This is a genomic window from Rathayibacter sp. AC451 (genome assembly GCF_979253095.1).
On the sequence record NZ_CEEDBD010000002.1, the window covers coordinates 1 to 115,343 of the forward strand.

The window sequence follows — 115,343 nt, forward strand, 5'->3', positions numbered from 1 at the left end:
GCGAAGAAGAAGAGGGGTGGGGATCGCCAGGTACGGCGACCCCCACCGAGGCGCGGCGGTAACGCGCACGCCCGGGCGCGACGCAGCAGCGCTGCGCCTGCCCAGGAGAGGGGAGGGGTGGAAGGGAAAGCGGGTCAGCGGGACGCGAGGAGGTCCTGCATGGTCGCGATCTCCTCCGTCTGCGTCTGCACGATCATCTCGGCCATCTCGATCGCGTCCGCGTTCTGGCCCTCATCGACCTCGGTCTGCGCCATCTCCACAGCACCCTCGTGGTGCATCATCATCTGCTCGAGGAACAGCTTCTCCGCCTCGGCACCGGTCGCGCTCTCCAGCGCGGACATGTCCTCGTCGGACATCATCCCGTCCATGCTGTGATCCATGCCCGACATCGAGTCCTCAGCCCCCCACGCGGTGAGCCACTCCTCGAGCTGCGAGATCTCCGGACCCTGCGCTTCCTTGATCTGCGTCGCCAGGTCGGTCACCTCAGTGCTGATGCCGTCCTTCGCGAGGATCATGTCGGACATCTCCACCGCCTGCTCGTGGTGGGGCTTCATCATCTGGGCGAACATCACGTCCTGATCGTTGAAGTCCTCCGACGACGCGGCAGAGGTCGAGGACGGTGCGGCAGAGGCGGACGAGCTGCTGTCGCCCATCCCCTCCATGCCGCTCATCCCGGAGGAGCTGTCCGAGCAGGCGGAAAGAGTGATCGCGGTCGCCAGAGCGAGAGTCGAGGCCAGAAGAGTGCGCTTGGTGTTCATGAGTGTCGTATCCATTCAGTCGGTTGCAGAAATCGCCGGAACCACGCCCTACAGGCGCGGTGAGGAAGTCGCAGCGGACGCTGCGACACCAGGGCGAATCAGGTGCGACTGATCGACAACACCGTCAACGACGGCAGATACACGTGGAACCGCGCGCGCGGCACCAGCAGCAGAAGACGCGGACCCGCATCCAAGACACGCGCGAACATCGCCGGCACCCGGGCCAGGAGGATCAGGGACGCGAGGAAGAACACGATGACGCACGACGCCGCCATCAGCGCGCACCCCATCGCGCAACTGTCATCACAGGGCACCATCGGCACGACCGCGCCCTGATCGGCGCCGGCCGAGAAGGTCATCGCGCCGGTCGAGCCGGCCACCGGGTCGGCGTGCGCATCGGTCTGCGCGTGCGTGTGCCCCGCGGACAGGGAGGCGTCGGAATGGCTGCCCATCATCGAGTGCATCGCGAACACGCCCAGCAGCAGAGCCGCCAGCGTGAGCACCACGACGACCGCGCGCGTCAGCGGGGCGGACCGTCTAAAAACGACGCTGTCGCTCATGATCCACACCTCCGAAACCGCACGTCACTCCTCCGCGAGCGACAGAGAGGACGCTCGGGCATACCCCCCTAGAGTATGCAGAAAGCAGCCGGAGCGGCTGAAAACCCTCTCCGTACCCGTCCGACGAGCACCCGCGGCGGATGAGCTGCATCAGCACCCGGGGGGACGAGGACACCGTGACCGAGCAGACGACCGAGCATGACGACACCGCCGCACCCCACGGCTACATCTCCGACAAGGACCAGTACCTCCGCCGCCTGCGCCGCATCGAAGGGCAAGCCCGCGGCTTGCAGAACATGGTCGAAGACGAGCAGTACTGCATCAAGATCCTCACCCAGATCTCCGCGATGACCAGCGCTCTGGAATCCGTGGCACTGGGTCTGCTGAACGACCACCTCAACCACTGCGTCCTCGAAGCCGCCGCGGCCGGCGGCGACGAAGCGAAAATCAAGCTACAAGAAGCCTCCGACGCCATCGCCCGCCTCGTCCGCTCCTAACACCCCGTGACAGCTGGTCGATCGGGTGCCCTCCATGCACCCCGAGCAGCGGCGCTCCCTCGACGTACTTGGGGGCTGTGAGCCGTTCGAGGTGGTTCGTTCGGGCCGTTCTACCGCCGGTGGTGGCGGAGGTCGCTGACATGATGACCGGGTGCTGATCGCGTACCTGGACGAGTCCTACACACAGGACTTCTACTTCATCGGCGCTGCCGTGACCACGCAGGAGAAGTGGGAGCAGCTCGAGCAGGGCTACGCCGCTCTCCGGAAGCAGATCGCCGCAGACCACGGGGTGCCGGCGGATGTCGAGTTCCATGGGCACGAACTGATGGGTGGCGCCGGCGAGTGGGCTCCTCTGCGGGGTAGGCATCGTGAGGCGGCGGGCATCTACGCGGCCGCGCTGCGCATCGCGCAGGAGGCCGAAGTCCGCTACCTGTTCCGGGGCGTGGACGTGAAGCGCCTGAACGCCCGGTACCGATACCCGGAGCAGCCGCACAAGGTCGTCTTGCAGCACCTGCTCGAGCGGGTGAACGAGTACCGCCGCTACGTCTTCTCTTCCAACACGGAAGAGGTGATCGTCGTCGCTGACGAGATCGCGACGCAGGAAGAGCACCGGCGGCAGTTCGAGAGCTACCAGCTGCTGGGAACGCCGGGCTACCGGCCGAGCAAGCTCGACCTGATTTCCTCCCCGATCCAGTTCGCGTCCTCGAGGAACGCCGCCGGGTTGCAGGCGGTAGACCTCGCGGTCTATCTGCATCGGCGCCGCCAGACGGTGACGGAGACGCACCCGAAGTCCGCGGTGACGATGGCGCGGTTGAGCGGACTGGTCGCCGCGTCGACGTCGCACGACTGGATCTGGACGCCTTAAAACTAAGACCCCACCGAGGCGGGGTCTTAGGCTGGCAACGTTCCGGGAACCGGCCCGTTGTGACGATCACGATACACGCGGATCCCGAACGAGTCACGGCCTCACGGGCGCCGCCGCTCGATGAGGATCGTGTCGCGCCACCGACCGGCCTCCGGCCCGTACGTCATCTGCGTGATGCGCTCCCGGATGCCCACGCGCCGGAATCCCGCGCGTTCGTGGAGGGCGAGACTGGCGGTGTTCTCGGGGAAGATGCTCGACTGGATCATCCACAGGTCCGCGTCGTCCGCTGCGGCGATGAGCGCGGCTAGCAGCGTCGAACCGACGCCGCGGCCGCGTGCAGCGGCCGCGATGTAGACGGAGTGCTCGACCACGCCCCGGTAGACGGGCCGGGGCGAGACCTTCGACAACGCGGCCCAACCGAGGATCCGCTCTCCGTCGACGGCGACCAGGCGCCCGACGTCGAGCTTCCCCGCATCGAACGCCTCCCACGTCGGCGGTTCGGCCTCGAAGGTGGCGTGCCCGGTCGCGATCCCGTCACGGTAGATCGTCTCGACCGCCGCCCAGTCCTCGGGGGTCATCGGCCGGATCGCGGTCATGAGCAGCAGCTCCTCCGGCGGATCCGATGTCGGTGGAGCAGACTCCGGTTTCGGGGAGGACGAGCTGCACGCGCCGGGCCGCGGCGTGATCGCCGGCGAGTTCGTCCGCGATCGAGCGGACCTGCTCGTAACCGGTGACGAGCAGGAAAGTCGGCGCCCTGCCGTACGACTTCATCCCCGCGATGAAGAAGTTCGGCTCGGGGTGGGCGAGTTCCGCGACACCGTGGGGGTCGACGGTGCCGCAGGAGTGCAGGTTCGGATCGATCAGGGTCGCGAGCGCGCGCGGCGCTTCCACGATCTCGTCCAGGGAGACGCGGATCTCGCGCAGCATGTCGAGGTCGGGCCGGAACCCGGTGGCCTGCACCACGACATCGACTTCCACGCTCTCGCGCTCCTTCCGGCGCCGCCCCATCACCGTGACACCGCCGGAGGGGGTCTTCTCGAGGCGGTCGATTTCGAAACGGTCCAAGAGAGTGATCGCGCGGTCGCGGACGAGCTGGTGGACGGTGCCGCCGAGCTTGCCGCGCTCCTCGAGCTCGTCATCGCCGGATCCGAAAACGCGCAGCGGGCTGGTGCCTCGAATCGCCCACGTGATCCTCGTCTGCGGTTCCTCGCGGGCGAGACGGGCGAGCTTGATCAGGGTGTTCGCGGCGGAGTGGCCCGCGCCGACGACGAGGACGCTCTTCCCGGCGAACCGGGCACGGTCGGCGCCGAGCACGTCCGGCAGCGCGTGACTGAGATGCTCAGCGACATCGAGGACACCGATTGGGTCAAGGCCCGCGGAGGCGAGCGCGTTGGGCGTGGAGTAGGTGCCGGAGGTGTCGATGACCGCGCGGGCGGTGACGTCGGTGACGCCCTCCGGGGTGTCCAGGCGCAGTAGGAACGGTGTCGCAGCGCGACCGGTGGAGCGGGTGCGGTCCATGCCCTCACGAGAGACGGCGGTCACGCGGGATCGGTAGTGGATGACGGGGGCGAGCTGCGGGGTTGCGGCGAGGGGTGCGAGGTAGTCGCGGACGAAATCGTGCCCGGTGGGCAGCTTCTTCGCCGCGGGCGCCTCCCAGCCGGCGGCGTCGAGCAGGCGTCCGGCAGCGGCGTCGACCAGGTACTCCCACGGGGAGAACAGGCGGGTGTGTCCCCACTGCTGCACCGCGGCGCCGGCACTCTCACCTGCTTCGTAGACGATGACGTCCAGGCCCCGCTCGAGCAGCTGCGCGGCGGCGGCGAGACCGACGGGGCCTGCGCCGATGACGGCGACGGGGAGGCCGGTGAGGCGGCGCTCGTCGGTGCGGGGCGGGACGGTCAGCAGCAGGGTCATCGGGTGCACTCCTCAACATCGACGGTCATCGATGGACCGAGTCTGCCCCGGTATATCGATGACTGTCAATATGTGGGAGAGTGGAGGCATGGCGACGACCGAGCTGACCCTCACCGCGGCGGCAGCCGCGTGCTGCGCGCCGCTCGCGCGCGAGCCGCTGAGCGCGGAGGGTGCGGAGCTGCTGGCGCGGGCGTTGAAGGCGATGGCGGATCCGGCGAGGCTTCGCCTGGTGTCGATCGTGGCGTCGAGCAGCTCGGGCGAAGTGTGCGTGTGTGATTTCACGGAGCCGGTTGGGCTGAGTCAGCCCACGGTGTCGCACCACTTGAAGATCCTCGTGGATGCCGGGATCCTGGCCCGCGAGAAGCGCGGCACGTGGGCGTACTTCTCCCTCGTTCCCGGGGCGCTCGACTCCCTCGCCGGGATGCTCACCCGCGTCTGATCAGGCGGCCGTCACTCTCGCGGCGAGAGCCTCGACGCGCGCGGCGAGCTCGTCGTAGGCGGCATCGAACGCGGCGTCTGTGCCAGCGGGCACCGGGTCGGGGATCGACCAGTGCAGCGCCTCCGAGCCGAGTTCCTCGTGCGCGGCATCGCAGACGGTGATCACGAGGTCGGTGTCCGCGGCGACGTCCGCGAACTGCTGCGGGATACCTTCGGGTAGCGGGAGGCCGTGACGTTCGGCGGTCGCGATGGCTCCGGCGGCCACCGCGGTGGCCGGGTGGGTGCCGGCGGAGGCGACGGGGATGGGGCTGCGCTGCGCCCAGAGCTGCGCGGCGAGCTGGGAGCGGGCGGAGTTCGCGGTGCACACGAACAGCACCCGCCGCGCCGCGGCGGTAGTCGAGGGCCCGAGTTGATCGAAGGCGCCGGGGATCAGGTGGACGTAGCTGCGGCGCCGGTCCGCCTCTGAACGGCGACGGAGGATCATGCCCTCGCGCTCGAGGACGGCGAGGTGGTGCGCGACGAGGTTCGAGGGCATCCCGAGCCGGTCCTGCAACTCCCGCGGCGCCAGGTCCCCAAGGGTGAGCAGGTCCACGATCCGCAGGCGGGCAGGGTCGCTGAGGGCCGCGTGCCGGGCAGCGCGCGCTTCGAGTTCGGTTCGCTCGGTGTTCATTGACTCAATCTTGACTGAGTGATTGGAAGCGGTCAAGATGGCCGACGACATGGACACCACTTCCCCCTCCTCCGCTCGCTCGTCGGGCCGTGGCCGAGTTCCTCGGCACGGTCCTGCTCGTCGCGATCGTCGTCGGCTCCGGCATTGCCGCCCAGTCGCTCTCTCCGAACGACGTCGGTTTGCAACTGCTGGAGAACTCCCTCGCGACCGCGTTGGGGCTGGCGGTGCTGATCCTCACTCTCGGTCCGGTGTCGGGGGCGCACTTCAACCCGCTCGTCTCCGCCGTCGACGCGTTCCTCGGTCGCCGCGACCGCACCGGCCTGTCGGGGCGGGAGCTGGCGGTGTTCGTCGGCGCTCAGCTGCTCGGCGGCATCGGCGGCGCGGTCCTCGCGAACGCGATGTTCGAGGTTCCGACCGCGATCGCGACGACTGAGCGCGTCACCGCCGGGCACCTGCTCGGAGAAGTTGTCGCCACCGCGGGCCTGGTCCTCGTGATCCTCTCCCTCGCTCGCACGAACCGCGGCCCGCTCGCGGCGGCCGCGGTCGGCGCGTACATCGGTGCGGCGTACTGGTTTACGTCCTCGACCTCGTTCGCGAACCCCGCCGTGACCCTCGGCCGCGTCTTCACCGACACCTTCGCCGGCATCGCCCCCACCTCCGTCCTGCCCTTCGTCGCCGCGCAGCTCGTCGGTGCCGCGATCGGCGTCGGCATCGCCGTGTTCCTCTTCCCGGGCGCCGCCCGGGCGGCCGGGCACCTCGTGGTCCCGGCCACCACCTCCACCTCTTCGCACGTCTGACCCGGAAGGCCCATCTGATGCATCTCGTCGCCATCGGCGGCAGCGACGCGGGGATCTCCGCCGCGCTGCGCGCCCGCGAGCTCGACCCGTCCGTCGACGTGACCGTCGTCGTCGCCGACTCGTACCCGAACTTCTCGATCTGCGGGATCCCGTACTACTTCTCCCGCGAGGTGCAGCCGTGGCAGTCGCTCGCGCACCGCACCCACGCCGACCTCGAAGCCACCGGCATGACTCTGCGCCTGGACACCTTCGCGACCGACATCGACGTCGCCGGACAGCAGCTCACCGTCCGCACTCCCGACGGGACGCTCGACCGGATCGGGTACGACGAACTGATCGTCGGCACCGGCGCCCTCGCCTCCTCCGCCGGCATCGCCGGAGTGGACGAGCTGGGGCCGGAGGACGGCGTGCACGTGCTGCACTCGATGGGCGACACCTTCGCCCTCGAGCGCTACCTCGACAGCCGCGACCCGCAGACCGCGATCATCGTCGGCGCCGGCTACGTCGGCCTCGAGATGGCCGAAGCCCTCACCGTCCGCGGCCTCCAGGTCACTCAGCTGCAGCGCGGCCCGGAGGTGCTCTCCACCCTCGACCCCGAACTCGGCGCCCTCGTCCACGCCGAGCTGACCGAGCGCGGCGTCGAGGTGCTCACCCGGACGACTGTCGCCTCGATCGAGAAGACCGCGACCGGCCTCGCCGTGCACGCCGACCACGACGGCACACCCCTCACCCGCACCGCCGACGTCGTCCTCCTCGTCGTCGGCGTGAAGCCGAACACCGACCTCCTCACCCGCGCCGGAGCCTCCCTCGGCGCCGGCCGCGCCGTCGTCGTCGACGAGGCCATGCGCACCGGCCTCCCGCACGTGTTCGCCGCGGGCGACGGCGTGACCACCCACCACCGCCTGCTCGGAAGCACCTACCTGCCACTGGGCACTACCGCGCACAAGCAGGGACGGGTGGCCGGCGAGAACGCCCTCGGCGGCGACGCCCGGTTCGCCGGCTCCGTCGGCACGCAAGTCGTCAAGGTCTTCGACCTCGTCGCCTCCCGCACCGGTCTCCGCGAGCACGAGGCCCTCGCCGCCGGATTCGCTCCGGCGACGACGACCGCGGTCGCGGACGATCACAAGCGCTACTACCCTGGCGCGCAGCCGATCACCATCCGCATCACCGGCGACACCCGCGACGGTCGCCTCCTCGGCGCGCAACTCGTCGGACGCCTCGGCACCGAGACCGCGAAACGCGTCGACACCTACGCGACCGCCCTGTTCGCCGGACTCACCGTCGAGCAGGTCTCCGACCTCGACCTCTCCTACACACCCCCGCTCGGCTCCCCCTGGGACGCCGTGCAGACCGCCACCCAGACCTGGACCCGCACGAACACCGGAAGCAGCATCCCCGCATGACCGACAAGCCCACCATCCTCTTCCTCTGCCAGCACAACGCCGGCCGCTCCCAACTCGGCGCAGGCCTGCTCGAAGTCCTCGCAGGCGACCGCTACACCGCCACCTCCGCCGGGCTGTCGCCCGCGAACACGGTGAACCCCGCGATCGCATCCACCGTCGCGGAACTCGGCCTCGACATCAGCGACCGCACCCCCCGCGCCGTCACCGTCGAGGACCTCGAGAACGCCGACATCGTCGTCGCTATGAAGCCAGGCCTCGCGCTCCCCGCGACCCCGACCGGCCGATTCCTGGAATGGACGTTCCCCGACCCGACCGACTGGAGCACCGAGAACGTCCGACCGCTCCGCGAGGCCGTCGCCGCTCGAATCCAGGCCGAGCTCCTCGACTAGACGCGACCCACCCCGAAGGATCGGGCGGCGTCCTCGGCAGTGCAGCCGTGAGCACGCGTCCCACGGCGATTGCGAGCTTGCTACCGGGATGATGTCAGTGTCGGGCGGTCCTGCGGTGCAGTGCGATGGCAAGGGTGAGTAGTCCGTCGATGGATTCGACGATGACGGGAGGTACGTCGGGTAGGCGAAAGCCGCAGTCGAACATCGTCGGTGTGGTGGCGAGCACGTCTCCGAGTGGTTGGCCGTCGACCCAAACGGTCAGTACGCGGAGCGGGTCGCGAACTTCGGGGGATCCGACCAGATACTCGTTGTCGCCGAGGAAGCCGGTTTGCGGTTCTTTCCGCAGACTACGAACCCAGGCCGGCAGATCGGTATGCGTCGGAGCGTGACCGTCGTCTTGTCGGATCTGCTGGTAGAGGTCGCGTGCGTCCTCGAGGGTGTCGCAGACGGTATCTCCGTGGAGATTCCCGGTGCGGTGGGCGCGGAAGCCGTCTGGGGCCGGGCTGATGAATCCTAGGATCGCGGCAGGATCATCCGCCGCTACGGCGGCGTCTCTGACGCGCCATCCGTCATCACCGATCGGGTCGAGCACGACCTCTCGGAGGTGATCAACTCCTGTTTCGCGCACCAAGACTGCCCTTCGTCGACGAAAAGTCCAGCCAACGCCGCTTCGCTCGGTCCGTCACGGGGGTTGACCGCCGAAGTCCGGTGACCGCTTCTTCTTTCTGTTCAGCAAGGTCGATCCTGAGCCTACGGACGCGTAGTGGCTGACGGGCCACAGTTGCGGTCGCTCCGTGATCGGGGCAGGCCCGTTCCGGAGTCGAGGTGAGCGATTGGACCGCGTGGTGAGGATGATGGTGGGGTGGACGAGGACAATACCGGCAGTGTTCGTGAGCTGCTCATGCGTGTCGGGGACGGGGATCGGGCAGCGTTCGCGCGGGTGTACGACCTGACGGTGCGGGACGTCCTGTCCATCGCGACTTCGCTGCTTCGTGATCATCCTCGTGCGCAGGAGGTCACTCAGGAGGTCTACCTCGAGTTGTGGCGGTGTGCAGCGCGGATCGCTCCTGATCGTGCGACGGTGCAGGTGATCCGTCAGCTGGCGCGGAGGCGGGCGATCGACCGGGTGCGCGCCGTTCATGCCGCGCGGGAACGCGACGAGATTCAGGCTCTTCGCCATCAGGAGTCACCTCTCGACGAGGTGGCCGAGGCTTATGCGTGGGGCGGTCCGGTAGCTGATGCGATCAAGGGGCTGCCGCTGATCCATCGTGACGTGCTGTTCCTGGCCTCTGTGCACGGTTATACCCACGCCGAGATCGCGCGAGAGCTCGAGATCCCGCTGGGCACCGTGAAGACACATCTGCGCGACAGCCTTCGCGTTCTTCGCACGCAGGCGATTCCTCCGCAGGCTTCAGCCGAGTAGGGCACACCGGTGCCGACTGCGGGGTACGGCCCAGAGATCGCGGACGTCCTGTTGCAGCTCGTCTGCGATGCGGGTGAACGCTGCTGCGGCCTTGTGGTTGCTGAGGCGTCCCGTGTCGACTGCTCGTGCGATATGACCGAGCTCACGTGTGCGGCGGTGACGTGCTTCCGGGGCTGCATGGGCTGCTGCGCGGCGTTTGAGGCACGCATGCGGGCGAGGATCGTGGAGACATCCCGTCGGCGGCTGAACATGATCAGTCCTCCTTCCCTCCCGAGGTGGGGCGCTTCGAAGCGGGGACGACATTTGCATGGGTGTTCACTCCAGCAGAGCTGTCTGATCGAACCAGTGTCGGTTGTCGCGGATAGCCTGCCCGGCAGGCTGCGTTCGGGCCGGTCGTGTCTCTGCTTCTCGTCTGGAGGATGTCTTTGTGGGCAATCTGCTTTACGGGTCCCCGCCCGCGCTGTTCTCGTTCGATGACTACACCCTCCTGCATTTGCAGCTGACGATCGTGACGAAGTTGCGTCGCGGCGAGGCGTTTGCGTTCGCGCTGGGTGGCGATTCGGCCGTCGGCCGAGGGCGCCATGTTCTCTGGATGCACCCCGCGATCGCTCTTCGATTCGAGTTCCAAGGGCCGCCTACCGCGCCGGCGAGTGCCGAATGGGTCCGTGTTCTCCTCGCGGACGCCAACAGCGTCCACGGACTCCACGTCCTCCCGGAACCCTCCACACAGCATGCTCCGCCGGCGTGAGGTAGGAGGGGTCCGAGATGCCCGGTCGCAGAGTGCTTGATGAGGGAGGAAGGGTTGTAACGTCGTCCTCGTTCGTCGCAAGACCGGCGGCGGGCCTCCCGCTCAGCGCCTAGACCTTCGCGTTGAGCGGGATCGCTGGCCGGATCGCCAGCGGCCATGTCCGTCTCGTCCGGTTGCGCACTGCTATCTCCTTCTCATCAAGATCTGCAACCCACTCCCGTCTGTTCCCGAACCGCGGAACGCTGAAGCCATGCAGCAGCTCTCGTATGCCTCGCGATGCTTGGTAACACCCGATGCAGTGAGCGCTGCGCTCCTGGATCTGGTGGCCTCGCTCGAACCACGTCAACGCGCGCAGATCGTCACGATCCCCGTCCTAACGGAGGACGGGCGCCTCGTCGACGCGACAGTGCTCCTCCACGCCGGCAGCGAGCTCGTCTCGGTCGCATCCGAGCCCGCCGAGGGCTTCCCGGACGCTGCCGTCGCGGACGCGGTGCTCTCGATCCGGTCACTCATCCGCAACCGCGTCCACGCGGTGGAGTACCCCGCAGTGGAGGACGAGGCGCCGGCCTCCGCTTACGAGGAGCCGTACGTCTGACCTGAGGCGACGCTGCGGCACGCGAGGGCGACGTGGCTGAACCGCACCAGGAGAGTGCGCGCTTCCTGAGCTGGGTTGATGCGCTCACGGAAATGACGCCAGAAGCCGTCCTCGTCATCCGCGCGATCGGCGACACCAGTGCTCGTCTTCGCATAAGCGCGGACGCCGCTCTCGCCCTGCTCAGCGACACAGCACAGGAACGTGGGATCAGTGTGCCCGACCTCGCGGTCGACGTCCTCAGCCGCCGCCTCGCGCTCAGCCCTGAGTGCGGAATTGCCCCGGCCTGTTCCGACGGGGCAGAGGCGCAAGACCCCTGAGGTTCTAGCAACCGTGGTGTCACCTGACGACGCCGCGGCGAAAGTTTGTATTGGGGTCGAGGGAATGATCCGCAGCGCGGGGAGAAGATCTGTCATGACTCCGACCCGCAGAGCCTTCCATGCTGACCCGACCTGGCAAGCTCGTCCGCTCCGACCTCTCCCAGCGGTGCTTCCAACCGTGACACCGCCAATGAGGTGGCCCGCTCGCGTGGGCGCTCTCGGCGCAGTAGCCGGCTAGGTCGGAAGCGAGGCTGCAGGGCGCAAACGGGAATCTGTATGTGACCGCCTACGCCGAGTAGGCGCCACCGATCAATCAGAGAACGGCGCCACCGAGCAAGCAACCCCACACCGCCGTGCATCGGCGTGGGCGGCAGCGTCCCGTAAGACCCGCCCGGTGAAATGCCCGGTGACGGGACGGCTATCGGGACACTGGAACAGTGGATCAGACGGCGATGCTGCGCACCCGCGCCGAAGTGCTCGACGACCTCGAGCAGCAACTGCGTTCCGAGGCCGATGTTGTGGGGGAGCGGATCGTGCGGACGGAGAACGGCTTCCGGCTGCAGGAGACGGAGACCTGCACGGTCGAAGTGTGGAAGATGCTGTTCAACTGGCGTCTCGTCGTCATGCCGCCGCACCAGCAGGTCGAGACGACTCACGGGTACTGCTACTTCGGCACCGGCCTTGAGAGCTTGGCCCGCGCGGTCGCCGCCGGTCTTCAGTGGGTGGATCCGATGAACACAGCTCCGGTGGGGTTCGACAAGCAGGCGTTCTGACCCGCCTTTCAACCTCGGGCGCCGCGAGCTCGTCGGCCTGAGGGAGTGTGAGCGTCCGGTAGAGGGTCGTGCGGCCGACGCCGAGCTTGGGTGCGATGGCTGCCTTGGGAGGTAGGCGGCGACTTCGGCGGTGCGCGCACTAGCGATGTTCACTTCGTGCAGGTTCTCGTCGATCGAAGATGTGACTCTTCGCGTGACAGTTCCAGCTCCCGCTCTGTAGAAGCAGCGCTCTGATGCTCCTGGGCCGTGCCATGACGGTCGTTACTGTGGGGGAGGCGCCTGCGTCTGCGGTGCAAGCGGATGAAGGGTGTTCGATCGCGTGGCTTCTCGGGTGGATCTTGTCGATGATCTGACTGGCACGCTGATCCTGGCCGGACGTGGTCGAACGGTGTGTTTTTCCGTCGATGATGACACCTACGAGATCGACCTGACCGCGGCGAACATCGGCTGCCTGCACCTCGCTCTCGCCCGTTTCGTCGACGCGGCACGGCCCCTGTCGGCAGTACAAGTTCGACCTCGCGTGACAGCGGTTGCTGCGAGCGCGGGGCGTAAGAGTCCTGAAATGTTGGCGGCGATCCGGCACTGGGCGCGACGCCACGGATACGAGGTTCCGCGGTCCGGTCGAGTGCCCTCCGACGTGCAAGCCGCGTACGACGCGGCACACTGACCCAGCACCGATCTCATAGGTCCAGTCGACCTCTACCTGGTGTGGCCAGCGGGTACCGCGCCTCGCGCGACCTCGCGCTCGCAACTCTGTCAACCATGGGCTGCCGCACCTGCGAGCACACCGGTCGGCTCAGACGCGGCAGCCGTGTCAACAGTACGAGACTGCTCGCGTCGGAGGCTGGGTCTGCCAGCAATCTGCGATCCGGTCGGGGTCCCGCTGTCCATCTGTGTTCGGGCCAGCCCTGCAAGAGCTGGGCTGTGCACAGGTGGTCAGGGGGCGTCCGCGAACGGCCTAGCCCGACCATCACTTGCCTCGTCTTCGATTGACGGTGCGTGCGGTCGACTCGGAGGTGTGCCGTTGGTACTGACGGCGCAGTGGCTCCTGGGTGAGTGGCGACGAAGAAGCCCCCGCGAGCAGATGCTCGAGCGGGGCTACTTCGAGACGAGCGAGGGGGTCGCTGCGTCGCTAGTGACGTTACTCGGTGGGCCAGGTGGTGAGGGCGTCGTAGGGGGTCAGCGTGGGTACGCCGTCGATGTCCTTGATGGTCATTCCGGGCTCAGTGAATCCGGCGGAGTGCGCGACCGCGGCGAGCACGAGTTGGGTCTGCGTGTAGTCGAGTCCGGAAACATCTTCGCGGAGGTCGACGGGTATGCCCTGCCCTAGTGAAGCGGCGATGCGGGCGACGCGCTGCTCGCCGCCGCTGAGCACGCCGATTTCGTAGCCGAGGCGGTCGAAGTCGACTGCGCTCGTCTTCCAGGCGTTATCGGTCCGGACCCATGGAGCGCCCGCGTAGACGAGGCCCGAGCGGATCAGCAGCTCGACCGCTGCGGCGAGCGGGTTCGACCCCTCAGCCCAGTCGCGGACCTGCGCGTAGAGCGCGTCGTTGTGGTCGGTCACGCGACCTGCTCCATCGAATCCGAGTTGACGCCGTCCGTCGATCCGGCAATGTCGGTGTCGCCGGCCGAAAGCCGGCGGGTGCGCGCCACTCGGGCGCGGGTCTGTTCGGGTCGCGGGACGCCTGTTGCGCGGAGTTCCTTCTCCGACCAGCCGCACGCGAGTGCGGCGGACCACGCCTTGGCGTGGCGGGTCTGCGCGTCAGAGAGAGCGGTCCGCGCGGTGTCGGTGTCGTTCGCTGCGCTCACGATGGACCGCACCGCTTCGACCCGCCTCTCGACGGTGGATTCGAGGAGGCGGCGAGCCGCCTCCGCTGCCTCATCAGGGTTCCGAGTCACGTCGTTCATACCCCGAGACTACCGAGAACGGCAGTCAAATGGGTACCGAGGAGGGTGCATGTGTTGACCTCGACCATGATCACACCTGTTTGGTACAGGGCGTATGAAGTCGTAGAGCAAGCTGTCGTCTTAGGTGTCCTAAGTTGCTTGCCGGTCTGGCGCTGCGCTGGCCCGGTGCGCATACTGGACGTATGGTCCCCGCTGGTTGGCGGGTTCGCTGCGCTGGGCCGAAGGACGGGGATGTGATGACGGAGTCGAGCAGATTGTTCGGTCGGAAGCGTCGTCCGAACGTTCCGCCGGAGCAGCGGCGGGAGAAGAAGTACGTCGTGCGGGTGTCCCCGGATGAGGATGCGATGTTGCGTGCTCGGGCCGAGGTTTTGGATGTGACGGTGCCGCGGTTGATGTTCGAGGCGGCGATCGATCCGCAGGTGAGGTCGGATGTGGAGTGGAAGTCGGTCGGTTCGGAGCTGATGCAGCTGCGGACGCTGATGGGGCGGCTTTCGAGCAACATGAATCAGCTCGCTCGCTTCGCGAACACCGAGGGCCGTTTCCCTGAGGAAGCAGTGCAGGTGGCGGCGGAGTACCGGGCGCTGGTGCCGCGGGTGAACGAGACGCTGCGACGACTGGCCGGCCAGTGATCCCGAACGTCACGTACGGCGGGGACATGGGCGGTCTCGTGCGCTACCTCGCGGGGGAGGGGCGAGCGAACGAGCACACCGAGCAGCACTTGATCGCGGGGGACCCGGCGATCATGGCGATGCATGGTGAGAGCGTCCTCGATCGGGCCGAGGCCGCCGCGATCGCGGCGGAGTTGAACGAGTACAAGAACTTCTTCGGCGTCGAGGTGACCCGCCAGGAGAAGGTGTTCGACAAGGACTCCGGTGAGCAGATCGGCAGCAAGCGCGTCGCCGCTGATGTTTGGCACTGCTCCCTCTCGCTGCGTGCGGAGGAGGGGCAGCTCACCGATGAGCAGTGGGGACGGATCGCGACCGATTTCGTGGACCGGATGGGGTTCGCCGGCGAGTCCTCCGGAAAGGCCGACTGCCGGTGGATCGCCGTGCGGCACGGTCTGTCGAAGAACGGCAACGACCACATCCACATCGCTGTCTCCGCGGTGCGCGCCGACGGGACGAAGGCGCACGTCGCGTATGACAAGGCGCTTTCGCAGAGGGTCAGCCGGCAGTTGGAGAAGGAGTACGGGCTCGAACCGTTGCACGCGCCCGAGCGTGAGCTGGGGAGCGCGGTGTGCAGCCAGGCGCGCGCGAGTCCGCGCAGCGCCGCGGCGCTGTCGAGGTCGACGCTCACCGGCTCGAGCGCGCGGTCCGCTCGTCGGCATCTGCATCAGCGGATGAGGCGGAGTTCGTGCGCCGGATGCGTCAGTCCGGGGTGCTCATCCGCCCGCGCTACGCGGCGGGCCGCGACGATGTCGTCGCCGGCTACTCGGTCGCCTTGCGTCCCGAGAAGGGCACGCCGGTGGTGTGGCACGGCGGCGGGAAGCTCGCCCGAGATCTCACTCTCCCGGAGCTGCGGAAAGGTTGGCCGGACTCACCTCAGTCCGCGCAGACAGCGGTCGATGAGTGGCGCGCGACAGCGAAGAACCCGTGGCGCTACGAGCCCGTTGCGCCCGGCCGCGAATCGGCAGAGCTCTCTAGCGATCTCTACTCCTCCTACGCGGAGGACATGGGGCGGCTGCACGACTACCTGAGTCGAGTGGACCCCGCCGATCGCGCGATCTGGGCACACGCGGCCCGCGAAGCATCCGGCGCCTACGCCGCATGGTCGAGGCGCCTCGAGCCGACACCCGGGCCGCTCGCTGAAGCATCGCGGACCCTCGCCCGCTCCGCGCATCTGCGGGCGCACGAGTCGACGCCGCGGCCGGCGGGGATGCCGTCGATGGCCGGTACGACGATGCTGATCCTCGCGACCGCCGGGAAGCGGAACAAGGCCGCCGAGGAAGCCATGCTGCTGCGCCAGATCGTGCGCACCACGCGAGCGATCATGGACGCCCACAAGGCCGCCGGCGACGCCCGCCGCACCCGCGAGCTCGCCGGGACGATCCGGAACCAGCTGAAGACGGTCCACGAGGGCTACAGCGCGCAGATCCAGAAGAACGCCTGGGAGGCTCTGCCCGAGGACACCCGCCGAGCGCGCGAAACGGTGCAGGCGAGCTTCGCGACAGGGACTCCCGTCCCGACGAAGCTCACGAAGGCGGAGCCGAATGTCACCTCGACCGCTGCCCCGCAGCGCGGCACCGAGCCGCGCGAGCGCGACGGACACGACCGCTAGACCGACACTAGTGAAGGGGAGGAATCACTATGGCTGACGACGACGGAGGCGTGGAGGAGTCCATCAACTCGTCCGCACGGATCGCGCTCACCATCGCGATCCAGCTCGGCGAGAAGCTGGCCCGCGCGTACCAGGAGGCGATGCGCGAAGCGCAACAGCGCAGCGCCATAGAGGCGCGTGAGCTCGCCGCCCGTTACGAGGGCGAGCGGGCGTCCGCACGGCAGGCGGTGACCGTCGTCAACGATCCCCAGTGGTGGGATCAGGCGACCGTGCACGACGTCGCCCGCGTCGCGGAGACGGCGGCGGCATGGAAGGACGCGGACCTGCAGATCGCGTCCGCCAGCGCACTGATCGCGTCGGAGGCGAAGGAGCGCTACGGCGTCGACGTCGCCACGCTGCAGGGCATCGCACGCGACACCCCGACCGAGCTGGACCTCGCGAAGCAGTGGGCCTCCACTGCCGCGCTCGATGGATACCACCGACACGACGATGACCGGCTGAAGATGCCCGTCGGCGACATCCGCGAGCCCAACCCTTCGGCGGAACGTGCGCTCATCGCGGACTACCGCGCGGCGGTCGCCGGCGACGTCCCCGCGCTCGAGCTGAGCGTCGCGGAGGAGTGGAAGCGCGCCAACGATCCGGTCGGCTACCAGGACTACCGCGTTGAGACAGCCGTCGCCTTCGATGATCATGGCCGGGCGCAGTCGGCGGACCCGGCGGTGGCTGAAGCCGCCCGCGCGGCTCTCGTGCAGGAGTGGCGCACCGACCATGCCGGCGGCCTCACCGTCGCCGCGGCGGACGCCGAGCGGGCACAATCCCGCCGTGACGTCACCGAGGCCCAGGTAATGATCGCGGAAGCCGACCGCCTCGACCGCGCCAATGACGCTTCAAACCAGATCACGGCGTCCGAGGTCCCCGTCGACTCCGCACGACGTGCCGACGAGCTCGAGCAGCAGGCCGCCCAGTACGACCGTGATGCAGAGGCCGGCGGCACGCCCACGCAGAGCTCCGAGGAGCTGCGCAGCCTCGCTGCGGACGCCAGGGCTCAGGTCGCCCTCTACCGCGACGACAACAGTGCGCTCCGCGACCCGGACGACGCTCCGGCGCCGACTGAGGAGGGGCGCGTAGTCGCGGCTCGATCCGAAGGGGAACTTGCGTACGACAGCGCCGAGCGCCGTGCGCACACGGCAGCGACGATGCAGGCCCAGAACGTGCCGGAGGAGCAGGTGAACGCGCGGATGACGGTCGACGCATCCTTCGCCACTCCCGCCCGCGGCGCGGAGCCCACGAAGCGCACGCGTGTCCCCTCAACCCGCGGCAGCCGCGGCCAGGGGACTCAGATCGAACGATCCAAGCCAGGCCGCTGACACTTCGAAGCGGGCCTCTGACACCACCCGATCTCCGAGGAGCTAGAAAGGCATCTCGCTATCTAGGCCGATGCTGCGCCGGTGGGTGAGGGGTTCGTCTCGCTAGCCGCGGCGGTTCTGCAGGCCCGTCGAGGGCTGCAGTGATCTGCTCGGCCGTCGGTATCGCCGCCCGCTCTGCCAGTGGGAGGGATTCGCGGGTGTAGCTGGAGACGGCCATGGGGGAGCCGGTCTGGCTGAGGGCGTAGCGGACGGAGTGCTTGTCGTGGCCACCCCAGATGAGGATCCCGACCGCGGGTCGATTCAGATCGCGTCGCATCCGGTCGTCGACGACCGCGGCGGAGCAACTGCGCGGGAGTCCAACAGCCTGTTGGACGCCATCCTCATCGCCGCGGCCGGCGCTTCGTCGCGGATCCGGGACAATTGCGGGATGACTGGACGCGACATCGAACTGCCGAACGGCTACGAGCCGTTCTTGCGTTCGCTGACGTCGCGCGTTCAGGACGCGCAGCTGCGCGCTCAGCGCACCGTGAACGCGCAGCTCATCAGCCTGTACTGGGACCTGGGTCGCGCGATCCTCGACCAGCAGGCGAAGGAGCCGTGGGGCACGAGAGTCCTCGACAGGCTCGCGGAAGACCTGCGCCGAGAGTTCCCGGCGATGACCGGTCTGTCTCGCAGCAACCTCTTCTACATGCGCGCCTTCGCCGCCGCCTGGCCCGACCGGGAGAAAGTCCCACAGGCTGTGGGACATTTGCCCTGGGGCCACGTCCGCCTCCTCCTCGACAAGCTCTCCACCCCTGACGTGCGCGCGGCGTACGCCGCCGCCGCAGCAGAGAGCTCGTGGACACGGTCGATGCTGCTCAACCACGTGAAGAACCAGACCCTGGAGCGGGCCGGCCGGGCGCCGTCGAACTACGTCGACCGGCTCGCGCCCGCAGACTCTGCCCTCGCACGGGAGATCGCGAAGGACCCCTACGTCTTCGACTTCCTCAACCTCACTGAAGATGCCGCCGAGCGCGACATGGAGAGCGCCCTCCTCGACCGTATCGCCGAAACTCTCCAGGAGCTCGGCACCGGATTCACCTTCGCGGGCCGCCAGGTTCACTTCGACGTCAGCGGCCGAGACTTCTACCTCGACCTGCTCTTCTTCCACACCGAGCAGCTGCGCTACGTCGTCGTCGAGCTGAAAAAGGGCGACTTCGAGCCCGCGTTCACTGGCCAACTCGGGTTCTACATCGCGCTCGTCGACGAACGGCTCAGACGACCGAGCCACGCCCCGACCATCGGCATCCTCATCTGCGGGGACAAGGACGAGCACATCGTCCGCTACGCCCTCAGTCAGGCAGCATCCCCGATCGCTGTGGCGACCTACACCTATGACGCGCTCCCCGACGCCGAGCGTCTCGCGCTGCCAGACGAGCGGCACATCATCGCCGCGATCGACCTCAGCGGAGCTTCGGGCAAATAGTCCCACAGCTTGTGGGACTATTGAGCAACAGTCAGTTGTGCCTCGGGAACTGACCTCCGTCGAGGACGAGACCCCCGTCGAGCTCCTGCACGACAACGGCTACCCGACGAACGCGCGAGCGGTCCGCGGCATCATGAACACCGCCGACAAGGCCCGCGACGGGATCTACTCGACCGCGCAGGGCATGGCCGTGTGCTTGAAGAGCGCCGCGACCGCCGACTGGGTGAACGCCCGCCCGAACGACACCCGTCCCCAGTTCGTCCCCGAGACGTTCGTCACGTCGACCCAGACGCTGTACTCGCTGTCGAAGGAAGGCGCCGGCACCGCCGGCCCCCTCGTCACCGCCCTGACCGCCGCGACGATCGAGGCCGCGGAGGAGCACGCGGCACGTTCCCGGGGCGGGCGCCTCGCGACGCCGCTCGTTGCCGTTCTCGATGAGGCCGCGAACGTCTGCCGGTGGAAGGACCTCCCCGACCTGTACTCCCACTACGGCTCGCGCGGGATCCCGATCATGGCCGTGTTCCAGTCCTGGTCCCAGGGCGTCGGCGTGTTCGGGAAGGAGGGCATGCTCAAGCTGTGGTCCGCGGCGAACGTGAAGCTGTACGCGGGCGGAGTCGCAGAAGACGAGTTCCTGCGCACCCTCTCCGAGCTGATCGGCACCTACGACAAAGAGACCACCTCCGCCAGCTACAACAAGGGCGTCCGCTCCACCACCTCGGCGCTACGGCGAGAGAAAATCCTCGAAGTCGCCGACCTCACCAGCATGGGCCGCGGACGCGCGATCATGCTCTCCTCCGGCGCCCGCGCCGCCCTCGTCGACACCGTGCCCTGGTACAACGGCCCCAAGGAGCAGGTCGCCGCGATCAACGCCTCCATCGCCGCCCACGACGCCAGCAGCGGACCAGCGAACGCCGCACCCGTCTCGCCTGTCGTGACGGTCATGCCTCCGCGCCAGGCTCAGCCTGCGGCGGACGTCGACGCAGACCAGGACGCGACTCTCCGCGGTGAGCAATGAGCGACGAGGACCTGTTCGATGTCGACACGGATGCGTTCTCGGCTCCGGTTCGACCCGTCAGCCTGCACCCCGTCGAGGTGGAGGACGTGGACGAGGAAGAGGGGCCGGCGACGTACTTCGGATCCGCCGACGAGTGGGTCCGCAAGTTCCTCCGACCCTCCTACCGGCGCCGGGTGACGGCCAAGGGCCAGGCCGCCGGCGACCGGTGGGCGGCTGAGTGGTGGAGCAGTGTCGAGGCGCTGACCCGCATCGAAGCCCTCTGGCGGATGTGGGAGGAGATTCGAACGAGCGCCGGGTCTTTGAGCGCCTACTGGATTAATCATCTGGATCCGCACATGCGAGTCCTACTCTCACCCAACGGCCCCTTCGCGACGTCGACGGACGAGAACCGGCCAGGCGACATGCTCCCTTACGCCGCCCCGCCGACCGGGATGTTCCCGCCGGACGAGCAGGGCTGACAACGGCCGACGACGAGGCACCCGCGGACTGACTTAGACCGATCAATTGGAGCCATGGGCTGTGGGGCCACTGATCGAGTAAGTGATGACTAGAGCACAGCTGCCATCTGCCTAGCGACCATGCCAGTCGCCCACCGCGGGGCCAGTCGGACGAGGCAGTCCAGGAGGCGCGCGTCACTTCCAACGAGAATCCGGAACTTGCCTTTTTCGATCCCGTCGACGATGGCGCGCGCTGCGGCTTCTGGTGTGGTCGCTCGAACCTTCTTTCCCTTTGCATCGATCATCGCGACTCCGGAGTTGCCGGTGAGATTCGTCGAGATGTTGCCGGGGAAGATGGTCGAGACGGTGAGGCCGGTGCCGAGCGCTTCCGCGTACAGCCCCTCGCTGAACTGCTTGACGGCGCCCTTGCTGGCTCCGTAGAAGGTCTGGCTGGCGAAGGGGATGAGCGCTGAGAGGCTCGACATGTTGACCAGTACGGAGTGGTCACGGGCTTTCAAGGTCGGCAGGAATTCCCGGCAGACGTTGACCGTGCCCCAGAAGTTGACGCCCATGACACGCTCGGTCACGTCGATGGAAAGTTCCTCGAACGGGGCGAACGAGTGGATGATGCCAGCGATGTTGATCAAGCCGTCGAGGTGAGTGTGCCGAGCGAGAACCTCGTGGCGCAGCGCCGCGACGGCAGCCGTGTCCGTGACGTTCGCCGTGTGAACGCTCAGACGATCGGCTGTGGTCCGCGCGAGCGTGCGGGTCTCGGTGAGTCCGCTTTCGTTCAGGTCGACCGCTGCGACGTGGCCGCCTCTTCGGAGTATCTCGAGGGCGACCTGCCTGCCCATTCCGTTGCCGCCGCCTGTGATGACGAAGACTTTGTTCTGAATCTGCATGTTCGTCTCCTCAGGCGCCGGAGGCGACGCGGCTCGGCCGTGTGCGTCGGGACGGTTCCACGGCGTATGCCTCGCCGGTGAGGAGCACGTCTGCTGTCGAAGCGATGTCCGCCGAGGACCGCCCTACGAAGAGCTCCACCTGGCCGGGCTCAACGAGCCACCCTTCTCGCTTGTCCCAGAGGGCGAACAGAGTGGTGGGTATCTCGATCGAGAGGAGTCGTGTCTCTCCGCGCTGGAGCGACACACGGTCGAAGGCGAGAAGGATGCGGGCAGGGCGGACAGTTCGCGCGTGGACGTCGTGCCCGTAGACCTGGACGACTTCCTCTCCGTCGCATTGACCCGTGTTGCTGACGGTGAACGTGAAGCGGATGGTTCCGTCGGTGGGGACAGTGGGGGAGTCAAGGGTGAGAGCGCTGTAGTCGAAGGTCGTGTAGCTGAGGCCGTGTCCGAAGGGGTAAAGCGCACGGATGGATCCGTCGACGTATGCCGGCCCTTCGAGGCTGCGTCCGTAGGTGACGGGGGCGGCGCCGCTTGATTCCAGCATTGCGATGGGGAGGCGGCCTGCGGGGTTGGTGTCTCCGAAGAGCATTGCGGCGGTGGCGTTTCCTGCTTCTTCTCCGCCGAACCAGGTGGTGAGGATGGCGGGCACGGATTCGGCCATCCACCCCAGCGTGAACGGTCGACCGTGGCTGAGCACGACGATCGTGGGTGTTCCCGTTGCGACGATTGCTTCCACCAGTTCGCGCTGCACTCCGGGCAGGGTGAGGTCTGAGCTGTCCAGGCCTTCGCCTACGGTTCCGAGGCTGTTGATGCCGGACTGGTCGCCGACGACGACGATCGCGACTTCGGCTGACTGGGCTGCTCGCACGGCGTCGTCGAAGCCGGTGCGGTCGTCGCTGGCGATGCGGCTGCCGGGTGCGTAGAGCACGTCGACGTCGGCGCCGGCGCGAGCGCGGATGCCGTCGAGGAACGTCACGATCGGGACTGACTCGACGAGCAGCTTCGCGTCGTCGGGACCGGCGCCGGCGAGTCCTTCGGTGTCTGCGGCTCGGGATTGAGGGTCGTTGGCGGCGGCGAATTGGACGGTCATGCTGTCGAGCACGTGGTAGCTGTAGTGCCCGAGCTGGCCGAGCGGACGGTCGGCGTTCGGGCCGATGACGGCAATGGAGGAGAGATCAGCCGGAAGCGGCAGTAGGGGCTTTCCGTTGACGGGCCTGTTCTGCAGCAGCACGATCGATTCCGCTGCGACCGTCTTCGCAAGCGCGCGTGCCTCGTCCGAGTCGAGGGTCTGCGGGACTGCGTCGACGTCGACGTAGGGGTTCTCGAAGAGACCGAGCTCGAACTTCGCTGCCAACACGCTGGAGACCGCACGGTCGAGGGTGGCTTCGTGAAGCAGACCCTCCTGGAGGGCCTGCAGGATCTTGTCCGCGGAGTTGCTGTTGGCGAGGTCGACGTCCATGCCGGCGGTGAAGGCCTGGGCGTAGGCGGCGGCGACGTTCTCGGCGGTGCCGTGCTTGGTGTGGAGCTGGGGGACTGCTTCGAGGTCGGAGATGACGAGGCCGGTGAAGCCGTACTCATCACGGAGCAGACCCGTGAGCAGATCAGTCGACCCTGAGACGGGACTGCCGTCGAGGTCGTTATAGGAGGGCATTACGGCGCGTGCCCCGCCCTCGCGGATCGCTGTCTCGAACGGGCGCCCGTAGACCTCTCGGAGCTCTCGCTCTCCGATGTTCGCCGTTTCGGTGTTCCGGCCGCCGTCGCTGGCACCGTATCCGACGAAGTGCTTCAGGGTGGCGATCACGGGGCGGTCGGGGACGGCCCCTTGGATGCCACGGACGAAGGCCGACGCGATCTGGCCGACGAGGTACGGGTCCTCACCGTATGTCTCGCTCACTCGGCCCCAGCGCGGGTCCTGGGCGACGTCCGCCAGCGGGGACAGTGCCTGCCGGGCGCCGAGGGAGACCATCTGGGTACCGATCGTGGCGCCCATGCGCTCGATCAGGTCGGGGTTCCAGGTGGAGGCCTGGGCGATGGCTTCGGGGAACATCGTCGCGTCACGGACCTTGAAGCCGACCAGCGCTTCCTCGGCGAAGAGGACGGGGATTCCCAGTCGCGTCTTCTCGACGTGCACGCGCTGCAGGTCGTTGGCGAGTCGTGCGGTTTCGCGCGGTGGCATCCGCAGCGAGCACAGGCTGGCGGTGACGACTCCCCAGCCGGTGTCCGGCGGGGTGCGCGTGTCGACCATCGCTCCAAAGGGGGATACCAGCTGCGCGGCCTTCTCGGCGGCTGTCATGCGACCGAGGAGGTCGGCGACGCGGTCCGCGATGGGGCGAGAGGCGTCCCGGTAGGGCGCGTTCTGCAGAGAGTGCTCCTCGATCGTGTCAGCCGAGCTGGTCATCGTCGTCCTTTCAGAGGGGAGGCGCACACTTTCGTCGGTGCGAGCTTCTCGCCGGGTTGCTGCCTGCAGCGAGTGTGAATGAGAGAGGTCGGGTAGGAGCGGCTGTCGGCAGCACGGTGCGCCGTCTGCTCACCGCTCCTACCCGATGTCGCTCAGGCGAGTTCGAGCCCGAACCCGATCGGGAAGAGCGGGTCCCGTGTGCTCGAGGGAGCATCCGGGGCGGAGTCGCGGATGCTTTCCATCGAGAGCGGGATCTCGACCGGAAGTCGCCCCGCGGGGCTGATTTGGCCGGTGAGAGCGGTCACCAGTGCTTCGTCGGAGACACCGAAGGTGACCGTGAGCCCGGCCAGAGCCTCCACGATGGGCGCGAGGAGTGCGGGCCGGTCGAGTGCGACGTCGAGGACCAGCGGAACGGTCTTCGCGATGGTGCGCAGGCGATGAACCAGTCCCGGTCGCATCTCCAGCGATCCCTGGTGGAAGTAGCTCTCCAGGAACAGATCATCTCTGGGTTCGAACGGTGCTTCGATGCGGATGATCGCGATATCGGCGTCGTCGACGTGAGCGACGGGAGAGCCCAACTGGGCGAGCACGCTGGGATCGATTCCCTCCGAGTACACCTTCATGCCGGGCGTCAGCGGCAGGGTTGGTGCGTCCTCTGACTGGCCGTTCTTCAGTACGACGACGGATCGCGACTGGGCCTCCAGGCCGGCACGTCGCGAGGCGGCGCCGCCGACGAGAGCGGCGGCCGCTTCCTCGTCGACGAAGGGGTTGTCGAATAGTCCAAGTTGAAATTTCACGAGCAGCACGCGCCGCGCGGATTCGTCGATTCGGGCTTCAGAGATGCTGCCGTCGTGCACGAGCTCGATCAGGAGTTCTGTGCACTGCTCGCCGCCGAACTGGTCGGCGCCGGCCTCGAGAATTTTGACCATCCGCTGGCGAGCGTCGAGGTGCTCGACTCCCCAGGCGCGGGCGGGGAGGACCTGGTCGCCGACGATGTTGTCGTTGACGAGTTCCCAGTCGGTGAGGATCACGCCGTCGAAGCCGAGCTTCTCCCGCAGCAGGCCGGTGAGGATCTGCTTGTTGTAGCCGAAGCCGACCTCTTCGATGGGCTCGCCGTCGATTTCCAGGCCGATGGGCATGCCGTAGTAGGGCATGATCGCCGCGGTGCCGTTGCGGATGGCTACCTCGAATGGGCGAAGGTGAACACCGAACGCGTTGGCGGGATAGACCTGTTCCCGTCCGTAGGGGAAGTGAGCGTCTTCGCCGTCCTTTTGGGGGCCGGCGCCCGGGAAGTGCTTGGTGACGCAGGCGACGCTGGAGGCGTCGAGCGCGGGTCCCTGGAAGCCTTCGAGGTAGGCGGTGGTGTAGTCCACGGCGAGGTCGGGGTCGGCGCCGAAGGATTGGAGTTGGCGTGTCCAGCGCGGCTCGCTCGCGAGATCGACCTGGGGGTGCAGCGCCATGGTGATGCCGACTGCGCGGTATTCGTCGCGGGCGCGTTCCGCGAAGTCTCGGACGGTGTCGCTGTCGTGGAGCGCGGCCATGCCGAGAGCGTCCGGCCATTGCGAGAAGGGGCCGGCGGTGAAGGACGCTCCGACGTTGTCGACGAAAGCGTGGCGGGGGTCGGTGGAGATGGTCACCGGGATACCGTGCGGTGTCTGGGCAGCGAGCCGCTGCAGCGCGTTGTTCCAATGTGCGGCTTCGCGTGCGCTGCTGATGCGGTGCACGTTGAAGTGGTTGATGTAGCGGTCGAGGACGACTTCGGTCGTGGGGGACTTACTGATCGCGCCCGGCTCCTCCAGTAGGTCACCGTCCGGCCCGATTTCAATGACGGTGTGGAAGAGCAGACCGATCTTTTCCTCGAGGCTGAGGCGAACCAGGAGGTCCTCGGTGCGCTCCTGTGCGCTCAGTAGCGGGTTCTCGAAGGGGTCCATCTGGCCGTTTCCGTTGAGGTCTCGGTAGGCCTCTTCGGTGCGTGCGGTGGTGGTGGTCATGGGCAATCCGTTTCGTGCTGTCAGGTCGGCATCGACGCTGAGCGGTGAGGGGCGGCTGAGGCTCTCAGCCCTTGATTGCGCCCTGCATGACGCCGGCGACGAGCTGCTTACCGAGGATGAGGAAGAGGACCAGCAGCGGCACGATCGACACGAGGACGCCGGTCATGATCAGCGGGATGTCCTTGAAGAACCCGGTCTGCAGGAGCTGGAGCGCGACCGGCAGGGTGGGGTTTTGGGGTCCGAGGACGATGGCCGGCCAGAAGTAGTTCGTCCACGCGCCGATGAAGGTGAACAGGCCCAGCATCGAGGCGGCGGGGCGAACTGCGGGAAGGGCGATCGACCAGAAGGTGCGGAAGGTGGACGCGCCGTCGATACGGGCCGCTTCGATGAGTTCGAAGGGGAGGGCAGCCGACAGGTACTGCGTCATCCAGAAGACACCGAATGCGGTGACGATGCCGGGCAGGATGACCGCCCATAGGTTGCCGACGAGTCCGAGTTCGCGCATCACGATGTAGAGCGGGACGACACCGAGCTGGGTCGGGACGGCAAGGGTGGCCACGACGAAGGCGAGCAGGGGGACCTGGCCGCGAAAGCGGAGCTTCGCGAACGCGAAGCCGGCGAGGGTGGAGAAGAAGACGACGGCCACGGCGGTGACAGCGGAGACGAAGAACGAGTTCCAGGCGGCCTTCACCAGGTCGATGTCGGACTCGAAGAGTCTGACGAGGTTGCTGGCGAGTTCTCCGCCGGGGATGACGGAGGGGATGGGGTTCTGTGACACCTCGGCCGAGGTATTCGACGCGAGGAGGACGGTGTAGTACAGCGGCAGGACCGAGATGAGGATGACGGCTCCGAGGAGCGCGTAGGTCACCCATTTCGGCTTGTCCCCCGTGGTGCCTTTGTCGCGTCGACGGGAGGCCGCTTTCGCGGCGCCTGGGCCGGCCGTCTGGTGGATGTAGGGGACGGAGGGGGCGGTCATGGCGTCCTCTCAAGAACTTCGTCGGTCGAGATGTTGAGGCTGGTGTTGACGATCGGGGTGGCGCTGGCGGCCTCGTTCACCCGAGACGTCCGGCGGGTCTTGCGGGTGGGCGCGGTGGTGTCGCCGGAGGCGATGCGGCGGGAGAGCCAATTGCTCACCAGGGCGAAGACGACGATGAGGATGAACAGCAGCCAGGCCACGGCTGCCGCGCGGCCGAGTCGTTGCTGGTTCCAGCCGAGCTCGTAGAGGTAGAGGGTGATGGTCTTCCACTGTCCGGAGTTGCCGCCGAGGCCTTGGGCGTCGTAGAGCCTGGGCTCGTCGAAGATCTGGAGGCCGCCGATGGTGGACGTGATGGTCACGAAGATGATGGTCGGTCGCACGGAGGGGACGGTGACGGAGACGAACTGCCGCAGTCGGCCGGCGCCGTCGATGATTGCCGCTTCGTAGAGTTCGCGGGGGATGGCCTGCATCGCGGCGAGCAGGACGAGGGTGTTGAACCCGATCCAACGGAAGTTGACCATCGTGGCGATCGCGACGTGCGAGGGAAGGCTGTCGCGGTGCCAGCCGATCGCGTCTACACCTACCAGCTCGAGGACAGCGTTCACGAGTCCTGACTGATCGGCGAACAGGCGGGAGAAGATGAGGGTGACGGCGACGGGGGCGACGACGTAGGGCAGCAGGACACCCATGCGCCAGAACGTCTTTGCGCGGATGTTGGCGTTCAGCACGCTCGCGAGCACCAGGGCGATCGCGATCTGCGGGATGGTCGAGAGCAGGAAGATGCTCAGAGTGTTGCCGAGGGAGGTCCAGAAGACCGGCCGGCTGAGGACGAACGTGAAGTTGTCGAGGCCGACGAAGTCGCCCTGCCCGCCGATGAGGTCCCAGTCGTGGAGCGAGACGTAGGCGGTGTAGAGGAGTGGGAAGAGTCCGACGATGCCGAACACGATGAAGAACGGCGCGATGTACGCGTAGGGGGAAGCCTTGAAGTCCCAGCGGCCGAGCCGCTCTTTCCATGGGGAGATCGGCTGTGGTGCGGACCTCGGGCGGTATGTCGCGTTCGCAACAGGGTCGGACATGGAGTTCACTCTCTTTCGCGACGAGGGGCGCGCGCGTCAGCGCGCCCCTCACCTACGGGGGATGTCAGGGCCTATTCGAGGTTGCCCAGCTCATCCAGGAACATGTCCCAGGACTCCTGCGCATTCTGTGTCTTGTCGACGGAGACGCGGTTGATCGCCTTATTGAAAGCGTCGGTGATCGCGAAGTAGTTGTCGCCCTTGAAGGGGATCTCCGTGATCGCCGCGGAACGGTTAGTGAGGATCTGGCCGACGGGCGCGTTGTTGAAGAACTCGTTCGTAACCTGCTGGAGCTCTTCGCTCTGCTGGGCTTCCACCTGGCTGGGGAAGTTGCCGGTCGACTCGAAGGCCTTCAGCTGCTGCTCGGGAGCGGTCAGCCAGTCCGCGAGGGCCTTGGCCTCATCAGGGTGCTCCGACTGCGTCGGAACGGTCAGGTAGGAGCCACCGCTGTTGCCGCCGCCGCCGGGGAAGACGTCGGCGACGTCCCAGCCGGTCACGCCGGCCGCGTTGCCCTCGATGACGCCGAGCATCCAAGACGGTGAGAGCATCACGGCGAAGCCGTCGTTCTGGAACGAGCTGTTCCAGTCCTCGGTCCAGCGCGCGAGGTGAGCCGAGAGGTCGTCGTGCTCCATCGTCGTGTCGTAGATCTTCTTCAGATCCGGGTTGGTGCCGGCGATGATATCTCCATTGTCGGGGTCCTCCCACAGCACCTCGTACTGGTCGCCCCAGCTGGTCGCGATCGAGGCCGAAGCGTCGTAGAACGGCACTCCAGTGCCCGCGGCCTGGAACTGCTCGCCCACGGCGAAGAAGTCGTCCCAGGTCGCTTCGTCTCCGCCGAAGAGCGCCGCGACCGACTCGCGGTCGCTGGGCAGCCCGGCCGCCTCGAAGAGGTCTGCACGGTAGGTGATGGACGACGGGCCGATGTCGGTCGCGTAGCCCAGGAGCTTGCCGTCGGTGGAGGTGGCCAGGTCGACGTTCCACTGGTTCCAGCGGCCTTCGACATCAGGCGAGGAGAGGTCGACGAAGTTGTCGGGGTTCTCGAGCACCTGAGGCAGCCAGCTGTTGTCCACGCCGACGATGTCGGAGAGGCCGGATCCGGCGCCGAGCGAGGTCTGGAACTTCTCCTTCGCCTCGTCGCTGGTGGCGAACTTGTTCTGCTCGATGGTGATGTCCGGGTTGAGCTCCTGGTACTCCTTGATCAGGTCGTCGTACCCCCACTCGCTGAACGTCGAGATCGACAGGGTGACCTTGCCGTCCGCGCCGGAGTCGTTCGAGCCGCTGGCTGAGCAGCCAGCCAGAAGAACGAGGGGCGCCGCGGCTAGCAGCACGAGGGCCTTCGGGATTGATCGCATTCCTACTCCTTTGTGTGTGCGAGGGGCCACACCGTTCGGAACTGCGTCGCTCGGGCAGCTGTGTCCATGCGTGAGCTGTTGCGATGGACGCCCTGACCTCGAGCTTGGCCCAACGTTCAATCGGGTGCCGTTCGGTGGTGACGGAGATGAGTATGCGCCCTAACCTGGTCGCATGACAAGTTTTCGTGGAGATCTTCTGAGCGGGGGTTATCGTGGGGGACATGCCCACCAGCTCGAGAACGCGCGGACCGTACCGCAAGGGCGTGGAGCGCCGTCGTGAGATCGTGACGGCGGCGGCTCAGCTGTTTGGTGAGTCCGGGTACACCCACGCCTCCATGCGGGAGCTCGCCAAGCGCGTCGGTCTGTCTCAGGCCCTGCTCCTGCATTACTTCTCGGACAAAGAGGACCTGCTCGTGGAGGTGCTGAATCTCCGGGATGCGTCTGTTGCCGAGTATCTGGCCGACATCGCTGACGCTGACGTTGCGACGCGATCTCGGAAGGTTGCTCGCCATGCGGCCGAGCACGAGGGTCTGACGTCGCTGTACATCGCCTTGGCCGCGGAGGCGATCGACCCGGCGCACCCGGCGCACAAGTATTTCGTTGATCACTATCGCGCTGCTCAGGAGCAAACGCGTGAGCCCGGTACCGATGACGGTGTGGTTCCTCCCGGGGTGAGCCCTGAGCTGGTCACGGCGCTGGGGATCGCCGTGATGGACGGTCTTCAGGTTCAGCGCCAGTATCGTCCCGACCTGGATCCGGTCGCAGCTGTCGACGCCTACTGGGAGCTCGTCGCCGCCGCCCGATCCTGGTGGGCGCTCACCGCGCAGAACCCGGACGTCGTTTCAGAAACGCGTTCCACGCTGCGGCCCCGTCCTTACCCCGCAGTTGACGAGACGAGCGCTCACGAGCCCGCGGAGGAAACGGCCCTACAAGGAGCTTCACCCTCCCACTGATCACGCTCTGACAGCGCTGACCTCGTCCGCGACGGGAGATCCGATGCGAACCGTGGAACCCCACGCGTGAAGGCGCTTCAGGCGCTCAGGTCGACGGTCGCGAGCGCCGGCACGGTGCGCGTGCGGCACACTTCGGCGAACCAGTGGGCGCTGAGCTTGGGGGTGCGGCGAAGGGTGTCGTAGTCCACTCGGACGATTCCGAAGCGGGGTCCGTACCCGGCCGCCCACTCGAAGTTGTCCAAGAGCGACCAGACGAGATAGCCGGCTACGTTCGCGCCTCGATCCCGCGCACGCAGTGTGGCGGTGAGGTGATCTATGAGGTACTGCGTGCGATTGAGGTCGAGTACCGCGGGCTGACCGTCGACTTCGGTGACGACGTCATCGAAGGCCGCGCCGTTCTCCATCACCATGATGGGAAGGGTGGGCCACTGCGCGGAGAGCGCGACGAGGTGATTCTCGAGCCCCCACGGTTCCACGGTCCAGCCCATGGCTGTGCGGTCAAAGCCTTCCGGCCGGAACAGTTCGACACGCTCAGAGCCGGGAAACTCGGTCCCGCCCTTCTGCTCGCGAGCCGGGTCGTAGTCGGCTCGGCTACGGATATGCATGATCTCGTAGTAGTTCACTCCGAGAAGATCGATGGGCTGGTGGCAGATCGTTTCGTCGCCCGGCTGAACGAACTTCCAGTCCGTGAACGCCTTGGTGTCCTCGAGCAGATCTGCTGGGTATGCGCCCTCGAGGACTGGTCCGGTGAACACGCGGTTGGCGACGGCGTCGAACAGCCGCGCAGCTTCCGCGTCGTCGGGCGTTTCCGGTTCGACGCGGAAGATGTTGAGGACGATCGACACCTTCGCGTCGTCCTTGGTGATCGTGCGTCTCAGTGCCTGAACGGCGAGGCCGTGCGCAAGGTTGAGGTGATGAGCTGCTTTCAGCGCATCCTCATGACTCTTCACCCCGGGGGCGAACACGCCGTGCCCGTATCCTGCGAACGAGTTGTTCCAGGGTTCGTTGTGAGTGGACCAGATCGCCACGCGGTCTCCCAACCTCGCCCCGACGATCTCTGCGTAGCGTTCGAAGGCGTGGGCGGTCTCGCGTCCTCGCCAGCCGCCGTACTTGTCCTCGAGCGCCTGAGGGAGATCCCAGTGGTTCAGCGTGACCACAGGGCTGATTTCGCGGTGAAGAAGTCCGTCGATCAGGTTGGAGTAAAACGCCAGGCCCGCCTCGTTGACAGCCCCCTCGCCGGTCGGCATGACCCGCGACCATGAGATCGAGAATCGGTACACGTCGAGTTTCAGCGAGGTCATGATGTCGAGGTCGGTCTCGACGTGGTCGTAGTGTCCGGCAGCGACATCACCCGTCGCGCCGCCCGAGGTGGCACCAGGGGTGTGGCTGAAGGTGTCCCAGATCGAGGGGCCTCGGCCATCCTTCGCCGCTGCGCCTTCGATCTGATAGGCCGCGGTCGCTGCCCCCAGAGTGAATCCCTGAGGAACGAAGAGGTCGCTCGCAGCGATCAAGTGGTGATTCATCGAGGACTCCGGTGTCGTGAGGTGCGGTTTCGGGCGCGGTTCCCGCCCCGCTCGGGGGCTGCGGGAAGACGATTTCACCGTAGGGCGACGGCGATATCGACAACCTGTTCCCGAAATAATTTCGCGCTGTCAGCTCTGGTTTCTCAGTATTTGGAAGGAAGCGGACACTCGGCATTGCGCAAGCTTTCGGCGGGGATACCTTGTCCTCATGGGAACACCATCCGGCGCACGAGCTCCGACTCTTCGTGACATCGCCCGAGTCGCCGGGGTGTCCGTTCCTACCGTCTCGAAGGTTCTCAACGGACGCGGTGATGTCTCGCCAGAGACTCGGGAGCGCGTTCAGGAGGCAACCGCGCAGGTCGGATACCGTCGCGTGCCGTCTGCGGCAGTCGACGCGCTCATCGCCGAGCAGCTGGTCGACCTCGTTCTCCCCGCCGTCGGGGATTCCTGGGCCAGCGCGCTGATCGGAGGCGTTGAGCGTGTGGCAGCGGATAGCGCGCTCGACCTGGTCATCATCATGGTTCGCAACGGGGACAGCCGAGGGCGCTCGTGGGTGGAGCGGCTCGTGGATCATCGTTCACGTGGTGCCCTGATTGCCGTCGAGCAGCCGACCGCCGTCGAACGACGGCTCCTCGACCGAGCGCGCATCCCGTTCGTCCTCATCGACCCTGCTGGCACTCCTGTTCGCTCTGCACCGAGCGTCGGGGCGTCGAACTGGGCTGGTGGTCACGACGCCGCGAGCTACCTGATCGACCACGGCCACACCTCTTTCGCGGTGGTCGCCGGAGATCCGCATTCACTCAACTGTCGCGAACGCACAGGAGGATTCCTGTCCAGCGTCCGCGAACGCCTGCCCGACGCGCGACCGATGGTCCTCTACGGCGGATGGTTAGCGGAGGCCACCGCTCAGGTGGCTGCGGAGCTATTGCGGTCGAGCGCCCGGCCCACCGCTGTCTTCGCCTGCAACGACAACATGGCCCTGGGCGTGTACACCGCGGCGCACGCACTCGGTCTGAGTATCCCCGAGCAGCTCAGCGTCATCGGGTTCGATGACCTCGTCGAAGCCAAACTTGCCTCGCCCCCGCTCACCACGGTCCGGCAGCCGATCGCGGAGATCGGAGCCGCTGCGCTGCGCAGCCTGTTGGACATCAGAGGCGGGCATCCTGTCAGCCGTCGACTCGAGCTGGCCACCGATCTCGTCGTTAGAGGGTCGGTGGCAGCTGCCCCTGCAACATGATCGTTCGTAATGTGCGGGGGGGACGAAGAACCGCCCGGCGACGTGTAGTCACCGAGCGGCGCTTCGGGGGAGTGGCCCGTGTCTGACGGCTAGCGCACCGTCACGGTGACCGGCTTGGACTCCGTCGATCCCTTCGCATTGGTGAAGACGGCGGTGAGTGTGTGCGGGCCGGCGGCGATGCCCGAGAGGGACACCTGCGCGGTCTGCTTGTTCGGGGTGGCGGCCTTCAGCGGACCCGATCCGACGACCTGGCCATCCAGCTTGAAGGCGTACGAGGTCCCGTTGATCCCGAACTTCAGTGTCGCAGTCGCTACGAACGTTCCGTCCTGATCCTTGTTGTCCACGCTGACTACGGGCTTGGTCGGTGCGAGGTTCTTCACCAGCACGGTGGTGGTCTTTGTCGACGTCACACCCTGCGAGTTGATGAGCTCGGCGCGGTACTTGTACTTGCCGTCGGCTTTGTCGGAGAAGGACGTCGTCGCCGACTGCGACGAGGCGTTGATGGAGTCGAGTCGCTGAGCCGACACCAGGACGTCGTTCTCGTAGAGACGGTAGTAGCTACCGGGTGCACCGTTGCGGAGGCTCATCTTGACGTCGTAGCTGCCATCGCTCAGCCCGAACTTCCATCCGGTGTTGGACAGGGTGGCCACGCCGGGCGCAGCGGTCGGCTGCACGAACTGCTGCAGAGCGTCGCGGAAGGCGAAGTAGGCGGGCTTGGGGTTGTACTCCTCGTCGAACAGCAGCGGCTTGGACCCCGGGAGCCAGGTGTAGAGGTGCTTGTCCGTGAATCCCCACGTGCTGACCTCGGTCACTCCGGCAGCGAGAGCCTCGGCGAGGACGTCGCCGTAGATCTGCGCCTGCTGGACCGGATCGTACGTGTGAGCGTCGAGCTCGGCGATCTCGACGTCGAGCCCGAGAGCTCGGTAGGAGTTGACCATCTCGGTAATGACACCGGAGACCGGGCTCGCGAGGGTCTCGTGCATCTGAAGAGCGACGCCGTCGATGGGCACACCTTCGGCAACGAGTCCGGTCAGCAGCTCGAGGAAGGCCTGGCGCTTAGCCGGGTCGAACTCGACCTGGTTCTCATTGATGAACAGCCGCGCGTCCGGGTCCGCTGCTCGAGCGATGCGGAAGGCGTCCGCGATGTAGCCCGGGCCGAGGACCTTGTAGAAGGTCGTGGGCTGGAGCTCGGTGCCCTGAACCTCGAGGGCTTCGGAGACCACATCCCAGCGGTCGATCTTCCCGTCGTAGCGCTGCATCACGGTGGTGAAGTGGTCAGTCATCGCTGCCCGCATCTCGTCGGGATCGGTGATCGCCTCGACGTACTCGGGGTTACAGCAGGTGGAGATCAGACCGTGGCCTTTCACGGCCATGTCGTGCTCCTCAGCGAACGCCACCAGGCGATCGAGCCCTGCGAAGTCGTACACCCCTTCCTGGGGCTGAGTGAAGAGCCACTTCAGCTCGTTCTCGGGGGAAAGGCCGTTGAACTGCTCGGAGAGGGTGTCGGCGAACGCCGGCTCGGCGAGGTAGTTGGACGGGCGACCATCGGTCGTCCACTCGGCGGCTTTGATCGATCCGGAGCCGATCGTGAGCCCGGCCGGCTCAGCCAGTTCGCGGAGGGTGGGACCGGTGTCGGTCGACGCCGTGGCGGGGACCGCCGCAGTGAGTGTCAGGCCGAGGGCGACGGTAGCGGCGAGGGCTGTGGCTTGCAGTGTTCTCATTAGTCGGATCCAATTCGCGAGCGTGCGAACCCAACAGCAGAGCTGGCGGGGCGCGGTGACGGAATGAGCCGAGTGCACGACGTAGCGAAGGCGACGATGCCTCTCAGACTCTTCTTTGAGTGAGTGCGGACCAGACTGACACCAGGTGTGAGGCAGCCGGGAGATTCCGAAACTCTTTCGGGGGGGGAGGCGTTGCGCGGTCACCATCGCTTCCACCCTGCCGAGCAACGGCCTCAGAGCCGTTGGGCCACAAATCCGGAACGGGCGTGCCTGGCCGAACGCTCCGCCCTGCATCCGCGCCATCGTCTCTGAGCCGCTCTTCAGCGCTCCTCAGCCATCTCCGCGCTGAGCGGCAGTCGGAGAACGAGTTCCTCGCGACGCAGAATCGGAAGCAAGGACATACCGACGCTTGACACCACAGGTGGAGAGCGCTTTCCTTAACCCGGTCGCAACGTCGCGCACACCGTCCCACGGAGGATCAGAATGGCACCCCCTAGATCTCGACGAATCCTGCAGTTCTCATCCGCGTTCGTCCTTCTCGCCTCCCTTTTATCCGGGCTGATAGGCACCGCTCCTCTGGCCGCCGCTGCTGAAGCTCCGGCCATATCAAGCGCGATCAGCCTCCAGACATCGACCGGACCGACTGGCCTCAAGCATCCTGCGCTCGGCGTGACCGCGCCGGAGCTGGAGGGCACGCGGGCGAAGCTCCTCGCCGGTCAGGCGCCTTGGACTGACTACTACTCGGCGATGCTCTCCTCGAGTTTCGCGTCGCGGACGCTGCGCTCGGCGAACCTCGGGCCCTCGGACAGCGCTCCGGCTGATGCCCGTTACGACGACGCGTCCGACTCGAGCCGCCTCTGGACGGACGCAGAGGGCGCATACACCCAGGCCGTCCTCTACTACTTCACCGGAGATGCGGTCTATCGCGAGAACGCGCTGCGGATCCTCCGGGTGTGGGAGAACATGAACCCCTCCGGCTACGTCCGCTACCCGGACTCCTACATCAAGACCGGCATCGTCTTCTACAAGCTCATCGCCGCTGCAGAGCTGATCCGCTCGTCCACCTTCACGCAGGCCGCATTGTCGTACCCGCTCGAGTGGACCGCTCAGGACCAGGCGAAGCTGAGCGACAACTTCATCGTCCCCATGACGGAGACGATCCTGCACGACAACAGCTACTACATGAACCAGTTCAGCATCCCGCTGCTGGGCGCCATGGCCGGCTACATCTTCCGCGACGACAAGGCCCGCTACGACGAGAGCGTCGAGTGGTTCACCGTCAACTCGACCGCCCCTGACCCGGCGATCAACGGAGCACTGACCGGCATCTTCCGCGAGATCCCGGCCGATGCGCCCTACAACACGTACGGCTACTCCTTCGTGCAGCACCAGGAGATGGCACGCGATCAGGCGCACGGCGGCGGCGATGTGAACATCCTCACCGCACTCGCCCGCGTCGTGGACTCTCAAGGCACGAAGGTCGACCCGGAGGACGGAACCGTCTCGACTGCGGCCGACGCCGTCTCTCCATACGCCTTCAAGGACTACCGGCTCCTGCGCGGAGTGAACCAGTTCGTGGGCTTCATGATGGGCTACGACGTCCCCTTCGTGGACATCACCGGTGGGCCGGCGAAGCTCTCGCAGTGGTACCGCGGTCGCTGGTCCGACTCGCTCAGCGAGCTCTACAACATCTACGCGCGCGAGCTCGGCGTCGATGTCGCGACCATCGCCCCGTATGTCGCCCAGCAGCACGAGCAGCAGGACCCTGCGATGTTCTACAACTTCCCCAGCCTCGAGATCGGAACCGCGGTCAGCGGCGACACCGACGGCCGGCGCACCTTCTGGGGTGGCAGCATGCCCGGCGCCGAGTACTGGCTCGCGCTCCCCGCCGCCGCCTCAGCCGATGTGATCCCCCCTCAGAACGGGTCGCCCGTCACCTTCGAGCAGAAGGGATCGGTCATCTCGGGTGACGCGACTGCCGTCGATTCCGGAGCAGTCCTCCGAGTGACGCCCGGTGAGGACGGGACGGTCGTCGCCGTCCGCTCGCTCGTCTACGGCCCCCGGACCTCCTACAGCCCCGTCGGTGTCCGCGTGCGCACCACCGAGCCCGCCACCCTCAAAGTCAGCAGGCTCCCCGACGTCGACCCGTACCAGACGGTCAGCGTCCCCGACACGGAGGGACAGTGGCGCTGGATCAGTTACGACATGAATCAGTCCGTCGTCCCTCTCCCCGAGATGGGCGACAACCACCTCGCGTACTACACCTTCACGAGCAGCTGCACGACCAGCGACGCCGACTGCGCCATCGATCTGGACAAGGTCGACGTCCAGGCCGGCGACACCCTGACCCCGCCGGTCTTCGACCGCGGTGCGTCGACCACGGTGATCGGAGTGCAGGGGCAGGCGCTGAGCGCCGACCTGTCCGCGAAGGATCCGGGAGGCTCCCTCGCCTACACAGGCCACGACCTGCCCAGCGGCGCCGTGCTGAACGGCTCGACCGGAGCCTTCACCTGGACTCCGAACGCTCCAGGCACGTCCCGCCTCGTCGTGCAGGCGGACGACGGAACCACCGAAGCCGCCCTCGCAGTGACGATCGAGGTCGTCGCCGATCGGCCCGCCGCGATCGCCCGTGCACGAGCAGCGTTCGACGAACAGGCGGTGTACACCTCGACGACTCGAACGGCCTATGACAGCGCCCTCGCTACCGCCGACGCTCTCGTGGCCTCCAGCAGCAGTGCGTTCGACGCTGCGCTGCTCGAACTCCAGAAAGCGACGGCCGCTCTGGCCCTGCTCTCCCCGCGCGCCTCCGACGGCTCCCTCGACTACGTCGACATCGCCACCTCGTCCATCGGGTCCGCGAAGCTGGGCAACCTGCTCGACTTCGACGCCGAGACCTTCTCCGGGGACCTCTCGGTCGACTCGATGACGCTCGACTTCGGAACCGCCTACCGCGTCCGAGCCGATGCGTTCAGCCTCCAGGCCCGCTACCTGTGGGGGAGCCGGCTGGCAGGTACCGCTGTCTACGGATCGAACGACAACGTCACCTGGACGAAGCTGACCCCTGCCTCGACGACGAACACGAACGCGAGCGAGACCCTCGCTGTCGCCCAGGAGCACCGGGACTCGTCCTTCCGCTTCCTCAAGCTCCAGGACTCGAACTTCTCGGGCATCCTCAGCGTGGGCGAGTTCCGGATCGACGGCGAACGGGTCGAAGCGGCCTCCGCGGTCTCCTCCGCGACGATCACGTCCTCGAATCCTTCGAAGGGGCGGGCGGCGAACGGTGACACCGTCACGCTCTCGTTCACCACGTCCCAGAACGTGACGGACGTCCGAGGGACGATCGAAGGGGCCGAGGCGACCATCTCGGGCGGCCCGCGCTCCTGGACCGCGACAGCAGTCCTGCCTGCTGATGTCACGTCCGGGCGGCCGGTCGCGTTCAGCATCGGATATCGTCTCGCCGACGGGACCTCGGCCGATCCGCTCGTCGTGACGTCCGACGGCTCCACACTGTTCCTCTCGAACGAGACCACGATGATCCGCGGGCTTCCGGGCATCGTCGACACGATCAACTCCGCCGGCGAGCTCGACCCGAGTCGCGCTTCCCAGATCACGAAGACGTTCGACGGCGACCGCGCGACCTTCTCCGACATCGGGCAGGACAACGGCGCGTTCGCCGCGATCCTCGACACTCGGGAGGGCGGCTCGATCGCGCTCTCGCGAGTCGAGCTGCAGGTCCGCCAGGACTCCTGGGGCACCAGCCGAGCGGGACGCCTCCACCTCGAAGGATCGAACGACCTCACCACGTGGACGACGCTGACGGGGAACGCGGCCGCCACTCTCGACTGGCAGACGCTCGCGGTGAGCAGCACCTCCGCGTTCCGCTACCTCAAGATTGCGAACGGCGACTGGATCAACATCGCGGAACTGCGACTGTTCGGCACCCATGTCGCGCCACCGGCGTCGTTCATCGCCACCTCGACGCTCACGAGCAGCAACAGCGTTCCCAAGCTCGCCGTTGCCGGAGACACCGTCACTCTGGCGATCTCCGGTACCGAACCTCTCTCCGGTGTCCGCGTCACCCTCGCGGGAGTGCCTGCCGCTGTCACCGGATCCGGAACGGCGTGGAGTGCATCCGCGGTCGTCCCCGCCACGGCCGCAGTGGGATCGAGGGTCGCGTCGCGGGTCGAGTACACCACGGCCGGGGGAGCGGCAGGGCGACCATCGACCACCACCACCGACGGATCGACGGTTACCGTCAGCACCGGTGACCGTCTGATCTCGGATCTCCCCTCGCGGGTCACCACGGTCGGCCTCACCGGCACGGCCGAGACGGCGAAGACCGTGCACCTGCAGCGCATGACCGACTCGGTGGCGAGCACCTTCTCGGACATCGGCGCGGTGGGCGGTGCCTACTACCTCGTGATGGACGCGGGAGAGGACGAGAACTTCGACCTGGAGCGCGTTGAGCTGCTCGTGCGCCAGGACTCCAACGGCACCAGCCGGGCCTCGAGTCTGCACCTCGAGGCCTCGACCGACCTCACCTCCTGGACGACGATCACCACCTCGGCCAAGGGAACGCTTGCCTGGCAGCAGCTGGCGCTGACCAACGCCGACCCGGCTCCGTTCCGGTATCTGAGGATCGCCAACAACACCTGGATCAACATCGCCGAGATCCGGCTGTTCGGCGCGATCGCGCCCCTCCCCGACCCTGCACTGGCGACCTCGGCCATCAGCACGGGGGCTTCCCAGAGCGTCGAGGTGGGCACCGCGATCGCCGCTCGAGGGATCGAAGCACATCGCGCCGACGGCTCGCCCGCAGCAGGCCGCGACGTCCTCTTCACCGTCGACGGCGCGGCACGCTTCACCGACGGAGGAACGACGTCGACAGGCACCACCGATGCCTCCGGACGCGCTGAGCACGCACCACTCACTGCCGCTGCCGAACCCGGGGAGGCGATCGTCACCGCGGCCGTCGACGGCATCTCGGTCACCCTTCCGACGGTGACCGTCACCGCGAAGCCCGCAGCCCCGATGGTCTCGGCGGCCGCGCACGGAGATCGTCAAGAAGAAGGTCGTCCTCGTGGTCGCCGTCACCAACCCGGAGAGTGCGGCCGTGAGTGCCGTCGTCCGGACGGCCTACGGAACGACGACGATCGAGAGCATCGCTCCGGGCGCCACCGAGAGCGTGACCATCCCCACGAAGAAGAAGACGGTTCCCGCGGGAGCAGCGACCGTCGTCATCACGCGCCCCGGTGAAGCGGATCGGACCCTCACGGCTCCGTACGACGCCCGGTAGGCGGGTACGAGACCGTTCCCGCTGGCGCTGCCCGCTGAGACGTCGCTGCCGTTGCTGCACGGAGCGGATCCGCTCACGTCGGCAACGGCAGCGTCGTCGGATCACCGGGTCGGAGATGGGAGGTCTGCACCAGTGGTCCAGTCGCGGACGGTGGACACGAACCACGTCGGCGCCTCCTCGTGGAGGAAGTGGCTCTGCACGGGGGCGATGCGGATCGAGACCGGGCCGCTCCCGTCGGCGGCGCGGTGCTCTGTCGCCGCGCGGTCGCGGGTCGGGTACAGCGCGAGCGTCGGCTGGCGTCGCCTCCGCAGGTACTCGACGGCGGCGTCAGCCGCGCCGAACGACTCCGGAGCGAGGTAGAGCGACTCGAAGGCGTCGGCGAGGACGCGAGGAGACGCACGCAGCAGGTCTTTCCGCGCCCTGCCGATCAGGGCTTCGGGGGCATCGGAGGAGAAGGCTCGGCCGACGTCGGCCGCGGCCTTCCCGGGACCGGCGGCGCGGTACTCGTGCAGCCGCGCCGGCGCACTGCCCATCTCCTCGTCGTCCGCCCCGTAGGCGGGATCGATCACGACGAGCGAGTCGATCGAGCGCGGCTCGGACACCGCCGCTGCTGTGACCACCGCGCCACCCATCGAGTGGCCGATCAGCGTGACCCTGCCCGGACCGAGCGTGTCGACGACCTCGAGCACGTCCCTCGCCAAGCGCGGGATCGAGGCGCGGACGGAACCGGCCTCCGATCCGCCGTGGCCGCGGAGGTCCAGCGCGACGACGTCGCCCAGGTCGAGGAGCCCCTCGATCGACTCCTCCCAGCTCGCCGAGCTGCAGCCCCATCCGTGCACGAGGACGAAGCGGCGCCCCACTCGGCCCGGGAAGCGGTGGACGCGCAGGGCCGCGCTGCCGACGCGGACCCGCTCCGCCGGGACGGAGTTTGCAGGGGAGGCGTAGGATGCGCCTGGATACCGCTCTCCATGAGTCACGGCGCTATTTTATGCGGCTTTCCTTGACATCCGGAACGGAGCGGCTCCACTATTGGAAAACGCATTCCGGCGGAGGAGATCCGACCGGCCGGCGCCCCAGGACCACAAGGAGCAATGATGCTGAAGACAACGAGGCCGCCTTCCGCGTGCCGCGCCCATGAGCGCGGAGCGAGCGGACCCGGCGCGGGGTGGACGCGATGACGACCACCATCACCACGGACGGTCACCAGTCGGCGCTCGGAGCGGATGTCGCCGTGAGCCGGAAGCAGGGTCGTCGGCCCAAGCGCCTCGGCAACGGCGGACGCCAGCCGCGGGACTACGGACTCGTGATCCTCGCGGTACCCGCGATCATCCTGTTCCTGGTGTTCTCCTACGCGCCGATGGCCGGCCTGATCGTGGCGTTCCAGGACTTCTCCGTGAGCTCGGGGATCTTCGGCTCGCCGTTCGTCGGATTCGACAACTTCGCCTTCTTCTTCACCTCGGGCGACGCCGGCCGGATCCTCGCCAACACCCTGTTCCTCAACGTCCTCTTCCTCGCAGCGACGCTCCTCTCCGGGATCCTCCTCGCGCTGATGCTCAACGAGATCCGCGGGAAGACGACGAAGAAGTTCCTGCAGTCGGTGATCTTCATCCCGTACTTCGTCTCGCCCATCGTGGTCAGCATCTTCCTGCAGTCCTACCTCGCCGGAGTCGGCGGACGCGGCGGCATGGTCAACGACATGCTGAATGTCTTCGAGCACCGTCGATCAGCTGGTACACCGAGCCCGGTCCGTGGCCGTGGATCCTCACCATCGTCAAGGTCTGGCAGCAGGGCGGGTACCTCTCGGTGATCTTCCTCGCGGCGCTCACCGCAATCCCTGAGGAGGTGTACGAGGCCGGCCAGATCGACGGAGCCTCGCGCTGGCAGATGGCCCTGCGCATCACCACGCCACTGCTCATGCCGACCGCGGCGATCCTGCTCGTCCTCGGCGTCGGACGCATCTTCTACGGAGACTTCGGCACCATCTACGCGATCGTCGGTGACAACGGGACCCTCTTCTCGTCCACCGACGTCATCGACACCTACGTCTTCCGCTCCCTCAGAACCCTGGGCGACTTCGGGACCACCGCAGCGATCGGGCTGTTCCAGTCCGTCGTCGGATTCGTCCTCGTCGTCCTCGCGACGCTCGTGCAGCGGCGCTACGCCAAGGAGACCTCGCTGCTATGAGCACTGTCCTGACCCCCGATGTCCCGACGGCCCTCCCCGATGACCAGGGGACGCCGACGACCGTGCCGAGTCGACCCCGCCGGCGTCCGGAGACGTTCACGATCATCAGCTACGTGGGGACGTCGCTGTTCGCTCTCGCCTGCCTGATCCCGTTCTGGATGGTCGTCGCCGGATCCTTCACCGACGAATCCGTGCTCTCCCGCACCGGGTACTCGTTCTGGCCCACCCCGTTCTCGGTCGAGGCCTACGCGACTCTCTTCGCGGGGGGCCGGCTGTGGATGGCGTACGGCGCGTCGATCTTCATCACCGTCGTCGGAACCGCGATCGCGCTCGCGGCGACCTCCGGCATCAGCTGGGTCATCGCGCGGGGCCTTCCGCGCCTGAGCACGTCGCTTGCCGTGTTCGCCTACATCCCCATGCTCTTCACCGGAGGGCTCGTCCCGCTCTACATCCTGGTCACGCAGGTGCTGCAGCTGCAGAACTCCCTCTTCTCCGTGATCCTGCCTCTCGCACTCGCTCCCTTCCTCGTCTTCGTGCAGGTGTCCTTCTTCAGGGCCGTGCCCGTCGAGATCCTCGACTCGGCGAAGATCGACGGCGCAGGCGAGCTGCGCGTCTTCTTCCAGATCGTGCTTCCGCTCTCGAAGCCGGTGCTCGCCGTCATCGCCCTGTTCTACGGGGTCACCTACTGGAACGACTGGTTCCACGCCCTGCTGTTCATCACGGACGTCGACCAGTACCCGCTCCAGCTCGTGCTGCAGAACCTCATCGCGAGCATCGGCAACGCCAACAACCTGTCGCAGACCGGAACGGCACCCGCCTACCAGATCCGTCTCGCCATGACGGTCGTGACGATCGCCCCCATCCTCTTCGCCTACCCCTTCGCCCAGCGGTACTTCGTCAAGGGCCTCACCCTCGGAGCGACGAAGGGCTGACGCCCCTCGCACTGCTCTCCACCCACGCGACCTCCCCCTCACGGAGGCCCGCCGACCGAGCCTGCGCTCGGCAGCCGGCGATCACATTCGAAAGGAACTCCTCATGGCACCGATCACCACTGCTGCTGGTCGCGGCTTCTCCCGGCGCGGCTTCCTCGCGGGAGGAGCCGGCGCAGCCGCGCTGCTCTCCCTCGCCGCCTGCACGGGCGGAGGCGGCTCCTCCGGCTCGTCGAGCGAGCTCAGCCTGCTGCTGCCGGGCGTCGCACCCACCGGCTGGAGCAGCGTCCTCGCCGCGGTCAACACGAAGCTCGAGAAGGACCAGGGCTTCACCATCAAGCCCGAGTTCATCAACTGGCAGAACTACTCCAACCAGTCGCTCCTCAAGTTCACCGCAGGCGAGAACTTCGCCACGGCGCTCAGCGCCCGCTGGCTGAACATCTCGAAGCTGATCTCGGACGGGGCCCTCACCGGTCTGAGCTCGCAGCTCGCTTCCGGAACGTACTCGAACCTCGCGTCGACGATCTCGACCGAGGCTCTCGAAGCCAACCGCTGGAGCGACGGAGAGCTGTACGGCGTGCCGGCGGTCAACTCGGCCGGACGCATCCACCACTACAGCGTGCGCGGGGACCTCGCGGACACGTACGCAGGCGGCACCATCGACTCCTACGACGCGCTCGAGAAGTTCTGGTACGACGTCAAGCAGAAGGAGGGCATCACCCCCTACGTGGCGCGGCTCAGCACCTTCTCGTCCATCGGCGCGCCCACGGGCGTGTTCTACCGTCAGGGCTGGGAGAAGCCCGACATGATCCCGGTCTACTTCTCGGCCGACTCGCTCATGTTCGTCCCCGCCGCCGACGCCACCGCCACCGGGTCCTCGAAGCTCGTCCCGTTCTGGGAGCACGAGCCGTACGTCGAAGCCCTGCGCGCGACCCGCCAGTACTACCTCGACGGCATCATCAACGCCGACATGCTCAACATCGACGCGGCGACGGTCCAGTCCCAGTTCCAGAGCGGAGCTGCAGCCTCGACCTGGGCCATCACGGACGGCACCGCGACCACCACCAACCTGCCCGGCCTGCTCAAGGCCGTGCCCGGCGCCTCCCTGCTGGACGTCATGCCCTTCGCCGAGGGGCTCGACGCGAAGCCGAACCAGCTGTTCCAGGCGGACAACATCGTCGTCGTCAACAAGGCGAGCAAGAACCAGGAGCAGGCGCTGCAGCTGCTCGACTGGGTCTCCATCGCCGAGAACCACGACCTGCTCGAGTACGGCGTCGAGGGGAAGGACTGGAACGCCGTGGGCGAGGACAGCTTCGAGTCGATCTCGGACTACAACAACTTCCCCGGCTACGCCCTCAGCTGGCGCGTCCCGCTCGAGCGTCTCTCGAGCACCATCGCCGAGTCCGAGAAGCAGAACTTCCTCTGGGCGAAGGACTACGAGAACTTCACGACGGATCCGTTCGCCTCGTTCATCCCCGACCTCGCCCCCGTCGAGGCCGAGAACGCGCAGATCACCCAGGCGCTGGCGCAGTACGGCAACCCGCTCTACGCGGGCGCGGTCGACGTCGACAAGGGCCTCGACGACCTCAAGAAGGCGGTCGAGGCCGCCGGTCTCGACAAGGTGCAGGCCGAGCTCGAGAAGCAGGCGAACGCCTACCTCGCGGCGAAGTGAGGCGACCGGTGAGTGCGCTGCCCCTCCGCGACCGCGCGGACCTCCGCGCGACGATGGTCGCCATCGGGAGCGCGCTCACCGGGCCTCGTCACGAGCCGTCACCCGCCGGGGACGAGGCGGGGGCTGCTCTCCCGGAGGACGACATGACCGGAGAGCGTGCGAGTGCGGGGCCCGTCCGTCGGCGCCGGCTCGAGGCCGAGCTCGAGCGCGATCACGCCCACCTCGTTCCAGGGGAGGCGGACGGTCGTGAGCGCGGGCGTCACGTCCCGCAGCGCGAGGAGGTCGTCCACCCCGGAGATCGCGACGTCGCCGGGGAGCTTCACGCCGGCTTCGCGCAAGCGGGCGATCGCACCGAGGGCGACGGCGTCCGCTGTCGCGAGGATCGCCTCCGTGTCGCTGCGGCGCCGGAGGAACTCGCCGGCCGCGACGTAGCCGCCCTCTCGGGAGAACGCGCCGGTGATGATGCGATCGGGCGGGAGGTGGATGCCGGCGTCGGCGAACTCCGCCAGGATGCCGTCCGCCCGGTCGCGCGGCGTGACGGCCTTGGCCGGTCCGGCGAAGACGGTGAACTGCTCGTAGCCGAGGTCGAGGAAGGCGCGGGCGATCGCCCGGCCGACGCCGATGTTGTCGATCGAGACGGTGTCGAAGGGAAGCCCCACCTGCCCGATGACCACGACGCGGCCACCATCGGCCTCGAAGGCCCGGAGTTCGTCGACGACGGGTCCGAAGGCCGCGTCGTCGACGTGCCGACTGCCGGCGAGGACCAGGAGGCGGGGACGCAGCCCGCGGAACACCGAGACGATGCGCCGCGCACGCGCCGCGCTCTCGTTCGTGGAGACCATCGTCACCATGAGGTCGGCGGCATCGGCGGCGTGGAAGACGCCGGCGGCGATGGGCGAGAGGTAGTCGTCCGGGATCGCGTTCACGACGAACGCGATGCTCTCGGAGCGGCCCCTCGCGATGGTCTGCGCGGAGGCGTTGACCACGTATCCCAGCTCGGCCGCCGCGGCCTCCACCTTCTTCCGGTTCGCCGCGCCCACCGTCCGGGCGGACGGGTTCAGGACCCGGGACGCGGTCGCCCTCGACACGCCCGCCAGAGCGGCGACGTCCTCCAGGGTGGCGGGGCCGGTACGGATAGCGGTTCCCTCGTGCGGCATCTGTTCCCTCGCTCGTCCCTTGTTCGTCTGCGGACTCTACCAAGAGAGCGCGTTCCGCTCCCCGTAGCCGTCCGCCCTTCACTCAGCCACCACGACCGTCTCTGCGCGGTCGGAAGACAAGGAGCATCCGCATGAAAGCGGCATTGGCGATGCAGTCCGACCTGCAGTACCGCTTGTTCGACGACGGACTCGCGCGCGAGCTCGAACGGCTCGTCGACATCGATCTGACCCGGACCGTCTCGGACTACTCGAGCGAAGCCGACGAGGTCCTGGCCGAGATCGAGGTGCTCGTCACAGGATGGTTCGCCCCCGCGCTCGACGGCCGCGTCCTCGACCGCATGCCCCGGCTGCGAGCGATCCTGCACGCCGGCGGTTCCGTGAAAGGAATGACCACCCCCGAGGTGTGGGACCGCGGGATCCTCGTGACGACCGCAGCGGACGCTAACGCGGTCCCGGTCGCCGAGTACGCCCTCGCGATGGTCCTCCTCGCGGGGAAGAAGGTGCTGCCGATCGCGCAGGAGTACGCCCGCCGCCAGTCCTTCATCGACCTCGAGAACGAGTACCCGCAGATCGGCGCCTACCGCTCCACCGTGGGGATCATCGGAGCGTCGCGCACAGGACGGCATCTCATCCGTCTCCTCAGCCCGTTCTCGTACCGGGTGCTGGTGTCCGACCCGTATCTCTCACACGAAGAGGCCGCCGTGCTCGGTGTCGAGAAGGTCGAGCTCGACGAGCTGCTGACCCGATCCCGGGTCGTCTCCCTGCACGCGCCCGACCTGCCCTCGACACGAGGCCTGCTCGGTCGGCGGGAGTTCGCCCTCCTGGGCGACGGCGCGACCTTCATCAACACGGCCCGGCAGGCGCTGATCGACCAGGACGCGCTCCTCGGAGAACTGCGCAGCGGTCGACTGGATGCCGTGCTCGACGTGACGGATCCCGAACCGTTGAACGAGGACCATCCGTTCTTCGCCTTCCCCAACGTGCTCGTCACTCCGCACATCGCCGGGTCCCGCGGGACCGAGCTCCTGCTCCTCGGGGAGGCCGTGGTGGAGGAGGCGAGGCGGTTGCGCGACGGACTCCCGCCCGCGTTCCCCGTGGCCGCCGAATCGCTCGCGACGATCGCATGAGCGGGGACTCCGTGAAGCAGACGTCCGTACCGTCGGCCGGCGACGGCAGCGGTGCCGGGATCCTCCTTCGGGGAGGGCTCGACGGCCCGGTCGAGTTCGGCGGGTTCGCCGGCACCACTCCTTCGCTGGTGTCCTGGCGGCCCGTCGTCGAGGTCTTCACCGCCGACGAGCAGCGCGCCCGGACGAGCCAGAGCTACGTCCGCTCCGCCGTCGGGGAGCGTCTCCGACAGGACTCCCTCGTCGAGAGGGAGCTGGAGGACGCCTTGGAGGTGACCGTCACCCAGTCCGACCCGCGGACGGGAGTACGCGTCGTCAGCACGTTCACCCGACCACGCGGTCTCCGCGCGCTCCGGATCACACAGCACGTCGCGAACGCCGGCTCAGCGCCTGTCGTGCTGACCGCCGTCACGTCGGCGGTGATCGGCATCGGCCGCGCCGAAGCCGACCTCGACCCGATGGTGCTCGCCTGGGCCGACAGCGAGTGGCTGGCCGAGAGCCGCTGGCACGAGGACCTCCTCCGCGACCGCGTCCCCGCGCTCTCGCTGGGCATCCACGCGCAGGACGGCCGGGGCCGGTTCGCCCTCACCAGCCACGGCGCCTGGCCGACCGGAGAGCACCTCCCGCTCGGCGTCGTCGTCGATCCGGGCACCTCGTCGAGCCTCGCCTGGCAGATCGAATCGGGCACGGCCTGGCAGTGGTCCCTCGGCTCCGCCCTGGATGGGGGCTTCCTGAGCCTGGCCGGTCCCGCGGACCTCGAGCACCACTTCGCCCACCGCCTCGCCCCCGGGGACTCGTTCACCGCCGCGCCGGCCGCCGTGGTCGTCGTCGACGGGGAGAGAGACGCGGCGCTGACCGAGCTCACGCAGTACCGGCGGTGGCTCGTCGCCCGCCACGGCGGGATCCGCGGTCTGCCGGTGATCTACAACGACTTCATGAACACGCTGATGGGGGACCCGACGAGCGAGAAGCTCCGGCCCCTCATCGCGGGAGCGGCCGCGGCGGGCGCCGAGGTGTTCTGCATCGATGCCGGCTGGTTCGCCGGGCCCGGCGACTGGTGGAACTCGGTGGGGGAGTGGGCCGAGAATCCGGACCGGTTCGACGGCGGATTCCTCTCGATCCTCGACGAGATCCGGTCAGCCGGGATGATCGCCGGCACGTGGCTGGAGCCCGAGGTGGTCGGAGTCACGAGTCCGATGGCGAGCAGCCTCCCCGAGGAGGCGTTCTTCCAGCGCTTCGGCACTCGGGTCCTCGAGCACGAGCGCTTCCACCTCGACTTCCGGCACCCGGCCGCCCGGGCTCATCTCGACGCGGTCGTGGACGGACTCGTCCGCGACTACGGCATCGGATACCTCAAGCTCGACTACAACGTCAACCCGGGAGCGGGGACCGAGCGGGACGCCACGGCGGCCGGCGACGGCCTCCTCGCGCACAGCCGGGCCTTCGTCGGCTGGTTGAGGGGTATCCGCGAGCGGCATCCGGATCTGATCCTCGAGAACTGCTCCTCCGGAGCGATGCGGATGGACTACGCCTACCTCGTCGAGAACGACCTGCAGTCGACGTCGGACCAGCAGGACTTCCTCCGCTACCCCGTCATCGCCGCCGCATCACCCGCGGCGGTCCTCCCCGAGCAGAGCGGCAACTGGGCCTATCCGAGCGCCGGGATGACCGAGGAGGAGACGGTGTTCACCCTCGTCACGGGACTGCCGGGACGCCCTCATCCTCTCCGGCTTCCTCGACCGGCTGCGGCCGTCGCAGTCCGCGCTGGTCGCCGGCGCGGTGGCCTTCGCGAAGGAGCACCGGCTGCTCCTGGCGCGCTCCACGCCGTTCTGGCCCCTCGGGCTGCCCAGGTGGGAGGACGAGCTCGTCGTCGTCGGCTTCCGTGACGGTGACGACGTGCTGCTGTTCGTCTGGGATCGCGGCGAGCACGCCACGGAGTTCTCCCTCCGCGTCGACGGGAGCCCGACGATCGCCTTCCCGCGCGGTGACGCCGAGTGGGCCATCGGCTCCGCGGACGGCCTCGTGCAGGTGCGCACTGCTCCCGGCCCGAGCGCCCGGATCCTCCACCTCGACAGGAGGGCGTGATGGTGACGACGGCCAACCCCGTAGTCCGCGGGTTCTCGCCCGATCCCTCCTTCCTCCGCGTCGGGGACTGGTACCTGCTCGCGGTCAGCTCCTTCGAGTGGTTCCCCACGATCCCGATCCAGCGATCGCGGGACCTCACGACGTGGGAGTTCCACGGTGCCGTCGAGTCGGCGGCACCCGGCCGGTCGCTGACGGGCTACCCGGACTCGGCCGGGATCTGGGCGCCCGCTCTCTCCTCCGCGGACGGCGTGTTCTGGGTGGTCTACTCGATCGTGGAGTCGCTGCAGAGCCCGTACTTCAACCTCGCGACCTACATCGCTCGCGCTCCGGACGTGGACGGTCTCCCCGGCGAGTGGTCCGAGCCGCAGCGCGTGAGCGGTCTCGGGTTCGATCCGTCGCTGTTCCATCACGAGGGTCGGCACTGGCTGGTGAACATCCAGAACGACCACCGCCCCGGAGGGAACCGCTTCGACGGCATCGTCCTCACCGAGCTGGTGGACGACGGCGGGGTCCTCCACACGACGGGCCCGACCTCGCTCCTCCTGCAGCGTCCCGACCTCGTCGAGGGACCCAAGATCATCCACCACGACGGCTGGTTCGTGCTCGCCCTCGCCGAGGGGGGAACCGGGATCGAGCACGGTGTCCTCATGGCCCGGAGCCGCTCACTCCACGGACCCTACGAGGTCGACGACGTCCCCCTGCTCACGACCCGCGACGCTCTCGACCTGCCCCTGCAGAAGGCCGGGCACGGAGAACTGATCCGGACGCCGTCAGGGCGCTGGTACCTCGGCCACCTCGTCAGCCGACCGATCCGCACCAAGGACGGCGCATTCAACACCCTCGGCCGGGAGAGCGCCCTGCAGGAGATCGACTGGCGGGACGGCTGGCCCCGGCTGAAAGGAGGCGGCTGGCATCCGAGGATCGAACTCGACCTGCCGGACGTCCCGCACTCCGCGGTCGGTCCGACGCCTCCGCGATCGCTCCTGCCCTGGCCGTGGCGGACGCTGCGGACACCTGCCTTGCGGGACTGGATCGACCAGGACGCACGACCCGGATGGATCCGACTGCGCGGACGCCAGGGTCCTGAATCGCTCCGCGAGCACAGCCTGATCGCCCAGCCCCTCACCGAGCACCGGACGACCGTCAGCGTCACGGTCGACGCGAACCCCGTCTCCTTCACCCAGGCCGCCGGGCTGGTGCTCTGGTACAACACCGACGCCTACCTCTCGCTGCACATCACCTGGCGGGAACCCGACGGGGAGCCGCAGCGCGGTCAGCAGTGGGAAGGACGAGGCCACCGCGCCCTCGTCCTCACCCGACGCGACCCGGACGGGCAGACCGTCCTCGCTGTCCGCGCACTCCCGGAGACCGGGCCGGTCACCCTCCGCGCCGACCTCGACGGACCCCTCGCGATCCTGTTGGCGGGGCCGGTGCACACGACGCCCACTCGCATCGGGGAGGCCGTGGACATCACCTTCCTCTCCGACGACCACGGCCCACGCCTGCGCTTCACCGGAGCGTTCGCCGGCCTCGACGTCGTCGACCTGGTCGACGCGACCTTCACCGCTGACTTCTGCGATTTCCGACTCCGTGCAGACCCCGTCGACGAGTCGGACGCATCAGGGTTCCTGCGGCGTCGACCGCCGGCGTGGTGAGCGCAGCGAGCGGAATCTCCTCGTGACGACGCTCCTCCTGACCGGCGAGGGCAGATACAGCGACCCCTGGCATCCGTTTACCGAGACGACGGGGGCGTTGTCCGCGCTGCTCACAGCGCGCGGCCATCGAGTCGACGTCCGCGGTGATGTCGACGAAGCGCTCTCGGATCTCGCGAGCGGCCGATCAGCGATGCCCGACCTGCTCGTCGTCAACGCGGGTCTCCCTCGGGATGGACGCCCTACGCCGAACCTGGAAGGCAGGTCGGCGCTCGCGCTCATCGAGCGCTCCACGATGCCGGTCCTCGGGATCCATGTCAGCTCGACCACCTTCGTCGACGCGCCGGAATGGCCGGCCCTTCTCGGAGGCCGCTGGAGAAGGGGTAGATCGATGCATCCGCACTTCGGGCCCGCCCGGATCCAGCTCGCCACCGTGCCGCATCCCGTGATCGAGCAGGTCACCGACTTCGATGTCGAGGACGAGCGCTACTCCCTGCTTGAGGTAGCCCCTGCCGCGCAGATCCTCGCCACCCACCACTACGAAAGGCGAGATCACCCGATCGCGTGGGCAGTCGAGCGCCCCGACGGCGGTCGCACTTTCTACGACGCGCTCGGCCACAACGCCGCCTCCTTCACCTCCCGAGGACACCTCGCCCTGCTGGCCGGCGCCCTTAAGTGGCTCGGAAGGTGATATTCGCGATGGCACGGTCACCTAGACCAGCACCCCTCTGAGGAGTCGACGTCATTGCAGGTTGGTGTGCCGCTCCTGCATGGCCGTCAGCACGGCCTCGTCTCCGTCGACCGCTGCCAGGATCAGCGAGTCGAAGAGGATGAGCGACGCCTGCTCGAAGAGGCTTCCGGCAAACTGCTTCGTAGCGGGCAGCGTCACCGGAAGAACGACATCCGCGAGCGCGGCCAGGGGACTCTCCAGTCGTGCTGTGACGACGGCGACCACTGCTCCCTGTGCTCGGGCGATCCCCGCGTAGGCGAGGGAGACCGGTGTCGTCCCTGAGCTAGAGATGACGACCAGCCCGTCGCCCTCGCGGAGGGCAGGTGCGGTGGGTTCTCCGACCATGCGAGCGTCTAACCCGAGGTGCATGAACCGCATCGCGGCCATCTGCGCAACGAGTCCGGATCGGCCTTGTCCGCTGAAGAACCACCGACGCGGCGAGTCGAGCAGCGTGCGGCTGAAGACGGAGAAGGCGTTCTCGTCGATGGCGTCGAAGACCTGCTGGTGCTCCGCTCGTACCGTGACCCAGGGTGTGCTCGTGGTCATGACCGGTCACCGCCTCGCCATGAGGCGGTGACGAGGTAGCGGTCGAAGCTGTCCTGCGTCTCGGCGACGTGCTGAGGGTCGAGAACGCGGACGGGCGTCGGCGCCCAGTCGCTGACGATCGTCGCAAGGGGCCGACCCGTCGAGCAAGCGCTCGCCTGCATGGCGGCCCCGACGGCGACGGATTCGACGGAGGGAGACGTGTGCACGGAGCGGCCCGTGGCATCGGCGAGGACCTGAAGGTAAGCGCGTGATCGAGCGCCTCCGCCGGTTGCGATGGTGATCCCGTCGGTGGATACGCCGAGGGCGGTCAGCGCGCGCTCTCCCCGGACCAGTCCGAAGACAACTCCTTCCACCGCGGCTCGGGCGATCTGCTCTCGAGACGTGGAGGACGTGATCCCGGAGAGGACTCCGCGGGCCTCCGGCAGATTCGGCTTCCTCTCCCCGTCGAGGTAGGCGGCGAAGGAGGGCGTGCCGCCGATGTCGGCGGCGAGAGCGAGCCTGGAGAACTCCGCGTGGTCTACGCCGAAGAGCCGGCCGAAGGTGTCGGTCACTCGAGCCGCGTTCAACGTCGACGACAGGGGGAGGAACCCGCCCGCCGCGTTCGCCACTCCGTCCACGATGCCGGTGGGGTCGTGGACGGGAGTCTCCGTGCTCGTGAAGACCACTCCGGACGTGCCGAACGAGTAGGCGACGTCGCCGGAGCCGACTCCGAGACCGAGGGCGCTCGCGTGCTGGTCTCCGGCTCCTGGTCCTACGACGATGCCCGGGTGGAGCCCTAGCACCGCCGCTGCGGCGCTTGTCAGGGTCCCCGCTGCCTGCTGGGGGCCGTGCACGCGAGGCAGCGCTGTCAGCCACTCGCGGTCGGCGTCAATGAGTTCGAGGATCCCTTCGTCGTAGCGACCCGTTGCCGCGTCGAAGTATCCGGTTCCGCTGGCCTCGGACCGATCGGTAACCTTGTCGCCGGTGAGTCGCCAGGTCAGCCAGTCATGGGGGAGCAGCACCGTCCGCAGGCGCGCAGCGTTCTGAGGTTCGTGCCGGTGCAGCCAGAGGAGCTTCGAGACGGTGAAAGCCGCCGTCGGCACCGAACCGGTGCGTTGCGCCCATTCCTCGGCGCTGATCGCTGCTCGCAGCTCCTCCATCTCGGGCGAGGAGGTCGTGTCGTTCCACAGTTTCGCGCGTCGGATGACCGTGTCGTCGGCGTCGAGGGCGATGAGCCCGTGGCATTGAGCCGCGACGCTGATGGCGGCGACATCGCGGCCGGAGGCGTGTGCGGAGTCGAGCGCGGCTGACATCGCGAGAGTCAGTGCTGTCCACCAGCTCTCCGGATCCTGCTCGCTCAGTGGCGGGAAGGTCGGGGGATGCGGCGAGGAGCCAGCACCGACGACGCGGCCGTCGTCGGCGTCGCAGAGCACGACCTTCGTGGATTGCGTCGAGGAATCGACGCCGGCGATGAGAGGCACGGTCTTCTTCCGTTCAGCGCGGACGCGGTAGGTCCGGCATCGTTACCGGAGGCGGGCGTCGGAAGCGCGGCGGCCGCGAAGCAGGCCGCACAGCACGACCGCTTCTCCATTACAGGCATCGAGCGCTCACTCGTCAATGCTCCCGCTCATGTGAGCGGCATGTGAACGAGCATCGAGGTCTAAGCCGTGTTCAGGAGTGCGCGTGCCAGCGATCGATCCGTGACGAGGACGGTCCCGAGGGAGGCGTTCAGGCATGCTCGGATGGCCTGTGCCTTCTTCACGCCGCCGGCGACGAGGATGAGCTGGGGCACCTTCTTGAGGTGCTCGAGGTCGAAAGCGAGAGCGCGGTCGTCGAGATCGGTGATGATGCTCCCGTCCTTGCGGAGCAGGGTGGCGACGATCTCGGCGGAGACGCCTTTCTTCGTAAGTCGTTCCCGTTCCTGCTGTTCGAGGCCTTCGCGCAGCTGCGAGTCGGCCGGCTCCCAAGAGCCGACGGCGACGGCCGCGATCGTGATGGAGTCGAACTGCCGCCATACCGCCTGGACGGCGGGCTGGCTCCGCAGCCCACTCGCCGTCGCCGCGTCGTGAGCGACGAGAGGAACGAACAGGGGATAGGCGCGCCCGCCTCCCACATCGCTGATGCGCCTCACCAGCTCGAGGGAGTTCTCACGGACGGAGCCCATCATCCCGCCGAGCTGGACGACGGGGCAGGCGGCGATGGAGTGCAGCTCGTTGGCCATCGCACTCATCGTGCGGCCCCAGCCGATGCCCAGGACGTCGTCCTCGGTGACGAGTTCCGAGAGGAGGCCTGCTGCGGCGGCGCCGATCCGGTGGCGGACTCGTCCGGGATCGTGCTCGTCGTCGGGCGTGTCCACCACGATCACCTGGCGCAGGCCGAACCTCTTCCGGACGAGTTCGGACAGCTCGACGTTGTAGGCGATGGGTGCGGTGATCGTGATCCGGACGATCCCCTCTTTGAGGCTGAGCTCGAGCAACCGCGCGACTTTGAAGCGGGAGATGCCGAGTTCGTCCGCGATCTTCGACTTGGACTCGCCGTCCATGTAGTAACGGCGTGCGACGGTCGCGGCGAGCATGCCCGTTCCTGCACTGGTGCTCATCTCGGCCACCCTCTCTGCGCCGCTCTGCGCGGCTCCTGCTCACACGAGCGTAGCGCTCAAATGAGCGGCCTTGTTGACGGATGTGCGGACGGGTTCCAATACTCATCTCACGCCGCTGGAGCCGTTGGGCCCCACCGAATCATGAGGAAGGAAGGGCCGCGATCATGACCGAAGCGATCTCATCGGTCATCGAGGCCGCTCGCGTCCTGGTGCAAGCAGAGAGCGACGCCGTCCGATCCATTGCCGATCAGATCGACGAGAACCTCGTCCTCACCGCCTCGGCGATCGGGGACAGCGCGGGACGCGTCATCGTGACCGGCGTCGGCACCTCGGGCTTCATCGCTCGACGAGCCGCCCACCTGTTCTCCGTCACGGGTACTCCCGCGTTCTTCCTCCACCCCACCGAGGCTCTTCACGGCTCCCTGGGCGCCGTGTCGGCGGACGACGTGGTGATCGCCCTGTCCAAAGGTGGATCCAGCGCCGAAGTGAACGATCTCGTCGACCGCGTGCGCACGATCGGGGCGACCGTGGTCGCGCTCACGAGCGCTTCCACCTCGGTCCTCGCCGAGGCCGCCGACATCACAGTGGTGCTGCGAACCCCCGATGAGGCCGACCCCGGCTCTGTCATCGCCATGGGGTCGACCCTCGCATACGGCGCGTGGCTCGATGCCCTGGCCCTCGTCCTGATGCGCACGCGCCAGTACTCGTGGGAGAGCGTTCGCTTCTCCCACCCGGGCGGCGCCGTAGGTCAGCGCGACTCCTTGCCGGCGCCTGTTCCACCCCTCGCCCTCCCCTGATCCCCAGCCCTTCCATCGCGGCACACCGCCGCCCTCCTCCGCCGTCCTGAAGACGTCGACGCACTGAACAGAGAGGTTCCCCATGAAACGCCGCCGCATCCCCGAGGAAGCAGGCATCTTCGCCGTCCTCGTCGTGGTGATCGCCGCCCTCAGCGCGCTGTCGCCGTCCTTCCGCACTCTCGACAACGGACTGGTCCTGCTCGTCAACGGCACGGTCATCGCGTTCCTCGCCCTTGGACAGACCTTCGTCCTGCTCACCGGCGGCATCGACCTCTCCACCGGGGCGAATGTGGCCATGACCGGCGTCGCAGCGGCCCTCTTCATGCAGGGCGGCCTCCCCTGGGTCGTGGCCGCAGTCCTCGCGGTCGGCTGCGGCACCCTGCTCGGCGTCGTGAACGGACTCCTGGTGCACTACGTGCGCATCCCGGCGTTCATCGCGACCTTCTCAACCCAGGGAGTCGCCCTCGCCATCCCGCTGATCGTCACCGGAGCGAACTCGGTCTCCGTCCGCGATGCCGGCTTCTCCTGGATCGGTCAGGGCCGCATCGCGGGACTGCCCCTGCCAGTGCTGCTGCTTCTGCTCGCCGCTATCGTCGCCGGCTTGTTCCTGCGCCTCACCCGCCCCGGCGTGCACATCTACGCCATGGGCGGCAACAAGGCCGCGGCGCGCCTCTCCGGCGTGAACGTGGCTCGAACGACCGTGCTGGTCTACGCCATCAGCGGCTTCTGCGGAGGCATGGGCGGCCTGATCGCCACCTCGCGCCTCATGGTCGGCTTCCCCGCCACCGGAACCGGCAACGAGCTCTTCTACTCGATCGCCGCCGCGGTCGTCGGCGGCATCTCGCTCTTCGGCGGAGTCGGCACGATCGCCGGCGCCATGATCGGCGCCGTCCTCATCGCGGTCGTCAGCAACGGCATGAACGTCCTCAACGTCCAGAGCTACTGGCAGTCCCTCGTCATCGGACTGATCATCCTCGCCGGCGTCTCGTTCGACACCTACCGCCGCTACCGCAGCGGCAAGCCGATCCTCCGCAAAGCCGGCGGCACACCGCAGCCCCCGACCTCCTCCCTCCCCACCGTCTCCAGCCCCTACACAGCGGGCACCGCGACCCGCGGCTGACCCTCCGACGACCCCACTCCCACACGACACGTCAGAAGAAAAGGAAGATCGATGAAGATCCGCACCCGCCCCCTCGCCCTCGCAGCGACCGGCATGCTCGCCCTCAGCCTGGTGGCCTGCTCGAATCCCGCCACCGACGCCCCCGCTGCCGCAGGCGGATCGGACGGCGCGAGCTCGCTCCCCGAGAACTGCAGCACCGACAAGCCCACCATCGGCGTCGCCCTGCCCAACACGGTCAACCCGTACTACGTCGCCATGCAGGACAGCTTCCTGTCCCACGGCGAAGAGCTCGGCTACGACGTCAAGGTCGCGATCGCCAACGACAGCGACTCCAGCCAGCTCTCCCAGATCGACAGCTTCATCCAGCAGGGCGTCTGCGCTGTCGCACTCAACCCCGTCAACTCCGGTCCGGGAGCGGCCAGCGTCAAGGCGCTGAACGCAGCAGGAATCCCCGTGTTCACGGTGAACGTGATCATCTCCCCGGACGACCTCACCACCCAGAACGCGAGCTTCGTCCAGTACGTCGGCGCCGACCAGGTCGCCGGCGGCACCCAGATGGGCGAGCAGGTGCTCGCAGACCTCGGCGAGGACGCCACCATCATCGCGGGCATCATCGGCAACCCCGACCAGATCCCCACCAACCAGCGCGACCAGGGCTTCACCGACGCGATCAGCGCGAACCCCAACGCGAAGGTCGTGCAGACCGTCAACGGCAAGATCGACCCCAACGTCAGCCTCCAGGTCACCGGCGACATGCTGCAGGGCAACCCCGACATCAACGTCATCTTCGCCGACGCCGGCCCGCACGCCGTCGGAGCGCTGCAGGCGATCGCCCAGCAGGGCAAGTCGGACTCCATCAAGGTCTACGCCTTCTGCGCCGCCGACGAGCCCCTCACCGAGACGTACGCCGGATGCGCCGCTCAGGAGCCCGCCCGCTACGCCGAGATCACGCTCGACAACCTCCAGAAGTTCCTGGGCGGCGAGAGCGTCGACCAGGAGGTGCTCGAGCCCCTGAAGGTCTTCACCACCGGTCAGACCCCCGGCGCCGGCGAAGTCGGCTGACCCCGCCCGACCGATATCCGTCATCGAAGACAGAGAGCGACCACCCATGAGCGCACCAGACGGCCTCGTCGTCACCGGCATTTCGAAGTCCTACGGTCCCACCAAGGCGCTGACCAGCGTGGATCTCACGATCCGCCCCGGTCAGGTGGTCGCTCTCATCGGTCACAACGGCGCCGGGAAGTCGACCCTCCTCAGGGCACTCTCCGGCGCCGAGGTGCCCGACACCGGCTCCATTACCGTCGACGGCGACTCCACCCCCTTCACCTCCCCGAAGGATGCCAGCCGAGCCGGTATCGCCTGTGTTTACCAGGAGCTCAGCCTGGTCGATGAGCTGACCGTCGCCGAGAACCTCTTCCTCGGCACCGAGAAAATGTCCGGCCCGCTCCTCAGCCGCCGCGCGATGAACGCACGAGCTGACGAACTCTGCCAGCAGTACGGCATCCCGGCCCGCGGCACGGACTCCGTCGCACGGCTGCCTGTCGCGCAGCGTCAGCTCCTTGAAGTCGTTCGGGCCATCAACCGCAACGCGAAGTACCTGCTCCTGGATGAACCGACGACCGCACTTGAGCAGGACCAGGTCGACAACCTCCTCGACATCATCCGCAAACTCGCTTCTGAACAGGGCATCGGCATCCTCCTGGTCGACCACAAGCTCGACGAGGTCTTCGCCGTCGCCAACCACGTCGTCGGCCTCTCCGGCGGCCGCATCGTCCTGGACGGAGACACCGACACCGTCGACCGGGACGCTGTCGTCACTGCCATCGTCGGCGAGCACAGCACCTCGAGCGCAGACCTCGCCATGATCGACGGGGCACCCCTCGACGACGCAGCGCCGATGTCGGAGAAGGAGCGCTCCGAGCACTTCGGGAAACCTGTCCTCGAGGTGGACGACCTTCACGGCAACGGGCTCACCGGCATCACTCTGTCCGTCCGCGCAGGCGAGATCCTCGGCATCTATGGCCTCATCGGCTCCGGTCGCTCCCGCTTCCTCAAGACCGTCTACGGCGCCGAACCCATCGGCGGCGGAACGATCACCTTCGACGGTCAGCGCTACGCGCCCAAGCGGCCCGGACAGGCGATCGCCAAGGGCGTCGCTTTCCTCTCTGAGGAGCGGAAGTTCGACGGCTTCATCCCCCAGATGACCTCGATCGAGAACGTCGTCCTTCCCGTGCTTGGCCGCTACGGCAAGGCCGGGATCCTGAACTGGCGGGCACTCAAGGGCTCAGCCAGGAGCGTGCTCGATCAAGTGACCATCCGCGGCGACGTCGAGAACCCCATCACTTCACTCTCCGGCGGTAACCAGCAGAAAGCCCTGTTCGCCCGAGCGACCCTGCAGGCCCCCCGACTTCTCCTCCTTGACGAGCCCACCAAGGGCGTCGACATCGGAGCCAAGCGCGAGATCTACGGCATCATCCGCACACTCGCCCGGGAGAAGGGCGTCGCCGTCATCGTCGTCTCCAGCGAAGAGGAAGAGCTGACCGGACTCGCCGACACCATCACCGTCTTCCGCAACGGGCACTGCGACGGAGCCGTCTTCGACCGCGACGCGATCGATCCCACGCAGCTACGCGAGATGGCCTGGGCCGACGCCGAACGCTCGACGGCCGGCTGAAACCATGCAGCTCGACGAGGATCTCATCGCTACGATCAACGACCACGACGCGACCCTGGCGGGCAGCCTCCTCGCCGTCCCCGACGCCCTCCGAGAGGCCGCGGCGCGCGAACTCACCGCCCGCGGTCTCTGGGTCCACGCCGACATCATCGAAGGCCGCTTCGGAGACCGCCCGTCCGTGAGCGTCGACACAATCGTCGCCATCACCGCGATACCCGGAGTGCGGCTCGACGTGCACCTGATGGTCGACGACGTCCTCGATTGGCTGCTGCGTCTGCCCGGAGGCCTCGGCCGGATCACCATCCAGGAACCCGAAGAAGGACTGAGCGCCCTCGAGATCGCATCCGCCGGAGCACTGGCCGAGGAGGTCTGGATCGCCGTCGTCCCGAAAAGGCAGTTGCAGACCGCCCCTTCGCTGATCGACGGCCTGCTGGTCATGCTGACGCCTCCGGGCCAGGCAGGCCACACGCTCGACCACTCGGCCCTCGACGCGGTGGCCGAGTACTCCGCGGCACAAGAGCACTCTGTGGGCGTCGATGGGGGAGTCACTGCAGAGACCGCCGCGAATGCTCTTCGAGCCGGAGCTACCTACTTGGTCTCCGGACGCGGACTCTTCTCGGGCGACAAGCGCCGGAAGGCGCTGGCGGACACGCCGGCGAACTGACCGAGCAGATTCCACCGGAAGTGCTGCACTACGCGCTCCTCTCGCCTCACCCACTCGAGAGCCGCAGCACATCCGATCCCGCCACGCGGTAGCTCCGCCTCCGGAGCGCGGTCGGCCGGCCGGCCCGACCGCGCCGACACCCGCCGGGCGGCACAATACTGCCGATCACATCGAAGGTCGCTGAAGAATTGGCCGGACGTCCGTAGATCTCGAAGCCGTTCGGCAAGTACTCGCGGACCTAACCGTTCGCGTTCTCGATCGAGGGCCGCTAGGCGTCATTCCTGAGACTCACTCCGCGGGCTCCTCAATACGGTCCCTCTAGTTCGACGGGCAGCAGCAACCGATCCGCTACACCTGCTGGACCAGGGCGAGTTGCTGTGCATCAGAGGCCCTGCCACTTCGTAGGGAGAACGGTAACGCGGGTACTGGCCCAGATCCTTGAGTTCTTTGTGCCGATTCGTGAGGGAGAGTCTGCGAGACGGCCTGGTCCCACACGCATCGAAGTTGCCGCGACCCGGCCGAATGAGTTGGCGCAGCACGCGCGAGAAGCTCGCGCTCCCCGGTGTGCCTCGTGAAGGCCTACGTCGCGATGACGGTCGTGACCGCTTCAAGCCCGTCGCACCTTGCCGTAACGAGCACTTCTGCATCTCCAGTGAGCTGCAGGACGGCGAAGGCGCGGCCATCAAAGGTGGTGTGCTCTGGTAAGGCGAAGGTCTCTTCGGTCTTGGGTTGTGCGCTACCGAAGCCCAGGAGGACGGCCGGTCCCTGCACCTCGAGCTGCAGGAGGACGTCTTCGCCGGTGAGCGGTACTCCCGCATCGTCGACGAGGCTCAGAGTGATGAAAGCGAGCCGCTCGGATGCTGCAGGAGCCACGCCCTGCTCGACCGCGAGGGCGATGCGGGTGCCGGCACCTGCGCTGGTCAGAGTGTGGCGTCCGATCTCTACGCCGCCTTTCCGGGCGATTGCCACCAGAGTTCCGGGCTTGTAGGTGGTTTCGAAATCGGCGCGGAAGGCGTTCTCGGTTCCCATGGCAGCGCGACCGATCTCGCGTCCGTCGAGTTCGAGGACCGCCTCGTCGGCGTCGGCGTACACCTCGACGCGCACAGCACGACCTTCGTGCCCGCGCCAGCTCCAACTCGAGACCGTGTCCGACCAGGCCCACGGAGTTGCGAACGCGATCGCCTTGCCGTGGTGCTCCGGCCGCTGGACGGCGATGTAGGGGTCGGAGCGCAGTCCGAAGACGATCTCGCGGTAAAAGGAGGCGGGGCGGCGGTGCCCGGTGATGTCGATGTCGCCCGAGAAGCCGATGAGCCACGGATAGGCGCGTGCCACGGCGGGCTGAACGTCGACGGAGTCGTCGATGTAGTCGGTCCCGCCGATCCCGGCCTCGCCGAGGTAGTCCCAACCGGTCCAGGTGAAGTCGCCGATCACATTCGGATGCGCGAGGACCTGCTCCCAAATCGCCGCGATGCGGGTAGGGAACGACTCGGTGCCGACGGTGATGCGGTCGGGGAAGAGCGTACGGTCGAGGCCGTAGCGGCTCTCGGCGTAGTTCATCCCCGCCACATCGAGGACCGCCTGCGACTCCTCCGTCCGCGTCGTGACGGAGTTTGAAACGGCGATGCCGTTCATCATGTCGCCGAGTTGCGCCATCATCGTGTTCACGCCGCCGGCCTGGTCTCCTGCGCCCTGCGCGCGCATTCCGGCGAGAACCTCGTCGAGGATCGAGACGAAGCCGTTGATCCCGTTCGTGACCAGTCGCGTGCTGTCGAGGCTGCGGATTTTCTCGGCGAGTTTCCGGCTGATTTCCCCGCCGAAGGGACTTCCGTTCTCGGGGATCTCGTTGCCAATGGAGTACAGTATTACGCTCGGGCTGTTGACATCCTTCGCGACCATCGCTTCGAGGTCGCGCTCCCACCAAGTGGGGAAGTCGGAGGAGTAGTCCTCGTCGGTCTTGCCGATCGTCCACATGTCGAACGCCTCGTCCATGACGTACATCCCGAGGCGGTCGCACGCGTCGATCATGGCCCGGCTCGCCGGGTTGTGCGCACTGCGGATCGCGTTGAACCCGGCTTCCTTTAGGATCCGGATCCGCCGCTCCTCGGCGTCGGCGAACGTGGCCGATCCGAGCACTCCACTGTCGTGGTGCACGCACGCGCCCCGCAGCTTCACCTGAGCGCCGTTCACGCGCAGTCCCTTACGGGGATCGACCTGGACCGTGCGCACTCCGAACGTGGTGGACTCCGCGTCACTGTCGCCTCGACCGTCTCGGGTGAGCTCGGTCGTCGCCTCATAAAGGTGCGGAGTCTCGGCCGACCACAACTGCGGATCGGCGAGGAACAGGCGCTGGCGCACCATTGCCTCCTCGCCGGGGAGGACCGTCACCGGCACCGTGGAGGTCGCTGCCTCTGAGCCCTCGCCGGACGAGGTGGCCTGTGTGGCAACCTTCGCGTGAGCGGTGACCGTGCTGTCGTTGCGGACGAGGGTGGCGATCTCGACGACGGCCAGGTCAGAGTCGACAGAGAGGGTCGTCGCGCGCATCCGACGCACATGCAGTGGCGGCTTGCTGACGAGGTGCACAGGCCGGTAGATGCCTGCCCCGAGTACCACCGCGCGTCCTTGCCGGCGCGGCACTCGACGACGATCTCGTTCTCGGCGCCGAATCGGAGGTAGGGATCGATGCGCACCTCGAACTCGGCGTAACCACTGGCGCGGTGCCCGGCGAGGGTGCCGTTCACGTAAACGGCTGCGTGGCGGTACACGCCTTCGAACACGAGGGAGATCAGGTTCCCCTCCTGCTCGCTCGGCACCGCCACGGTACGGCGGTACTGATACGCGTGGGTGGGAAAATGACCGTTGGTCGCGCCGTCGGCGAGGTCGTCTCGCCGGGCCTCTGCGATCATTGCGTCGTGGGGGAGAGCGATCGCGGTCCACTCGCCTGTATCGGCCCCGCCGAGTTCGGAGAACATGCTGGCCTTCCTTCGGAAAGACCAACCGTCGTGGAAGCTCGTGGTCGTCATGTTGTCGCCTTTGCGTGGTTCTGGAGGGATCGGGGGAGGGAGGTGCTCAGGGCACCGAGCGGATGAAGCGCACGCTGATGGCGGCGAGGATCACGACGACACCGGTGACCATGAAGAGGATCGAGTAGTTGCCGGTCGCGGCAATGATCCCTCCGGCGAGCCCGGGCGCGATGACTTGCGGCCCGGAGTTCGCGATGTTGATCAGGCCGAGGTCTCGTGCGGCGTTCTGGTTGTTCGGGAGCACTCGGGTGATGAGCACCTGGTCGACGGCGGTGTACATGCCGAACGCGGCGCCGAGGATTCCCTGCGCGACGAAGAAGCCGGTGAGGGTCGGCGCAATGATGAAGACGAGGCAGGCGGGAACGAACATCAGACTCGAGAGCACGACGAAGATCCGGACGCGGCCGAACTTGTCCGAGAGCACTCCGCCAATGATCGCGAAGACGAGGGTAAACAGCGCTGCCATGCCGCTCACGGCGACGATCATCTGCGAGGCCGCCTCGATGCTCCCGTCGCCGACCTTGATGTAGTCGCGCAGAAGGTAGAGATTGAAGCCGCTGATGAGGTAATAACCGAAGATCATCAGGAACCGGCCGAGGAACGTGAGCCAGAAGTCAGGATTGGCGCGCAGGCCCGGGAGCTTGTTGAGCACGTTGCGCTCGGCGCGGCCGAGGCGCTCCGCCCGCACGGGTGGGGCGACGTCCTTGGTGGTGAAGGCGAAGAGCGCTGCCGTGACGAAGAGCAGCACTGCAATCAGCAGGTAGCCCACGAAGACCGTCGGCGCGAGGCCACCGAGTGCGACTCCGGCAACGGCGCCCACCACGCTGGTCGTGCCGACGATGCCCGACATGGTTCCGCGACGGGCGAGTGGGACGCGCTCCGGGAGGACCGCTGTGAGGGCGGCCTGGAGTCCACTCAGCGGAACCATGGCGAGAGCCCACAGGGCTCCGGCGGCGACGAAGTTCGTGCTCGAGCCGAGCCCCAGGAGCGCGAGGGCTCCCGCGAGTGCTCCGAAGAGGACCCAGATGTTCCGGCGTCCCAGGAACGGGGTGCGGGTCATGTCGGAGAGTCGGCCCATGATCGGCTGCGCGACGAGCGCCACGATCGAGGCGACGCTCAGAATGCCACCCAGCGCGCCGGCGGCGGCACGCGGATCGGTCACCAGCTCGGCGATCTGACGCCCGATCAGCACACCGATCACCGAGCCCCACACCGAACCGATGCCAATCAGGGCGAGCGGGTACACCACCCAGAGCCAGGGGCTCATGCTGAGATGGGCCGCGGAGCCGCCCAGCGACTGATCCGCGTGTTCCGGGGAGACTACAGGAGGCTCGGCAGACGCGAGGCCGTCGACCGCGCCGCTCGTCGAGTCGTTGTTGTGAAGTGTCATCGGGATACCTCGTCGTTGAGAGCCGCACGATGATCAGGTCGGAGTCACCGCCACCTCAAATTCTCGCCCGTGAATAACTGTTCACGTCCGTGAAATGTAGGATGGACCGCGCCCCTTGTCAATCGGAGGTCTCGATGACGGACACTGCGCGGAAGATCTCCCGCTCCCGCCGAGGCCGCGGGACGAGCGCCGGCATCACGTCGACCCAGATCATCGAAGTCGCAAGAGGGCTCGAACCCGCGATGCTGACCATGCAAGCTGTGGCGGACCGACTCGGTGTAGACCGCTCGGCGGTCAACTACCACGTGAAGCATCGTGAGGGCCTCCTCGCGCTCGTCGCCGCCGACGCCTTCGCGGTGCAGTTCTCGACCTTCGCGTTCCCGCGGGAGCAGGATTGGAGGGTTGGCTGCACCGCCTATGCGCGAGCTCTCCGCGACGCTCTGGTGGCAACCGGCTCGTTCGTGGCGCACTTCAATTACGACGCCGCTGGCGGCCCTCGAGATTCTCGAGCCCGCTGAACTACTGGTCGAGAAGCTGCTCGAGTCGGGTTTCGACCGGGGGTCGGTGGGCAAAGCGATGCTGATGCTGGCGAACATCGCTATGTCATTGGCGCGCGATTCGATCGTCGAGCGCCGAGAAGGTGCGCACCCTCAGCCGGCGATCTTGCGCACCGTGTTGAGCGCGGCGCCTGGACGCGCATTCTCAGGGCTGCGAGAAGTGATGGGTGACGCCGGTTCCGCTGGCTACGGCGACCCGCAGTTCGACTTCGAGCTGGCCGTGTTCCTTGACGGTTTGGAGCGGGTGCTGCGCCCCTCGTCGCTTCCTGGAGATCCGCATCAGGAATGACCACTACTTCAGCCAGCGTTCGACTGGTGAGCGATCCCGTGTTCACCGGTGGGGCATCCCTCGAAGAATCCTTTGACTCAGTGAATCCCGAAGACGCAGACAGCAGGAAGAATGCCAAGATGAAGGTCGCGGAGGGCCTGGCCGCGGAGCGGGAGGGCGGTCTCCCCGTATCCGGCGCCCGATTCAACGGCAGGATTGCGCGTGTTCTCCATATGGACGCGCTGCATGTCGTTGGCCAACCATCTGGTGTGAAGCTCTCAACGACGTCGATCTCGATACGAATGCAATGCGGGTCCAAAGCGCCTCAGCTTTCGCGCTGGCCCTACTCGAGGTGGTTGCTGACCGCAGCGCCGCGGCGACGGCAGTACCATCGAAGTCCGCGACACCGAGGATGAGCATGGAGAACACAGACCCGCGTTACGTCAGATCGCGGCTCAAGCTCCGAGCCGCCATGCTCGAGATCGCGGATGAGGATCTCGAGCAGCTGACTGTGTCCGCGGTCTGCGAGAAGGTCGGCATCGACAGGGCCACGTTCTACCGGCACTTCGCCACCATCGATGGTCTAGTCGACGACACCCTGAGGTCGCTCGCCGATGAGAGCACCGACCGATGGTCTGCCACGGCTCGAGGCACCGGCGATCAGCTCGATGAGTCCGCCGCGATTCTCGCGGCCTACCTGGAACAGATTGTCGAGCATTGGGCGTTGTACCGATGGGCGCTTGGACCCACGGGAAGCGCGCGTGTCATTCATACCGTCTTGGAGGAGGCCATCCGGGGGGTCGCCGCCGAGTTGATCCTGCTTCACGGTGACGACGAGCACACCCAGGCTCGGGCTTGGTTCCTCGGCGGCGGGCTCGTGGGAGGCATTCTGCATTGGTTGCAGACGGAGTCGCCGGAACGCGAACCCGCGGAACTTGCACAATGGCTACTCGGTGTGTCGTCGCCGCTTCCTGCCATACCCACGACCGTCTGACCGCTCGCCCCAGACGCCAGACGGTCGTGGCGTTTCAGAACTGGTGAAGGCCGGGTCCGAGAATCCGTTCCGATCCGTTCCACCGAAGCTGGGCGGTGGATCCTGCCGGGACCGTTACTTCGATGCTGCTGCCCGCGTCCGTCTTCTCCCACCGCACCTCGATTCGTCCCTGCGGTCCGTCGAAGTGGCCTTCCGCCCACGTGAGGTGTGCAGGGATGACGGGATCGACGATGAAGGACTCCCAGGCGATCGAGGTGGCGTGCTGACGAAGACCCAGGGTGTGCGTCTGGAGGTATCGGATGACGGCGCCCTTGCTGTAATGGTTCAGGGATGCGGAGGCGACTCCGTTACGGTCGACGCCTTCCCATTCCTCCCAGATCGTGGTCGCGCCCCGGTCGAGCATCCCGAGCCATGAGGGTGTCGTTCGCTGGAGCAGCAGCGCGTGCGCGATTTCCGGGTGGCCAGTGTCGGCGAGGACGGGGAGGAGGTCCGCGGTGGACAGGAATCCGGTCGTGAGGTGGTCGTCGGCCTCTCGCACCAGGGAGACGAGGTGGTCCGCGGCCTGCGCGCGGAGCTCTTCGGGGAGCAGACCGAACGCCAAAGCGCGGACGTAGCCGGCTTGAGTGCCGGCCGAGACTCGACCGTTCTCATCCAGGAACTCCTGCTGCCATGCGCCTCGTACTCGCTCGGCCGTGTTCGCGAAAGAGTCCGCTTCCTCGGTTTTGCCGAGAACGCGGGCGACCTGCGCCAGGACCGATAGTGACCGGTACAGGTACGCGGTGCCCACTTCGCCCTTGTCCGCCATGGCCCATGCCATCGGGTCAGGCATGGCCGGTCCCGGGGTGCCGTCCGCGTTCAGGGGGGTGGGTTCGAGCCATTCACCGAAGTGGAAGGTTCCGTCCCAGATGTACTGTTCGTGCGGAAGCGGCGTTGCCGACCTTTCGACCCGGGAAGGGTGGCGCTTTTCGGCAGCGGAGGTCAGAGCGAACTGCACCCACTTCACCATGGCCGCCCAGTTCTGAGTGAGCGCGGCCCGGTCACCGTAGGTCCGGTAGAGCTCCCAGGGCACGAGGACGACGGCATCGCCCCAGCCGGCCGATCCGGTGGCCATGTCCGTCATGGCGTCGGGCACAGCGCCGAGTCGGGCGTTGTCGGGAGACATGTTGACGATGCGGCCGTCGGCGAGTTGATCGTCCCGGACCGACTGCAGCCACTTGCGGCTGAAGCCTGCGACATCGAAGAGGCGCACGGCCGTGGGCAGGAAGATCTGGTAGTCGCCGGTCCACCCGGCCCGCTCCCGGGTGGGGCAGTCGGTGGGGAGGTCGACCGCGTTCCCGCGGAAGCTCCACTCGGCCACGCTGTAGAGAGCTGTCAGATCCGGATCGCTGCAGTTGAAGGCGCCGACGGGGGTGAAGTCGGTGTGCAGCACCTGCAGGGTCACGTCGGCCTCGTCGAGGTCGATGTCGCTGCCGTCCCGCTGGAGGCGGGCGTAGCGGAAACCGTGAATGGTGTGGCGGGGCTCGAACACCCTGCCCGGCTGGCCGTCGGAGATCACCTCGTCCCGCTGCACGAAGGGGACGACGGTCCCATCCGGTGCGGGAGTGTCGAGGTGGGTGAGTGTCAGGTCGCCGTTGACGTCGAGGTGTTCACCGTAATCGATGACCGTTCGAGTCCCTGCCGGGCCGAGGTCGCGCAGGACCATCCGGCCCGACACGTTCTGGCCGAAGTCGACGATGGAGCAGTCCGCCGAGCGCCGGTCGATCATCACGGGGGAGCGTTCTTCAATCACTCGTACCGGCGGCGCGGGCGACCAGGACACCGGCGGCGCAACGGGACCCGTCACCGCTTGTCCGAGAGTGACTGAGTGGTGTGACCAGTCAGTGATCTGACCGTCCATCAGGTCAGCTGCGACGATCTCCGTCTCCGCGACGTCCCAGTGGGTCGACGTGGCGGCCGCGACGACCGGTCCCGCGCCTGAGTCGATGTGCAGCTCGGCTCGCACTGCCGTCTGCTCGCCCCAAGCAGCCTGATGACGGAAGGCACCGGCTCGACCCCGATACCAGCCGTCGCTCAGCCTGAGCTCGAGGCTGTTCGCGCCTTGCTGGAGCAGCGGTGTCACGTCGTACGCCTGCGCGTAGAGCGTCTTGTCGTAGGACTGGCTGCCCGGCGCGAGCTCCACGGACCCTACGCGCCGACCATTCAGGACGGCTTCGTAGAGTCCGAGGGCCGTGGCATACAGGCGAGCCTTCACCGGTAGCTCGCTGATGTCGAAGGTGGTGGAGAACGCGGTCGCGGGGCGAGCGCCGAGCGGATGATCGTTGCTGGGGCTGGAAATCCAGGCGCTGGTCCAGTCGACGTCGAACAGGCCCGCTTCGAAGGCCAACCATTTCGACCAGGCGGAGGTGGCGCCGGCGTGCTCGACGCGCACCCGCCATTGGACGCTCTCGCCGCTGGTGAGCGGCAGCCACGGCCACGTGATGAAGCGACGCTCCGGGCTTCGTTGCGCCCAGGTCAGCAGCTCATCACCGACGCGGGCTTGGAGCTCGAAGGCGTCCTGACGGCGCCATCCGGGTGGGAGCTGCCAGGACAGTTCCGGTTCCGGCGACGAGATGGGAAGGGCATCGCCGCCCGTTTCTACCTGGAGTGCGTGCGGTGCGTCGGGGTGAGGCATCAGGGTCTGGCGATCTTCCTGTGATGTGGCGTGGGAGAGGGCGGAGCGGCGGTCACATGCTGCCGCGCACCTTCCGAACGAACAGACCGCCTACGACGGCGATGACGGCGCCAACGAGATAGACGAGGGAGTAGCCGCCGATGGCGGTCAGGGCGCCGATCGCGGCGATGCCCGAGCCGAGGATCGGGCCGAAGGACCGGGGGAGCTGGTCGGCGACGACGATCAGGGACATGTACTTGCCGGACTCGCGGCCCTCGCCGGGGAGGACATCGATCACGAGGGCGCCATCGACCGGGCTGTACGCGCCCGAGCCCAGACCCAGCAGGACGAGACCGACCATGTAGACGGGAACGCTCGGGGAGAACGCGACAATGATCGCGCCAGCGGCGATGAACAGGGTCGTGTAGATGACCAGGGACTTGCGGATCTTGAGCCGGTCGCTGATCTGGCTTCCGAGGACAGCGCCGAGGATCGCGGTCACGAGGCCCACGAGGCCAGTGATGGTGATCAGTCCCGGCAGTTCGTCGGGTCCGACGCCGAGCTGATCGGTCAGCACGTACACCCCGTAGGTCGAGGTGAGCACGGTGCCCAGGACGACCACGACCTTGCCGATCCAGACCCACGAGTAGTCGGGCACGCTGCGCGGGTTGATCTTGAACTCGGAGAGGATGTTGCGCTTGGGCTGCGCGTCGCGCTCGGCCTGGCTGAGGCGACGGTCGCGGAGGATGAACAGCACCATGACCAGAGCGACGATCATGACGTATCCGGGGGCGGTGAACAGCAGGAAGCGGTTCCCGAGGAACATCGGGAGGAAGATCGAGGCCAGCACGCCGCTAGAGACGATGCAGACCATGATGATGCCCTGCACACGTCCGCGGTGCTGCTCGGGGACCTGGTCGGGAACGAGTGCGCCCGCGCCTCCGGTGATGACGGCGTTGCCGATTCCCAGCAGGACCGCGCCGAGCAGGAGCTGTGCCACGGACGCGCTCAGGCCCATGACCACCAGGCCGGCGAGAGCGAACAGCACCCCCGCGGCGATGAACGGCTTGCGCATGCCCAGGCGCGACGTCGATCGGTCACTCAGCGCGCCGGCGAGCGGCGTGATGACGATGTTGACCAGAGCGTAGAGACCGGTGAGCAGGCTCAGCCACAGCACCTTGTCATCGGGCTCGAGTTCCGCGACGGTCACCGGCCACGCCACGATCGCCATACCGACGCTCGCGCTGTAGGTGCCGATGTAGAGAATGACCAGCGCGAGCACGAATCGCTTGCTGAGACGCTGCGGGGGAGATGCCGGCGGCTGGTGCTGCGCCTCGAGCCCGATCTCGTGAGCTGCATCGGTGAAATCTGACATGAATGTTCCTCCTTGAACGGGTGTCCGCTTCCGCAACGGACGGTGCCTCACCATGGCTTCGCCGGGAGACTGGAGTCACTGTACAACGGTTGCTGCACAGATGGGAACGGTGATTTCGTTCAGCTGACTCGGGTTATCCCCTCGCGGCTTCGTCAGCCTGCAGAGGCAGTGCTGGCTGCGCGATGGATGGCGTCGAGAGTGGTGAAGGTTGCCAGGGTCGCTGAGGCGTCGTGAGCGGGGTGTTCGCGAAGGCCGGCTCGGATGGCGTCGGTGACCGCGACGAGCATGGGGCCGTAGCCGTTGCCGTCGGCGGGGAACTCCACGAGTTCAGGGTGAGTGAACATGGTTGCTGGGTCGCCGGCGTGGATGCGGTAGGACGGGACAGTCCAGAACGGTGCGGGGATGTGCACCCAGCCGGTCGTACCGCTGATCGTCGCGGAAGGGTCGACGAAGTCGCTGATCGAGGACGCGCAGTGCGCGAACCTGCCCCCGGAGAACTCGAGCGTTGCGTGCTGTGCCAGGTCGAGCCCGTCGTCGCGGACGTCGCCTCGGGCTGCAAGGGAGGTGGGTGCACCCAGGACGTCGAGTGCCAATGTCACCGGGTAGATGCCCTGGTCGAGAAGCGCTCCGCCGCTGCGAGTCAGGTCGAACTTGCTTCCGCCGTCGTTGGGGAACGGGAACCCGAAACCGGCCCGCACACTCCGCGGTTCTCCGATGATCCCCTCCGCGAGCGCATGCAGAAGAGCGACGTACGTCGGGTTGAATCTCATCCACATGGCTTCCATGAGGAATGTTCCCTGCCGATCGGCGCGCCGGAACAAGTCGGCGACCTGCTCGGGACGCATCGCCATCGGTTTCTCCACGAGCACGTGCTTGCCCGCATCGATAGCGGCACAGGCCATGTCGTGATGGAGCGCGAAGGGCGTCGCGAGATAGATCACGTCAACCTCATCGGACCCCAGCAGTCGATTGAAGTCGTCGGTCGCGTGCTCGATGTTGAAGACCTGCGCGAACCGGGACGCGTTCGCGAGGCTGCGGCTGTAGACCGTGGTGATCGATGCGCCCATCGACGCAAGATCGGCCACCACGGTCCACGAGATCGTGCCGGTCCCCGCTACACCCCAGCGCAGATCAGAGTGCGACCGCATCCGTGGGAGAGTTCAGCTCGGCGCCCTGACTTCTCGCGATGCCACCGAGCCAGGCCAGGCTCGGCTTCGGCGTGCGCTCGAAGGTGTTCGGGTCGACGGCGATCAGACCGAACGTCATGGCGAAGCCGCTGTGCCATTCCCAGTTGTCCAGAAGGGTCCAGTGCTGATAGCCCACGACCTCGACCCCCTCGGCGATCGCGTCCCGCACTCCTTCTAGGGCGGTCTGCGTGAAGCGGATGCGCAGATCGTCGTCGTCGGTGGCAATACCGTTCTCGGAGATCAGGACCGGCTTCCCCGTGAAGGCAGCGGCGGCGCGGACGGTGTGACCGAGTGCTTCCGGGTAGTACTCCCAGCCCGTGAGCGTCGTCTCCTCCCGCGGCTCCGGAGGCACCACTCCGTCGGGTCCGAAGGTGGTGCGGCTGTAGGTCTGCACGCCGATGAAGTCGTCGTCGGCGGATTGCGCCCAGAACGGGTGGATCGCCTGCTCGAGCACGGCGTCGCGTCGCGTCTCTCCGCCCTCGACCGCCTGGTAGTCGCCGACGTTGGGCGACCAGCCGACCTTCGCGTGGGGAGCGAGTTCGCGGATCGCGGTCCTCGCTTGCCGGTGCGCGTCGAAAACGTTCTGAATGGCGCCCGGTGCCAGGATCGGCAGCGCCATCACGGCCACGCCGGGCTCCCCGCCGATGCGCTTCGCGAAGCGTGCGCTGAGCTCCTGCTGCTCGACGGGGATCTCATCGGCGGCAGCGCCCAGAGGAAGATCTCCGGTGGCGAGCAGCATCGCTCCCGCGTTGGGCTCGTTGAAGGTGATCCACCACTGCACGAGGTCGCCCAGGCCGTCCACGACAAAGCGGGTGTACCGCTCGAAGAGATCGGCTGCACCCGGCTGGTTCCAGGCGCCCTCTCGCGCGAACCAGATCGGCGTCGCGAAGTGGTTCAGCGTCACGATGGGCACGACCGCGCGGCTCCGGCAGGCGAGCACCATGTTCCGGTAGTGCTCAAGCTCCGCACGGGAGAACACTCCCCGTTCGGGCTCGATTCGGGACCACTCGATGCTGAAGCGGTAGCTGTTCAGGCCCGCTTCGGCGAGCAGGGCGATGTCCTCGTCGTAGCGGTGGTAGCTGTCGCAGGCGTCACCGGAGGGCTCGTGGAACGGCGATCCTTCGACGTGTTCCATCGCCCAGATGTCGTTGAGGACGTTGTTGCCTTCGATCTGGTGGCCAGCGGTGGCAGCCCCCCAGAGGAAGTCGCTTGGAAAGTTGGCCATGATGCTCCACTCCGTACAGTTCAAACGCCACCTCGCTGGGGCGCTGTTGCACCCTAACACTATGCAGCAACTGGTGCATAGTGTGGAGAGGTGCTCGGCTCGCCCACTCAGTGGAGACGCGGAAAGGATGAGCGCCACATCGGAGGGCTGGCTGCTGGGTTCAGTGCCCCTTGAGCCGCTGGAGGAGAGGCGGCCGGCGGCGGCCGAACAGGGCCCGCACGCTTCCGGACATGATTCGCCACTCGGCCTGGCGGTGCACGATCCGCCAGTCGGTGCCCGATCGAGTCCATCTGTCGACGTAGGTTCCGCTGATGTCGAAAACGTGTCGTCGCCTGAGGCCGCGACCGCGGTGGCGAGCTTGCACGTAGGAGCGAGAGGTGGCGGTGTGCTCGTCGAGCACGTCGATGGTGGTCGAGCCCAGGAGGTGCTGCGTCGGTCCGCACCGGTCGAGGTATCCGGCGACCATTCTTTTCAGGCTCTCGACGCCGTGGGAGGTGGTCAGTCCGTAGTGGTGGTCGACGTCGTCGGAGAAGATCTCGCGCAGTCGGTCGTAATCCTTGGCGTCCACGATGTACGCGTACTCGATGAGACGACGGGAGATGTCGCGTTCAGCTGCCAGTTGTTCCGTGAGATGCATGTCGAGCTCCTCCTGTGAAGGTGACGTCGTGGACTCTTGGTCGCGGTTCAATGTTCGTCGGCACTAGGGACGTGTCAGGAGGGCGTCGAGCACCTTCGAGGAGGCAAGTGTGGCCGCCCCCAGAGCCGACGCTTGATCTTGCGCCGCGTCTCGGACGAGTTTCACCGTGTTCCCGCGTCGAACAAGTACTTCGGTGACGAGGGCGTGAACGAGGGCGCGGTCCCCACTCGATCCCGTGAGAACGACCCGGTCCGGGTCAAGGACAGCAGTGAGGAAGTCGATAAGATCGGCAATGCCCTCTGCGTGTGCTCGAACAGCTGCTTCAGCGGGGGCTGAGCCTCGTGCCGCGTCGACGAAAAGCTCGTCCAGCTGCAAGGCGACGTCCCCCCTGGGGGCGCGGCCAGCTCGCTCGAGCAATCCGACCGCTCCCAGCGCGTCCTCGACGCTGGTTCCATCCCGCGGATTCCCGAAGGGCAGCCGCCGCACTTCACCAGCCCGGCCGCGCGCTCCTCGAATGAGTGAGCCGTTAGCGAGCACAGCGGCCCCCAGGCCGGCGCCTACCTTTAAGTACAGAATCGGTCCGAAGATCCCCTCGCCGCCAGCGGCATCGAAGGCCAGAGCTGCGCAGTTGACGTCGTTCTCCACCCAGATCGCGGCCGGCGCGATCGGCGCCAGTGGCGCCAGGATCTCCACATCCGAGTAGCCGGACGAGATCACGTCCTGAACGACATCGATCGGCCGCGGTACCGCCAAGCCGAGGCCCAGCAGCCCCCCTTCCGACTCGGGAACGCGGGAAACCAGCTCTGCCAGCGCCACGGCGGCGAAATCGAGAGCATCCGCCCATTCCCTGGATGGATTTGGACGAGGATTCAAGATCGTGCGGGACGCGATGACGGTCGAGTCCAGGCGCCCAGCAACGACTCGAATGCGAGTCGGCCCCAAGTCCACGCCGGCGACCCACCCCGCACCGCTGTGCAATGCGTAGCTCATCGCCGTCCGACCTATGGCGCCAGGAGGCGTCGGAACCTCCTCAACCAGGGTGCGTTGCTGCAGCTCAGCGATGGCGAGCGAGATGGTCTGTTTCGATAACCCGAGAGCACCGCTCAACTGGGGTCGGGTCACGACCCCTCGGCGCAGCATCTCACCTAGCGCGAGGCCGGCCGAGGAGGACAGAGCATGGGGAACCACCTGACCCTCCTCCACTCGACATTGTTTGTTCGTTCGGTTACCATACTATCTAAGAGCCGATGGCGTCTCCAGCTTCCCTCCATCTAGAAAGGCACGCCATGACACTGCTCGACCGCCTCGCCGCCCTGAACCTCGCCAGCATCTATGGGGTCGTCACCCCCTCCTACCGACCCGCCACCATCGAGACCTCTGCCAAGACCGCAACGAGGCAGAACTCCACGATCACGACCGGATCCGTCCACACGCTGACGGGATCGATCCGAATCGCCTAGGCGCTCGACGCGGGGACTTTGATCCTCACCACCTCCTACCCCTCGAGACCTCCGGCAGGCGCGGAAGGGCATTCTCATCCCACGCCGCCGGAGGTCTTCGGTTTCCCGAGGGCGGTCTGGAACGGCACCGAACATGGGGCTACCGGCGCGGAAGGGCAGTCCTGCGGCTCGCCGGTGGCGCGTTCGACAGCCGCTCCGCGCCCGTTGGGCGCGTGCCGCTAGAGCCCTGGCGTGATTCGCGCGGATCAGCTTGCCGGGAGACCCGCTCCTTCGATCCGCGAACCTCCTTCAACGTCACGTCGCCGCTCTCGTCGCAGCGGCAGGCCTGCCCTCCATATGACTCGCGAGGGAGGAGCTCGAAGGCAACTACGCTCCAGTGCGCGGGCTAGAGAGCTGCCGAGATCGGTGAGGATTCGGGAGATCCGGCGACGGACGATTCTCGGTCGACCACCGGGTCGAGCTGCCCGAGGAAGCGGTTGCTGCGCGCTTGCGTGGGGTATCCACCCACATCCTTCACGCAGATCGGGCACCAGTGTCCTGCGGTCAGGATCAGCCGCGGACTGCCGGAGAACTCGTGCCCTAGCGCGCAACGCCATGTCAGCGGGGTCGCGATGTCGCCGCGCTCCACGTCGGCGGTGACGAGCTCGCCACCGCGGAACGAGGCGGCTTCCAGGTAGTCCAGCGCAGCCCAGTCGGATGAAGGCTTGCTCTCGTCGTAGCCGTGATCGAGGTAGGACGGCTCGCGATCCGGGCGAGGCGGCCAGAAGGTGGACCAGTCGCCGATGCGCTCCCATTCCTCGCGAGATCCGAAATAGGCGGCGATCTTCTCGTCGTCGCCGTCCCGGATGAAGCTCATCGTGCCGCGCGGCTTCAGAGTGAGCGGCTTGAGCACCACGTTCTTGACGAACCACGCAGGCAGGCGGCCTGCGATACGCAGCCTCGGATTCGCGTCGATCGCGCGTGTCAGAGCGGCATCGAAGGAGTCGCGGCGGAAGGGCACGAGCTCCTCGAGCCGGTCGGAATCGGTGTACCAAGAGCCGTGGAAATTCCGTGTCGCGAACCAGTTGCGGTCGTACCACTTCTTCACATCGGCGACGCCGAGGGCACCGGTCATCGCGAGCTGCAGCTCCCAGTTCGTCAGGCGCCAGCCGTCGCCGCCGCCGATGTTGTAGATCCCTCCCCAGAACTCCTCTGGCGTGTCCTGCTCGCAGAAGTTCACCATCAGCCGGGCGGCGTCCTCGACTGACACCCACTCCATCACGCCCGCGAAGGGGAGTGGGTCATGATCGGGTCACGGATCTCGAGAACGCCCGGGTGGAAGATCCCCGTCTGGCGCACCCAGGCCCACTTCGGGAGACCCGAATCGATGAGCTCCTTCTCGGCCACGATCTTGCTCTGGCCGTACTCGTCGTAACGGGCCACACGAAGCGGATCTCCGATGCGGCTCCAGTGGTGAGGCGGGTTCCGATCACCGGTCTGCGCGACCGAGCCGACCCCGACGACACCGATCGCCCCAGGATCGGGCTGAGCACGGACGGCGCGGATGATGTTCCGCATGCTCCCGACATTCACCCGGTGAGCGAGCTCGGGGTGGTCATCGGCGAAGGGCGACACGACTGCGCCGATATGCAGCACGAAGTCGGCTTCGCGCACGCACGCCTCGACCGTGGAGTACTCGGTCAGATCGCCGAACACGACCTCGAGGTTGGGCATGTCTTCGTACTCGCGAATCACGGCGAGATCCTTCTCCGAGGGCAGCACGAGCGCCACGACCACGAACCGGTCCTGCCGCTCCCGGAACTCGTCGAGCACCCTTCGACCCCAGTTCCCCGTTGCGCCGGTGAGGAACACCCTCACCCTGCCAGCACCGTGCTGCTTCATCGCTCTCCCTAAATAGACAACCGTCTCATTGAGACTATTGTCTCATTGGGAGCCGGATGCTGAGAGAATGGCCGAATGAGCCTCCATCCTCGAATCCGCCGATCGAGGGAGGCCTTCGAAGCCGCTGCCCTTGCCGCAGCGCGCACCGATCCCGAGGCCGTCACGGTCACGTCGTTGTGCGAGGACTGGGCGCTGAATCGAGGGACCTTCTACCTCCACTACCGAGACCTCGACGACCTCCTCGCCTCGACGGTCGAGAGCCTCGCTCGCAGAGCCCCCGAAGCTCGGCAGGAGGAGGCACCGCTCGGATCCCTGGGATTGAACTCGCAGTCTCGTGCAGCATTCGGCTCATATCTCGCGCACATCCAGGAAAACCGCGACTTCTACCGATGGGCGCTCGTCACCCGCGGCTCCCAGCGAGCGGTGAACGCGGCGACGTCGGTGTACATCGAGGGCATCAGCGCGGGACTCGCGAAGAGCAGCGAGAACGGCAAGAGCACGCGGGAGCTGCAACGACGCGCCGCCTACCTCGCGGGAGCCATGACCGGCGTCATCCGCCAGTGGCTCAGCGACGATCCCGCCGAGAGTGCGGCGGAACTGAGCGTCTGGCTCTGGCGGGAACTTACGGTCGCGAAAGAGTAGTCGCCCGGCACCGAGGTGATGCCCCGTCGATCGTGGCCCCACGACGGGAGCAGAGCTGACGGTCGTCGGCATCAACGGCCGACCGCACAGGGAATGAGGCGATTCCGCAGCCAGAGGCTTTCCAGGGAAGGCCACAGAGTCGCCCTAACGACCCGGGCCGGCCCCCAGCGACCACGGCGGATTCTCGTCGTCCACTTCGATGGGTCCTCGCGACCCTCGGGGGAGGTTTAGCTGTGCGTGGGTCTACTCGTGGCACTTAGGACGGTGCATCGGCGCGCGCGTGACGCACCCGAGCTTCGAGCCCCCATCACATGTCGCCGTCACGCCTTTCAGCGTCAGCTACTCCGAGTCGGACCCGATCGGTCGGAGTCAACGTCGATGCGAGCCGGCGGCACCGCGGCCGCGTGCAGAGCATCGCCATGCGTCGACGCATCCTGCTTGTTCGCCAGCAGGGCTCGCAGGGAGGTGAATGCTACGTCACGAGCGCCCTGAGTGGCGTCTGCGAATGAACCGAAGGGGCACTGAAATGCGACCATGCACCGACCCACTCTGCAACGGATGCTGCACAGTACAAGTACTACTACTTCTCGGTCTCCGACCCTCTCCTACGGAACGATCCTGCCCGATCGGGCGGCACTTCCTCAGCCACCAACCGAAAGGGCTCACATGGCGACCGCGACTCGGACGCAGTCAACCAGACGCATGCGACCGAGTCGCCTCCATCACTTCAGCCGTCCCCGCGGCAACGCGGCGACGCACGCACGCGAAGCTTCGTCGCGCGGAGGTCGGTCACCACTCGTCTGGGGCTTTCTCGTAGCTCTCGGGGTCGGTGGAGGCGCTTTCGTACTCGGCGCACTGTCGACCCTCAGCGAGCTACTCGTCTACATCGGAATTGCTCTGTTCCTCTCCCTCGCAATCGAACCCGTCATGCGATGGATGATTTCCAAGGGCGTACGTCGAGGTCTCGCACTTCTTGCCACAGTTCTCGCGACGCTGCTGATCACAGCTGGACTAATCACTTTGGTGCTACCCGAGATCGTGCAGCAGTTCGACTCATTCCTGCACGAACTGCCCACCATCACAGCCGCCATCACAAGTTCCCCGCTTGTCGCTGACCTCAACGTCGACCTCGCGCCGCTGATCGATCAGGTCGTCTCATTCCTCGCCGACCCGGACCAGCTGCTTTCAATCGGTGGTGGGCTGCTGTCCGTGGGACGCGGGCTGTTCACCGGCGTCAGCGGAGTGCTGACGGTGACCGTCCTCACGCTCTACTTCAGTGCAACACTTCCCACCATCGTCACCTCGGTCTCACGAGCCATCCCCGCCTCACGCCGAGCACGTACCGTCAAGCTCGTCGATGACATCTTCCTCTCCGTCGGCCGCTACGTCGCAGGCCAGCTCGGCCTCGCCGCCCTCAACGCCCTCGTCGTCTTCGCCGTTCTCACTCCTGCGGGCGCGTCCGCTCCTCTCCTCCTCGCGCTCGTCGCCTTCATCGGCGCTCTCATCCCAGTCGTGGGCACGATCGTGGCGTACGCGGCGATCGTCGTGTCGATGCTCTTCATCTCACCGGCGGCCGCTCTGATCGTCGGAATCGTGCTTCTCGTTTACGCGCAACTCGAAGCTCACGTCATCACCCCGCGCGTGATGTCTCGCACGATGAGCATTCCGGGATCCCTGGTGATCATCTCCGTCTTCGCCGGCGCCGCACTCGGCGGTGTTCTCGGCGCCCTCGTCGCAGTGCCCATCGCAGCGTCCGGGGTCCTCGTCTTTGAGCGGGTCGTCGCCCCCACACAAGCTCGGCGGTAACGCGTGCTCTCCGCGCTCCCCGTCATTGGAGTACTCCTCATCGTCACCGTCAATCGCGCCTACGACCTTGGAGGCATGAGCGCCGTAGCCATCGAGGTAGCCCTCCTCCTCACAGGAGCCGTCATCGTTGCCATCCCCGCCCGGAAAAGCTCCTCTTGACCGACAAGTGGCAAATCAAGACGGCGTCATCGGTGTGCGCGTGACGCAACCGAACTTCGAACGCTAAACACACGCCGCTACCGCGCCGTGCAGCGACGCCCGCTCCGAATCGCCCAATCAGCCGGAGTCAACGTCGCCGCGAGCCTGCGGCACCGCGGCCGCGTGCAGCGCATCGACGTGCGGCGGACAGCACCTGCGTCGACGCAGATATCCTCGTCGGGGGATGGGCGGCGTCTGAGCTGAGTTGGCCACCGCCTCGTGGTTCCGGATCTTGTCAGGAAGGGCGGTATCGCAGCCAGCCAATCCCGCACCTGACCGAATCTCAATTATTTCGAGCGGTGCAGAACAGGCGACAGCACATGACTCGCGAGCAGAACATCGCCTCCCAGCAGGCCTTCGGAGAGGCGGTCAACGCCGGCGACTTCGCCGCGTTCGACGCGTTCGACGCACTCGTCGCGCCCGACTCGGTCAACCACGAGCCGGCGCCCGGCCAGGCACCCGGTCCGAAGGGATACGCCGCGTTCTTCGGCGAGCTGCGGACCGCGTTCCCCGACATTGCACTCGAGGTCGAGAAGCTCGTCGCGGACGACGATAGCGTCGCGTTCGCCTACACGCTGACCGGGACGCAAACCGGTGTGTTCCAGGGCCACGCGCCGACGGGAAAGTCCGTGAAGATCCGCGGCATGCAGATCAGCACATTCCTCGACGGAAAGCTCGCCGAGCGCTGGGGAAGCAGCGACGAGCTCGACATCCTCACGCAGCTCGGCCTCGTACCGGGCGCCTAGCAGGCGGAGTCCGGCGGGATCCGAGGCTCGTGTGCAAACCACACCTCGGAACCCGTTGAGCGGAGTCCGTGTGAATGAACTGACATAATCACGGTTATCAGCTCAGATTTCGGAGACGGAGGTCCGGCACCCGGCGTACACCCTCCTATGCACTGCTTCGCGGCGAAGCCAGGAAGCGCTTCAGCTGCGTGGCGGGTGTTGCTCGAGTTCGACGAGCGCAGTCACTCAGGATTGGTACGATTCTGGCCGGCGAGGCAAGAGCCAACGCCGCCGAGGGGGACTCAATGGCGACCGTCCAACAGCAAGTGCTGAGTGCAGACAGCGTGATCACGCAAAACATCGACGCATGGACAGGCGATCGCGGATTTCTCTCGCAAAACATCCTCAGTCAATTACGCAACTTGGTCGAGGGCCTTCTCGTATGGGTGTCACAGAAGGATCCGAGCACGGACTTTCACTATGACAAGGTGAGTGCAGCGAGTGCAGTGGTCAAGCCGCAGGCAAAGTTTCGTGTCCTAGTCCGATTCCACGATCAACTGCAAGCAAGCGTTTCGCACTACACGATGGAACGAGACCCGTCCGAACGGTTGATGCTGAAGTACTACGAGTACCTGCTGCGCACGCGCGACCTTGCGCAGAAGGAACTGAAGGTCTCAATACTTCAAAACCTTCAGAACTTCCCGCTCAACACTGATCCGGCGATGCGCGAGTATCACGAGAGGATCGCCAAAGAGGTGGACGAAGCATTCGTGCTCGGCACACCAGAACCCAAGTCAGACCGATACTACATCCACAGTTCGCGACCATTTTTTGTCCAGGATCGAATTTACTACGAGGTGACATTTTCTGTTGCACACAATCGCACCAGTAAATTCGATCGGAAGATCGCCTTCACAACCATCGACATAAGTGATAAATACGCAGCCAGTCTCGGATTGGAATCCAAGACGGTCGAAGTCTTCGGCCGATCGATGCCGGTCACGATAATTCGGTCGTGGAACGTGTCGATTCGTCCATGCGAATTTGACAACTTCCGGTCGCTGATCGAGCCACTGAGGGGCAAGGTGACGAGGTCGCAACCGGAGTACAGCAACCTCATGCAATACCTCACAACCACCCGCTCGAGCCTGCTCGACCTCATCGAGCTCCCCGATGCTTCGTATAAGCAGGTGCGCGACTGGGCGCTTGCAAGCACTATCGGAGTGCCGTTGATCTTTCCTGCGCTCGATCACGTGCGACAGCTGATACAGCGCGACGCCCCGGGGTCGCGGGTGGTTCGCTACCTGTTGCTTCGCATGAGGAATGAGGTAATCAAGGCGCAAAGGGATGGCACGCCAAACAACTGGTTCTCAAATTTGCGCATCAAGAACCAGAGCAAGCCCTTCGACACGATGCCATTGTGCACGTCGCCCGCCGGTCATAACCCACGTTTTGCCGACCTCCTTGATGCATTCAATCCGAAAGGTCGCGAGCACGAACTCCTCGCCCGCCGAATCCAGGTGAATGTTGAGACGCACGGCGTCATCTACACAGCGGACGACGATCTGACCGACTTCGGCGACATCGACTTGCTGATTGACACCTATAACTCGTTGCTCCCCAAAACGGAGAAGCACGCCCCGCGTCAGCTAGAGCACGACCGCGGCCACGTCTTCATGGTTGGCTACGAGGAGGGAACGGTTTCAATCATAAAGGAGCTCCAGGCCATCTCAGCGAGCGGAGTGGAGGATCACAGCACGGACGTCCTCACGTGGATTAACGCGAACCCAAACGATTTCGACGATCCGCTGAAGTCTGCCGCCCTTACGGCCTTGTTTGACCGTTCCAAGGTCGCGCTCATTTATGGTGCAGCTGGAACAGGCAAGTCGACGATGGTAAATCACATCGCGCGTTACTTCTCAAAGAGTGACAAACTGTTCCTCGCACACACCAATCCTGCCGTCGACAACCTGAAACACCGGGTGGCGGCGCGCAATTCCGACTTTAGCACCATTAGCGCGCACGTTAGTCGCGGTGGCGGCGCAATTCATTATGACGTTCTGGTCATCGATGAGTGCAGCACGGTCAGCAACGCCAGCTTGCTGAAGGTCCTTAACAGCACATCATTCGATCTGCTGGTCCTGGTCGGGGACGTGTATCAGATCGAGTCGATTGAGTTCGGCAACTGGTTTACGACGATCCGTTCGTATATTCCGCAGGAGTCTGTGTTCGAACTCACCAAGCCGTTCCGAACGAGCGATGTGGCCCTACTGACCCTCTGGGACCGTGTGCGAAACCTTGACGATCGGATTGAAGAGACAATTTCGCAAAACGAGTTCGCCGCGCGGTTGGGTGACTCCCTGTTTGAGCGCCGCGCTGATGACGAGATCGTATTGTGTCTAAACTACGACGGTCTCTACGGAATCAACAACGTCAACCGCTTCTTGCAGGCGAGCAACCCGAATCCCGCATTCGAGTGGGATGACGCCATTTATAAGGTGGGCGATCCGATCCTGTTCCACGACACCACCCGTTTCGGAAGCGTAATCTTTAACAATCTTAAAGGGAAGATCACCCGGGTTCAGAAGGAAGCGGGCCGCATCACCTTCGACGTTGACATCGACCGCGAAGTCACCGAAGCGGATGTGCACTACACCGACCTCCGCTGGCAGGGGGACTCGATCGTCCAGTTCGACGTCACCCAGCGAGGAAACACAGACGACGATGACGACGCATCTGTCACGCTCGTCCCATTTCAGATCGCATACGCGGTTTCGATTCACAAGGCACAGGGGCTGGAGTACGACTCGGTCAAGGTCGTCATTACGGACGCGAACGAAGAGAACATCTCACACGCCATTCTTTACACCGCGATCACCCGTGCTCGCGAGAAGCTCAAGTTGTACTGGTCTGCCGAGGCCCAGCAACGAATGCTTAGCCGCCTCGCCATCCGCGAAAACTCGAAGGATGAGGCCCTGCTGCGTTCCCGCAGAGGCGTTGCACCGGTCGCCAAGCGTCAGAAGCTGGCAAAGTCTCGCGAAAAGATCTGACGCACGTGGACGATTGGTGGATCCGCTTCAAGGCGTAGAGCATGTCTCCGCAACCTCTGGGAGAGACTCGTGCGCGAAGGTGCGTGCGGTCGAGCAGCCCCGGGCGGAGCAGACGGAGAGGGGTGTAGCGGGTGCCATCAGTCGTCGTCGAGGTCAAACAACTGACATAACGTACATTATCGGCGACGGCCGGAAGGGGGCGCCGGGTCCCTCGGGCGGGAGCTTGCGGCTTCGATTTTGCCTGCGTACTTACGTGCCACGGGCTGTGGCACATTTCGATGATCAGCCAATCCGGCGGCGATGGAGCGCATGTAAAGCGTGCTCGAGCGCGACAACATCGTCATCGTCGGGAACTCAGCGCGCAGGTCATCGGCGAAACGACCAACCACGTCGCTCTCACACTCGCGCTCGTCCTGCTGGCGGAGAATCTCTTGCCCAGTGGCCTGTGCAGGATGGCCAGTTGCCTGTTGGCCAAACGCTGCAACTTGTAGGTGCTCGGAGACGCTCTCCTATAATTGATATTATGTCAGCTAAGAACAGCTCGCCGTCGATGACGGCGGTCCATTCGTTGGCTGTACGGCCTGCAGGCGTCCTTCCTCGCTTCGGGGTACTGACCGTAGCGAGGAAGGCGCCGACCTCCGAGTCTGGGAGGAGCCGCTCCTGAGCACAAGTGCCGCTCGCGGACATGTCTACGAGTGGGACGGCGGTCAGTAGCTGATGCTCGGCGAGAGTAGCCCCCGGCGACGGCCGTGACGGCGAGTCCGCAGAAGGCGGCCGCGAGGACCGTGTGTCCCCCTGCAACGAGAACCGCCCGGCCGCGCCGGGGTGATACGCCGACCGCGCGTAGCCGGACGACGGCGAGTAAGAGAGCCGGCACCGCGCCGAGCACCGCGACACCCGTCAGAGCCTGCGCCGATCGGAGGATGAATGCGGAGGGAGGGACGCCGTCGGAGAGCAGTGCCGAGGCGACGACCGACCAGAGCGCGCCCGCGGCGAGTAGCGCGACAAGGCTCAGTAGGACAAGCGCCCCTGCGATCCTCTCGGACCGCGACCGCTGGATGCGGACACCGCAGCCGCGGCGCACTAGCGCGAGCACGGGCATCGCGAGGAGCGCGAGCAGCAGCACGACGACCGAGAGGCCGGCGATCCCGGGTAGAGCGGCCCGCAGCGCCGACATCGGCTGAAGGGCGAACGCGGGGTTCAACCCGATCGCCGTCACCGTCCCGTCCTGCTGATCGACGGCGATGCGGCGCTGCCCGTCGACCTCCTGCCAGACCCATGGCTCGACCTCGACGAGCTCGACCGGAGTCCCTGAGGTGTCTGTCAGCGCCGAGACGGTGACGGCGTTCCCACCCGCACGGGCGACCTCGACGGGCGAGAGGGCGGCGAAGAGGCGGAGGAACGTCGACTCGCTCCGGCGCGAGACCTGGTAGGTGCCCGCGATCGCGTCGGCGTGCTCCGCCGCGGTGGAGGTCGCGGTGGGAGCCGAGCCGCCGTCGGGGAAGTATCGGTCGACGAAGCCGCGCGACAGCGCGTCGCGGATCGCGACGGTCGAGTCCGGGCGGAGCCCCGTGCTGTTCAGCGAGACGAAAATCCCGGCGCCGTCCTCCGGAAGCAGGTCGAGCTGTGCGTGGAACGCCGTAAGGTCGCCGCCGTGGCCGAGCACGCGGTGGCCGTTACGGTCCTGCTCGAACCAGCCGAGCGCCATCCGCGGTCCTGCGACCAGACCACCGAGGGACTCGTCGAGCGCGGGCTCCTGCATCCGCTCCAGGGTGTCCGGGCCCAGCAGCGGCGAGTCGTCGGCGAGCTGCGCGAGGAGGAACGCGCTCATGTCGGCGGCGGTCGCCGAGATCGCTCCGGCCGGCGCCGGAGCGACGATCTCGAAGGGGACCTCCTCGGAGGACTGCGCGGAGCGGTAGCCACCGGCGATCGCGGCGTCGGCAGGCAGCGGCTGCCGGAGCGTCGCGGTCGTCATGCCCGCCGGTCCGAACACCTCGCTGGAGACGACGTCCTCGAACGTCCGCCCGGTGATCCGCTCGACGACGTAGGCCGCGAGCCCGTTCGAGTAGTTGGAGTACGAGGGCACCGTGCCCGGCTCGAAAATCTGCTCGGGCGGGTCGACCGCGACGGAGTCGCGTAGCGGGTCGCGTCGCCACCCGGACCCGCGATGACTCCCGCGATACGGTCTTCGAATCCCGCCGTGTGGCTGAGAAGGTGGCGCATGGTGATCGGCCGCTCGAACGCGACCGGGAGGCGGAAGTCTAGGTGGTCCTGCACGGGATCGTCGAGATCGAGCCGCCCGTCCTCGACGAGCTGCATCGCGACCGTCGCGGTCATGAGCTTCGAGATCGAGCCGATGCGGAAGAGCGTCCTCTTCGGATCGACCGGCACGGGCTCGCCACCGCTCGCGCCGGTGTCCGCCCAGCCGAAGCCCCGCTCGGTGACGACCGCGCCACCTCCGACGATCGAGACGACTGCTCCGGCGATCCCCTCGCGCTCGAGCGCCGCCGGGAGTAGTCCGTCGAGCCAGGCGTCGGCGTCGGCCGTGGTCAGCGCGGGCGGTGCTACCGGCGCGGCCGCTGCTGGAGCAACAGGCGTACTGATAGCAGCACTTGCGGCGAAGAAAAGTCCGGCCACGAGGGCGAAAGCCGTCCGGCGGATCGAGGAGAGCGGGCGGTGCACGGCGGATCCTTCGGAAGTCGATCGCGGAGCATACGCGCCGCTGGGTGGGGAGGCAGGTCACCCCGCCTCCGGCCTTGCGACTCTAGCGACAGCGGAAATGTTCCTACTCCTGCGCTGGCTCGACGTCGCTCAGCGCGGCCTTGGGACAGGACTCGTGCCGGGATTCTCGCCCTGGTCACCCTCGACCGAGATCTCGCCGAATGGCTGACCAACGATAGCCGCCTAGCCACATCGCTCGCAGACAAACCCCCTAACGCAACCTAGAGATTCTAGCCAACACTTGAGATTATGTCAGTGCTTGGCGCGGTCTACGAACAGTGCTCTCCGTTAGCCCCTCAACCGACTCTTCTCTAGTCACGTGAGCGGTGTGCGGTGGGTCCGGCACTTGACCCAGCGAGCAGCTGATGAAGGAACGCATCGAGGTGGCTTCCGATGTGGGTGAAGTCCCCGTCGTCGAGAGCCTGAAGCTGGAGCCCCTCCCACAGGCCGATGAACCGGATCGCGCCTCGGCGCGGAGAAATGAGTGCGCGGTCCGGTGCTCCGTTTTTTTGCACCACGTCGATGAGGTGCGAGAAGTAGTCGATCGTCCGCCGATACCGGCGAGCGAGGTAGTCATGGGCGGGATGCTCGATCGCCGCCGCTTCTGAGGCGACCCGTGCGTGCAGCTCGATGAGCCCTGGCTCATTGTGGGCGTCGAGCCGCGCGTCATCGCCGACGCTCGCTAGTTCCGCGGCGGGGTCTGCGTCGGCGCGGCCTCGTTCGGCGAGCATCTCGTCGCGCCGTCGGAGGACGGCAGTTAGGAGTTGCTCCTTCGATTCGAAGTGGTACAGCAAGCTCGATTGGCTGACCCCGGCACTCTCCGCAATCTCCCGCAGGCTGGTGCTGTGGTAGCCGGACCGAGCGAATCGGGTCGTCGCGTCGGAGAGGATCTGTCTGCGGCGTTCCTTGCCCTTGGCGTACCCTCCCTCCTCTCGATCGACGATGTCGGCCAGCGTGATGACCGGCCGGCCCTCCTCCTCCGCTTCGAGCCCCCGGCCTAGGTGACCTGCATCCGCCCTGTCCAGCTGGTCGGCTGCGTCTATTTCGCCGGGGAGGTACTGGGCCAGCAGTCGCAGCCCCGTCCACATGACGAGCTCTTCGTCGAGCGATTGCCGGGGAGCCATCCGATCCGGACGCTCCAGACGTTCTCGGATGTCGAGGAAGCGCCGGTCCAGGCGCGCACGCGCATCCTCGAGACCGTCAGCGGTTGCCAGCATCGAGGCGAGAAGGTCGAAGGATGTCACCCCTGCTGTGACCCGAGCAACCGCCGAAAGGGTCAGCTCGCCAGGGTTTACCGCGTCCAGGGCAAAGCCCACCTCGTCATCGAGTTGTGCGATCACAGCATCCACAAGTGGAGCTTTCGACGCGAAGTGACGCAGCAGCCCCGGGTGGCTGATCCCAGCGGCCGCAGCAACATCACGAAGCGACACCGGCACCACGCCACGTCTGGCGAACACTCCCTGTGCAGCGTCGATGACGTTCTGTCGCGTGCGCTGCGCGCTCGCGACTCTCCCTCCACTCGCGACTGCCACCGAGCAATCGTCTCATCACCCCAGATACCAGTTAATCAGAATTCAGTTACCACAAGATCAGATTTACTCTAGGCTCTCACCACCAACCGCTGGATCCTCTGAAAGAGAGCCTCATGACAGAGACGTCGCCGGCCAACGCCGAGACCCCCACCCCGCCTTCGTCCGTGCAGGACGCGGGTGACTCCCCTGCCGCAGTACGAACGGGGTACTACCCCGCACTCGGGTTCGCCACCTTCGGGCTGTACCTCGCGCTGCTGACACCGGTCTTCGTCTCGATGGCCTTCAAGCTGCAGCACATCACCGCCACCCCGGAGGACGCCGTCGCCGGCCTCGGCCTCGTGACCGGCGTCGGCTCCCTGTTCGCACTGGTCGCTAATCCGCTCGTAGGCCGGCTGTCCGACAGGACGACCTCACGCTGGGGCCGACGACGCCCGTGGATCATCGGCGGCGCGCTCGTCGGCGTGCTCTCCTGCCTCCTCATCGGCATCGCCGACGAGGTCTGGGTCGTGCTCGTCGGCTGGTGCCTGACGCAAGCCGCGATCAATGGCGCTCTCGCCGCCACGAACGCAACAGTTCCCGACCAGGTCGCGCCGACTCGACGCGGGTTGGCGTCGGGGATCATCGGCGTGATGACATCCGTCGCGATCCTGGGAGGCAGCTTCCTGGTCAACTACATCGCCGGCGACGTCGGTCGGTTCCTCGCACCGGCGCTGGTCGGGCTCGTCTCTGCGGCCGTCTTCGTTGTAGTCCTCGACGACCGCAAGATCGAAGCGCCGCCGCGCGAACGCTACGGGCTCAGGGAATTCCTCGGGTCCTTCGTGTTCAACCCGGTGCGGCACCGCGACTTCGCCCTCGCCTGGCTGACGACCTTCCTCGTGATGTTCGGGTACGCGGGCGTGGCGACCTTCCTACCGCTGTATCTCAGCGAACGGTTCTCGCTACAGGAGAGCGACGCCATCGGCATCGTCCTGCTCTGCAATCTCGCCTCCACAATCGCCACAGCGATCTCCGGCGCACTCGCCGGCGTCGCCTCTGACAAGACCGGGCGCCGACGAGTGTTCGTCGCGGTCGCGGGCGTGATCATGGCGGTCGGGCTCGTCCTGATGGCCGTGGCGACCTCCGTCCCGATCGTCATCGCGGGACAGGGCCTCATCGGTCTCGGCGCCGGCGCGTTCCTCGCCGTCTCCCTCGCCCTGGCGACTCAGGTGCTCCCCAACCCGGCAGACACGGCGAAAGATCTCGGCGTCCTCAACATCGCCAACGCTCTCCCCCAGTCGATCGCTCCCGCGATCGCCCCGTTCATCATCGCTATCGGTGCGACGACCGCCCTCGGCGGGTACACGGTGTTCTACCTCTTCGGCGCCGTCGTCGTCCTGGCCGGCGCGTTCGTGGTCTACCTCATCAAGGGCGTGCGATGACCCCCCTCACCTCGAACACCACATCTGACGCACGACTCGACTCGAGCATCGACTTCCGCTACCGCGACCCTGAACTGCCGATCGCCGAGCGGGTCGACATCCTCCTCTCGCAGATGACGCTCGAGGAGAAGGCAGGTCTGTTCTTCCACGACATGATCAGCATGGGCGACCACGGCCAGCTCTCCGACGGTGACGCCGAGTTCCACCTGCCCTCCAACTCCACGTTCGTGCTCGATCACCGGATGTCGCACTTCAACCTTCTGACCGGTGGCGACCCTCGAGACATGGCCGCCTGGCACAACCGCATCCAGGAGCTCGCGGCCTCCACCCGTCTGGGTATCCCCGTCACGATCTCGAGCGACCCCCGCAACTCCTACAGCGACAACCCGCTCGCAGGCCTGCTGGCAGGGAGCTTCTCCGTCTGGCCCGAAGCGCTCGGCCTCGCCGCCACTCGCGACGAGGAACTCGTCCGACAATTCGGCGACATCGTCCGGCAGGAGTACACCGCGGTCGGCATCCGCGTCGCCCTTCACCCGCAGGTAGACCTGGCGACAGAGCCCCGATGGGCGCGACAGCTGGACACCTTCGGGGAGGACGTGGAGCTGACCTCTCGCCTCGGCGCCGCCTACATCACAGGTCTCCAGGGCGACCGGCTCGGCACGGGCTCCGTCTCGGCCATGATCAAGCACTTCCCGGGAGGTGGCCCGCAGCGCGACGGCGAAGACCCCCACTTCGGCTACGGCCGCGAGCAGGTCTACCCCGGCGGGCAGTTCGAGCTGCACCTCAAGCCGTTCGAAGCCGCCTTCGCCGCGGGAGTCGGCCAGGTAATGCCCTACTACGGCATGCCCATCGGCACCGACCACGAAGAAGTCGGGTTCGGATTCAACAAATCCGTCATCACCGGGCTCCTGCGCGAGCGGTACGGCTTCGAGGGCATCGTCTGCACCGACTGGGGACTCCTCACCGACTCCGAGGTCGCCGGCGAACCGTTCCCGGCCCGCGCCTGGGGCGTGGAGCACCTCGACCAGCGAGGGCGCATGCTCAAAGCGCTGGAAGCCGGGGTCGACCAATTCGGTGGGGAGAAGTGCCCCGAGGTCTTGGTCGAACTCGTCAGCAGCGGCGCAGTGACGCCGGAACGACTCGATCAATCGGCCCGACGCCTGCTCACCGAGAAGTTCGTGCTCGGGCTCTTCGACCAGCCCTACGTCGACGTCGAGGCGGCTGGACGCATCGTCGGCTCACCGGACTTCGTCGCCGCAGGCGAGGCCGCTCAACGCGCGTCGCTGACGCTGCTCACGAACGAGAGCCGGAACGGAGCACCCACCCTCCCCGCGCGGCCCGGATGCAAGATCTGGATCGAGGGTATCCCCGCTGACATCGCCTCGCTGTACGGCGATGTCGTCGACTCCCCTGAGGAGGCGGACCTCGCGATCATGAGGATCACCGCCCCCTTCGAGCAACGGCCCACGGTCTTCGAGAACTACTTCCACGCCGGCTCCCTCGACTTCTCGGCACAGACCGTTGTCCACCTGCGACAGATCACGTCCGCGGTCCCGACGGTGATCGACATCTTCCTGGACCGCCCAGCGATCCTCACTCCGATCGTGGACGACACGGCGGCGATCCTCTGCAACTGGGGCGCCGACCCGCGGGCACTGCTCGACGTGGTCTTCGGCCACGCGTCGCCGAGGGGGCGACTGCCATTCGACCTCCCGTCGAGCATGGAAGCCGTCAAGTCCAGCCGCCCCGATGTTCCTTTCGACACCGAGTTCCCCCTCTTCCGCTTCGGCCACGGACTGACCTTCGACACCACCCCTGCCTGACCCGTCCCACCCTCTGCTCACGAAAGGAACACCATGCTCACACTGGAGAACGCCACCGCGAGGTTCACCGAACGATTCGCCGAATCAGCACGCGCCACCGCGCACGGCAAGACCGTCATCCCCGGTGGCTACAGCCGCACGTCCTTCAACTTCGGCCCCCACGCCGTGTTCGTCAGCAGCGGGAACGGTGCCTACATCGACACGATCGACGGACACCGACTCCTCGACTTCAACAACAACTTCACCGTCAACATCCTCGGCCACGGGCATCCCGCCATCTCGGATGCCCTGATCGCCGCGATCCCCCACGGCGCCTCCTTCGGCAACCCCGTCGCCGAGGAAGCAGAACTCGCGGAACTCCTGATCGACCGGATCGCCTCCGTCGAGAAGGTGCAGTTCTCCTGCTCGGCATCCGAATCGGTGATGACCGCAGCCCGCATCGCCCGCGCCTACACCGGCCGGAGCAAGATCGCGAAGTTCGAAGGCGGCTACCACGGATTCACCGACCCGGTGAGCGTGTCCGTCCACACCCACGAGGCCACGGAGTACGGGCCCGACCACGACCCCCGACCGGTCGGGGACGACGCCGGCGTTCCTCAGCAGACCGTCGACCTCGTCGTCGTCCTGACTCAGAACGACCTTGCCGGAACGGAACGGATCCTCCGCGAGAACGCCGACGATCTCGCCTGCGTCTTCGTCGAACTCGAATCCGGTGCCGGCGGACACGTCATGCTCACCGACGAATTCGCGCAGATGCTCCGCCGGGTCACCGCCGAACTCGGCATCGTCCTGGTGATCGACGAGACCGCCAACCTCCGAGCGGCCTACAACGGCCTGCAGAGCGTCTACGGGATCGACGCCGACCTCACCGTCATGGGGAAGATCATCGGCGGCGGACTGCCTCTGGGAGCGGTCGGCGGGCGAGCGGAGATCATGAGCGTGCTCGAGACCGGGGCCGTCGCGATCTCGGGCACCCATCACGGACACCGGCTCGCTCTCATCGCAGGCCTCGCCTGCATGCGCGCTCTGGATGTCGCCGCCTATAAGCGGCTCAACACCATGGCCGCCCGCATCCTCACCGAACTGAGCGCCTGGTCGGCAGCCCGGAACAGCCCGTTCACGATCTTCGGTCGCGGGTTCTCCTCCCTGGCCTACGCCTACTGCAAGGCGCCGGGGCAGACCGTCACCACCCACCGCGACTACTGGTACAAGGTCGACTCCGACAAGACGCAAGCCTTCTCGCTCGAGCTCGCCAACCGCGGCTTCTTCCCCGTCGCCCGAGGTGAGCTGTCCCTCTCGCTCGCCATGACCGACGACGACATCACCGCGTTCATCGAGACGGTGAAGGACATCATCGTCGATCTCGAAAGCTGACGCGCGCGGCCTATGGGACCGATGCGGTCGTCCCGTCCTCGCCGGGCGAGGTGCAGCGGCCGGATTGCCCGTCCTGCTCAGCGGACGACGCTCGAGATCGAGTATCCGCGTCGCGGTGGTGCGCGGGGTCCATCGCGAGACGCTGCGATGGACCCCGCTTCTTCGTTCCATCGCAGAAGTGAACGGTTGATATCCGTGATTCTGTCAATTTGAGCGGCATCACTTTCAACCGGCCGTGCCGCCTCACCAGTCACGGACCCTGCGTGCCGAAGCGGCGCCGGTACCCGGAGGGCGTGCTGCCGAACGCCTGGGCGAAGTTCTGACGCAGGGTGACCGGGTTCCCGAAGCCGCAGTCCGCGGCGATCCGGTCGATCGGCAGATCGGTCGTCTCGAGCATCCGGCGCGCCTCGTCCAAGCGCCGCGAGCGCACCCACGCGGCCGGAGTGGTCCCGGTCGCCGCGCGGAACGCCCGCACGAAGGAGCGCCGGCTCATCAGCGCCGCCGCCGCCAGCCGGTCCACGCCCAGCTCCTCCTCGAGGTGCGCCAGGGCCCACGCGGAGGCGCGCGCGATGCGGTCGTCCGCGGGCTCGGCGGGGAGGGGCCGCTCGATGTACTGCGCCTGCCCGCCCTCGCGGTGCGGCGCGACGACGAGGCTGCGCGCGACCCGGTTCGCCGCCTCCGCGCCCAGCGCGCCGCGGACCACGTGCAGGCAGGCGTCCAAGCCGGACGCGGTGCCCGCGGAGGTCAGGACGTCGCCCAGATCCAGGTACAGGGCAGTGGCGTCAACCGCGATCGACGGATGGCGCGCCGCCATCCCCGCCGCCGCCTGCCAGTGCGTCACCGCCGCACGGCCGTCGAGCAGACCGACGTCGGCCAGGACGAGCGCGCCGAGGCAGAGGCCCGCGATCCGCGCGCCGCGGCCGTGCGCCTCCAGGAGCACGCGGGTGAGGTCCGCGCCGGGCGCGCGTCCGTCGTCGATCCAGGAGGGGATCACCACGAGATCGGCGGTTCCGGCCGCCTCCGGACCCTCGACACCGTCGATCCGGTAGCCCTCGGCCGTGCGGATCGAGCCGGGCCGGTCGGCGAAGAGCACCGTCTCCCAGTCCGCGATCCCGAGTCGCCGGACCTCGTCAAAGACCATCTGCGGCACCGAGAGGTGGAACATCGTGACGCCGTCGACGGCGTGAATCGCGATCCGCACAGGCACCTCCTCCGTTTGGCCCGGATCCATCGTAGGGGTGCCGGTGTGCCACTGGTCCCGCCGAGCACCCACCGTCAGGATCGGAGCACCACCCCACACACCCAGGAGACGACACCATGACCGCACCCCGACGCGCCCTGATCCTCGTCGACGTCCAGCAGGAGTACTTCGCCGGACCGCTCGAGATCCGCTTCCCCCCGCACGCCTCCTCCCTCCCCCGGATCGCCGCCGCAATCGACGCCGCGACCGCCGCCGGCCTCCCGATCGCCGCCTTCCGGCACAGCGCGGGAGAGGGCGCCCCCGTCTTCGCCCCCGGCACAGAGGGCTTCGAACTGCACCCCGAGATCGAGCGCCGCCGCACGGACGACTGGACGTCGATCACCAAGCGCTTCGGCACGGTCTTCGCCGGCACCGACCTGCTGCCCTGGCTGCGCGAGCACGACGTCGACACCATCACCCTGGTCGGCTACATGACCAACAACTGCATCCTCGCCTCGGCCGCCGAGGCCGAGACCCACGGACTCGCCGCCGAGGTCCTGTCGGACGCGACCGGCGCCATCGCGATCTCGAACGCAGCCGGCTCCGTCGACGCCGAAACCGTGCACACCACGCTGCTCGCCCTGCTGAACTCGAACTTCGCGGCCGTCGCCACCACCGACGCCTGGACCGACGCCGTCGCGGCGGGCACCGCCCTGCCGAAGAGTGATCTGGGGTCGTCGGCCGTCGCGGGCGCCGCGCTCGGCTCCTAGCCGAACCGCACGCAGTCCGAAGCGGAAGCGACCAGATCCATCGAGTGTGTCGTCGATCCCGAGATATCCTTCGAGGCGATGACCCTCTCCGCGCCCTCGACCCGCGGCATGGTGATCGCCTTCTCGGCGGCCAGGCGTTGAGCCTCCTCGATCGCCACGGTGCGCTCGTCGCCGGCAGCGGATCTCCTCGGTCGCGTCGATCCTGTCGTCAAAGCGATCGGAGAGCAGCGCGAGCACCTGCGCCTCGACCCGCTGGAGGCCGTCGTCGAAGGTCATCGCGCGGCGCGCGAGGACAGTCCGCATGTCGTCGACGGCCGGGGCGAACACTGAGAAGTCGACCTCGGTGAGCGTCTCGTCGTCGACGATCCAGATCACCGCGACGAGCTCGTGAGCCATGCGGACGGAGCGATATAGCGGCGGCGCAGCCCCGACTCCGGCGCCGCGTCGGTCAAGAACGCCATGGTGGAGCGCCCCGCCGGGCCGCGCCAACTCGGCGCGCTCCGGCGAGACCGACCAGCGACTCGACTCGGTCCTGGTCCTCGACGCCGAAGTGCGCGCTGTGTGCCGGTAAGCGTCGGCGCCGGCCGCCGCAGGGTCCGCCCCCCCCGATAGCGTGACGGACCTCGACGGGCGCTCCGTCGCGCGCCGGCTCCGCCTGAGCCTGCAGCGCCATCTGCTCCGTGCTACCCCGAAGCCTGAGGTCGAGCTCACTCCGGTCCATTGCAGAGCTCTTCTCCGTGGGTCCGTTTCCCGAGACTCGGCGGATACGGCGGGATGGGCTGAGCTTCTCGACGAATTCTTGACGAGCGCGATCACGACCTGAGGCCGGCGGACACCCGGTGGCCACGCGAATCACCTCTCGATGTCCGCCGAGGAGACAGCGAGCAGGTGAGAGACGAGCCGACGGTCAGCTTTGCGCTGCCTGATCGCCTGAGACCAGACCCTCACAGCGGCAGCTGCTGGCCGCAGGCCGTTCTGCGCCGGCGGCCGGGCACCATTTCGGTTCGTCTGCTGGTCCTCGCTCGTGCAGCAGTCATGAGGCGCGTCGCGGAGCTCCGCGTGCTGGTCAGCCGAGAACGACTCCGATCCGGTGCGCTCCGAGCCAGAGCGCGTCTTTCGGCAGGACGTTCGGGCCGCAGGCGCGCGAGCGAGGCCGTGCTGGGCGGCGTCGAGGAAGAGGTGCAGGCTGTCGGATCACCCGAGGGCTTCCCATAGATTGAGAATCGATGCAGCTCACACAATCTCCTCGGGCAGCCGCTCAAGCTGCAAGGGCCGCATCTTGGAGGGGGACTGGATGATGCCCACAAGCAAAGACGTCGCCGCGCTTGCCGGAGTGTCGCAGAGCACCGTGTCGTACGTCATGAGTGGTAAGCGAACGATCTCGGAGAAGACGCGGGCCCGCGTGCAGGCGGCGATCGACGAGCTCACCTACCACCCGAATGCTGGAGCCCGGGCTCTCGCCGGCAGCCGAACGAACGTCATCGGGCTCGTGGTGTCCTTCTCCGATACGACGGACATGGCTGGTGTGCTGCCGTTCATTGAGACGATCACCGGAGTCGCTCGGCAGCACGACTACGACGTCATCCTGGTCACGGCGGATGAGGGCCCACGCGGGCTGGCCCGACTGGCGGGGCGGCGTATCTGCGACGCGATCATCCTCATGGACATCAGGGCAGAGGACGAACGTGTTGAGTCTGCTGCAGCGTTGCCTATTCCGGTTGTCATGATCGGGATCCCGAACGAAGCGCATGGGTTGGCCGCTGTCGACATGGACGCGATTTGCGCAGGCCGTCTCGCCGTCGAGGAGCTCGTCTCCACCGGGCACGAACAGATCGTGGTGATCGGGGAGCCACCGGAAGTGGCCCACGCAGGTCTTCGCTTCATCAACGACTTCGAACGAGGAGCGAGCGAGGCCGCGCATCATGCCGGCATCGCGTTGCGGATCGTGCGACCGCCGGTCGCAGGGTGGCGAGGTATCGAGACGATCGGAGACGACGTTCTCAGCGCTCACGAAGCGCGGCTTGGCCTGATCGCCCGAACACCGCAGGTCATCGGGTGGCTGATACAGCTGACCATGTTGCGCGGCCTCAGCTTCGGGACCGATCTTTCCCTCGTGGGACTGTGTACAGACGCGGCCGCGGAGTCGTTCAGCACCGACGTCACCAACGTGTCCCCCGAACCCCGCGATGTCTCACGTCTTGCCCTGAAGATGCTTTTCGCACAGCTCGAGGGCCCCCCTACTCCCGCGATGGTCCAGCTCGTAATGCCTCGCCTGACGCGCCGCGCTACGACGACCCTGTTCTAGCCGCACGCGCTCCGTAGCGGAACGTGGCGCTCGTCATGGGCTTGTGCTAACTTTCGATGCGTATCGAGTCGATACGTATCGACAGTGCATCGCTCTCGCGCGTTGCACCCTCCGGAAGGTTCAACAATGGCTCAAAGAAGAGCGATGTGGCTGCGTCTGGGCGCGCTCACCGCAGCCTCAGTCTCGGTGACGCTCGCGATCACGTCGTGCAGTGCCGGTGGCCCCAGCAGTACCGAGGCATCCGGAACAATCACCGTCGAACGCCCCGATGGGTCCCCCCATGACTCGGAGGTCTACGACCAGGTCTTCACCTCCTGCGAAGCGTCGACGGGTGTCACGATCACTCAGCAGGTCGTTCCCTACGACGGCTACATCGCGAAGGTCTTGCAGCAGGCGTCGTCCAAGACGATGCCGGACGTGCTGATGCTCGATAACGGCGACCTCGCTCAGATCGCCGACTCCGGAGCGCTCGCGCCCCTCAGCGACTTCGACATCACTGCCGACGGGTATGCGCCGGGGGTCGTCGAAGCGTCCAGCTACGACGGCGAGCTGTACGGCATCCAGCCCGTCGCGAACACGATCGCGCTCTTCTACAACAAGGACCTCCTCGACGACGCCGGCCTCACGGCACCAACGACCTGGGACGAGCTGAAGACCACCGCTGCCGCGCTCACACAGGGCGACACCTACGGCATGGCATTCTCCGCCGCAGCCACGGAAGAAGGAACCTTCCAGTTCCTGCCCTTCATGTGGTCCAACGGCGGCGACGAGTCCGATGTCGCAACCCAGAGCACAGCCGATGCGCTACAGCTCTGGACCGATCTGGTGAACAGCGGATCCGCATCAAAGTCGGTGCTGAACTGGTCCCAGTCGGACGCCAACGATCAGTTCATCGCGGGCAAGGCAGCGATGATGATCAACGGGCCGTGGCAGTTCCCCCTCCTGGACGAGGCAGGAATCAGCTACGAGGTCGCCCCGATCCCCGTCCCGACCGCTGGCGCCGCAGTCGAATCCCCTCTGGGAGGTGAGACGTGGACTGTGCCGCAGACCGGGAACGGCGCTCAGATGGCCGACGCGGCGAAGGTCGTCGAATGCATCGGCTCGGATGAGAACCAGGAGTACCTGGCGACAGAACGCGACACCGTGCCGACCAAGCTCAGCGTCGCGGCGCAGTTCGCAGTGGACCAGCCGAAGATGCAGGGGTTCGCCGATCAGGTTCCCGGACTGCGCTCGCGCACCGCGGAGCTCGGCGCCGAGTACCCCGCAGCTTCTCAGAAGATCTACACCGCGATCCAGATCGCATTGACAGGCGGTGCCGCCCCGCTCGAGGCACTGCAGCAGGCGGACAAGGGCTGACCGCGATCGGGCGGCACGCTCATGCGTGCCGCCCGATCCGCTTCTCTTCTTCTCCACTGCGACCCGAATGAGATCCCATGACGACCCTCACCTCCTCTGCAGCGACCCGGATCGCTGACCGGCGACGAGTGCTCGGTTCCGGCCGCGGCCGCGAACGCCTCGTCCAGATCGCCTTCCTCGTTCCCGCGGGCGCGTACCTGATCCTTTTCTTCGGCTACCCGGTCGTGCAGAACGTGATCATGGGCTTCCAGGACTACTCCGCGAAGACGTTCTACACCGGAGTCGCACCCTGGGTCGGCTTCGACAACTACGCCGCCGTCATCCAGTCGTCCATCTTCGGCCGGACCGTGGTGAACACCGCCGTGTTCACGGTCGTCTCCATCGCCGGGCAGTTCGTGATCGGCATGGCGATCGCCGTGTTCTTCCGCCGCAGATTCCCCCTCAGTGGGCTGCTGCGGTCGCTGCTGCTGCTGCCGTGGTTGATTCCGCTGATCGTGTCCAGCGCGATCTGGAAGTGGATCCTCGACCAGGATTCCGGCGCACTCAATCAGGCTCTCAGCACCCTCTTCTTCACCGACGCGCATCCGGGCTGGCTGACCGACACCACCCTCGCCCTCGTCGCAGTGATCGGAGTGAACATCTGGATCGGGATCCCGTTCAACGTCACGATCCTCTACAGCGGTCTGCAGGACATCCCGGAGGAGCTGTACGAAGCGGCGGCGCTCGACGGCGCGACCGGCTGGAAGGCATTCCGCAACGTGACGTGGCCGCTGCTGCGACCTGTCGTCACCGTCGTGCTCGTTCTCGGCGTCGTCTACACCCTGAAGGCGCTCGACATCATCCTCGGCCTCACCAAGGGCGGGCCCGCCAACTCGACTCAGACCCTCGCCACCCAGGCGTATCAGGAGTCGTTCCAACAGTTCGCATTCGGCCAAGGCGCCGCCATCGGCAACATCCTGATCGTGATCTCCCTGATCTTCGCGGTCATCTATCTGCGCGCCAACCGGCGTGCGATCGACGAATGAGGCAGTGATGACCCAGACCCTGACCCCTGCTGCCGCGCCCGTCAGCACGCTGCAACCCCGACGCACCCGCCCCCGGCGCGCACGCACCGGATGGTCATCCACCATCGCCGGAGTAGCGATCCTGTCCGTGATGCTGTTCCCCATCTACTGGATGGTGAACGTCTCCCTGCAACCCGGTGGCCGCGCCGTCGGGTCGCCCTGGTTCCCCACGAACCCCGACCTCAGCGGCTACGTCAACGCCATCAGCGAGCAGGGCGGTCACCTGCTCACGAGCCTGATCATCGCGCTCGGCAGTGTGGTCTTCAGCCTGCTGATCGCCACCCCCGCTGCTTACGCGCTCGCTCAGTTCAAAATCCCCGGCCTCGGAGTGTTCCTCTTCGCGATCCTGATCAGCCAGATGGTGCCAGGCATCGTGCTCTCGAACGCCTTGTACACCGCGTACAACAACGTCGGCCTACTCAATTCGATCCCGGGCCTGATCCTCGCTGATTCCACCGCCGGAATCCCCTTCGGGATCCTGATCATGCGTGCCTTCATGGGCAGCATCCCCACATCGGTCATCGAAGCCGCCCGGGTCGACGGTGCAGGCCAGATCCGCACCTTCGTCTCGATCGTCCTGCCGATGAGCCGCAACGCTCTGATCACCGCGGCACTGTTCACCTTCCTCTTCACCTGGGGGGACTTCCTGTTCGCCCTCACCCTGACAACAACCGACGCCGTACGCCCAGTGACGCTCGGGCTCTATCAGTACATCGGCTCCTACGTCTCCGATTGGAGCTCCGTCATGGCGACCGCCGTACTCGCCTCCATCCCCGCGATCGTGCTGCTCATCGTCGCCCAGCGCTACGTCGCAGCCGGTGTCACCGGCGGAGCCGTCAAGTAATGCTCAGCCGTCACCGCCTCCGAGCCAGAAGGACAACACCGTGACCGACATCGTCACCGACCCGAACGAGCTCGTCATCGACGCGCGCTACGTTCTGCCCTCGACCGCCGACGTCGGCTCGACCGAGACTCGGGCCTTCGGCGCCGGCGAGGTGGACGTCGACATCACCACCGGAGCACCGCTGCAGTTCCGGGACCTCACCTCGCCCGAGCGGCTGTACCTGCTCGAGCAGAAAGACGTCTTCTGGCACTCGCTCGAACATCAGTGGGGATCCGGACACCTCATCACGAACCGAGGATCCGCTCGGTGGAACGTCCCGCTGGGAATCGAGGTGGACGAAACCGGATCGAGCTCTGACCACGCTCCCCTGGACGGCGTTCGTCTGACGGTGACCCGCTCTTTCGGGCCGATCATCACCGAGCACTTCCAGTTCCACAACGACGGACCGGACGAGCTTCGCATCACCGGCTTGGGGGTTCAGACGCCGTTCGCGGACCTCTACCAGGGCGCTCGAGCCTCTCTGGACCGCGCCGTTCACGCCCACCTCTTCACCGGCGGCAGTACAGCCTGGGCCCTCGCGCAGCCGATGTCAGGAACAGGCCGCTTGCTGGGTGTGATCCTGCGACAGGGTGAGCTGCGGAGCTACTCCGTCGAGTCCCGGAACAAGAACACCCTCTCCAACGCTCGCGGACACCTCGTTCTCCAAGCGACGGACTTCACCCGCAACCCCACCGCCTTCGGAGGCCAACCCGAGATCGTGCTCGCCCCGGGCGAGAGTTACGCGTTGTCATGGGACATCGCCTGGTTCCACAACATCGAACAGTTCATGGAAGCGGTCGCGGCCCCGGTGCACTTCGCCGCCTACTCCGCCGAAGTGGGCACGACGATCGCACTGCGCACCGACAGAGCGCCCGTCATCCCCGACGGTGTCTCCGCCTCCGTCACCGCTGTCGACGGAGGGTACGAGATCACTTCCAGTTCGCACGGCCCGATCGACATCGAGGTCGGCGGGATGCGCACCGAGATCGCGTTCCATCTACCGTTGGCCGACGTTGCTCGGCGCCGCATCGAGTACATCCTCGATCACCAGACCACGCCCGAGCGGCCAGGACTCCTCGCTCACGCCTTTGTTCCGGTCGACACTCGGAACAAGCTCACCCAGTCGACGAACGGCTGGTCCGACTGGTCCGACGGCTCCGAGCGGATCGGCATGCCGGTCCTGATCCAACTCGCCGCCATGGCTGGCTGGGTCCCCTACGACCATGAGGTTGCCTCTGCCCTGGACGGCTGGGCGCAGTTCGCGCAGGCACACCTGCTCGATGCGACGGCCGCTCCCCGACGGGGCTCTCAGTTCCAGCACTCCGGGCCGCGTCTGTACGACGCACCATGGCTGGCGCAGTTCTTCCACGACCGATACCACTTCCTCGGCGACCGCAGTGACCTGGATCTCGCGGCTCGCATCATCGAGCGCGCTTTCGAGCTCGGAGGAAGTCGCCACCTCTCCATCCAGTTCTCCGAGACCTGCACCGCGATCGCTCGCAGCCTCGACGACGCGAACCTCGGAGCGCGGGCACAAACTCTTCGAACCGCTCTGGTCGCCAGCGCGCGAGCGTTCATCGCGATGGGCGTCGACCTTCCAGGTCACGAGGTGAGCTACGAGCAGTCGATGGTCGCTCCGCTGATCAATCTGCTGATCGATGCCTTCACCATCACCGGTGAAACCGAGTTCCTCGCAGCCATCGAAGAGCGACTGCCGTGGCTGCTCGCATTCGGTGGCCCCCAACCCCACGTGCGGCTGAACGGCATCGGGATCCGGCACTGGGACGGCTACTGGTTCGGCTCGGACCAGCTGTGGGGAGACATCTTCCCGCACTACTGGAGCGCCTTGACGGCAACTGTCCTGCTTCGACTGCCGGCGCCCTTGCGCAGCGAGCGAACCGACGAACTCGCCGGCACGATCCTGCGGGCAAACATGCTCAACTACAACGCCGACGGCTCCGCAACATGCGCGTTCGTCATGCCCAGCTCCGTCGATGGACGCGCCGGAAACGCAGCAGATCCGCTCGCCAACGACCAGGACTGGCACCTCAGCATCTGGATGCGAGCTCTCGGCCTCGAACGGAACTGATCGACCCGCGGGAATTCCGCACGGAAAGCGCCGGCAATGGAGACTCCGAGACGACAGGTAGCCTGCTGCTCCTCCCGGACTGCGATGCTTCCCGAGCAAGGCTCCGTGCTAGCCCGGTCCGTTCGGTTCTTCACCCTGTACTTGGGATCGGCGCCGCTGAGGCCGGAGCGCTGTGACCCCGGTCAGAGTCACACCGACCAGCGTCAGAACTCCGGCGGCGGCGAAGACTCCGCGGTAGCCGAGAGCACTCGCTCCGGCGATCGCGATGAGGGGTCCAGCGGCGACGCCTCCGAGCTGCACGGTGTTCGTGAACAGGCTCGAGGCGATCCCGGGACGTTCGATGATCTGCTGGAAGAGATTTAAGCCGACCCCCTCGAGCGAGGCGAAGAACCACGCATTCAGTACCTGTGCGGCGATGAGCTCGACCGGACTCGAGACGAGGAAGGTCATGCAAGCGAAGTACACGACTCCTACGATGCAGCCCTGCACAACGAGCACCGTGCTCGAGAAGCGCTCGGTCAGACGTGCGACCAGCAGCAGAGCACCGATCTCGAGGGCGGCGGAGACGCCCAGCGCGACACCGGCCCACTCGATGCCGAGCCCGAGGGAGCGTGTCGTGAACAGGGTCATCGACGTGACGGCGGCATGGTTGCCTGCCTGGAGAAACACGAACGCCACGACCGTGACGACAACGGTGCTCCGAGTGGCGGACCCCGCTCCGGATCGCGTGTCCGTGCCACCAAGCCGCTGATCCCTCGCAGGTGAATCGGCGTACGTCACCCTGCTCCGGAGCATCAGGATGCCGATGGCGACGTTCAGTGAAGCTATCGCTGCGATCACACCGAGCTCGGCACGGGTACCGAAGGCGGAGATCACGAACGTGGCGAGGGGTGGCCGGCCACCCAGGCAAGCGAGAAGAGGGCGCGTGCTCGCACCACGTCCGCGGGCCGTCCGCCCGCCGCCCGCAGGTGCGCGAACAGCAAAGGGACACCGCCCGCTGCCGGACCGCCGAACAGCACGAGAGCAATCACAACCACCAGCAACGATGTCGAGAAGAACAGTACGAGCGCGAGCGCCAGCGCGGCAGCTCCGCTGATCACCACTCCCCCACGTACCCGCGTCGTCGGTCCGCGATGTTCGCGATGGTGAGCGATCCGACGACTCCACTGAGGTTGTACAGGGCAAGGACCCCTCCGACGGTAGGTGCGTCCGCGTCGAACAGGTCCACGAGAAGGAACGCGAGCGCCGGATTCAGGAAGGAGAACTGCAGTCCCCACAGAAGCATCGCCGCCGACGAGAGTCCGTTCTGTTTCATCCGATGACGCTCCGTCTTCCGGCGGGGATTCGAAGCGATTGCGGATGTTCCGCGCTCCGTTCGCCGAGCGACAATCAGTGTGCTGTCATGGCTTCATGCAGTTCAACCATGACAACATGATCGGAGTTCGGCTTGCTGAGGAGCTGGTGAACCTCGTTGAGGACGATCTCTGGGACCTCGGCTCCGTTCTCGTCGCCGTTGATCGTGCCCGTGTACGGCTGGACGGGCTTTCTCAACACCTCGACGTCCTCCGAGAGTGGACCGTTCGTCTGAAGGACGTGTTCGAGGCAGGTGACGTTCCCACCCGGTGTCATCTGATCAACGAGATGCTGACGATCAGCGTCAGTCAGGTTCAACTCGCCCTGCACGACGATCTCCCACCACACCTCCACTTCGTGTCGGAGGAGGAGGGCATCGTAGAGCAGATCCGTGCGCTCACCGTCGGAGGTCTGGCCGTTTTCGCCGTCGAATCGCACGCGGAGAGAATGGGCGTCTGCAATCGACCCACCTGCTCGCGCGTCTACATCGATACGAGCCGCGGCGGCCGTCGCGCCTACTGCTCCTCCCTCTGCGGCAATCACCACGCCGTGATACGACTTCGGGAGCGGAAGCAGACGAGCCCTACCCCTCCCCGCAGTCGGCCCCTTGAACGATCAGCGGAGTGAGCGCCGGAATGTCCCAGGCGCCTAGCATGCGCCCGGACGTCGCCGGTCCCCGAAGTCGATCCCGTGACGGTCTGCGACACTGAGCAGATGTCTACCTCCCGTCAGCTGCGCACCCTCCGGGGTCTCGCAGCGGCGGTGGTGGCCACCTTCACCGCTCTGTTCTCGCACGTCGTCGGCGGCGGGGACGCTCCCGGTCCTCTCGGCGTCCTCGCGCCGCTGGTGATGTCCGTGCTGATCTGCACGGCTTTCGCGGGCCGTCGGCTCTCGCTGCTGCGCGTGTCGCTCTCGGTCGGGGCGAGCCAGCTCCTCTTCCACTCGCTCTTCCAGCTCGGAGCGTCCGGACCGGCGAGCATCGGCGGGCACGCGCAGCACCTCGCCACCGTCGACGTCAGCGGAATCGCCACCGCTGCCGCGAGCCATGCGACCATGCAGCTCTCCCACGCCGTCGCCGCGGTCGTGACCATCGCCGTCCTGCATCGGGGCGAGACCCTGCTCCTCGCTATTGCCCAGACGACGGCGCACGCGGCCACACGGTTTGCGCCACTCGTCCTCCTCGCCGTGCCCGCTCCGGCGCCCGCGCCGGCCCGCGCGTTCGAGCTGCGCGACATCCTCCCGGTCGCCGCGGGCGCTTCTCCCGACACCTCGCCTCGACGCGGTCCGCCGGCTCCTCCCGCCTCCTGACCCCTGACGCGCGCCGGGCAGCGGACTCCCCGCACCGGTGCACGACCGCCGTGCCTTCAGCCCGCGTGATCGGGCCGTCCGAGCTCGTGCGGCCGGCGTCTTCGGAGAGAACTCCTGCGCGTCCTCCCTCGGGCGCCCTGGAGCCGATGAGCGGTGCCCTCGCGGACCGCTCTCGAAGGGAGCCACCCCTGTGGCGCACACATCGAGCACCGACGACTTTCCCGCACCCCATCCCGTCACCGTCACGATCCCACCGGTCGAGACGGTCCTCCTGCTGGCGGTCCCCGCCGCGGTCACGATCACTCTGCTGGCACTGACGATGACGCGAGCCGCCGAGCCGCCGCTGCTCATCGACCCCGGCGAACTCGTCAGGCAGGGCCTGCCCGCCTCCCGAGCCGTGCACGACATCGCCGCGACGCTCACCATCGGGCTGCTCACCGCGGCGGTCTTCCTCCTGCCCGGTCAGCGCATCGCTCCCGGAGTGGTCTCGTACTCGCAGGACCGGGCCCTGCGCTGGGCGCGCTGGGCGGCCGCCACCTGGGTCGCGTCGGCGATCGCGGTGCTGGTCTTCACTGCGGCGAACGCGATCGGGCAGCCGCTGGACAGTCCGGGGTTCCGGACGCAGTTCCTCTTCTACGCCACCGAGCTCGAACTCGGTCAGACGCTCGTCACTTCGATCGGCTGGGCGACGGCAGTGCTGCTGATCACGGTGCTGGCCCGGCGTCTCGCCTGGGTGGCCGCCGCGAACGCCCTGGCGGTTCTCGCGCTGCTCCCGCTCGCTCTGTCGGGGCACGCCTCCGGCTCCGACGAGCACGCGAACGCGGTCAACAGCGTCGCCGTGCACCTGGTCGGAGTGACCGCCTGGGCCGGTGGGCTCGTCGCGATTGTTCTGCTGCGCCGAGCGGTCGGAGCCGAGATCGGAGTGGTCGCGTCGCGCTACTCCGTCCTCGCGGGCTGGGCGTTCGGCGCCGTCGCGTTCTCGGGACTCGTCAACGCGTCGCTCCGCGTGGAGGGCCCGGCGGATCTCGCGACCCCGTATGGGCAGCTGCTGCTGGTGAAGGCCGCGGCGCTGCTCGCGCTCGGCGGCGCGGGCGCGTGGCACCGCCTCCGGGTGCTGCCCCGGCTGCGCGAGGACCCCTCCGACCGACGGGCCTTCACGAGCATCGCCGTGGGCGAGCTGGTCGTCATGGCGCTCACCATCGGCGTCTCGGTCGCACTGTCGAACAGCGCCCCACCCGTGCCCCAGGACCCCGTCGTCGGCGATGCCCGCCGCGGGCTGCTCGGATTCCCGTACCCGCCCGAAGCGACTCCGGGGCGGATGCTCACCCAGTGGCACATCGACGCCGTCTGGCTCGCGATCGCGGCCGTTGGCACGGTGCTCTACCTCGTCGGCGTCGATCGGCTCCGCCGACGCGGCGACGCGTGGCCTCTCGGACGAACGCTCGCCTGGGTTGCAGGCTGCGCGGTGCTCGCGTGGACGACGAGCGGCGGTCCCGGCGTCTACGGGCAGGTGCACTTCAGCACCCACATGATCCAGCACATGCTGCTGATGATGGTCGTCCCGCCGCTGCTCGTCCTCGGCGGTCCGGTGCTCCTGGCGCTGCGCGTCCTGCCCGTGCGGGGCGACGGCGGCAGAGGGTTGCGGGAGTGGGTCCTCGCGCTGGTGCACTCCCGCTATCTGTGCGTCCTCTCCTCCGCCCCGGTCGCCGCTGTGCTGTTCGCGGGGAGCCTCGTGGCCTTCTACTACACGGGCTGGTTCGAGTGGGCGATGTTCTTCCACCAGGGCCATGTGCTCATGACCGTGCACTTCCTGGCCACCGGCTACCTTTTCTTCTGGGTCCTGATCGGAGTCGACCCCGGGCCCGCGCGGCCGGGCCACGTCCTCCGGCTCCTGGTGATGCTCGCGACGCTCGCCTTCCACGCCTTCTTCGGCCTGGCGATCATGTCCCAGACCACGGTCCTCGGCGAGGACTGGTGGACGGCGATGGACTACACCGACACCACCGCCCTCCTCGCCGACCAGGGCGTCGGCGGAGGCATCGCCTGGAGCGCCGGCGAGCTGCCGATGGTGCTCATCGCTCTGGTGGTCCTCACCCAGTGGATGCGCTCCGATGAGCGCGCCGCTCGCCGCTACGACCGCCGCGCCGACCGGGACGGCGAAGCCGAGCTCTCGCAGTACAACGACCGACTCGGCGTCCTGGAGGCGCGCAGCACGGGCTCGCAGCGGCCGAGCGTGCCGGCACCCCCCGCCGGACCGCCCAGCGCACTGTCCCCGACGGACCCGGAGTCCGCGCCATGAGACTGCGCGCTCCGTCCTCCCCCTCATCAGCACGCCCCACCAGCAGAGAGGCTCTCTCATGAGCACCCGTACGAAGATCGTCCTCGCCGCCTCCTCGGCCCTTCTCGCCGTCGTCGCACTCGTCGTCGCACTCGCAGTCCTGCGCCCGTTCTCGCCGTCGAGCGAGGCACCGACGACCGCCCTCGCCCCGAACAGCCACGTCCTGGACGACGCCGGGAACGGAGCGGTCACACTCGTCGAGTTCCTCGACTTCGAGTGCCCGTCCTGCGCGGCTCTGCATCCCGGCATCGAGGAGCTCCGGGAGGACTACGCGGGTCGCGTCACGTTCGCCGTGCGCTACTTCCCGCTCCCGTCGCACGCGAGCGGCGAGGCCTCCGCGGTCGCCGTCGAGGCGGCCGCACGCCAGCACCGGTTCGAGGACCTCTACCAGCGGATGTTCGACACCCACCCCGAGTGGGCCGGCAGCAGCGAACCGCAGGCCGCGCTCTTCCGCGAGCTCGCCCGAGAGATCGACCTCGACATGGAGCAGTACGACGCCGACGTGGCCGACCCGTCGACCCTCCAGCGGGTCCGCTACGACTTCGACGCCGGTCGAGAACTCGGCGTACGGGGCACGCCGTCGATCCTCGTCGACGGCGAGCTGCTCGAAGTCCAGCGCGTGGAGGACATCCGCGACGCACTCGATGCGGCGTTGCGCCGCTGATACCGGGCGCATCGGAGGGAGGCCTGCTCGCTGAGAGCGGCCTCCCTCCGGGGCGGCCCCGACGTCGCGCAGCCGCCCGAGTATCGACCGAGGGTGCAGGCCGAGCACCGAGGACGTTCTTCGACGATTCCCCAGCAGCGGGGCGACGACGCCGGCGTCGAGTCGAAGTGGAGTCACGGGATGCCACCCCGCGTCCTGGCGCGGTGATGCCGCCTGACATGGGTGAACGGGCCCTGCCTCACCGGACGACGCGACGCCGCCCCGCAGCGCCGCGACGTCCGTCACCGCATGATCGACTGCTCAGGCGTCGAGGTCCCGCAGCCACTGCTCCACCGTGCGCGGCGAGAGGTCCAGCAGGACCTGCGCACTGCGCGCCTCCTCGATCAGTTCGTCCGGCTGCGTGGCGCGCCAGCGATACGAGTCGATCACGGGAGTCATCCCCTGCTCACCGAACAAGGGGATCGTCATCGCGCCGAACTCGTCGGGGGTCTGCGCGTGGAAGGTCACGTCCTTCCCGAAGTAGCGGGTGAAGCCGACAGCGAGATCCTCGCCGAGGAGTCCGGGCAGGGCGCCGACGGCGACGACGCCGGCCACGTCGCTCCGCTCGAACAAGCGCACGGCAGCGTCGGCGACGTCGAGGTGCGAACTCCAGGACACGCGGAAGTCCTCCCGGATCGGATACGGGAGGACGGCCTGCTCCCGGACAGAGGCGATCACCGGCGGGAGGAGGAGGTTCTCCAGGTAGAGGCGGGGCGCGAGGACCGCGGTCGGGACGCCCGTCGCGCCGAGCCCACGCGCGAGGACCCCGTGCGGGCTGTCGTCCGTCTCCCCGAGCGGGTAGCCGCTGGTCGAGAAGACCACTCGCGCGGGGCGGGCCCGGTCGACAGCCGCGGCGATCATCCGAGCGTGCTCGAGCTGCTGCGTCGGAGATCCCAGAGCCAGATGGATGAAGACGCCCTCGGCACCGCTGTAGGCCGCGACGAGGCTGTCGACGTCGGAGGCGTCGACAGCGACAGCCGGCCCGGAGATGTAGGCACCGGGGGTGCGGACGGCTGCGGTGACGGTCTTGCCGGAGCGGAGGAGGGCGGCGGCGACGGGAGCGCCCTGCGCACCGGTCGCTCCGTGAACGATGTAGGTCATGAGAGCATTAGTGCAGATGTTGCATCGGTTACGTCAACTGCAGTAATGGTGGAAGGGTCGATTCGATGTCGTTCTCCGCTGATCAGTGGCCCGAGTGCGGGATAGCGCGCTTCCTCACCCTCCTGGACGGCCCCTGGGCCACGCTCGTCATCCGCGAGCTCCTGAACGGCCCGATGCGGTTCGGCGACCTGATGAAGGCGCTGCCCGGAGTGAGCGCACACACCCTGACCAACCGGTTGCGGCGCTTCGAGACGTACGGGCTGGTCACGCGCACCGCCTACCCGGAGATCCCTCCGCGGGTCGAGTACGAGCTGACTCCTGTCGGTCACGGTCTGCGGCCCGTGCTCGACGCGATGAACGACTGGGCCGGAACCGTGCCCCGCATCGACAGCGATGACGCGGTACCCGTGCCGGCATCGTGCTCCGGCGCCGGTCCTTCCCCGGCGGCCGAGTAAGTCGGGACCGTTTCCGGACGTGAATCGGCGCCGTCGATGCGCGGCACCAGCGCGAGGGGTGCAGCGGAGGACGCGCGCAAAGGCTTCCCAGCCGTGTCAGTCATCACTTCCTGTCCATGCTCCTTCGACTGCTTGCAGCAGCTGATAACGCTTTTCAGCGGTCAGAGTTCCATCGAACTCGAGTACGAAGCGGTCAGATCGGTAGAAGTCTGCGTCGCTGTAGATGACGTCCTGTCGTGCGTGGTCGAGCGTGTCGAATCGATAAATGGAGACGCCGTCGCCTGTGACCGCTTCGACGCATCCTCGGCGGTCGCCGCATGCGTCGGTACTGGGGACCGAGTCGCCTGTGAATCCTGGTACTCCGTCGTGGATCACGTCGTTCAGAGTGAGGCCGCGGCGGTCGTTGTCGATGAGTCGATCTGCTGTCCAGGCGACACCGCTCGTGATCAGCACGCCGGCAAGAAATCCGGCTGCCACAAGGGCGAGAGACCTGCGGCGGAGTGAGGTGGCGGGCACAGCGCTCACCAGTTGCACTGGTGGCTGAAAACGTTGGCCCAGTTCGCGTTGGCAGGGCGAACCGCTTCGAGGTCCCAGTGGATGCCTGCGCCGATGATGGCGCGGCCCCAGAGTGCGTGGCACTGGTACTGCTGGTACATACTTCGACTGTTCCTCACTGCTGACCAGGACGAGGCGAACTCTTCCCATCCCGCGGTACTCATGATGGTGAAGCCGGCGTTCCCGAGTCCCATTGCGACGCCCCAGGGCGTCAGTCGGCCAGAGTAGACCGGCCGTCCCTGGAAGGCTCCCTTGCGGTTGACGGTCATGGGGGAGAAGAGGCGCTGTCCCAGCCACGGGTCGGCGGTGATCGGATACTGGTACTCACTTGAGTCGTGTTCCACGATCTGAGTGATGGTCGATCCTTCTACCGTGTAGCGGGTGGGAACGGCGACGCCCACGGCGTCGTACGCCCATGCGGGGGCAACGCCGAGGGCGAGCGTCCCATCCGGGGCCATCGCTACGAGCGCCCCTTCTTCCGTTGCTGTAAGGGTGACGTTCTCGGGAAGGCCGACATCGACTGAGTACCTCCGTGGGGCGGTCGAGGAGTCGATCACTGTCACGACCTGCAGCGATCCGTCTGAGCGGTTGAGTGGCACGGTGTGGGAGCCGTCGCCGTTATCGATGACTTCGATGCCCGTTTCGGAGACGCTGACTGCAACCGCGTCTTCAGCGGCCTGCAGGTTGACCGTCAGCGGATTCTCCCCTGCGGCTGAGACGGACGCTTCGGTGGCCCGGCGCAGCAGCGTGCTCTCGCCCGACGAACTTCCCGGCTCTAGGGAGATCGTAGCCGAGGCGGGGTCAACGTCCTGCAAGTCAGGAATCTTCGTTGAGATGGAGGCGAGGATGTCCACGACCTCATCCGCGTCCGAACTCGCCGTGGGCGAGTGAGGTGTCGACATCGACGAGGCTGCCAGCCCGACCGATGGCACCGCGTAGGCGGGTACCAGCGGAGCGCCGACAATCGCGCACCCCGCCGTTAGCGCGACTACCGCTTTGTTCAGAACCGATTTCAACACTGTGTACTCCTCGTTCGCGCAATCGCGCACCTGTCGCGCCGGTCTGAGTGAAACGTGCTGGAGGTGTCGGCGCATCCCCCGTCGGCATGGAAGGAGCCGCCACCTGACTGTCGAGCGAACGTGCTCGGCGCGGCCAGCAGGATCGACTGCTGGACCCAACAACCCCAGACGGGTGACCTGCCACTTCCGCCGCTCATCGGCCCGTTTAGTGCCTTTGGCTGCCTCTCCGCCCGAAGGATGACGAATCTCCAGCCGGTCGGCCACTTTGCAGCGGAGCGCCATGTTTCACCGCCGCGAATCGAGATGATGAGCGAGTGATATCCGTGCTCATCGTCGATGACGAAGCCCTCGTCCGCTCTGGACTCTCACTGATCCTCGGTGCAGGCGAGGGCGTGGAGGTGGTCGGAGCCGTCACGGGCATCTCAGCAATCACCGCGGTCCGCGAGTTCCAACCTGATGTGGTGCTGCTGGACGTTCAGATGCGCGACATCGATGGGTTGCAGGTTCTGCACGCGCTGCGCGCAGAGCCCGACCCTCCGATCGTCGCGATGCTCACGACTTTCGACCGCGACGATCTGCTCTCAGCGGCGCTGATGGGCGGCGCGGCTGGTTTCCTGCTCAAGAACATCGATCCCGCGGCGCTCGTCTCGATGGTGCATGTTCTGGCGTGCGGCGGAACGGTGCTCGCTCCGGGGGTGGGGCGGGCTTGCCTTGCCGCGGTCTCCGTCGATTTCGACGCTCGCGCTCGGGTCGAGTCGCTTCGACCGCGCGAGCGCGAAGTGCTGCGGCTCATGGCCGAGGGCTCGACCAACCGTGCCATCGCGAAGAGTTTGACCATGAGTCTGGGGGCGGTGAAGGACGACGTCAGTGCTGTGCTCACTGCCCTCGGCGCACCGAACAGGGTGCGTGCTGCACTCGTCGCGGCTCGAGCTGGCCTTGTCCCGTCCTGATTCGCTCGCGCCGTTCATCTGTCCGAATCGAAGTGGTCAACGGCAGGACGAACAGCCGCTGACTGCGACGGCCTGTGAGATCAGCGCTCGCGTGTCTCGCACGCCGGGCGGGTCCCTTCCCAGGCGTTCGGGGAGGACGGGCGGCGAAGGCACGCAGTCGACTCTCACGGATGCTGACGATGTGAACGCCGTCGACCCGATCGAACGTCGACCTGTACCGCATGGCCTACGGTGCAACAGTGAGCGAACCTCCGAACGTGCGGCGCTGTGCGGACCGAACCGCTGCACCGTCGCGGAGAGTGAAGAAGACGCGACTCGCGGCCCGGTACGGCGTCGATGTCCTGCTCGTAGCAGCCGGCGTGCTCTCGCAGCTGCCCTTCCTGTTCTGGGCCACCCCGTGGATCGTCGCCTCGGGCATCACTGCGGCGGCCGCGATCCCTCTCCGGCGTCGGTATCCTCTCGCCCTGATCCTCCTGTCCTTGCCGGGATTCATCTGGGGCGAAGCCTTCGTCCCCGTCGCCATCGGCTTGGCCGTCCTTACGATGCGCGACGGACGGAGCTGGCGCGTCGGAGGGGCGGTGGCCCTCGTCTCCGCCGCGTGGTTCATCCCCGAGCAGATCTGGGAGTACCCGGAGTTCGTCATCAACACCGTCCTCTGGGCGGTCATCTACATCGGCGTGCCGGTCCTCATCGGGACTCTGATCCGCACGAAGAAGGACCTGGCGCAGCGTGTGGACGAACTGACCCGGCTTCAGGAGCAGGAGCGGACACACGTCATCGAGAGCGCACTCGCCCGCGAAAGGACGCTTCTCGCGCGTGAGATGCACGATGTCGTCTCCCACCACGTCACTTTGATCGCCATCCAGGCAGGAGCACTCCAGGTCTCATCGCCGGACCACACAGCACGCGCCACGGCCACCACGATCCGCTCACTGGCCTCAGCAACCGTTGAAGAACTGCGGACGATGGTCGGCGTGCTCCGCGAGGCGGGAGGACAGCCTCGAGAGCGAGTGAAGGAACCCTCCTCGAACGAGCTCGCCGAACTGGCCGCCAGTAGCGATCTCACCATCCACGGAAGCCTCACGCCTCCCCCTTTCCTGTCGCCCGCCGCGCACCGAGCCGTCTACCGGTTCCTTCAGGAAGGGCTGACCAACGCTCGGAAGCACTCGACCGGCGCTGAAGTCACCCTCATGTCGAACACCACCGCGGACCACTTCACCGTCTCCCTCCATGCCGGACCTCCCACCCGTCCGCTACTCGCCCTCCCTAGCGCACGCCATGGTCTCCTCGGGCTGCAAGAACGCGCAGCTCTGCTCGGCGGCACGCTCACAGCGGAGCTCGACGAAGACGGATCCCATCTCCTGACAATGAACCTGCCCAACCCGGCATCGTCGTGACGCGGCACGGCTCACACGGAAGGAAGGAGCCCCCGGAAGTCGATGCAGACGGCGTGTCTCGTTCGACCTGGCCGCGGGTACCAGAGATTGCTACGACTCGAATGGCACCGGTCGAGGCGCGAGAAGGTCGGGTTCTGTTCAGGCTCGTCCTGCGACGTCCAGCGCCTCTTACGCGACGGGTGCTGGTGAGGTCTCGGTCGTCTCCTTCGTGACGGTGAGTGCGACGAGGGCGGCGGCGGCGAGGGCGGCGATTGCTGCGACGACGAAGGCGGCGGAGTAGCCGACGCTGAGGGCGGTGCCGCTGGTCGGGTCGGCGCTGGTGGCGCTGATGGCGACGGCGGTGGCGGTGAGCGCGGCGAGGCCGAGTGCGGCGCCGACCTGCTGTGCGGTGTTGACGAGGGAGGAGGCGATGCCGACGACCTCGTGCGGGACGGCGCGCACGGCGGTCAGGGTGAGGACGAGGAAGCTGCTCCCGAGCCCGAATGACGTGAGCAGGAGCGCGGGGGCGATGTGCAGGAGGTACTTGGTCTCCGGAGTGATGGTCGAGAGCCAGAGGAAGCCACTTGCGGCGAGGAGCAGTCCCGCGGAGGCGAGGAGCCGGGACGGGACGCGTGAGGCCAGCGCGGAACCGACGCCGCTGCCGGCGATGATGCCGATGCTGAACGGGATGAAGGCGAGGCCGGTCAGGAGGGGGTCGAGGCCGGCGACCTTCTGCAGGTACAAGGTGAGGAGGTAGAAGCCGCCCATCAGTCCACCGCCGATGATGACGGTGGCGAGATAAGAACCGACGCGGTTGCGGTCGGTGAGGATCGTCAGGGGGAGCATCGGCGCTCGAGCCTGCCGCTGACGGAGGACGAAGGCGAGGAGCGTGATCACGGCGACACCGAGGGCGCCGAGGGTGAGCGGCGACTCCCATCCGCTTTCTCCGGACTGGGTGATCCCGAAGACCAGGGACACGAGGCCGAGGGTCGCGGTGATCGCTCCCAGCAGGTCCAGGCGGCCGGTGCCGCGGGTGCTCTCCGTGAGGGTGCGGGTGCCGGCGATGACGGCGAGTCCTATCGGGAGGTTGATGAGGAACACGGATCGCCAGCCGAGGGTGCTCGCGAGGACTCCGCCGATCAGCAGGCCGCCCGTGATCCCGATGCCCGACATCGCCGCGTAGACCGCGAGGGCTTTGTCCCGTGGGGCGCCGGCGGGATAGGTCGTCGTGATCAGTGCGAGCAGGTTGGGGGCTGCGAGCGCTGCCCCGATGCCCTGGACGGCGCGCGCGATGATCAGCGCCTCCGGGTTCCATGCGAGTCCGGCGACGACGGAGGCGGCGGTGAACAGCACCAGTCCGATGCGCAGCACGCGACGCCTCCCGGCGAGGTCTCCGAGCTTGCCGCCGAGCAGGAGCAGTCCGCCGAAGGCGAGGATGTAGGCGTTGATCACCCAGGGGAGGGTGCTCGCGCGCATGGTGAGCTCCGCCTGGATGGCGGGCAGGGCGATGTTCGCGATCGTGTCATCGAGAACGAGCATCAGCTGCGCGGTCGCGATGACCAGAAGGGCAGCGCCCGCGGTCCTCGAGGACGAGAGGGGAACTGCGGCGGGGCGGGTGGTCTTCACGATGGTTCTCCGAGTCGGCGGGTCAGTGGTGGAGGTGGTGCACGACGGCGTGGCCCTTGCCGCGGCTGATCAGCCAGCGGTTGACCGGCGTCGTGACCACGAAGGCCAGAGCGAGAGCGGCGATAAGAGAGCCCCAGAACAGGCCGCTCGTGACCCCCGCGTCCATCGCGCCGGGAATGGCGAGCATCGCGGTGTTGTCCATGATCTCCATCACCGCGATCGAGACAGTGTCGGCGGCGAGGGCAATCCCGACCGCCGCGCGCCAGGACACCCCGGCGCGCAGCACACCGCGCATGGTAAGCGCGTAGCCGAAGACGAACGCGAGGGCGATCGAAAGTACGACAGTGCCCGCGTTGTGCAGCCCGAGGCTCGTGCCGATGACCATGCCCAGGACCTCACCGATCGCGCATCCGGTCAGGCAGTGCAGGGTCGCGGTCGCGGCCATGCGCCACGATGTGGCGCCAGCGGCGGTGTGCGTGCTGTGGTCGTGGGCGTGCTCGGTCATCGGCGCTCCTCGGTATCGGTCCAAGGGGTTCAACATACCCCCGGGGGGTATATTCCCGGTTTGCTCGACGACGTCCCGTGAACGAATGACGACGAGACATCAGACACCGTTCGGAAGCTGTCCTCAGCCCTGCGCGTCCGGCGGGAACATCCCGGTCGGCGGGGCGGCGTAAGGGAGCATGTCGCCTGGTCGGTTCTCGTCCGTCGACGTCGCGTAGGGGCCGTTGGGTGAGAGTAGGACTCGCATGTGCGGATCCAGATGATTAATCCAGTAGGCGCTCAAAGACCCGGCGCTCGTTCGAATCTCCTCCCACATCCGCCAGAGGGCTTCGATGCGGGTCAGCGCCTCGACGCTGCTCCACCACTCGGCCGCCCACCGGTCGCCGGCGGCCTGGCCCTTGGCCGTCACCCGGCGCCGGTAGGAGGGTCGGAGGAACTTGCGGACCCACTCGTCGGCGGATCCGAAGTACGTCGCCGGCCCCTCTTCCTCGTCCACGTCCTCCACCTCGACGGGGTGCAGGCTGACGG

103 protein-coding genes and 5 pseudogenes (1 of these 108 running past the window's edge) are annotated in these 115,343 nt (G+C 66.9%); 61 read left to right on the plus strand and 47 right to left on the minus strand.

The genetic code is table 11. The features are described from left to right. Window positions 1–134: 134 nt before the first annotated feature. Window positions 135–758, minus strand: a complete 624-nt coding sequence (locus tag AC0CID_RS19205) for a DUF305 domain-containing protein (RefSeq protein WP_465228157.1) — start codon at window positions 756–758, stop codon at window positions 135–137. Between the two features lie 98 nt (window positions 759–856). Beyond that, the gene (locus tag AC0CID_RS19210) at window positions 857–1,318 is read right to left on the minus strand and encodes a hypothetical protein (RefSeq protein WP_465228158.1); all 462 of its coding nucleotides are present in this window, start codon (window positions 1,316–1,318) and stop codon (window positions 857–859) included. A 176-nt stretch (window positions 1,319–1,494) separates the two neighbouring features. On the opposite strand from AC0CID_RS19210, the gene AC0CID_RS19215 reads away from it, so the two are divergent. Beyond that, window positions 1,495–1,815, plus strand: coding sequence for a metal-sensitive transcriptional regulator (locus AC0CID_RS19215; RefSeq protein WP_465228159.1), 321 nt, complete (start codon window positions 1,495–1,497; stop codon window positions 1,813–1,815). Window positions 1,816–1,966: 151 nt separating this feature from the next. Continuing rightward, window positions 1,967–2,680 (plus strand): DUF3800 domain-containing protein, encoded by a 714-nt coding sequence (locus AC0CID_RS19220; protein WP_465228160.1) that lies wholly within the window; start codon window positions 1,967–1,969, stop codon window positions 2,678–2,680. 101 nt (window positions 2,681–2,781) lie between these two features. On the opposite strand, the gene AC0CID_RS19225 is transcribed toward AC0CID_RS19220, so the two are convergent. Both AC0CID_RS19225 and AC0CID_RS19230 read right to left on the minus strand, forming a co-directional pair. Beyond that, window positions 2,782–3,276, minus strand: a complete 495-nt coding sequence (locus tag AC0CID_RS19225; protein WP_465228161.1) for an N-acetyltransferase family protein — start codon at window positions 3,274–3,276, stop codon at window positions 2,782–2,784. Then, complete coding sequence (locus AC0CID_RS19230) at window positions 3,215–4,591, minus strand: FAD-dependent oxidoreductase (RefSeq protein ID WP_465228162.1); 1,377 nt, start codon at window positions 4,589–4,591, stop codon at window positions 3,215–3,217. The genes AC0CID_RS19225 and AC0CID_RS19230 overlap by 62 nt, the downstream gene beginning before the upstream one ends. A gap of 88 nt (window positions 4,592–4,679) precedes the next feature. Between AC0CID_RS19230 and AC0CID_RS19235 the strand changes: the two genes are divergently transcribed. Further along, a complete protein-coding gene (locus AC0CID_RS19235) occupies window positions 4,680–5,030 on the plus strand; it encodes an ArsR/SmtB family transcription factor (protein WP_055794488.1) in 351 nt (116 codons plus the stop codon). Here AC0CID_RS19235 and AC0CID_RS19240 read toward each other — a convergent pair whose 3' ends face one another. After that, entirely contained in the window at window positions 5,031–5,699 is a 669-nt protein-coding gene (locus tag AC0CID_RS19240) for an arsenate reductase/protein-tyrosine-phosphatase family protein (protein ID WP_465228311.1), read from the minus strand. Between the two features lie 89 nt (window positions 5,700–5,788). On the opposite strand from AC0CID_RS19240, the gene AC0CID_RS19245 reads away from it, so the two are divergent. From AC0CID_RS19245 to AC0CID_RS19255, 3 genes are read left to right on the plus strand one after another with little or no spacing between them, the layout of a single operon-like run. Next, window positions 5,789–6,496, plus strand: coding sequence for an aquaporin (locus AC0CID_RS19245; RefSeq protein ID WP_465228163.1), 708 nt, complete (start codon window positions 5,789–5,791; stop codon window positions 6,494–6,496). Between the two features lie 17 nt (window positions 6,497–6,513). Continuing rightward, the gene (locus tag AC0CID_RS19250; protein WP_465228164.1) at window positions 6,514–7,899 is read left to right on the plus strand and encodes an FAD-dependent oxidoreductase; all 1,386 of its coding nucleotides are present in this window, start codon (window positions 6,514–6,516) and stop codon (window positions 7,897–7,899) included. Continuing rightward, window positions 7,896–8,288, plus strand: a complete 393-nt coding sequence (locus tag AC0CID_RS19255) for an arsenate-mycothiol transferase ArsC (RefSeq protein WP_465228165.1) — start codon at window positions 7,896–7,898, stop codon at window positions 8,286–8,288. Before AC0CID_RS19250 ends, AC0CID_RS19255 begins: the two co-directional genes overlap by 4 nt. 94 nt (window positions 8,289–8,382) lie before the next feature. On the opposite strand, the gene AC0CID_RS19260 is transcribed toward AC0CID_RS19255, so the two are convergent. After that, entirely contained in the window at window positions 8,383–8,880 is a 498-nt protein-coding gene (locus AC0CID_RS19260) for a hypothetical protein (RefSeq protein ID WP_465228166.1), read from the minus strand. Between the two features lie 270 nt (window positions 8,881–9,150). Between AC0CID_RS19260 and AC0CID_RS19265 the strand changes: the two genes are divergently transcribed. From AC0CID_RS19265 to AC0CID_RS19290, 6 genes are all read left to right on the plus strand, one after another. Next, on the plus strand, window positions 9,151–9,711 hold the full coding sequence (locus AC0CID_RS19265; RefSeq protein ID WP_465228167.1) for a sigma-70 family RNA polymerase sigma factor: 561 nt from the start codon (window positions 9,151–9,153) through the stop codon (window positions 9,709–9,711). A gap of 427 nt (window positions 9,712–10,138) precedes the next feature. Beyond that, window positions 10,139–10,459, plus strand: a complete 321-nt coding sequence (locus AC0CID_RS19270; protein WP_465228168.1) for a DUF7882 family protein — start codon at window positions 10,139–10,141, stop codon at window positions 10,457–10,459. Between the two features lie 298 nt (window positions 10,460–10,757). After that, window positions 10,758–11,054 carry a hypothetical protein gene (locus tag AC0CID_RS19275; RefSeq protein WP_465228169.1) on the plus strand — a complete coding sequence of 99 codons (297 nt, stop codon included), beginning with the start codon at window positions 10,758–10,760 and terminating at the stop codon, window positions 11,052–11,054. 32 nt (window positions 11,055–11,086) lie between these two features. Next, window positions 11,087–11,371 (plus strand): ANTAR domain-containing protein, encoded by a 285-nt coding sequence (locus AC0CID_RS19280; RefSeq protein WP_465228170.1) that lies wholly within the window; start codon window positions 11,087–11,089, stop codon window positions 11,369–11,371. 437 nt (window positions 11,372–11,808) lie between these two features. Continuing rightward, entirely contained in the window at window positions 11,809–12,144 is a 336-nt protein-coding gene (locus tag AC0CID_RS19285) for a hypothetical protein (protein WP_465228171.1), read from the plus strand. A gap of 307 nt (window positions 12,145–12,451) precedes the next feature. After that, window positions 12,452–12,811, plus strand: a complete 360-nt coding sequence (locus tag AC0CID_RS19290) for a histone-like nucleoid-structuring protein Lsr2 (protein ID WP_465228172.1) — start codon at window positions 12,452–12,454, stop codon at window positions 12,809–12,811. A gap of 474 nt (window positions 12,812–13,285) precedes the next feature. Here the strand turns inward: AC0CID_RS19290 and AC0CID_RS19295 are convergent, their stop codons facing one another. Further along, window positions 13,286–13,708 (minus strand): hypothetical protein, encoded by a 423-nt coding sequence (locus AC0CID_RS19295; RefSeq protein WP_465228173.1) that lies wholly within the window; start codon window positions 13,706–13,708, stop codon window positions 13,286–13,288. Continuing rightward, a complete protein-coding gene (locus AC0CID_RS19300; RefSeq protein ID WP_465228174.1) occupies window positions 13,705–14,052 on the minus strand; it encodes a hypothetical protein in 348 nt (115 codons plus the stop codon). The genes AC0CID_RS19295 and AC0CID_RS19300 overlap by 4 nt, the downstream gene beginning before the upstream one ends. Window positions 14,053–14,288: 236 nt before the next feature. On the opposite strand from AC0CID_RS19300, the gene AC0CID_RS19305 reads away from it, so the two are divergent. The 7 genes from AC0CID_RS19305 (at window position 14,289) to AC0CID_RS19335 (ending at window position 20,634) form a co-directional block, all read left to right on the plus strand. After that, complete coding sequence (locus AC0CID_RS19305) at window positions 14,289–14,681, plus strand: plasmid mobilization protein (protein ID WP_104292870.1); 393 nt, start codon at window positions 14,289–14,291, stop codon at window positions 14,679–14,681. Further along, window positions 14,678–15,748, plus strand: coding sequence for a relaxase/mobilization nuclease domain-containing protein (locus tag AC0CID_RS19310; RefSeq protein ID WP_465228175.1), 1,071 nt, complete (start codon window positions 14,678–14,680; stop codon window positions 15,746–15,748). The genes AC0CID_RS19305 and AC0CID_RS19310 overlap by 4 nt, the downstream gene beginning before the upstream one ends. A 188-nt stretch (window positions 15,749–15,936) precedes the next feature. Further along, window positions 15,937–16,329 (plus strand): hypothetical protein, encoded by a 393-nt coding sequence (locus tag AC0CID_RS19315; RefSeq protein ID WP_465228176.1) that lies wholly within the window; start codon window positions 15,937–15,939, stop codon window positions 16,327–16,329. 29 nt (window positions 16,330–16,358) lie between these two features. Continuing rightward, window positions 16,359–17,696 carry a hypothetical protein gene (locus AC0CID_RS19320; RefSeq protein ID WP_465228177.1) on the plus strand — a complete coding sequence of 446 codons (1,338 nt, stop codon included), beginning with the start codon at window positions 16,359–16,361 and terminating at the stop codon, window positions 17,694–17,696. Between the two features lie 262 nt (window positions 17,697–17,958). Then, entirely contained in the window at window positions 17,959–19,161 is a 1,203-nt protein-coding gene (locus AC0CID_RS19325) for a PDDEXK nuclease domain-containing protein (protein ID WP_465228178.1), read from the plus strand. A 37-nt stretch (window positions 19,162–19,198) separates the two neighbouring features. Beyond that, entirely contained in the window at window positions 19,199–20,176 is a 978-nt protein-coding gene (locus AC0CID_RS19330; protein ID WP_465228179.1) for a type IV secretory system conjugative DNA transfer family protein, read from the plus strand. Beyond that, window positions 20,173–20,634, plus strand: a complete 462-nt coding sequence (locus AC0CID_RS19335; RefSeq protein WP_465228180.1) for a DUF4913 domain-containing protein — start codon at window positions 20,173–20,175, stop codon at window positions 20,632–20,634. The genes AC0CID_RS19330 and AC0CID_RS19335 overlap by 4 nt, the downstream gene beginning before the upstream one ends. Window positions 20,635–20,723: 89 nt before the next feature. Here AC0CID_RS19335 and AC0CID_RS19340 read toward each other — a convergent pair whose 3' ends face one another. From AC0CID_RS19340 to AC0CID_RS19365, 6 genes are all read right to left on the minus strand, one after another. Next, window positions 20,724–21,515, minus strand: a complete 792-nt coding sequence (locus AC0CID_RS19340; RefSeq protein ID WP_465228181.1) for an SDR family NAD(P)-dependent oxidoreductase — start codon at window positions 21,513–21,515, stop codon at window positions 20,724–20,726. 10 nt (window positions 21,516–21,525) lie between these two features. Beyond that, window positions 21,526–23,913: a glycoside hydrolase family 3 N-terminal domain-containing protein gene (locus AC0CID_RS19345; protein WP_465228182.1), complete on the minus strand. Its 2,388-nt coding sequence runs from the start codon at window positions 23,911–23,913 to the stop codon at window positions 21,526–21,528. 152 nt (window positions 23,914–24,065) lie between these two features. After that, entirely contained in the window at window positions 24,066–25,904 is a 1,839-nt protein-coding gene (locus AC0CID_RS19350) for a glycoside hydrolase family 3 protein (RefSeq protein ID WP_465228183.1), read from the minus strand. A 64-nt stretch (window positions 25,905–25,968) separates the two neighbouring features. Beyond that, window positions 25,969–26,880, minus strand: coding sequence for a carbohydrate ABC transporter permease (locus AC0CID_RS19355; RefSeq protein WP_465228184.1), 912 nt, complete (start codon window positions 26,878–26,880; stop codon window positions 25,969–25,971). Next, complete coding sequence (locus AC0CID_RS19360; protein ID WP_465228185.1) at window positions 26,877–27,956, minus strand: carbohydrate ABC transporter permease; 1,080 nt, start codon at window positions 27,954–27,956, stop codon at window positions 26,877–26,879. The genes AC0CID_RS19355 and AC0CID_RS19360 overlap by 4 nt, the downstream gene beginning before the upstream one ends. 71 nt (window positions 27,957–28,027) lie before the next feature. Then, a complete protein-coding gene (locus AC0CID_RS19365; protein WP_465228186.1) occupies window positions 28,028–29,305 on the minus strand; it encodes an ABC transporter substrate-binding protein in 1,278 nt (425 codons plus the stop codon). A 221-nt stretch (window positions 29,306–29,526) separates the two neighbouring features. On the opposite strand from AC0CID_RS19365, the gene AC0CID_RS19370 reads away from it, so the two are divergent. After that, a complete protein-coding gene (locus tag AC0CID_RS19370) occupies window positions 29,527–30,258 on the plus strand; it encodes a TetR/AcrR family transcriptional regulator (protein ID WP_465228187.1) in 732 nt (243 codons plus the stop codon). Window positions 30,259–30,335: 77 nt separating this feature from the next. On the opposite strand, the gene AC0CID_RS19375 is transcribed toward AC0CID_RS19370, so the two are convergent. Beyond that, window positions 30,336–31,781 (minus strand): GH1 family beta-glucosidase, encoded by a 1,446-nt coding sequence (locus tag AC0CID_RS19375; protein ID WP_465228188.1) that lies wholly within the window; start codon window positions 31,779–31,781, stop codon window positions 30,336–30,338. A gap of 208 nt (window positions 31,782–31,989) precedes the next feature. Here AC0CID_RS19375 and AC0CID_RS19380 point away from each other — a divergent pair, with 208 nt between their 5' ends. After that, complete coding sequence (locus AC0CID_RS19380; RefSeq protein WP_465228189.1) at window positions 31,990–33,018, plus strand: LacI family DNA-binding transcriptional regulator; 1,029 nt, start codon at window positions 31,990–31,992, stop codon at window positions 33,016–33,018. Window positions 33,019–33,107: 89 nt separating this feature from the next. Here the strand turns inward: AC0CID_RS19380 and AC0CID_RS19385 are convergent, their stop codons facing one another. Continuing rightward, window positions 33,108–34,739: an endo-1,4-beta-xylanase gene (locus AC0CID_RS19385; protein WP_465228190.1), complete on the minus strand. Its 1,632-nt coding sequence runs from the start codon at window positions 34,737–34,739 to the stop codon at window positions 33,108–33,110. A 747-nt stretch (window positions 34,740–35,486) separates the two neighbouring features. Between AC0CID_RS19385 and AC0CID_RS19390 the strand changes: the two genes are divergently transcribed. Next, window positions 35,487–39,995 carry a hypothetical protein gene (locus tag AC0CID_RS19390; RefSeq protein WP_465228191.1) on the plus strand — a complete coding sequence of 1,503 codons (4,509 nt, stop codon included), beginning with the start codon at window positions 35,487–35,489 and terminating at the stop codon, window positions 39,993–39,995. A gap of 141 nt (window positions 39,996–40,136) precedes the next feature. On the opposite strand, the gene AC0CID_RS19395 is transcribed toward AC0CID_RS19390, so the two are convergent. Then, window positions 40,137–40,895 (minus strand): alpha/beta fold hydrolase, encoded by a 759-nt coding sequence (locus AC0CID_RS19395; RefSeq protein WP_465228192.1) that lies wholly within the window; start codon window positions 40,893–40,895, stop codon window positions 40,137–40,139. Window positions 40,896–41,209: 314 nt separating this feature from the next. On the opposite strand from AC0CID_RS19395, the gene AC0CID_RS19400 reads away from it, so the two are divergent. From AC0CID_RS19400 to AC0CID_RS19415, 4 genes are all read left to right on the plus strand, one after another. Further along, window positions 41,210–41,842: a hypothetical protein gene (locus AC0CID_RS19400; RefSeq protein ID WP_465228316.1), complete on the plus strand. Its 633-nt coding sequence runs from the start codon at window positions 41,210–41,212 to the stop codon at window positions 41,840–41,842. Beyond that, window positions 41,803–42,219, plus strand: coding sequence for an ABC transporter permease subunit (locus AC0CID_RS19405; protein ID WP_465228312.1), 417 nt, complete (start codon window positions 41,803–41,805; stop codon window positions 42,217–42,219). Before AC0CID_RS19400 ends, AC0CID_RS19405 begins: the two co-directional genes overlap by 40 nt. Beyond that, window positions 42,216–43,151, plus strand: coding sequence for a carbohydrate ABC transporter permease (locus AC0CID_RS19410; protein ID WP_465228193.1), 936 nt, complete (start codon window positions 42,216–42,218; stop codon window positions 43,149–43,151). Before AC0CID_RS19405 ends, AC0CID_RS19410 begins: the two co-directional genes overlap by 4 nt. Before the next feature lie 103 nt (window positions 43,152–43,254). Then, window positions 43,255–44,820, plus strand: a complete 1,566-nt coding sequence (locus AC0CID_RS19415; protein ID WP_465228194.1) for an ABC transporter substrate-binding protein — start codon at window positions 43,255–43,257, stop codon at window positions 44,818–44,820. A gap of 98 nt (window positions 44,821–44,918) precedes the next feature. On the opposite strand, the gene AC0CID_RS19420 is transcribed toward AC0CID_RS19415, so the two are convergent. Next, window positions 44,919–45,977: a LacI family DNA-binding transcriptional regulator gene (locus AC0CID_RS19420; RefSeq protein ID WP_465228195.1), complete on the minus strand. Its 1,059-nt coding sequence runs from the start codon at window positions 45,975–45,977 to the stop codon at window positions 44,919–44,921. A 131-nt stretch (window positions 45,978–46,108) separates the two neighbouring features. Between AC0CID_RS19420 and AC0CID_RS19425 the strand changes: the two genes are divergently transcribed. The 5 genes from AC0CID_RS19425 to AC0CID_RS19445 are packed head-to-tail and all read left to right on the plus strand — an operon-like array spanning window position 46,109 to window position 51,529. After that, window positions 46,109–47,104, plus strand: a complete 996-nt coding sequence (locus AC0CID_RS19425) for a hydroxyacid dehydrogenase (protein ID WP_465228196.1) — start codon at window positions 46,109–46,111, stop codon at window positions 47,102–47,104. Beyond that, window positions 47,101–48,987 carry a glycoside hydrolase family 36 protein gene (locus AC0CID_RS19430; RefSeq protein WP_465228197.1) on the plus strand — a complete coding sequence of 629 codons (1,887 nt, stop codon included), beginning with the start codon at window positions 47,101–47,103 and terminating at the stop codon, window positions 48,985–48,987. The genes AC0CID_RS19425 and AC0CID_RS19430 overlap by 4 nt, the downstream gene beginning before the upstream one ends. A gap of 10 nt (window positions 48,988–48,997) precedes the next feature. After that, window positions 48,998–49,186 (plus strand): hypothetical protein, encoded by a 189-nt coding sequence (locus AC0CID_RS19435; RefSeq protein ID WP_465228198.1) that lies wholly within the window; start codon window positions 48,998–49,000, stop codon window positions 49,184–49,186. Then, window positions 49,186–50,841: a glycoside hydrolase family 43 protein gene (locus AC0CID_RS19440; RefSeq protein WP_465228199.1), complete on the plus strand. Its 1,656-nt coding sequence runs from the start codon at window positions 49,186–49,188 to the stop codon at window positions 50,839–50,841. Before AC0CID_RS19435 ends, AC0CID_RS19440 begins: the two co-directional genes overlap by 1 nt. Before the next feature lie 22 nt (window positions 50,842–50,863). Beyond that, window positions 50,864–51,529 carry a ThuA domain-containing protein gene (locus AC0CID_RS19445; RefSeq protein ID WP_465228200.1) on the plus strand — a complete coding sequence of 222 codons (666 nt, stop codon included), beginning with the start codon at window positions 50,864–50,866 and terminating at the stop codon, window positions 51,527–51,529. Between the two features lie 51 nt (window positions 51,530–51,580). Here the strand turns inward: AC0CID_RS19445 and AC0CID_RS19450 are convergent, their stop codons facing one another. The 3 genes from AC0CID_RS19450 to AC0CID_RS19460 all read right to left on the minus strand — a co-directional run bounded on the left by AC0CID_RS19450 (window position 51,581) and on the right by AC0CID_RS19460 (window position 54,692). Beyond that, window positions 51,581–52,114, minus strand: a complete 534-nt coding sequence (locus AC0CID_RS19450) for an SIS domain-containing protein (RefSeq protein WP_465228201.1) — start codon at window positions 52,112–52,114, stop codon at window positions 51,581–51,583. Then, window positions 52,111–53,574, minus strand: coding sequence for a xylulokinase (gene xylB, locus AC0CID_RS19455; RefSeq protein WP_465228202.1), 1,464 nt, complete (start codon window positions 53,572–53,574; stop codon window positions 52,111–52,113). Before xylB ends, AC0CID_RS19450 begins: the two co-directional genes overlap by 4 nt. 179 nt (window positions 53,575–53,753) lie before the next feature. Beyond that, entirely contained in the window at window positions 53,754–54,692 is a 939-nt protein-coding gene (locus AC0CID_RS19460) for a sugar-binding transcriptional regulator (protein ID WP_465228203.1), read from the minus strand. A gap of 164 nt (window positions 54,693–54,856) precedes the next feature. On the opposite strand from AC0CID_RS19460, the gene AC0CID_RS19465 reads away from it, so the two are divergent. The 6 genes and pseudogenes from AC0CID_RS19465 (at window position 54,857) to AC0CID_RS19490 (ending at window position 59,947) form a co-directional block, all read left to right on the plus strand. Continuing rightward, window positions 54,857–55,489: an SIS domain-containing protein gene (locus AC0CID_RS19465; protein WP_465228204.1), complete on the plus strand. Its 633-nt coding sequence runs from the start codon at window positions 54,857–54,859 to the stop codon at window positions 55,487–55,489. A gap of 82 nt (window positions 55,490–55,571) precedes the next feature. Next, on the plus strand, window positions 55,572–56,609 hold the full coding sequence (locus tag AC0CID_RS19470; protein WP_465228205.1) for an ABC transporter permease: 1,038 nt from the start codon (window positions 55,572–55,574) through the stop codon (window positions 56,607–56,609). A 51-nt stretch (window positions 56,610–56,660) separates the two neighbouring features. After that, the gene (locus AC0CID_RS19475) at window positions 56,661–57,671 is read left to right on the plus strand and encodes a substrate-binding domain-containing protein (RefSeq protein ID WP_465228206.1); all 1,011 of its coding nucleotides are present in this window, start codon (window positions 56,661–56,663) and stop codon (window positions 57,669–57,671) included. A gap of 46 nt (window positions 57,672–57,717) precedes the next feature. Then, window positions 57,718–58,218 (plus strand): annotated as a pseudogene (locus AC0CID_RS19480) (ATP-binding cassette domain-containing protein); the annotation flags it as partial. 372 nt (window positions 58,219–58,590) lie between these two features. Then, a pseudogene (locus tag AC0CID_RS19485) lies at window positions 58,591–59,283 on the plus strand (ATP-binding cassette domain-containing protein); the annotation flags it as partial. A 4-nt stretch (window positions 59,284–59,287) separates the two neighbouring features. After that, window positions 59,288–59,947 (plus strand): beta/alpha barrel domain-containing protein, encoded by a 660-nt coding sequence (locus AC0CID_RS19490; protein ID WP_465228207.1) that lies wholly within the window; start codon window positions 59,288–59,290, stop codon window positions 59,945–59,947. Between the two features lie 579 nt (window positions 59,948–60,526). Here AC0CID_RS19490 and AC0CID_RS19495 read toward each other — a convergent pair. The 3 genes and pseudogenes from AC0CID_RS19495 to AC0CID_RS19505 all read right to left on the minus strand — a co-directional run bounded on the left by AC0CID_RS19495 (window position 60,527) and on the right by AC0CID_RS19505 (window position 64,234). Then, window positions 60,527–62,488 carry a glycoside hydrolase family 2 TIM barrel-domain containing protein gene (locus tag AC0CID_RS19495; RefSeq protein WP_465228208.1) on the minus strand — a complete coding sequence of 654 codons (1,962 nt, stop codon included), beginning with the start codon at window positions 62,486–62,488 and terminating at the stop codon, window positions 60,527–60,529. A gap of 146 nt (window positions 62,489–62,634) precedes the next feature. Then, window positions 62,635–62,967 (minus strand): annotated as a pseudogene (locus tag AC0CID_RS19500) (glycoside hydrolase family 2); the annotation flags it as partial. Window positions 62,968–63,013: 46 nt separating this feature from the next. Then, window positions 63,014–64,234, minus strand: coding sequence for an MFS transporter (locus AC0CID_RS19505; protein ID WP_465228209.1), 1,221 nt, complete (start codon window positions 64,232–64,234; stop codon window positions 63,014–63,016). A gap of 540 nt (window positions 64,235–64,774) precedes the next feature. Here AC0CID_RS19505 and AC0CID_RS19510 point away from each other — a divergent pair. Further along, the gene (locus AC0CID_RS19510; protein ID WP_465228210.1) at window positions 64,775–65,203 is read left to right on the plus strand and encodes a hypothetical protein; all 429 of its coding nucleotides are present in this window, start codon (window positions 64,775–64,777) and stop codon (window positions 65,201–65,203) included. A gap of 397 nt (window positions 65,204–65,600) precedes the next feature. Then, a complete protein-coding gene (locus AC0CID_RS19515) occupies window positions 65,601–66,176 on the plus strand; it encodes a TetR/AcrR family transcriptional regulator (RefSeq protein ID WP_465228211.1) in 576 nt (191 codons plus the stop codon). A gap of 34 nt (window positions 66,177–66,210) precedes the next feature. On the opposite strand, the gene AC0CID_RS19520 is transcribed toward AC0CID_RS19515, so the two are convergent. The 6 genes from AC0CID_RS19520 to AC0CID_RS19545 form a co-directional block, all read right to left on the minus strand. Beyond that, the gene (locus AC0CID_RS19520) at window positions 66,211–68,847 is read right to left on the minus strand and encodes a family 78 glycoside hydrolase catalytic domain (protein WP_465228212.1); all 2,637 of its coding nucleotides are present in this window, start codon (window positions 68,845–68,847) and stop codon (window positions 66,211–66,213) included. Window positions 68,848–68,899: 52 nt separating this feature from the next. Beyond that, window positions 68,900–70,201, minus strand: coding sequence for an MFS transporter (locus tag AC0CID_RS19525; protein WP_465228213.1), 1,302 nt, complete (start codon window positions 70,199–70,201; stop codon window positions 68,900–68,902). Window positions 70,202–70,353: 152 nt separating this feature from the next. Beyond that, window positions 70,354–71,349: a Gfo/Idh/MocA family protein gene (locus AC0CID_RS19530; RefSeq protein WP_279308500.1), complete on the minus strand. Its 996-nt coding sequence runs from the start codon at window positions 71,347–71,349 to the stop codon at window positions 70,354–70,356. Further along, window positions 71,333–72,613: a glycoside hydrolase family 1 protein gene (locus tag AC0CID_RS19535; protein ID WP_465228214.1), complete on the minus strand. Its 1,281-nt coding sequence runs from the start codon at window positions 72,611–72,613 to the stop codon at window positions 71,333–71,335. Before AC0CID_RS19535 ends, AC0CID_RS19530 begins: the two co-directional genes overlap by 17 nt. Window positions 72,614–72,773: 160 nt before the next feature. Then, window positions 72,774–73,250 carry a nuclear transport factor 2 family protein gene (locus tag AC0CID_RS19540; RefSeq protein WP_465228215.1) on the minus strand — a complete coding sequence of 159 codons (477 nt, stop codon included), beginning with the start codon at window positions 73,248–73,250 and terminating at the stop codon, window positions 72,774–72,776. Window positions 73,251–73,313: 63 nt separating this feature from the next. Further along, entirely contained in the window at window positions 73,314–74,372 is a 1,059-nt protein-coding gene (locus AC0CID_RS19545; RefSeq protein WP_465228216.1) for an ROK family protein, read from the minus strand. Between the two features lie 164 nt (window positions 74,373–74,536). Here AC0CID_RS19545 and AC0CID_RS19550 point away from each other — a divergent pair, with 164 nt between their 5' ends. Then, entirely contained in the window at window positions 74,537–74,710 is a 174-nt protein-coding gene (locus tag AC0CID_RS19550) for a hypothetical protein (protein WP_465228217.1), read from the plus strand. Between the two features lie 385 nt (window positions 74,711–75,095). On the opposite strand, the gene AC0CID_RS19555 is transcribed toward AC0CID_RS19550, so the two are convergent. Together AC0CID_RS19555 and AC0CID_RS19560 are read right to left on the minus strand one after the other, a co-directional pair. Next, window positions 75,096–75,959 (minus strand): hypothetical protein, encoded by an 864-nt coding sequence (locus AC0CID_RS19555; RefSeq protein WP_465228218.1) that lies wholly within the window; start codon window positions 75,957–75,959, stop codon window positions 75,096–75,098. A gap of 8 nt (window positions 75,960–75,967) precedes the next feature. Further along, window positions 75,968–76,522: an NAD-dependent epimerase/dehydratase family protein gene (locus AC0CID_RS19560; RefSeq protein ID WP_465228219.1), complete on the minus strand. Its 555-nt coding sequence runs from the start codon at window positions 76,520–76,522 to the stop codon at window positions 75,968–75,970. A 387-nt stretch (window positions 76,523–76,909) separates the two neighbouring features. On the opposite strand from AC0CID_RS19560, the gene AC0CID_RS19565 reads away from it, so the two are divergent. The 5 genes from AC0CID_RS19565 to AC0CID_RS19585 all read left to right on the plus strand — a co-directional run bounded on the left by AC0CID_RS19565 (window position 76,910) and on the right by AC0CID_RS19585 (window position 83,012). Then, window positions 76,910–77,233: a TetR-like C-terminal domain-containing protein gene (locus AC0CID_RS19565; RefSeq protein WP_251943112.1), complete on the plus strand. Its 324-nt coding sequence runs from the start codon at window positions 76,910–76,912 to the stop codon at window positions 77,231–77,233. Window positions 77,234–77,935: 702 nt separating this feature from the next. Then, window positions 77,936–79,039 (plus strand): AI-2E family transporter, encoded by a 1,104-nt coding sequence (locus AC0CID_RS19570; RefSeq protein ID WP_465228313.1) that lies wholly within the window; start codon window positions 77,936–77,938, stop codon window positions 79,037–79,039. Between the two features lie 3 nt (window positions 79,040–79,042). Beyond that, window positions 79,043–79,198: a hypothetical protein gene (locus AC0CID_RS19575; RefSeq protein WP_465228220.1), complete on the plus strand. Its 156-nt coding sequence runs from the start codon at window positions 79,043–79,045 to the stop codon at window positions 79,196–79,198. 359 nt (window positions 79,199–79,557) lie between these two features. Continuing rightward, window positions 79,558–79,983 (plus strand): ester cyclase, encoded by a 426-nt coding sequence (locus AC0CID_RS19580; protein ID WP_465228221.1) that lies wholly within the window; start codon window positions 79,558–79,560, stop codon window positions 79,981–79,983. Between the two features lie 284 nt (window positions 79,984–80,267). Further along, window positions 80,268–83,012 (plus strand): ATP-dependent DNA helicase, encoded by a 2,745-nt coding sequence (locus AC0CID_RS19585; protein WP_465228222.1) that lies wholly within the window; start codon window positions 80,268–80,270, stop codon window positions 83,010–83,012. Window positions 83,013–84,567: 1,555 nt separating this feature from the next. Here the strand turns inward: AC0CID_RS19585 and AC0CID_RS19590 are convergent. The 3 genes and pseudogenes from AC0CID_RS19590 to AC0CID_RS19600 all read right to left on the minus strand — a co-directional run. Next, window positions 84,568–85,206: pseudogene (locus AC0CID_RS19590) on the minus strand (serine hydrolase domain-containing protein); the annotation flags it as partial. After that, window positions 85,194–85,694: pseudogene (locus AC0CID_RS19595) on the minus strand (serine hydrolase domain-containing protein); the annotation flags it as partial. The pseudogenes AC0CID_RS19590 and AC0CID_RS19595, both read right to left, overlap by 13 nt. Before the next feature lie 350 nt (window positions 85,695–86,044). Next, the gene (locus AC0CID_RS19600; protein ID WP_465228223.1) at window positions 86,045–87,265 is read right to left on the minus strand and encodes a TetR/AcrR family transcriptional regulator; all 1,221 of its coding nucleotides are present in this window, start codon (window positions 87,263–87,265) and stop codon (window positions 86,045–86,047) included. 113 nt (window positions 87,266–87,378) lie between these two features. On the opposite strand from AC0CID_RS19600, the gene AC0CID_RS19605 reads away from it, so the two are divergent. The 3 genes from AC0CID_RS19605 to AC0CID_RS19615 are packed head-to-tail and all read left to right on the plus strand — an operon-like array spanning window position 87,379 to window position 91,880. Beyond that, window positions 87,379–88,683: an MFS transporter gene (locus AC0CID_RS19605; protein ID WP_465228224.1), complete on the plus strand. Its 1,305-nt coding sequence runs from the start codon at window positions 87,379–87,381 to the stop codon at window positions 88,681–88,683. Further along, window positions 88,680–90,506 carry a glycoside hydrolase family 3 protein gene (locus AC0CID_RS19610; protein WP_465228225.1) on the plus strand — a complete coding sequence of 609 codons (1,827 nt, stop codon included), beginning with the start codon at window positions 88,680–88,682 and terminating at the stop codon, window positions 90,504–90,506. Before AC0CID_RS19605 ends, AC0CID_RS19610 begins: the two co-directional genes overlap by 4 nt. A gap of 33 nt (window positions 90,507–90,539) precedes the next feature. Beyond that, window positions 90,540–91,880: an aspartate aminotransferase family protein gene (locus AC0CID_RS19615; RefSeq protein WP_465228226.1), complete on the plus strand. Its 1,341-nt coding sequence runs from the start codon at window positions 90,540–90,542 to the stop codon at window positions 91,878–91,880. Between the two features lie 250 nt (window positions 91,881–92,130). Here AC0CID_RS19615 and AC0CID_RS19620 read toward each other — a convergent pair whose 3' ends face one another. Then, entirely contained in the window at window positions 92,131–93,081 is a 951-nt protein-coding gene (locus AC0CID_RS19620; protein ID WP_465228227.1) for a GlxA family transcriptional regulator, read from the minus strand. 116 nt (window positions 93,082–93,197) lie between these two features. Between AC0CID_RS19620 and AC0CID_RS19625 the strand changes: the two genes are divergently transcribed. Continuing rightward, the gene (locus AC0CID_RS19625) at window positions 93,198–93,830 is read left to right on the plus strand and encodes an isochorismatase family protein (protein WP_465228228.1); all 633 of its coding nucleotides are present in this window, start codon (window positions 93,198–93,200) and stop codon (window positions 93,828–93,830) included. Here the strand turns inward: AC0CID_RS19625 and AC0CID_RS19630 are convergent. Then, a complete protein-coding gene (locus tag AC0CID_RS19630) occupies window positions 93,827–93,988 on the minus strand; it encodes a hypothetical protein (protein WP_465228229.1) in 162 nt (53 codons plus the stop codon). The two genes, AC0CID_RS19625 and AC0CID_RS19630, sit on opposite strands and share 4 nt — an antisense overlap. A gap of 1,136 nt (window positions 93,989–95,124) precedes the next feature. Here AC0CID_RS19630 and AC0CID_RS19635 point away from each other — a divergent pair. The 5 genes from AC0CID_RS19635 (at window position 95,125) to AC0CID_RS19655 (ending at window position 101,527) form a co-directional block, all read left to right on the plus strand. Next, entirely contained in the window at window positions 95,125–96,135 is a 1,011-nt protein-coding gene (locus tag AC0CID_RS19635; RefSeq protein WP_465228230.1) for a LacI family DNA-binding transcriptional regulator, read from the plus strand. Between the two features lie 144 nt (window positions 96,136–96,279). Then, the gene (locus AC0CID_RS19640) at window positions 96,280–97,491 is read left to right on the plus strand and encodes a sugar ABC transporter substrate-binding protein (protein WP_465228231.1); all 1,212 of its coding nucleotides are present in this window, start codon (window positions 96,280–96,282) and stop codon (window positions 97,489–97,491) included. A gap of 77 nt (window positions 97,492–97,568) precedes the next feature. Continuing rightward, the gene (locus AC0CID_RS19645; RefSeq protein WP_465228232.1) at window positions 97,569–98,516 is read left to right on the plus strand and encodes a carbohydrate ABC transporter permease; all 948 of its coding nucleotides are present in this window, start codon (window positions 97,569–97,571) and stop codon (window positions 98,514–98,516) included. Between the two features lie 7 nt (window positions 98,517–98,523). After that, a complete protein-coding gene (locus AC0CID_RS19650) occupies window positions 98,524–99,399 on the plus strand; it encodes a carbohydrate ABC transporter permease (RefSeq protein WP_465228233.1) in 876 nt (291 codons plus the stop codon). Window positions 99,400–99,439: 40 nt separating this feature from the next. Next, entirely contained in the window at window positions 99,440–101,527 is a 2,088-nt protein-coding gene (locus AC0CID_RS19655) for a hypothetical protein (RefSeq protein ID WP_465228234.1), read from the plus strand. 108 nt (window positions 101,528–101,635) lie between these two features. Here the strand turns inward: AC0CID_RS19655 and AC0CID_RS19660 are convergent, their stop codons facing one another. From AC0CID_RS19660 to AC0CID_RS19675, 4 genes are all read right to left on the minus strand, one after another. Next, the gene (locus AC0CID_RS19660; RefSeq protein ID WP_465228235.1) at window positions 101,636–102,403 is read right to left on the minus strand and encodes an MFS transporter; all 768 of its coding nucleotides are present in this window, start codon (window positions 102,401–102,403) and stop codon (window positions 101,636–101,638) included. Further along, window positions 102,400–102,630 (minus strand): hypothetical protein, encoded by a 231-nt coding sequence (locus AC0CID_RS19665; protein WP_465228236.1) that lies wholly within the window; start codon window positions 102,628–102,630, stop codon window positions 102,400–102,402. The genes AC0CID_RS19660 and AC0CID_RS19665 overlap by 4 nt, the downstream gene beginning before the upstream one ends. After that, window positions 102,624–102,842, minus strand: a complete 219-nt coding sequence (locus AC0CID_RS19670) for a hypothetical protein (protein ID WP_465228237.1) — start codon at window positions 102,840–102,842, stop codon at window positions 102,624–102,626. The genes AC0CID_RS19665 and AC0CID_RS19670 overlap by 7 nt, the downstream gene beginning before the upstream one ends. A 74-nt stretch (window positions 102,843–102,916) precedes the next feature. Beyond that, the gene (locus AC0CID_RS19675; protein ID WP_465228317.1) at window positions 102,917–103,426 is read right to left on the minus strand and encodes a hypothetical protein; all 510 of its coding nucleotides are present in this window, start codon (window positions 103,424–103,426) and stop codon (window positions 102,917–102,919) included. Here AC0CID_RS19675 and AC0CID_RS19680 point away from each other — a divergent pair. The 4 genes from AC0CID_RS19680 to AC0CID_RS19695 all read left to right on the plus strand — a co-directional run bounded on the left by AC0CID_RS19680 (window position 103,367) and on the right by AC0CID_RS19695 (window position 107,190). Next, window positions 103,367–103,507 (plus strand): CGNR zinc finger domain-containing protein, encoded by a 141-nt coding sequence (locus tag AC0CID_RS19680; RefSeq protein WP_465228314.1) that lies wholly within the window; start codon window positions 103,367–103,369, stop codon window positions 103,505–103,507. The genes AC0CID_RS19675 and AC0CID_RS19680 overlap by 60 nt on opposite strands. An 87-nt stretch (window positions 103,508–103,594) precedes the next feature. Then, window positions 103,595–104,188: a hypothetical protein gene (locus tag AC0CID_RS19685; RefSeq protein WP_465228238.1), complete on the plus strand. Its 594-nt coding sequence runs from the start codon at window positions 103,595–103,597 to the stop codon at window positions 104,186–104,188. A 190-nt stretch (window positions 104,189–104,378) separates the two neighbouring features. Continuing rightward, window positions 104,379–106,487, plus strand: a complete 2,109-nt coding sequence (locus AC0CID_RS19690; RefSeq protein WP_465228239.1) for a bifunctional copper resistance protein CopD/cytochrome c oxidase assembly protein — start codon at window positions 104,379–104,381, stop codon at window positions 106,485–106,487. A gap of 58 nt (window positions 106,488–106,545) precedes the next feature. Next, window positions 106,546–107,190, plus strand: coding sequence for a DsbA family protein (locus AC0CID_RS19695; RefSeq protein WP_465228240.1), 645 nt, complete (start codon window positions 106,546–106,548; stop codon window positions 107,188–107,190). A gap of 300 nt (window positions 107,191–107,490) precedes the next feature. Here the strand turns inward: AC0CID_RS19695 and AC0CID_RS19700 are convergent, their stop codons facing one another. Further along, a complete protein-coding gene (locus AC0CID_RS19700; protein WP_465228241.1) occupies window positions 107,491–108,330 on the minus strand; it encodes an SDR family oxidoreductase in 840 nt (279 codons plus the stop codon). Window positions 108,331–108,395: 65 nt separating this feature from the next. On the opposite strand from AC0CID_RS19700, the gene AC0CID_RS19705 reads away from it, so the two are divergent. Continuing rightward, window positions 108,396–108,785 (plus strand): winged helix-turn-helix transcriptional regulator, encoded by a 390-nt coding sequence (locus tag AC0CID_RS19705; protein WP_465228242.1) that lies wholly within the window; start codon window positions 108,396–108,398, stop codon window positions 108,783–108,785. Window positions 108,786–108,881: 96 nt separating this feature from the next. Here AC0CID_RS19705 and AC0CID_RS19710 read toward each other — a convergent pair whose 3' ends face one another. Both AC0CID_RS19710 and AC0CID_RS19715 read right to left on the minus strand, forming a co-directional pair. Next, on the minus strand, window positions 108,882–109,238 hold the full coding sequence (locus AC0CID_RS19710) for a hypothetical protein (RefSeq protein ID WP_465228243.1): 357 nt from the start codon (window positions 109,236–109,238) through the stop codon (window positions 108,882–108,884). Between the two features lie 68 nt (window positions 109,239–109,306). Beyond that, on the minus strand, window positions 109,307–110,194 hold the full coding sequence (locus AC0CID_RS19715) for a DUF2599 domain-containing protein (protein ID WP_465228244.1): 888 nt from the start codon (window positions 110,192–110,194) through the stop codon (window positions 109,307–109,309). A 488-nt stretch (window positions 110,195–110,682) separates the two neighbouring features. Here AC0CID_RS19715 and AC0CID_RS19720 point away from each other — a divergent pair, with 488 nt between their 5' ends. Together AC0CID_RS19720 and AC0CID_RS19725 are read left to right on the plus strand one after the other, a co-directional pair. Next, on the plus strand, window positions 110,683–111,309 hold the full coding sequence (locus AC0CID_RS19720; protein WP_465228245.1) for a response regulator: 627 nt from the start codon (window positions 110,683–110,685) through the stop codon (window positions 111,307–111,309). 299 nt (window positions 111,310–111,608) lie between these two features. Beyond that, on the plus strand, window positions 111,609–112,706 hold the full coding sequence (locus AC0CID_RS19725) for a sensor histidine kinase (protein WP_465228246.1): 1,098 nt from the start codon (window positions 111,609–111,611) through the stop codon (window positions 112,704–112,706). A 168-nt stretch (window positions 112,707–112,874) separates the two neighbouring features. Here the strand turns inward: AC0CID_RS19725 and AC0CID_RS19730 are convergent, their stop codons facing one another. From AC0CID_RS19730 to AC0CID_RS19740, 3 genes are all read right to left on the minus strand, one after another. After that, window positions 112,875–114,311, minus strand: a complete 1,437-nt coding sequence (locus tag AC0CID_RS19730; RefSeq protein WP_465228247.1) for an MFS transporter — start codon at window positions 114,309–114,311, stop codon at window positions 112,875–112,877. Between the two features lie 22 nt (window positions 114,312–114,333). Further along, entirely contained in the window at window positions 114,334–114,816 is a 483-nt protein-coding gene (locus AC0CID_RS19735; RefSeq protein ID WP_465228248.1) for a DUF4396 domain-containing protein, read from the minus strand. A gap of 123 nt (window positions 114,817–114,939) precedes the next feature. Next, window positions 114,940–115,343: the 3' portion of a DUF4913 domain-containing protein gene (locus AC0CID_RS19740; RefSeq protein ID WP_465228249.1), read on the minus strand. 58 nt of this gene lie beyond the right edge of the window; the window shows 404 of its 462 coding nt (coding positions 59–462); the start codon falls outside the window, past its right edge; it ends in the stop codon at window positions 114,940–114,942.

Bases quoted from the DNA above. Each gene is read 5' to 3' on its own strand.
- AC0CID_RS19735 (WP_465228248.1), bottom strand. From the start codon at position 114,816: ATGACCGAGCACGCCCACGACCACAGCACGCACACCGCCGCTGGCGCC.
- AC0CID_RS19255 (WP_465228165.1), top strand. From the start codon at position 7,896: ATGACCGACAAGCCCACCATCCTCTTCCTCTGCCAGCACAACGCCGGC.
- AC0CID_RS19205 (WP_465228157.1), bottom strand. From the start codon at position 758: ATGAACACCAAGCGCACTCTTCTGGCCTCGACTCTCGCTCTGGCGACC.
- AC0CID_RS19345 (WP_465228182.1), bottom strand. From the start codon at position 23,913: ATGACCAGCTCGGCTGACACGATCGAGGAGCACTCTCTGCAGAACGCG.
- AC0CID_RS19340 (WP_465228181.1), bottom strand. From the start codon at position 21,515: ATGCAGATTCAGAACAAAGTCTTCGTCATCACAGGCGGCGGCAACGGA.
- AC0CID_RS19355 (WP_465228184.1), bottom strand. From the start codon at position 26,880: ATGACCGCCCCCTCCGTCCCCTACATCCACCAGACGGCCGGCCCAGGC.
- AC0CID_RS19460 (WP_465228203.1), bottom strand. From the start codon at position 54,692: ATGAGCACCAGTGCAGGAACGGGCATGCTCGCCGCGACCGTCGCACGC.
- AC0CID_RS19515 (WP_465228211.1), top strand. From the start codon at position 65,601: ATGGAGAACACAGACCCGCGTTACGTCAGATCGCGGCTCAAGCTCCGA.
- AC0CID_RS19390 (WP_465228191.1), top strand. From the start codon at position 35,487: ATGCTCTCCTCGAGTTTCGCGTCGCGGACGCTGCGCTCGGCGAACCTC.
- AC0CID_RS19400 (WP_465228316.1), top strand. From the start codon at position 41,210: ATGACGACCACCATCACCACGGACGGTCACCAGTCGGCGCTCGGAGCG.
- AC0CID_RS19505 (WP_465228209.1), bottom strand. From the start codon at position 64,234: ATGAGCCCCTGGCTCTGGGTGGTGTACCCGCTCGCCCTGATTGGCATC.
- AC0CID_RS19640 (WP_465228231.1), top strand. From the start codon at position 96,280: ATGTGGCTGCGTCTGGGCGCGCTCACCGCAGCCTCAGTCTCGGTGACG.
- AC0CID_RS19700 (WP_465228241.1), bottom strand. From the start codon at position 108,330: ATGACCTACATCGTTCACGGAGCGACCGGTGCGCAGGGCGCTCCCGTC.
- AC0CID_RS19430 (WP_465228197.1), top strand. From the start codon at position 47,101: ATGAGCGGGGACTCCGTGAAGCAGACGTCCGTACCGTCGGCCGGCGAC.
- AC0CID_RS19470 (WP_465228205.1), top strand. From the start codon at position 55,572: ATGAAACGCCGCCGCATCCCCGAGGAAGCAGGCATCTTCGCCGTCCTC.
- AC0CID_RS19375 (WP_465228188.1), bottom strand. From the start codon at position 31,781: ATGAATCACCACTTGATCGCTGCGAGCGACCTCTTCGTTCCTCAGGGA.
- AC0CID_RS19585 (WP_465228222.1), top strand. From the start codon at position 80,268: ATGGCGACCGTCCAACAGCAAGTGCTGAGTGCAGACAGCGTGATCACG.
- AC0CID_RS19250 (WP_465228164.1), top strand. From the start codon at position 6,514: ATGCATCTCGTCGCCATCGGCGGCAGCGACGCGGGGATCTCCGCCGCG.
- AC0CID_RS19425 (WP_465228196.1), top strand. From the start codon at position 46,109: ATGAAAGCGGCATTGGCGATGCAGTCCGACCTGCAGTACCGCTTGTTC.
- AC0CID_RS19420 (WP_465228195.1), bottom strand. From the start codon at position 45,977: ATGCCGCACGAGGGAACCGCTATCCGTACCGGCCCCGCCACCCTGGAG.
- AC0CID_RS19410 (WP_465228193.1), top strand. From the start codon at position 42,216: ATGAGCACTGTCCTGACCCCCGATGTCCCGACGGCCCTCCCCGATGAC.
- AC0CID_RS19335 (WP_465228180.1), top strand. From the start codon at position 20,173: ATGAGCGACGAGGACCTGTTCGATGTCGACACGGATGCGTTCTCGGCT.
- AC0CID_RS19645 (WP_465228232.1), top strand. From the start codon at position 97,569: ATGACGACCCTCACCTCCTCTGCAGCGACCCGGATCGCTGACCGGCGA.
- AC0CID_RS19320 (WP_465228177.1), top strand. From the start codon at position 16,359: ATGGCTGACGACGACGGAGGCGTGGAGGAGTCCATCAACTCGTCCGCA.
- AC0CID_RS19465 (WP_465228204.1), top strand. From the start codon at position 54,857: ATGACCGAAGCGATCTCATCGGTCATCGAGGCCGCTCGCGTCCTGGTG.
- AC0CID_RS19705 (WP_465228242.1), top strand. From the start codon at position 108,396: ATGTCGTTCTCCGCTGATCAGTGGCCCGAGTGCGGGATAGCGCGCTTC.
- AC0CID_RS19510 (WP_465228210.1), top strand. From the start codon at position 64,775: ATGCGCGAGCTCTCCGCGACGCTCTGGTGGCAACCGGCTCGTTCGTGG.
- AC0CID_RS19230 (WP_465228162.1), bottom strand. From the start codon at position 4,591: ATGACCCTGCTGCTGACCGTCCCGCCCCGCACCGACGAGCGCCGCCTC.
- AC0CID_RS19605 (WP_465228224.1), top strand. From the start codon at position 87,379: ATGACAGAGACGTCGCCGGCCAACGCCGAGACCCCCACCCCGCCTTCG.
- AC0CID_RS19495 (WP_465228208.1), bottom strand. From the start codon at position 62,488: ATGCGCGCGACGACCCTCTCTGTCGACTCTGACCTGGCCGTCGTCGAG.
- AC0CID_RS19475 (WP_465228206.1), top strand. From the start codon at position 56,661: ATGAAGATCCGCACCCGCCCCCTCGCCCTCGCAGCGACCGGCATGCTC.
- AC0CID_RS19315 (WP_465228176.1), top strand. From the start codon at position 15,937: ATGGCCGGTACGACGATGCTGATCCTCGCGACCGCCGGGAAGCGGAAC.
- AC0CID_RS19685 (WP_465228238.1), top strand. From the start codon at position 103,595: ATGTCTACCTCCCGTCAGCTGCGCACCCTCCGGGGTCTCGCAGCGGCG.
- AC0CID_RS19240 (WP_465228311.1), bottom strand. From the start codon at position 5,699: ATGAACACCGAGCGAACCGAACTCGAAGCGCGCGCTGCCCGGCACGCG.
- AC0CID_RS19530 (WP_279308500.1), bottom strand. From the start codon at position 71,349: ATGCGGTCGCACTCTGATCTGCGCTGGGGTGTAGCGGGGACCGGCACG.
- AC0CID_RS19210 (WP_465228158.1), bottom strand. From the start codon at position 1,318: ATGAGCGACAGCGTCGTTTTTAGACGGTCCGCCCCGCTGACGCGCGCG.
- AC0CID_RS19550 (WP_465228217.1), top strand. From the start codon at position 74,537: ATGACACTGCTCGACCGCCTCGCCGCCCTGAACCTCGCCAGCATCTAT.
- AC0CID_RS19520 (WP_465228212.1), bottom strand. From the start codon at position 68,847: ATGCCTCACCCCGACGCACCGCACGCACTCCAGGTAGAAACGGGCGGC.
- AC0CID_RS19535 (WP_465228214.1), bottom strand. From the start codon at position 72,613: ATGGCCAACTTTCCAAGCGACTTCCTCTGGGGGGCTGCCACCGCTGGC.
- AC0CID_RS19440 (WP_465228199.1), top strand. From the start codon at position 49,186: ATGGTGACGACGGCCAACCCCGTAGTCCGCGGGTTCTCGCCCGATCCC.
- AC0CID_RS19370 (WP_465228187.1), top strand. From the start codon at position 29,527: ATGCCCACCAGCTCGAGAACGCGCGGACCGTACCGCAAGGGCGTGGAG.
- AC0CID_RS19380 (WP_465228189.1), top strand. From the start codon at position 31,990: ATGGGAACACCATCCGGCGCACGAGCTCCGACTCTTCGTGACATCGCC.
- AC0CID_RS19540 (WP_465228215.1), bottom strand. From the start codon at position 73,250: ATGCATCTCACGGAACAACTGGCAGCTGAACGCGACATCTCCCGTCGT.
- AC0CID_RS19525 (WP_465228213.1), bottom strand. From the start codon at position 70,201: ATGTCAGATTTCACCGATGCAGCTCACGAGATCGGGCTCGAGGCGCAG.
- AC0CID_RS19580 (WP_465228221.1), top strand. From the start codon at position 79,558: ATGACTCGCGAGCAGAACATCGCCTCCCAGCAGGCCTTCGGAGAGGCG.
- AC0CID_RS19415 (WP_465228194.1), top strand. From the start codon at position 43,255: ATGGCACCGATCACCACTGCTGCTGGTCGCGGCTTCTCCCGGCGCGGC.
- AC0CID_RS19385 (WP_465228190.1), bottom strand. From the start codon at position 34,739: ATGAGAACACTGCAAGCCACAGCCCTCGCCGCTACCGTCGCCCTCGGC.
- AC0CID_RS19695 (WP_465228240.1), top strand. From the start codon at position 106,546: ATGAGCACCCGTACGAAGATCGTCCTCGCCGCCTCCTCGGCCCTTCTC.
- AC0CID_RS19365 (WP_465228186.1), bottom strand. From the start codon at position 29,305: ATGCGATCAATCCCGAAGGCCCTCGTGCTGCTAGCCGCGGCGCCCCTC.
- AC0CID_RS19635 (WP_465228230.1), top strand. From the start codon at position 95,125: ATGATGCCCACAAGCAAAGACGTCGCCGCGCTTGCCGGAGTGTCGCAG.
- AC0CID_RS19350 (WP_465228183.1), bottom strand. From the start codon at position 25,904: ATGACCACCACCACCGCACGCACCGAAGAGGCCTACCGAGACCTCAAC.
- AC0CID_RS19650 (WP_465228233.1), top strand. From the start codon at position 98,524: ATGACCCAGACCCTGACCCCTGCTGCCGCGCCCGTCAGCACGCTGCAA.
- AC0CID_RS19360 (WP_465228185.1), bottom strand. From the start codon at position 27,956: ATGTCCGACCCTGTTGCGAACGCGACATACCGCCCGAGGTCCGCACCA.
- AC0CID_RS19670 (WP_465228237.1), bottom strand. From the start codon at position 102,842: ATGAAACAGAACGGACTCTCGTCGGCGGCGATGCTTCTGTGGGGACTG.
- AC0CID_RS19235 (WP_055794488.1), top strand. From the start codon at position 4,680: ATGGCGACGACCGAGCTGACCCTCACCGCGGCGGCAGCCGCGTGCTGC.
- AC0CID_RS19490 (WP_465228207.1), top strand. From the start codon at position 59,288: ATGCAGCTCGACGAGGATCTCATCGCTACGATCAACGACCACGACGCG.
- AC0CID_RS19625 (WP_465228228.1), top strand. From the start codon at position 93,198: ATGACCGCACCCCGACGCGCCCTGATCCTCGTCGACGTCCAGCAGGAG.
- AC0CID_RS19225 (WP_465228161.1), bottom strand. From the start codon at position 3,276: ATGACCGCGATCCGGCCGATGACCCCCGAGGACTGGGCGGCGGTCGAG.
- AC0CID_RS19615 (WP_465228226.1), top strand. From the start codon at position 90,540: ATGCTCACACTGGAGAACGCCACCGCGAGGTTCACCGAACGATTCGCC.
- AC0CID_RS19305 (WP_104292870.1), top strand. From the start codon at position 14,289: ATGACGGAGTCGAGCAGATTGTTCGGTCGGAAGCGTCGTCCGAACGTT.
- AC0CID_RS19570 (WP_465228313.1), top strand. From the start codon at position 77,936: ATGCGACCGAGTCGCCTCCATCACTTCAGCCGTCCCCGCGGCAACGCG.
- AC0CID_RS19450 (WP_465228201.1), bottom strand. From the start codon at position 52,114: ATGACCACGAGCACACCCTGGGTCACGGTACGAGCGGAGCACCAGCAG.
- AC0CID_RS19300 (WP_465228174.1), bottom strand. From the start codon at position 14,052: ATGAACGACGTGACTCGGAACCCTGATGAGGCAGCGGAGGCGGCTCGC.
- AC0CID_RS19610 (WP_465228225.1), top strand. From the start codon at position 88,680: ATGACCCCCCTCACCTCGAACACCACATCTGACGCACGACTCGACTCG.